The sequence below is a fragment of the Actinokineospora globicatena genome (assembly GCF_024171945.1).
Classification (GTDB): Bacteria; Actinomycetota; Actinomycetes; order Mycobacteriales; family Pseudonocardiaceae; genus Actinokineospora; species Actinokineospora globicatena.
Map to the genome: position 1 here is coordinate 57,672 of NZ_JAMTCR010000002.1, position 114,528 is coordinate 172,199.

Genomic DNA, 114,528 nt, shown 5'->3' on the forward strand with positions numbered 1-114,528 from the left:
ATGGCGGCGGCCAGCACCTCGGCGGTCGCCGCGTGCCCGGCCTCGGCGCCCGCGAACGGGATCCGCAGCCGCACCTCGACCATCGGCACCGTCGGCTGGTGCACCGCGATGACCCGCAACCCGTTGTCCAGCACGGTGTCCACGACCGACAGGTTGGTGGCCGCCCGCTGCTCGCCCAGCGGTGGGAGCGGCCGGGGCCCGATCTCGGTGCGCCCGATCTCCTCTGCGGTGCGGCTCACTGCTGTCCTCCTACGGGAACGACGGGGGTGTACGCGATCAGTGGGCACCGCGCAGCGGTGCGGGTCGAGCGCGTCATCGCTTCGCACCGCTGGTGCGGGAAGCACTCGCGGCGGTGGGGCGTGGGGTCACTCGGCACCGCCGGACGGGGTGATGGTGAGGATGGCCCGGGAGTCGGGGCGCAGCGCCTTGGCGGCGGCGGAGACGGCGTCCGGGGTGACGGCGCTGATCCGGTCGGGGAGCTCGTAGACCAGCGAGGGGTTGCCGTAGAGCAGTTCGAAGGCACCGAGTGCCAGCGTGCGGCTGACGATGCGGTCGTGCTCCTTGTGCAGGCTCGCGGCCCAGCGGGCGGTGATCTTGGCGAGTTCCTCGGCGTCGGGCGGGGTGCTGGCCAGCCGCTCGAGCTCCTCGTCGATGGCGGCGAGGACGGGGGCCAGGTCGGCGTCCGGGGAGTACATCGCGGTGATGGTGAAGGTGTCCGGGTCGCGCGCCTCGAACGGGCCGAACATGCCGCAGCCCGCGCTGACCTCGGTGACCAGCTGGTCGCCGTAGACCAGGCGCTGCTGCAGCCGGGACCCGTCGCCGTCGGTGAGCACGCCCGCGAGCACCAGGTACGCCAGGTAGGCGTCGAGCTCGTCGATCGGGTCCGGGATGCGGTAGCCGATGGCGACGGCGGGCAGCGGGGCGAGCGGGTCCGGGTGGTCGGCGCGCAGCTCGGCGGCGGGCGGCGGCTCGGCGAAGGAGGGCCGCTGCGGCCGGGGGCGGGCCGGGACGTCGCCGAAGTGGCGCTCGATGAGCTCCTTGGCGCCCTCGACGGTGAAGTCACCGGCGACGGTCAGCACCGCGTTGGCAGGCGCGTAGTAGGTGTCGAAGAACGCGGCGCAGTCGGCGACCGTCGCCTGCTCCAGGTCCTCGAACCCGCCGTAGCCGTTGTGCGCGTTGGGAAAGGTCTCGAACAGCACCGGGGGGAGCAGGATCCACGGGAAACCGCCGTAGGGGCGGTTGAGCACGTTGAGCCGGATCTCCTCCTTCACCACGTCGATCTGGTTGCGCAGGTTCTCCTCGGTGAGCTTGGGCGCGCGCATCCGGTCCGCCTCCAGGAACAGCGCGCGTTCCAGCGCCGCGGAGGGCAGCACCTCGAAGTAGTCGGTGTAGTCCGGGTGGGTGGACCCGTTGAAGGTGCCGCCCGAGGACTGCACGTGCCGGAAGTGCGCCAGCTTCTCCAGGCTCTCGCTGCCCTGGAACATCAGGTGCTCGAACAGGTGGGCGAACCCCGTCCGGCCTTCCGGCTCGGACCGGAAGCCCACGTCGTAGTGCACGCTGACCCCGACGACCGGCGCGGTGGCGTCGGGGGCGAGGACAACCCGCAGGCCGTTGGCGAGCGTGTAGCGGTGCGGCTGGGAAACGGTCACGCGGCGAGCCTACGGGAGGTGCGCCACAGGCGGACACCGTGCGGGGTCCGCCTGTGGATGAATCAGCTGCCTGTGGATCAGGCGGAGCGCTTGCGCCGCTGGGCGATCAGCAGGAACGCGCCGCCACCGAGCGCGGCCAGGCCGAGCAGCACCATCGCGCCCACCGCGACACCGGTGACGGGCAGGTCGCCCGAGCCGCCGTCGGCGTTGGGGGCGGTCCCGCCCTGGGGCGCCGGGGAGGTGGTGGTGGCACCGCCGGTCGGCGTGGCGCCGGTCGTGCTGGTCGGCGTCGCCGGGCTGGTGGTGTCCGGGGTGGACGGTTGCGTGGTCGTCGGCGTCTCGTCGCGCTCGCAGTCGACCTTGAAGGTCTCGGTGGTCCGCAAGCCGGAGCCGGTCAGGTGCGCGGTGTAGCTGCCGTCGGCGAAGACACCGACGTGCCGGGTCCACTGGTAGACGCCGTCGCCGTCGAAGCGCACGGTCTCCTCGAAGCCGGGCTTGCCGTCGACGGTGAACTTCCGCTCGGCCGGGTACGGGCCGACCGCGTAGTAGCGGAAGGTCACGACCGACGCCTCGTCGACGCACCGCGAGGAGATCTGGAGGCCGTCGGTGTCGACCTTGACGTCCTCGCAGAAGTCCACGGAGACGCCGGTGACCGTCTCAGTGCCGTCCGAGCCCTTGACGACGACCTTGAAGTCGCCCGCTTCGATCGGACCGAGGTTGGCGCTACCGTGCCCGACAGCGGGAACGGTGACGGTCTTGCTCGCCTCGTGCGCGGTGACGGTGTAGTCCACCGAGATCCGGTTGGGGTTGTCGATCTCGACCCACAGGTTCGGCAGGCTGTTGATGTTGTCCTTGCCGTCGCACTGCGCGTAGGTGCCGAGGCCGGGCGCGTTGCCCGAACGGCAGTTGACGCTGAAGGTCTTGATGATGGGCGGGTCGAAGCCCGGCCCGTGCAGCTTGATCTGGTACTTGTCGCGGTCGTCGTAGGCGTTGTCGACGACCGTGTACGCGACACCCGGGGCGATCTCGCCGGAGTGGGTGTAGGGCAGGTCGATGTCGATCGCGTACTCGCGCACCTCGTCGGTGGACGGGTTGGTGACCTTCGCGGTCACGATGCCCCAGCCGCCGCGGCACTGGACCGAGACCTCGAGCGGGTCGTCGGACGGGGTGTCCTCGGTGCACGGCTTGACCACGACCGGCAGACCGTCGGACGCCTCACCCGCGCCGTCGATCTCCACTGTGTACTCACCGGGCGGGACCGGGCGGAAGGTCACCTTCGGGTCGTCGGTGGCCTTCGTGGTCTTGGCCGGGAGGTCGGAGCCGACCAGGCGGACGGTGAACGGCCCGCTGTCGTGGACGGCGACCTCGACCGAGCGCACGCCCTTCTTGCAGATGCTGGCGACGGTGGCCGGGGTGGGGCTGACCACCTCGTCCATCGGGTAGTCCGGGAAGGACAGGTCCGGGTCGTCCTGGGCCAGCGCGGGCACGGCGGAACCGACGACCAGGGTCAACCCGGTCGCGATCGCCACAGCAGCGCGCTTCACGAACGTGAGCAAACGGACCTCCCAGAACGCGCGGTGAAGTGGGCGAAACGTACACCGCGTGATGGTTGATCCGCTAATTACCCCCGAAAGTGTGTCTTGCCAGGTCAGAGACGTGACCGAACGGCAACAGTCAGTGTTTTTCGCCCGCGCCGCACGCCTGCCCGAGGGCGGCCAGGAACGGGGTCAGCCGGGTGGCGAATTCCCGCTGGTCAGCGCCTAGATCAGGGTCTTGGGAGGCGTACCAGGCGACCCCGGCCGGGTCGATCGGGCCGAACCCGGCGAGCCAGCGCTCGGCCTCGCCGAGGGCCACCGCGAAGGGCAGCGACCGGGAGAAGACCACCTCGCGCTCGGCGGTCACCGTCTCGGGTCCGACGCCCGCGACGAACGCCGCGACCCCTCGCAGCTGCTGCGCCAACGCCGACCCGCGCTTGGTGCGGAGCGGCACGAACCGAGCACCGATGAGCAGGCCGAGCCCAGCTAGTCCTACCGCGACCCCGAGCAAGGCAGGACCACCGGCCAACGCCAGCACTACCGTCCCAACGACACCGACGGCCAGCACGGCGGCTCCGGCCAGCCCCAGCCAACCGAGCCGACCGGGGATACGGGTGAACCAGCCTCGAGCGACGGCATCGGCGTGGATCGCGGTCCGGGCAGCGGAGACGTCGAGCGGAGACGTACGCAGGGTCGAGAGAGTGACCGAGTCCGTGCCCTCTGGCAGCAACGTGCGGTAGACGACGCGCTCGTAGTCGGTAAGAGCGTCGTCGGCGGCGTTGCGTCGGACGATCTGCCAGTCGCCCCCGGACTCTGTGACCCACAGGTAGTTCCGGACGGCGAGGTCCACGACGGTCGCGGCGAGTTCACCGTGGTCGGCGCGCTCGGTGAGGACAACGCCAGCTTGCGCCGGTAGCACCCCGTCGGGAGAGGCGAAGGTGACCTTGCCGCCGTCGGTGGCAACAAGCTCGACCGGGCCAACATCGGTGGCGAGAGCCTTGGCGTCGCGCTCACGAGCACGCCAGAGGAAGACGAACCCACCTAGGAGTAAGAGCACGGCAAGACCCAACCCAGTGCCACTAAGCGGAGTCACCGCGAACGCCGTCGAACCGGCCTTCTCGAAGCGGGCGTTGGCGGGGACAAGACCGGCGGGCAGCTTGGCGGACAGGTCGACCCGCGCGCCGGTGTCCAGAGTGGACTGGTTGACGCGCAGGACGCCGCCGCCGTCGGTCAGGGCGGAGTCGCAGATGTCCTCGGTCCCGGGTCGTCCGGCGAGGCAGACGAAGTCACGGCCGGGCCGCGGGGTGAGCAGCGAGACCCGCACCGACGCCAGGGTGGTGTCCCACCCGCTCACCGGCTGCCACCGGAACTCCTGGTGGTCGTCCACGTCGGCGATCGCGCCGTCGACGGTGTAGGTGACCGTCGACGCGCCCCCACCGAGCCGGATCGTGAACGTGTCGGCCGTCGCGTTCACGGTGCCGTCGCCCTTGACCTTGGCATCACGGACGGTGAACACGCGGTCGCCGATGCGCAGCGGTGCGGTGCGGACCATCTGCTGCTTCGCCTGCACGATGACCTGCTCGCGGACGGTAAGGCTGCCGTCGCGTTCGACCTTCAGCTGCACGTTGACGCTGCGGGGCAAGATGGGCTGAGCGGTGCCAGGAGGCCTGCTCGGGCCTCCCGTGGGCGGGATCGGATCGATGACCGGCGGCTTTACCGTCCCCGTTGGCCCTGGTTTGGGGATCGGGAACGGAATGCTCGGCATCGTGGGCGGTGCCGTCGGCAGTGACGGGAACGTCGGCTGCTCAGCCTCCGCGGCCCCTGTAACCACACACACGGTGAACAACGCCGTCACCGCCGCAACGGTGACCCCCCATTTCCTCAACACGGCAGCGAACGATAGCCGAGCGCCCCTATGCTCACCGCCGGTCTGGCCGAATTGGTCAACGCAAGCCGACACGGGGGAACGATGAGCCATCCGCCTATGGGTCCGTGGCGTCCGCACGGCCCGTACCCGCCACCGATGCCGGTGGCACCGCCGCCGATGGCATTACCGGGCTACCAGGCACCTCAGGGCTACCCCCGCACTCAGCAATACCCAGCTCCGCAGCACCCTGCTCCGCAGCACCAGTACCCGGCACAGCAATACCCCCAGCAGCAGTACCCAGCACAGCAGTACCCGCAACAGCCGTTCTATCCACAAGGGACTTACGGCTACCCACCGGCGCCACCAAAGTCCAACACCGGCATGGTTGTCTCCCTCTGCCTGATCAGTGTGTTGCTCGCGGGGGCCGCGTTCGTCGGTTTCGTACAGCTGGCCGGTAAGCGCAACCGTTCCGACGATGTCGGCTACTCCGCCCCCACCACAGCCGCGTCGCGCACCACGACAACATCAACGACTACGACCACAACCACCCGCGCCACCACGACGAGCACTAGAACCACCACCAGCCGCTCATCGCAGCCGACCACGACCACGCAGTCGGGTCCTAAGCCGGTCCTGGCTCTAGGCGACAACCCGTTGTTCAGCGCCACCAACGGCGTGAGCGTGGTGACGTGCAACCTCCCCGCGTGGCGCAGCGACCCCCAGTCCGCCCAGGCCTACTTCACGGCAGCGCTACCGTGCTTCGACAAGGCATGGGCGCCGGTGATGCAACGCGCGGGCCTGCCGTACTTCACCCCGAAGCTGCAGTTCCCCACCGGCAAGTCGTGGAGCAGCCCGTGTGGAGCGGCCAAGTCCACCTGGTCCGCGTTCTACTGCGGGCAAGACAGCACTATCTACATGCCTTACGAGGGGTTGCAGACCGACGTGGTCGGCAATAAGAGCGGCGCGTACCTGGCCTTGTTCGCGCACGAGTTCGGCCACCACATCCAGTCCCTGTCGGGCGTCTGGAGCGCCTACTGGGACGAGCGCTACGCGGCGGGCGACCAGACCGCGAAGGGGCTCGAACTGTCCCGGCGGGCCGAGCTGCAGGCGCAGTGCTTCGGCGGGATGTGGTTCGCCGGTGGACAGCACGGCGGCGGTTCGGTCACCGACACCGTCATCCGGGACATGCTCGCCGACGGCTACACCCGCGGCGACTGGCGCGAAGGTGACACCCCCGACCACGGCAGCCCCCAGCACTACGGCTCCTGGCAGGAACACGGATTCACCAACAACCGGACCATGCCCTGCAACACCTGGCTCGCGGCCCCGGGCGACGTCTCTTAGACCCGTCGCCGGAGTTGGGTGAACCCGGCTCCGGCTATCCCAGCGAACACGAGGAGGACCACGGCGAAGGGGCGGGCGTCCACTGTCGCCCCCGTCGTGGCCCTGGCGAGGTGGACCACGTCATCGCCAACAGTTACCTCTACCGACTCACCCGACTCGTGCCCACAAGCGTCGAGAAACGCCTCCTGCTTCCCGCCGTCGACGAGGTAAGAGACCCGCTCGGAGCCACTACCGTGGCACGGGACCCCAGCGAGCACGGTCGCACTCACGGTGGTAACGGTGTCAGGACCGCTCGACCAGTGCCCCAAAGCGCCCGCGAACGCAAGACCCAGCGCCAGGACGACGCTGAACGCCGCGACGGCCGCCAGCTTCAGGGCGGACGCCGGTAGGGCGAACGGGACTCGCATCCCCGGATCGTCGCAGACCGCGCAAGGAGCCGTCAGTCTTCAGCCGGAGTCACCTTGCGGATGTAGAGCAACCGGTCGCCGTGCTCGATGGCGTCGGCCTCCGAGGAGTCGACCCGGTAGAGCTTCCCGGCGCGCACCAGCCCCAGCACGATGTCCGGCAGGTGCCGCGGCGACCCGCCCACCTCGCTGTCCTCGACCTCGCGCTCGGCGATGGCCAAGCCCTCGTCCGGGGTGATGAGGTCCTCGACCATGTCCACCACGGTCGGGGTGTGCGTCGCCATGCCGAGCAGCCGCCCGGCGGTCTCGCTGGACACCACGACCTGGTTCGCGCCGGACTGGCGCAGCAGGTGCACGTTCTCGGTCTCGCGCACCGCGGCCACGATCTGCGCGTTCGGCGACATCTCCCTGGCGGTCAGCGTGATCAGCACCGCCGAGTCGTCCCGGCTGGCCGCCACCACCACCGACTTCGCCCTGGGCACGCCCGCGACCCGCAGCACGTCCGATCTCGTGCCAGAGCCGTGCACCGTCACCAGCCCCAGCGACGAGGCCGCGTCCAACATGGCCTGGTCGGTGTCCACGACCACGATGCGGCTCGGCTCGACCCCGTCGGAGAGCACCGCGCTCACCGCCGACCGGCCCTTGGTGCCGTACCCGACGACCACCACGTGGTCCCGCACGTTCGACCTCCACCGCTGGATCTTGAAAGCCTGCCGGGAGCGCTCGGTCAGCACCGCGAGGGTGGTGCCGACCAGGACGATGAGGAAGAGCACCCGCAGCGGGGTGATGACCAGGATGTTGAGCAGCCTGGCCGAGTCGCTCGCCGGGGTGATGTCGCCGTAGCCGGTGGTCGACAGGGACACCGTGGCGTAGTAGACGGCGTCGAGGAAGGAGATGCCGTCCTCGTTGACGTCGCGGTAGCCGTCGCGGTCGAGGTAGACCAGCAGCACGGCGGCGAACAGCGCCACCACCGCCCAGGCGATCCGGCGGACGATGGCGGTGACCGGGCTGACGCTGCTCTCCGGCATGCGGATGATGCCGACCAGGTCGTGCTCGGCCCGTCCGGCGAGGTCCTCAGCCGTCCGCCTCGGGCGGATCACCGCCACTTCCCCACCGTGCGACTCACGGCCGGAAGGCTACCCACCCGGGGGTCGGCGCGCTCGCTCCCACCCTCCTCAGCGGATCTCGCCGGTGCTGCCGGTCGCGGTCACCCTGGCCAGCATCGCCTCGGCGTCGGCCCGGCTCATCGCGGTGCCCACGGTGATCGGCGGCGGCGACTCGGCCAGGTCCCGCGCCTCGGTGAGGGTGCAGCCGAGCACCTCGCGCAGCATCTTGATCAGCTGGATGCGGTACTCGCCGACCTGGGTCACCACCACGTCGAAGGCGATCCGCCGGACGCTGACCGCCTCGGACAGGTGGATGTAGCCGTCGAGCGCGGCCGGGTCGCGGGCCACCAGGTCGGCCAACCGGCGCACCGACCGGTGCTGGTCCACCTTGGTGATCATCTTGTCCGGCCGGTCGGCGACCAGCGCCTGCCGGGACGCGGCCACCTCGGCGTAGAACGCGGGCAGCCGGTACTGCACGATCAGCAGGTCGACCAGCACCATCGGGGTGTAGTCGGGGCCGACGAAGATCTCCTTGGCCAGCTCGTTGTTGAGGATCAACGAGTTGACGAACCGCTTGAGCTGGCGCGGGTTCGGGTCCAACCCGGCCACGATCTCGGCGGTGACCTCGGCCAACCCGTCGGGCAGCATCGACCGGACGAACCGCGTCGCGGCGTCGGCGGTGATCGGCGGCAGCGCGAACGGCACCTGGACGATCTTGTCGAGGTAGTGCTCGCTGATCCCCCGGTCCCCGTAGCGGGCCCGGATGGTGCTCTCCAACGCCTCCCGGTCCACGCCGAGGACGAAGACGCAGCCGGAGATGTTGAGGAACAGCTTGAGCGCCTCAAGGGTCTTGAGGATGTACTCGGGCAGGCACCGGTCCAGGTCGTCGATGAAGAACGCCAACCGGATCGCCCCGCGCTCGGTCGCCTTGTCCAGCAGGTCCCGCAGGTGCTGGTGCAGCAGGATCTGCTGCTCCCGCGCGGTGAACCGCTCGTCGAGGAACCGCTTCCTGAGCTCGTCGAGGTCCGCGGTGCTCTCCACCAGCGGCCGCACCCACTGGGTCATGTCGGTGAACGCGCCCGCCACCGAGGTCAGCAGCTCCCTGGCCTGGCTGCCGCTCTTCTCGGCCAACCCCAACTGGCTGACCATCGTGTGCAACAACCCGATCGCCGGGTTCTCGTCGAACTGGTGCTGCCAGGAGTCGAACCAGACGGTGTAGAAGTCGGTCTCGCTCTCCAACTCCGCCTGCACCAACTTCATCAACGACGTCTTACCGGTGCCCCAGGAGCCATAGACGCCGACAACCAGCGGCGTGTCACACACCTTCACCGCCTTCGCCAACGCCCTGGCGATCTTGTCCCGGTCGAGCGCGTCAACCGAAGCGGGCTCGTCATTGCGAATACCGGCAGGAGTGGGTGGCACGCCTGTGTAGATCGGCCCCGGAGTCAAGCCGTTACTCCGCGCTCACCTGGCCGAGTCCGGTGTCGACTGGGCCGACGTGGGGCGGGGGTTGTTATTCGGCGTGGGGGATGGTGCGGAGGAGGGTGGTGAGGCCGTCGGCGTCCAGGAGGTCGGCTGGGCGGAGGGTGGTGTTGGGGCGGATGTAGTGGAAGGCGGCGCGGACCTGGGAGAGGGGGGTGTCGGAGAGGCCGGACCAGGCGAGGCGGTAGGCGGCTAGTTGGACGGTGAGGGCGGGGAGGTGGTCCTCGTCGGGGACGCGGCCGGTTTTCCAGTCGACGACGGTCCAGCCGCCGTCGGGGTCGAGGTAGACGGCGTCCATGCGGCCGCGGATGGCGATGCCGTCGACCTCGGTGGCGAAGGGGACCTCGACCTCGTGCGGGGTGCGGTTGGCCCAGTCACTGGCCAGGAAGGCGGCGCGCAGGGCGTCGAGTTCGGTGTCGGGGGCCGCGTCGTCGTCGGCGGCGCCGGGGAGTTCGTCGAGGTCGAGCAGGGCGCGGGAGCCGAAGCGGCGTTCCAGCCAGGCGTGGAACGCGGTGCCGCGGCGGGCGACCGGGTTGGGCGGGAACGGCAGCGGCCTGCGGAGCCTGCGGGCCAGGGCGGTCGGGTCGGTGGCGAGTTCGACGAGCTGGCTGACCGAGAGCTGGTCCGGCAGCCGCACCTGCTCTTGCCTGCCCCCCGCCGCGCGCTCGGCCAGCAGCACGTCGGTGTCGCGGACCCAACCGTCCGGGTCGTCGTCCTCCTCCGCGGGGTCCTCACCAGCTCGCAGCGCCGCCAGTTCGAGGCGCACCAGTTCCGCCCCCGCCACGACATCGGACCGCCGGTCGCGCAGCGGGTCGGCGGGCCAGGTGGCGGAGCGGACGGCGGTGGCGAGCGGGTTCTCGCTCCCCTCCTCCGGTTCCTCCGCCCAGATGTCCACGTACGACTCGTAACCGCCCAGGTCCGCCAGGAACTCCGACGGCCCGCGCGGCGCTCCCCCGGTGCGCCCCCACCAGTGCCCGGACACCAGCAGCACCCGCTCGGACCTGGTCAGCGCGACGTAGAACAGCCGCCGCTCCTCCATTAGGCCGCGCTCGGCGAACTCCTCGTTGTGGATCTTCAGCGCCTGCTCGACCTCCTTGCGGTTGGCCGCCCCCGCCAGGTTCAGCCTCGGCAGGTCGACGGCGTCGCCGCGCAGGTCGGCGGGCAGTTCGGTGACCGTGCGCAGCCAGCTGCCGCCGCGCCTGCCGCTGGGGAACACCTCGCGCACCACGTGCGGGACGGCCACGACCTCCCACTCCAGGCCCTTCGCGGAGTGGACGGTGACGATCTGCACCCGGTCCTCGGCGACCACCACCTCCCCCGGCTCCAGCCCGTCCTCGGCGGCCTCAGCGGTGGCGAGGTAGTCCAGCAGCGCGGACAGGCTCGCCGCCGGGGCCGCCTGCGCGTAGTCAGCGACGACATCGGCGAAGGCGTCCAGGTGCGCCCGCCCCGCCCCACCCCGGCGCGCGGTCGCCTCGATGTCGAGCAGCATCGTGCGCTCCACATCGGCGACCAGCTCCGGCAGCGGCTGGTCCAACCGGCGCCGCAACATCGTCAGCTCACGCCCGAGCGACCGGACGCGCTGGTACCCCGCCTCGGAGTACAGCGCGGGCTCGCCGGGATCGTCGATGGCGTCCACCAACCCGGCCTGCTCGGCGCCCTCGCTGGGCATCAGGTTCCCCGGCTCGGTCGCGTACGCCCCGGCCAGCTCGCTCGCCCGACGGGACAACGCGGCCAGGTCGGCGGCACCGACCCGCCACCGCGACCCGGTCAGCAGCCGAGCCGCCGCCGTGCCCGCCAACGGGTCGATCAACACCCGCAACGTGCTGACCAGGTCACGCACCTCGGGTTCGTCCAACAGCCCACCGAGGCCGACGACCTCGACCGGCAACCCGCGCTCACGCAGGGCGGTGGCCAGGTCGGCCATGTCCGCCCGGCGGCGCACCAGGACGGCGGCGGTCGGCGGCGTCCCCCGCTCCTCGACGACGGCGTGCCACCGGTCGGCGACCTCGTTGGCCACCCACCGCACCTCGGTGTCCACATCGGACAGCAGTGCGATCCGGATGTCCCCCGGCGGCGCGTCCTCGCGGGCCCGCAGCTCGTCGACCTCCAACCCGCTGCGCCGCAACGGTTCGGACACCGCGTTGGCCAGTTCCAGCACCTCCGGCGGGTTGCGGAAGCTGGTCAGCAGGCCGTAGCGGGTCGCGGGTTCCTTGCGGCCGCGGTGTTTCTGCGGGAAGTCCGTGGTGAACCGGGGCAGGTTGGCCGCGCTCGCGCCGCGCCAGCCGTAGATCGCCTGCGCCGGGTCGCCGACGGCGGTGACCGGCATCGGCTCGGCGTCCGGGTACTCCAGGGAGCTGCCGAACAGCGACCGCAGCAACACGCGCTGCGAGTGCCCGGTGTCCTGGTACTCGTCGAGCAGCACGGCGCCGAACCGGGCCCGCTCGCCCTGCACCGTCTCGGGGTGGGACGCGGCGAGCTTGGCGGCCAACGACATCTGGTCGCCGAAGTCGAGTGCCCCGTCTTTGCGCTTGCGGTCGGCGTACGCCTGCACCAGCGGCAGCAGCGCGATCCGGAACCGTTGCGTGACAAGGATCTTCTGCAAGTCTTGCGACAGATCGGCGCGCTGCCCCTTCGCGCGCGGAGCCGATTCGATCGCGGTGCAGACGGCCTCGGCGTGCGCCATCAACGAGTCCGGGTCGACCAGGTGCTCGGCCAGTTCGCCCGCGAGGGAGAGCAGGTACTGGGTGACGGTGGCGGGCACGTAGTCGGTGTCCAGGTCCTGGCCCCAAGTGGACACGACGCGGTGCGCGGCCTGCCAGGACGCGGTCTCGGTGAGCAGCCGGGAACCGGGCTCGACCGGCAGCCGCAGCCCGTGCTCGGCGACGAGCCTGCCCGCGTAGGCGTGGTAGGTCAGGATCGTGGGCTCACCGGCGAACACGGCGGCCTTGCGCTCCCCGGTCGGGTCGAGCCGGTCGAGCAGCCGCGCCCCGGCGAGCCTGCGCAGCCTGGCCCGGACCCGCTCAGCCAGCTGCCGGGCGGCCTTGCGGGTGAAGGTCAGCCCCAGCACCCGCTCCGGGGTCACCAGCCCGTTCGCGACCAGCCAGACCACGCGCCCGGCCATCGTCTCGGTCTTGCCCGCGCCCGCGCCCGCGACGACCAGCGCCGGTTCCGGCGGCGCCGAGATGACCTCGGCCTGCTCGCGGGTGGGTGGCGCCAACCCCAGCTCGGCCGCCAGTTCCCGGGGGCTGACCAGCGCCAACCCCGGCAGCGGCAAGCTCACCGGCGACTCCACCTCACGCGCGACAATGTACTCCGGACCCCCGACAGACCGCTGGTCCGACGGGCACGGCTACTCCGTGACCTGGCGGCCGCTGGGGTGCAGCGGGCAAGCCGTGCGGACCGGGCAGCGGGGGCAGTCGGGGTTTTCGTACGCGGTGTACTCGGGGCCCACCGTGGACGCCGCGGCGTCGCGGACGATCTTGAGCCAGTGCTCGGCCGACTCGCCGCGCACCGGGGACTGGGCGCGTTCGGTGGCGCCGGTCTTCTTGTTCGCCTTGGCCACGTACAGCAGCCGCGCGCCGCCGGGTTCGGTGCCGACGTCGCTGAACGCCCCGTAGGCCACCGCGAGCTGGTACACCGCGAGCTGGGGGTGTTCCTGGGCGTCGTTGGCGCTGACCGGGGACTTGCCGGTCTTGATGTCCACGATCACCGGCCGCCCCTCGGCGTCGACCTCCAACCGGTCCACCCGGCCAGCGACGGTGATCTTGTCCGGTAGCTCGACCTTGACCTCGCGCTCGACGGCGACCTGGGTCAGTTCCGAGCGGGTCGACTGCATCCAGCCGAGGAACGTGTCGAGCATCGCGCGGATCCGCTGCTTCTCGCGCCGGGAGAACCACGGCGCGCCCGCGTCGACGGCGTTCCACGCCTTGTCCAACTCGACCATCAGCTCGGCGCGCGGCACCCCGGACGCCGCCGCCTGGGCCAACGCGTGCACCAGGGTCCCGGTGACGGCCGCGAGTTCCGCCGGGTCCTGGCCGCCGTGCCGCTCGACCATCCAGCGCAGCGGGCACTTCGCCAGGATCTCCACTGTGGACGGTGACACGCGCACCGGTTCGTCCGCCGCGCGCAACGGTGCGACGGTGGTCAGCTCCGGCAGGCCGTACCAGCTGTCCGGGTTGGCCCCCGGCACCCCGGCGGCCGCCAACCTGGCCAACTGCCGCGCCGCCTGACCGCGCCGCGCCTGGTCCGAACCCTCGTCGCACACCACCTGCCGCAGCTCACCGACCAGGTCGGCCAGCACGAGCGCGCGCTCCTGCTCGGCCATCGGCACCGGCATGTCGGTCTCCGCCGTGTCGGCCCCGGCCAACTCCGCGAGGAACCGCGAGGGCTGCTCCTCCTCGCCGCGCACCGCGCTGACCAGCAGCTTCGACCGCGCCCTGGACGCGGCGACCAGCAGCAGCCGCCGTTCCTCGGCCAGCAGCGGCGCCGTCGCCGACACCTGCTCGCCCACCCCGGCCAGCACGTCGACCAGCCGCTCGACGCCCAGCAGCGAGCCGCGCAGCCGCAGGTCCGGCCACGCGCCCTCCTGCACGCCGGGCACCGCCACGACTGTCCACTCGCGACCGGCGGCGGCGTGCGCGGTCAGCACCGCGACGGCATCACCCTGCGGGGCGCTCGGTGCCAGCGTGTCGCCCGCGATCCGCTGGGACACGATGTGGTCGACGAAACCCGTGACGCCGGACCCGGGAAGGCGCTCGGCGTAGCGCTGCGCGGTGTGGAACAGCGCGACGATGGCGTCCAGGTCACGGTCCGCCTGCGCGCCGACCGGACCACCGCGGGAGGCGACGGTGACCCAGCGCGCCTCGAGACCGCTCGTCTGCCACACGTCCCACAGGATCTGCTCAAGCCCGATGCCCTCGTCGATCCCCTTGCGCGCCAACGAGATCAGGTTCGCGACCCGGCGGACCGGGCCTGCCTCGGTGTCAGCGAGCGCGCTGAGCTTGTCGTTGTCGTTGATGACCTCGACCAGCAGCTCGTCGCTCGACTTGTCGCCGCCCGAGGTCAGTTCCAGCCTGCGCAGGCCGCGCCGCAACCGCCGCAGCGCTAACGGATCCGCGCCACCGAGTTGCGACGCGAGCAACGTCTCCGCCAGTGCCGGGTCGAGAACCGCGGGCACGGCGGCACACCGCAACAGCGCCAACAACGGCCGTACCGCGGGCTGTTGCGACAACGGCAACTCGTCGCCCGGCGCCGCCACCGGAACCCCCGCTGCCGCCAGCGCGCGGTGCAACACCGGCACCGACCGGGTCGCGGAACGCACCAGCACGGCCATGTCCGCCCACGGCACCCCGTCGATCAAGTGCGCGCGCCGCAACTGGTTCGCCACCCAGCTCGCCTCGGCCGCCGCCGACGGGTGCAGCCGCACGGTGACGGTTCCGTCGTCGGACTTGCTCTTGTCGACCCGGCGCACCCCACCCGGCAGCCGCGCAGCCAGGTGTGACACCGCTTTGCGCACGGCGGGCGACATCCGGTGACCTGAACCGAGCACAACGGTGCCACCACCGGGATCGGCGTCGCGCAGCAACGCGGGATCGGCGCCGCGGAAGGAGAAGATCGCCTGGTCCGGGTCGCCCGCGACGACGAACTCCTTCGCCGCGCCGCCGAGGGTCCGCAGCAGCGCGTACTGCAGCGGGTCCAGGTGCTGCGCGTCGTCGACCAGCAGGTACCTGACCCGGTCGCGTTCGGCGTTGAGCAGCTCGTGGTCGGTGTCGAACGCCAGCAGGGCGCTGGCGACCAGCTCGGCGGCGTCCAGCGCGGGGGCGGTGGTGTGCGCGATGCCGCTGTCCGCCGACCCGATCAGCAGCGTGACCTGTTCGTACTGCCGCCCGAACCGGCCTGCCGCGACCCATTCGTCGCGGCCTTCCCGCTCGCCGAGTTCGATCAGGTCCTCCGGGCCGAGTCCGCGTTCCGCGGCGCGCAGGACCAGGTCCCGCAGCTCCTCGGCGAACCCGGGGATGGCCAGCGCGGGCCGCAGCCGTTCCGGCCAGTGCCGGGCCCCCATGTCGATGTCACCGGCGAGCAGTTCCCGGATCACCGCGTCCTGCTCGGGGCCCGAGAGCAACCGGGGGCCGGGGGCGTCGTGCAGCATCGCCTGGATGCGCAGGACCGCGAAGGCGTAGGAGTGCACGGTGCGCACCAGCGGTTCGCGCACGGTTCGCGGCGCGCCCTGGTCGGTGAGCAGCTCGGTGATGCGTCCGCGCAGGTCAGCGGCGGCGCGGCGGCTCGCGGTGAGCACCAGCAGCTGCTCGGGATCAACGCCACCGCGCAGGATCCGGTCCGCGGCCAGCTCGGCGAGCAGGGTCGTCTTGCCCGACCCGGGACCACCCAGGACGCGGACGAAACCGTCGGCGCCCGCGAGCACCCGGCGGGCGTCCTCGCCCCAGCGCAGGGCGCGCTTGCGCGGCTGCGGCGCACGGACCAGCCGCGGAGCGAGCGGCGACTTCCCGGCGACCATCCGCCGATTGGACCACGGCCGCCACCGCGACCCGGACGCGGCACGCCCAACGGCGGCGGATGGGATGATGCGCGGCATGGCCGACGCCCTGAACGTGCACGTCTTCGGACCGCCGGACGCGCCGCCGTTGCTCGCACTGCACGGGGTCACCGGGCACGGCGGCCGGTACCGCGCGCTGGCCGAGGGGCAGCTGCCCGGCTACCGCGTGATCGCCCCGGACCTGCGCGGGCACGGCCACTCCCCAGCGCTGCCGCCGTGGACGCTCGAGCAGCACGTGGCCGATGTTCTCGCGGTCATCGAGACTTTCGGCTTGGACGCGCCACCGGTCGTGGCGCACTCGTTCGGCGGTCTGATCGCGTTGCACCTGCCGCGGCACCGGGTCGGGGACCTGGTCCTGCTCGACCCGGCGGTGAGCGTGCGACCGCAGGACGCGTTGGCGTACGCGGAGAACGCGGCGGCGACAGCGAGCGATCCGGTGGCCGCGCAGCGTGGCGACTGGCCCGCGGCGCCGGACGAGGTGGTGGCCGAGGAGGTCGCCGCGCACTGGACGCGGGTCGACGGCGGCTGGCGACCCCGGTACTGCCCACCAGCGGTGGCCACGGCGTGGAGCGAGATGTGCCGCCCAGTCCCGGCCCCGACCGAGCGGACACTGGTCGTGCGGGCACTGCGCGCGCCCTACGTCGGACCGGAGTTCCTCGCCGGGGCTGGCGCGGCAAAAGTCGTTGACCTCGACTGCGGTCACGTGGTCTATGTGGATGCCCCGGAGCGCGTCGGCGCTCTGGTGACCGACTTCCTCGAGGGATGAGCGTGGACGAGGAACTGCACGAGCGGGTGCGCGCGGCGATCAGGCGGATCCCCGGGGGGAGCGTCGCCACCTACGGCGACATCGCCGACCTGACCAGCGCGCCGTCACCCCGGTTGGTGGGCAAGGTGCTGGCCGAGGACGGTCACGACCTGCCGTGGCACCGGGTGCTGCGGGCCAACGGCACGCCCGCGCCGCACCTGGCCGAGGAGCAGCTGGCCAGGTTGCGCGCGGAGGGGGTGCTCGCCGACGGCGACAAGGTCGACCTGCGTCGCCACCGGTGGGCGGATGTGGTGCCGGAAGACGAACCGGGCTTGTTCTAACGAGCTGGTTCTAGCGGCTACAACGGCTGCTGGGGCCTTAGCGGCGCTTGCCGTCGGCGGGGTCCAGACCAAGCATGTCGAGCAGGCGCAGGCAGTCCTCGGCGTCGGAGGAGTGGTCGGCCACCGTGCGCGCGGCCTTGCTGCACTGGTCGGCGTTGTGCATCGACTCGACCTCCCGTGCCGCGGCGATCCTGGTCGGGGACGTCGGTGTCCCGTTCGCGAGCGTCATGGCGAAACCTTCCTAGAGACGGCCGCCACCACGAAGGGCGTCGAGTGCCCACAGGGGTTTTCGCGTGGCGTGCCGGCTGGAGTGGCCATCACTCTTTCAGCCCATTGCGGCCGCCGCAAGAGGCCCAACGGTCCTGGTGTGTTACGCCGGTGTGAATGTCACGGAATGCGATTGGCCGGGCACAATCACTGCTTGATGCGGCGCTTGGTGAAGGTGATGAGCCCGCTGACGAGCAACAACGCACCCACGACGACCGCGATGAGACCAACGTCCATGCATTCCAGGACGCGGCACCCGCGGTCCTGGTTGCGCGATTGGGTGGAAGGTTTTCCACCCAATCGCGATCCATTTCGGAAACGCTAGGTGAGGCGAGCCTCACATTCCGCGAGCGCCGAGTTCGCCTCGGCGGATCCGGTCATGGCCGCCGCCAGCCGCAGGTGCGGCACAGCCTCGGCGTGCTTGCTCTGCCTGGCCAGCGCGCGGCCGAGCAGGGTCAGCGCGAACGCGTCCGAGGGGTCCAGCTCGACCAGCTCGCGGGCGGTGGCCTCGGCCTTGCCCAGCGCGGCGGACTGGAAGTGGGCCAGCGCCAACTCGGTCAGCACGGCCCGCGACGTCGGGTCCACCTCGGCGGCCTGGGACAGGTAGCGGGCCGCGGTGGTCGGGTCGCCACCCTCGCGGTAGCGGCGCCCGAGTTCGTAGAGCGTGGCGAGGTCGGTCACGCGTCCTCCTCGGTGAGGTCGGCGGAACTGCGGTGGGCGACCGGGATCTGGCCGAGCCGCCCGGCCTGGTAGTCGTCGAACGCCTGGAGGATCTCCTGGCGGGTGTTCATCACGAAGGGACCGTAGCGGGCAACGGGTTCGTTGATCGGCAGACCGCCGAGCACCAGCACCTCCCAGGTCGGGGAGTTGCCCGGCTGGGTGTCCGCCGCGCGCAACGTGAGCGCGTCTCCGGCTTGCCCGAACACGGCGAGCTCCCCTTCCCGCAACGGCCTTCCTTCTCTGCCAACGGTGCCGCGACCGGAGAGCACGTAGGCGAGGGCGTTGAAGTCCCGCGCCCACGGCATGGTCAACCGCGCACCGGCCGCGACAGTCGCGTGCAGGTAAGTGATCGGCGTGTACGTCGAACCCGGTCCCTGAAAACCAGCGAGGTCGCCAGCGATAACACGCACGAGTGCGCCACCGTCGTCGCTGGCGAGCAACTTCGCGTCACCCGCGGCGATGTCCTGATAACGCGGCGGCACCATCTTCATCGCCTTGGGCAGGTTGACCCACAACTGCACGCCGTGGAACAGACCACCCGTCGCCACCAGTTCCGGCGGCGGGACCTCGTTGTGCAGGATCCCGCTCCCGGCGGTCATCCACTGCGTGGAGCCGTCGGTGATGAGACCGCCGCCGCCGATGGAGTCGGTGTGCGCCATCGCGCCGTCGATCATGTAGGTGACCGTCTCGAACCCGCGGTGCGGGTGCCACGGCGCGCCCTTGGCCTCGCCGGGGCCGTACTCGACGGCGCCCATGTGGTCGAGCAGCAGGAACGGGTCGGCCATCGCCAGGTCGACGCCCGGGAACGGCCTGCGGACCTGGAAACCCTCACCCTCAAGGAAGGACTCGGCCCGCACCGTCGTGCGCACCCCGCGCCAGGTCGTCGCCGACTCGGGCAGGACGGGCAGGCGGGGCAGGGTCAGCGTGTCCGCGGTGACAGCAGGCACGGCAGCCTCCTCTCACTCAGGGCCACCCGGGCGGCGACCACGCCCCGGTCAACCTAGTTGCGCGCTCAATTATTCCTCAGGTCTGCGCCCACATCGAGTAGATGAGGTTGTCCTCGTCCGCGCACACGACCTGCGGCAGGGCGGGCTCGGCGACCTGGTTGCAGCGCATGGGACCGATCTCGAAGTCCGGCAACCCGGTCTTGGGCTCCGGCCGCGCGGCGTAGTAGTCGAACAGGATCGCGGCGGCCTGCTCGCAGTTCAACCGCCCACGCGGCGTCTCCACCACGGCGGCGAGCATGTCCTTGCCCAGCGCGCCCTTGAACGGCCGGTCGCAGTGGGTCGTGGGGGCGCTCTCGTCGACGGCGGGGACCTCGGACTTGACCTTGGTCGTCGTGGTCGTGGTCGCCTTGGTCGTGGTGGGCCGCGCCGGGGTGGTGCGCTTGGTGGTGGTCGTCGTCTCGGGTGCGGTGGTCGTCGTTGTGTCCACACTCGACGCTGTTCCTGTGACGGGCGCGGAACAGCCAGTAACCAAGGCGGCGAGCAACATCAAACCGGCAAATGACCTCATGTCCACGGGTTCGACGGACCCACCCCGCGCGTTACGCGTCCACACCGGACCACGATCGGTGGAATCCCCCGCGCGCGCCGGGCGCCACCGCCGGTCAGCCCCTACCGTTTCCGCGTGCTCGCCCGATCCACCGCCGCTCTCCTGTCCGCCCTCACCCTCACCGGCTGCACAGCCACCCCGACCGCAAGCCCCCAACCCCAACTGGCCCCCGTGCGCTCCGAGCCCACGACGTCCTACCCAGCCCCACCCCCCACCCGCCAACCCGACACGATGGTCGGCTCCCCCAAGCTCGCCCCCGCGGTCCTCGACTGCCCGAGCTACGTAGCCCTCATCACCAAGGCAACCGGCGTCAAAGCCGAACCCCTCCTCGGCACACCAGACCTGTGCCGCTACCGCCTCCCCTACACCCGGGGCACCACAAACGTCTCCATCCTCTTCCGCGCCGAACCCCCCGGCACCCCCAGCTACGTCCGCACCGAGGACCACTACGGCAACACGGCCTACCAAGTAATAGGCCCAGACCCCACCGCCTGCGGCCTCTCCATCGCCCTGGACCCCTACCTCCCCCCACACGAGCACGGCTCACACCTCACGGTGCTCGGGAGCTTCGAAACCGCCCCCTGCCCCACCGTCAACAAAATCATCGCCCCCCTATTCGACCGCCTAACCGACGCACCGGAATAGCCACACCCCCCTCGGTCCCCACCCCCTCTCCCCTCCTCCCTCCCCACCACCCCACGCCCCACTCCCGCGCTGTCCCCCACGCCCCACCAAGTCCCCACACCCAGTCCCAGCCCACCCGCAACGACTGGCGAAGCCCCGACGACGTTGGCCCTAAAGCACCCGCCAACACCGTTGGCCCCTAGTCACCCGCCAAACGACGTTGGCCGACACGCGCTCCACCCGAGTCGCTGGTGCCAGGCCGGCTCGATGGGGTGGACTTGTTTTGTGTGGGGGAGGACCACCCGTAGCGTCGTTGCGCGGACAGGGCCATGCTTTTCGGCCCCTGCTTTGCGGTCCTGCCACGGGTGGTTCAGGGGCCCCGCGCAAAACAAGTTCGCCCCATCGAGCTTCGCTCGAAACTCGCGTCACGACGATGGCGCAGCCGAGGCGTTCCCCGCAGCGAAGCGGAGGCCCGAGACCCGGACTTCCCCCAGCTCAACGCCTACCCGCCCGCGGCCGCCAAGATCAACCCGCCCCAAAGTCCCCCGAATACACAGCCTACCCAAGGGCAAGCAAGGCAAGAGAGGCTGAAGTTCGCCCCTGTGGACAACTCCACCCCTTGTGGACAACCCGACCGTCACACCCCCGCGTACGCCAAGCTAGGCACCCGAGAATCCACCGACGTCCGCCGCAGGTAAAAGAACCACGTCACCAATGCCAGCACCACGTACCCCACCACAAACACCCACAACGCCGACGTAGACCAAGTCGAATGCGCCGCCGCCGCAGCCGCCTTCTCCTCCACAGTCCGCCCCGCAGCGACCGCTGCACCCACCGGCGCACTAGCCACCCGGAACACCTGCTGGATCAAGAACCCACCAAACGCCCCGATAGCCCCCGCGATCCCAATCACCGCAGCCGCCATCCGCTTGTACCGCAACGCTGTCTCAGCATCCGAGGAATCCCGCCGCCCCAGCGCCCCGAAGATCACCGGGATCATCCGGTACGTGGACCCGTTCCCAGCCCCCGACAGCGCGAAGATCACCATGTACGAAGCGAAGAACATCCCGAAGTCGCGCCGAGTCACACCCAGCATCGCCACCAACGTGAACACCGTCATCCCGACGAACACCCACAAAGTGACCCGAGCCCCACCAAGCCGATCAGACAGCCAACCGCCGAACGGCCGCGTGACAGAGCCGATCAAGGCGCCCAGGAAACCCAAGCCGGCAAGGTAAGTACCGATGAACGGGTGCTCGGCCAAGAACTCCGGGAACGTCAACTTGATCACCAGCGGCAGGGCGAACGAGAAGCCGATGAACGAGCCGAACGTGCCGATGTACAGGATCGACATGATCCACGTCTGCGAGCGGCCAAGGCACGCGGCGTAGGAGGCGGCGTCCGAGCGGGCCATGGTGAGGCTGTCCATGAACAGCCAGGCGCAGACCACGGCGGTGATGATGAGCGGGATCCACATCAGACCCGCGTACGCCAGGTGCACCGGGTGCACGGGGTTGCGGGCCACCGCGTAGGGGACGCCGACGATGATGACGAGCGGGGTGAGCAGTTGGACGACCGCGACGCCGAGGTTGCCGCCTGCCGCGTTGAGGCCCAGCGCGAGGCCCTTTCGCTTCTCCGGGTAGAAGAACGAGATGTTGGCCATCGACGAGGAGAAGTTGCCGCCGCCGACGCCCGCGAGGGATGCCGCGGCCAGCAGCAGGGCGAACTGGGTGTCGTGCGTCTGCTCGCGCACCACGTCGAAGTGCACGAGGGCGGCCAGCGCGGTGGTCGGGACCAGCAGCAGGGCCGCGCTGATGGCCGTCCACAAGCGACCGCCGAAGCGGGGGACGGCGAAGGTGTAGGGGATGCGCAGCGCCGAGCCGACCAGGTTCGGGGCGGCGGTGAGCCAGAACAGCTCGCTGGGGGTGAACGGGGTGCCGCCGCCGAAGCCCGCATTGGACAGGTTGAGCACGACGACCGACCACAGCACCCAGATGGAGAAGCCCAGGTGCTCGGCGAAGATCGAGAAGATCAGGTTGCGCCTGGCCACCCGCTTGCCGGTCGTGGCCCAGAACCGCTCGTCCTCGGGGTCCCAGTGGTCGATCCAGCGGTTCACGGTGCCTCCACGGGCAGGTCTGCGAGCCAGTCGGCGATAGCGGCGGTCTTGTCGGCGCAGGTCCCGCACCCGGTCGTCGCGCGCGTGGCGGCCACCAGCCCCGGCACCCCGGTCGCTCCCGCCCGCCACGCCGCGACGAGACCGGCCTTGGTGACGGTGTTGCAGCGGCACACCAGCGCGTCGTCGGGCAGGTCCGCGGGCGAGCGCGTCGCGCCGCCGTCGGGGTTGGCGCGGCCGAGCAGCAAGGCGATCCGGTCGACGGGCGCGGGAGCGCCGGAGTCGAAGAACTCGGTGATGGTGGCGGCCGCGTCGGGAAAGCCGATGACGATGGCGCCCACGACCCGGTCGTCGCGCAGCACGAGTTTCGCGTAGCGGTCACGTGTCGGGTCGTTCAACGAGATCACCTCAGCCGAGGCGTCCGACGGGCTCGTCTCCCCCAACGCGGCGAGGTCGACGCCCCGGGCCTTGAGCCGGGCGACCGTGGGCGTGCCGCGATACCGGGCAGCCGGGTCCACGCCGGTCACCAGGCCCGCCAGCACAACGGCTTGGTCCCACCCTGACTGCACCATCCCCGCCACGGTCCCCGGGTGCGTGGCGCAGTCGCCGATGGCGTGCACCCTCGGATCGCTGGTGCGCAACGCGTCGTCGACGACGATCCCGCCGTCCACCACCAATCCCATCGACGCGGCTAAGTCTGTCTCCGCGCGCACCCCCGCAGCCACGACCACCAACTCGGCCGGGACGTGGCTGCCGTCGTCGAGCTTGAGCCCGTCGCCGGGGGTGTGCTGAGCGGCCAAGCGGCCCAATCGCACGTCGATGCCCATATCGGTGAGCACCTTGGCCAGCACAGCGCCACCGTCGGGGTCGACCTGGCGTTCCATCAGGTGCCCGACCGGATGCACGACAGTGACCAGGCATCCGCGACCCAACAGCCCGCGCGCGGCCTCCAACCCGAGCAAACCACCGCCCAGCACGGTGATCGGTGCGCCCGGGCGGACCCGGTCCAGGATCGCGGCGCAGTCATCGAGGTCCCGGAACGTCGCCACATCCGGCGCTAGGGCGCCGGTCTCGGTGCGCAGCCCGTCCACCGGCGGCACCCAGGCGCGGCTCCCCGTGGCCAGCACCAGCGCGTCGTACTCCACAGTGGACCCATCGGAGAGCGCAACGGTCCGCGCCGCCCGGTCGACCGCGTCCACGCGCACGCCCACCCGAAGGTCGACGCCCGCGGTGTCCGCCCAATCCGGCGCGTGCAGGGCGACGACCTCGGGCGGCATCGTGCCCGCCAGCACCGCCGACAGCAAGATCCTGTTGTACGCCGCATGTGACTCGGCGCCGATCACGGTCAGCGCGACCCGATCCCCGGCCGGGTCCCGCCTGCGCACCTCCTCGGCGAACCTGGCGCCCGCCATGCCGTAGCCGACGACGACCACCCGGCGCGGCCTCATGACGGCTCCAACCGGACCGCGCACACCTTGAACTCGGGCATCCGGCTGTACGGGTCCAGCGCCGGGTTGGTCAGCAGGTTCGCCCGCTGCGCGCCGGGGAAGTGGAACGGCAGGAACACCGTGTCCAGCCGCATCGTCGGGTCGCACCGCACCACCGCCTCGGTCTCCCCGCGCCGCGACACGACCCGGGCCCGACCACGGTCACCCACCCCGACCCGAGCCGCCGTGTCCGGGTGGACCTGCACGAACACCTCGGGCTCGGCGTCGGCGAGTTCCGCGACGAGCCTGGTCTGCGCGCCGGACTGGTAGTGCTGCAGGACGCGACCGGTGGTGGCCAGCAACGGGTATTCGTCGTCGACGGGCTCAGCAGGACCGGTGTAGTCGACAGCGGCGAACCGCGCCCGCCCATCGGGATGCGCGAAGCTGTCCAGGAACATCCGCGGTGTCCCTGGGTGCTCGGTCGTCGGGACAGGCCAATGCAACTGGTCCCCGTCACGCAACCGCTGATAGGTGACGCCTGAATAGTCGGCGGGCCCGCCACGCGACGCGCGGCGCAGTTCGTCGAACACCACCTCGGGGTCGGCCGGGAACCGGTGCTCGGGCTGCCCGAGCCGGATCGCCAAGTCCCGCAACAGGTCCAGATCGCTGCGCACGCCCTCGGGAGCGTCGATGGCGAGCGAGCGGAGCAGGACGCGGCCTTCGAGATTGGTCATCGTGCCACCTTCCTCAGCCCACTGGGTCACCGGGAACACGACATCGGCGAGCGCGGCCGTCTCCGACAGCACGAAGTCCGCCACCACCAACAGGTCCAATGTGGAGAGACGATCGGCGATGTGACCCGCGTTGGGCGCCGACACCACGACGTTGCTCCCGAAGACGAGCAACGCGCGCGGACCGTCGTCGCGCCCCAGCGAATCCAGCAGTTCATAGGCCGATCTCCCCGGCCCGGGAAGGCTTTCCGGCGGAACTCCCCACACCGAGGCGACATGGGCCCGCGCATCCGGATCGGTGATCTTGCGATACCCCGGCAGCTGGTCGGCTTTTTGGCCGTGTTCACGACCGCCTTGGCCGTTGCCCTGCCCGGTCAAACACCCGTAACCCGATCCCGGCGTTCCCGGCAGCCCAAGGGCGAGCGCGAGATTGATCCAGGCCCCAACGGAATCCGTCCCGTTCGAGTGCTGCTCAGTGCCGCGACCGGTCAGGATGTGCGCGGTGCGAGCACCTGCGAGAAGCGCGGCAGCCCGGCGTTGATCGCTGGCCGCGACTCCAGTGACGCGCTCCACCCGTTCGGGCCACCACGCGGCGGCGATCCGCCATGCCGCGTCGAATCCCGCCGTGCGCTCAGCGGCGTAGTCACCCCGGTAGTGACCGTCGGCGACGACGGCGTGCAGGATTCCCAACGCCAGCGCCAGATCCGTGCCCGGACGCGGACGCAGGTGCAGGTGCGCGCGCTCAGCCGTCGCGGTGCGGCGCGGGTCGATGACGATCAGCGTGCCGGTGAGGTGTTGCAGGAACGGCGGCATCGTCTCGGCCGGGTTCGCGCCGACCAGCAGCACCGCCGCCGACCGCGCCAGGTCGTCGATGGGGAACGGCATCCCGCGGTCGAGCCCGAAGGCGCGCATGCCCGCCGCGGCGGCCGAGGACATGCAGAACCGGCCGTTGTAGTCGATTTGCGCGGTTCCCAACGCGACCCGGGCGAACTTCCCGAGCAGGTAGGCCTTCTCGTTGGTCAGCCCGCCGCCGCCGAACACCGCGACCGAGTCGGCGCCGTGCACATCACGTGAACGCGCCAACTTCGCGGCGACCAGGTCCACAGCGGTGTCCCACGAGGCAGGTCTGAGTTCGCCGTCCACCCGCACCAGTGGCGTGGTCAGCCGGGCGGGCGTGCGCAGCAACTCCGCCGCGGTCCAGCCCTTCTGGCACAAACCGCCCCGGTTCGTGGGGAAATCGCGGGATTCGACGGTGGTTCCGGTGAGCCGCATACCGCACTGCAGCGCGCAGTACGGGCAGTGCGTGTCTCCCCGGCCGGGCGCGGCCAGTCTCGTCACGAGCTCCCCCTGTGTCTGCACCGACACTCAAGGAGAGCGCATCACGCGGTGCCCCGTCCAGGTTTTGTTGGCAAGAACCCGTCCGCGGCCGCCCCTAGTAGGGGTCAGATCAACTGACCGATGGCCTGCGCCGCGCGTTCCAAGCCCCGCATGGACCTAGGGGTCGACTTCGGGTGCAAAGCGTGCACTGCCAAGCGGAACAACAGCGCGCGCAGCAGCGCTTGCGGCCATTCCGGCAGGTGGCCCCACCGCTTGGCGATGGCCTCATCCGCGCCGCCCCACGCCATGGCGTCCACCACCACCACGGCCGCCGCCCACTCCGGCGGGCGGAAGAACGCGGTGAAGTCGATGATCCCGGGGTCCGCGTCGCCGTCGAACAGGACGTTGCCGAAGAGGTCGCCGTGCACGACCTGCGCGGTGAGGCTGACCTCCTTGCGCGACTCGGCGTAGAGCTCGAAGAGCCGCCCACCCAGCTGCGGGTCCAGGGTGACCTTCTTCTCCTCGCCCCAGGCCAGCCGGTCGGCGGTGGCGAACACGTCCGCGCGCAGCTGCAGGAACCGCGGCCTGCGCAGCTCGGCGGTGACCTTGTGCAGCCGCAGCGACGCGGAGATCACCTCGTCGTAGCGCGGCTCGGCGCGACCGGGCACGAACCGGAACCCGACCCAGCCGCCGACCACGTACCGGCCGTCCGAGGAGCGCACCGGCCGCCCGATCCGCAGCTCGGGCACCTCCAGCTCACCCAGGGTCTGCGCCACCCAGGACGCCTCGGCCGGGTTGACCGCCTGGCGCAGCGCGATCTCGCCGCACCGCCACACCGGGCCGTGCTCGATCAGCACCGGCTCGGCGTTCTTGGCGCCGAAGGCTGCCCGGACGTGCGGCGGGGGCGGTGTTCTCACGGGCGGGGACGCTACCTGCCCACCAGGCGATGACGGGGTCGCGACACGTGCCCGATGGATGGTTGATCTCCAGGCCGGGCCTGGGAAGTGGGAAAACGGGAACGGCCCCGGCTCGTCGTGAGCCGGGGCCGTCCGCCGTCGATCAGTACGTGGGCAGGCTGGTGTCCACGTCGCGCGCCCAGCCGAGCACGCCGCTGCCGACGTGCACCGCGTCCTTGAACCCGGCCCGGTGCAGCGCGGCGAGCGCCTCGGCGGAGCGGGCGCCGGACTTGCAGTGCAGGACGATCTGGCGGTCGTGCGGCAGCCCGGCCAGCGCCTCGCCGGAGATGATCTGGTCCTTGGGCACCAGGACCGAGCCCTCGATGCGGACGATCTCGTACTCGTGCGGCTCGCGGACGTCGATCAGCGCGAAGGTGTCGCCCCGGTCGAACTTGGCCTTGAGCTCGCGCGGGGTGATCGTCGAGCCCGCGGCGGCGGCCTGGGCGTCGTCGCTGACCACGCCGCAGAACGCCTCGTAGTCGATGAGGCCCTCGATCGGCTTGGTCTCCGGGTCCTTGCGGATCTTGATGGTCCGGTACGACATCTCCAGCGCGTCGTAGACCATCAGCCGACCCAGCAGCGGCTCGCCGATGCCGGTGATCAGCTTGATCGCCTCGGTGACCATGACCGAGCCGATGGAAGCGCACAGGATGCCCAGCACACCGCCCTCGGCGCAGGAGGGCACCATGCCCGCGGGCGGCGGCTCGGGGTAGAGGTCGCGGTAGTTGAGGCCCTGCCCGTTGGGCGCGTCCTCCCAGAACACGCTGACCTGGCCCTCGAACCGGAAGATCGAGCCCCACACGTACGGCTTGCCCAGCAGCACCGCGGCGTCGTTGACCAGGTACCTGGTCGCGAAGTTGTCGGTGCCGTCGAGGATCAGGTCGTACGGGGCGAACACGTCGAGCGCGTTGTCGGTGGTCAACTGCTCCTGGTGCACGTTCACCGTGATCAGCGGGTTGATCTCGGCGACCGACTCCTTGGCCGAGATGGCCTTGGGCTTGCCGATGTCGGACTGGCCGTGGATCACCTGCCGCTGCAGGTTCGACTCGTCGACGATGTCGAAGTCGATCACACCGAGGGTGCCGACCCCCGCCGCCGCGAGGTAGAGCAGGGCGGGGCTGCCGAGCCCACCGGCGCCCACCACGAGCACCTTCGCGTTCTTGAGCCGCTTCTGCCCGGCCACGCCGACGTCCGGGATGATGAGGTGGCGGCTGTAGCGGGCCACCTCGTCCCTGGTCAGCTCGGTCGCGGGCTCGACGAGCGGCGGGAGACTGCCTGACATCGGGTCCTCCTACAGCACGGATGTATGCCGGATTCTTCCCCGGTCAACGCCAGGATCCCACCACGCTCTTCCCCACTCCCAGAATCCGGGATGCGGTACCCGTCACGGCGTGGGGCGGGCCTGGGGATTGGGTCACACAGCGCCATCCCCACTCCCAGCACCGGTGCGGACTACGGGGTGGGACGCGCCTGGGGGTTGGGCCAGGCGTTGGGTTTGCAGACCAGCCCGTCCGCCTTGACCGGGTCCGGGTTCCCGACGGCCTTGTTGAGCTGGGCCACGTAGTCGTTGGCCACCCCGAAGCTCTGCTGCATCATCACCGGCGCCAGCGCCCCGGCCTGCGGGCAGCCGACGTGGTTGTTGCGGAAGGCGTGGCCGACCTCGTGGTTGAGCGCGTACTGCCGGTAGGTGAGCATGTCGCCGCCGAAGACGACCGCGCCGCGCGACCACCGGGCCAGGTTGATCATGACCCGCTTCTCGCTCGACCGGTAGCAGGACGACTCGTACTTGATCGAGAAGCCGCACATCTCGCCCCGGTGCGCGGTGTCCGGGGTGGTCAGGCTGATCCGGAAGCTCGGGTTGGGGAAGTCGGCGGCCACCCGCTGCACCGAGATCTCGCCGAGGCCGGTCCAGCCGCGCGGGTCGGCCAGGGTGGAGTCGACCAGGCTGGCGAACGCGTCGTCGCCGCCGTAGGAGGCCGGGTCGATGCCGTCCTCGACCTCGACGGTGTAGGTGAAGAACTTGGCGCCGGTGCCGATCTTCGGGCCGCTGCCGGGCACGACGTGGAAGGTGACCTTGCCCGTCTGGGTGAAGGCACCGCCGTTGGGCAGCTCCGCCGTCGGGATGTTCACATCCACCGGACCGGGTGGACGTTCAGTGACGTCGGGCACACCCGAGCCGCCCTCGGTGACCGGGTTCACCTGTTCCGTGGCCTGCTCGCTCGGCGCGGAGGCGACCGACTCGGCCTTGTCCCCCGCGGTGCGCACGGCGACCAGGGCGGTCACGGCGATGAGCACCGGCACCGCGTACACGCGCCACCCGTAGGTCGCCAGGAAGCCGCGCTTGCGGGCCTTGCGCGGGCGCTCCGGCTGCCAGGAGGCGGCGAGCGGCTCCGCCGACGTCCGCCTGCCCGATCTGCGGTAGCGCTCACCGGCCTCGGGGGTGGCTGCGGAGCGTGACGACCCAGTGGCCGTGTCCGGCTCGCCCTGCGTCATTCGGCTCACGCGCCCCAGGGTGCCACATCACCCGACGCTCGGTGGATTGGTGCCACCGGGGCAACGACGCGTGTCACCAATCCCCCGCCTCGGCGGTCTCCCAGAGCCCGAGCACCGCGCGGGCGACCGCCGACGGCCGCTCCATCTGCGCCACGTGCCCGGTGCGCGAGAGCACGAGCAGCCTGGCCCGCGGGATGAGCCGGGCGGTCCTCGGCGCCTTGCGCACCGACATCAACTTGTCCCGGTCACCCCAGATGACCAGCGTGGGGGCCTTGATCCGGGGCAGCGCCCGCCAGAGCGACCTCGCCCCGAAAGCGAACCAGGCGCGGATGAGACCGATTGTGCTGGCCGCGAGCGCCGGTCCGGCCCAGGTCATGCCCGCGCGCTCGGCGTACTCGGCGGTGGCCTCGGCCATCCGCTCCTCGGTGACCGCCCACGGTTCGGCGTAGCACAGGGTGAGCATCTGGCTGGCCCGCTCGGCCGGGGTGAGGTTCGCCAGCGCGTGCCGGACCTTGGCGCCGACCACCGGTAGGAACGCCAGCGGGATGCGCCGGTCGGACATCCGGCTGGCCAGCGGGCGCAGGTCGGGCACCGCCGGGGAGACCAGGGTGAGGGTGCGCACCAGGTCGGGGTGGCGGGCGGCCAGCAGCACGCTGATCGCCCCGCCCATCGAGTTGCCCAGCAGGTGGACCGGTCCGAGGGCCAGGCCGCGCAGCCAGGTGGCCAGGGCGTCGGCGTGCGCGGTCAGCGCGTAGGTGTAGCCCTGCGGCGGCTCGGTGCGGCCGAACCCGGGCAGGTCGACGGCGATGCCGGGGGCGTACCCGGCGAGCGAGGCGGCGAGGTCGGTCCAGTTGGTCGCGGACCCGCCGAGGCCGTGCACGTACACGGCGGTGACGGGGCCGACACCGGGCGTCCTGCGCACGTGCAGCCGGATCCCGGCGGACTCGACGACCTCGCCCGGCCAGGGCGCGACGGCGGCGTCGAGCACCGGTAGTTCGGCCTCCGACAGGGGCACGGGGGCCAGCGGGGCGCGGCGGGTGGTGGGTCCGGCGGTCACCGATCCAGTGTGCACGCGATCCCTGGGGCTCGCCGCACTGCGGCGTGGGTCACACTGGATACTTGTCGTGGAGCACGAACGTCCATGAAATTGCCCCGAACGGGGATACCGGCGAGTACGGTCGACCCAGCCGCGGGGTTGGTGATCCTGACCCCGGCGTAGCGGTGAACGAGGGTGGAGACGCATGTCCGAGACGGTTCAGTCGAACGGGGTCGGCCGAGGGGCCAGACTGCCGCGCACCGCCAGGCGCGCCCAGTTGCTGGCCGCGGCCCAGGACGTGTTCGCGGCGAACGGCTACCACGCCGCGGGCATGGACGAGATCGCCGAGCGCGCGGGCGTGAGCAAGCCGGTGCTCTACCAGCACTTCCCCGGCAAGCTCGAGCTGTACATGGCGCTGCTGGACAAGCACGTCGACGAGCTGGTCCGCCGGGTCACCGAGGCGATGGACGCGACCAGCGACAACAAGGCCAGGGTGCGCAACGCGGTCGGCGCCTACTTCGACTTCGTCGACGGCGAGAGCCAGGCGTTCCGGCTGGTGTTCGAGTCCGACCTGCGCGGTGAGCCGCTGGTCCAGGACGCCATCGAGCGGGCGACCAGCGCCAGCGTCGACGCCATCGCCGCGACCATCACCGCCGACGCCAGCCTGGACGAGAGCCGGGCGCGGCTGCTGGCGGTCGGTCTGGTCGGCGCCAGCCAGGTGGCGGCCCGCTCGTGGCTGGCCGACAACCGCGCGCTGCCCAAGGAGGAGGCCATCAACCTCATCTCCAACCTGGCCTGGCGCGGGATCGGCGGCGGCTTCCCGCTGCACCCGCACGACTGACCAGCCCCGGAACTCGACCGAGCTGTCCCAGAACTCGATCGCCACGTCCCAGGAGTGGCCACGGGACCCGGTGACCGGGCACCGTGGGGACATGATCTTCTCGGCGGCGAGCACGACGGCGCTCGGTGGGCGACCCACCAACCAGGACGCGGCGCACGCCGCCGAGCACCTGCTGGCGGTGGCCGACGGCGTCGGCGGGGCCCCGGCGGGCGAGGTGGCCTCGGCGTTGACCATCCGGACGGTGGTCGAGCAGCACGGCCACTCCCCCGAGGGCATGGTCGAGGTCGCGAACGCGGCGGTCTTGGCCCACGGCGACGCGGAACCGGACACCGCGGGCATGGGCACCACCCTCGACCTGGCCGTCCTGGTCAAGGCAGGCGGCAAGTGGCTGGTCCGCGGCGCGCACGTCGGCGACAGCGTGACCATCGTGCAGAGCGGCGCCGACCTGCGGGTGCTCACCAGGGGCCACACCCTGGCCAACGACCTCGTCGACGGCGGCCACGCCACCCCGGACGAGGCCGCGCGGCACCCGCAGCGCGCCGCGCTGGTCCGCGCGGTCGGGCTGGAGCACGCCATCCGGCCGGACCTGTGGGAACTGCCCGCCACCAAGGGCGACCGGTATTTGCTGTGCACCGACGGTCTCACCAACACCTTGGGCGACAACTTATGGCCTCTATTGCGGTCTTTACAGGGAGAAACAGCCGAGGTTTGCGTAACCGAACTCGTGCGCGCCGCGTGCCAATTGAGCCCTAAGGACAATGTGACGGCAGTGATCGGCGACGTGCGCGGAAGCTCGAGTTGGCTGAGCTAAGAGTCACCCGGTAGCGGCTAGAGGGCGTACTCCCGCCACAAGTCCGTTGAGGTGTGTGACCACTTCTTCGGCGCGCTCGTAGTTCAGCATGTGGCCGGCGCCGGGGTAGATCAAGAGGTTGGCGTCGGGCAGCGCTGCGGCGATGAGCCGGGCATCGGCCACTGTGCACAGCCGGTCCCGGCCGCCGGCCATGACCACGGCGGGGACTCCCCGGTAGACCGGCAGGGCGTGCACCCGCTCGTGTTCGTTGAGCGCGTTGCGGAACTCGACCATGTTGGCCGGGTTGCAGCGGCCCACCTGCGCGGCGGTGGCGGCGATGTGCGCGGGGACCGGGCGCTTGCCGAACACCAGCCAGCGGACGCCGGGGCGGGCGTAGCCGGTTCGCTTGCCCATCAGCGCGGGTCGGCGGAACCGGGCGATCCGCCGGTTGATCAGCTTCTCCGCGTGGAGCACGGGCGCGGCGACCCACCTGGGCAGGCCGAGGGTGAGTGTGGACAGTCCACCTGAGGTGGTCGCGACGAACGCCACGCCCGCGACCCGGGACGCCACCAGGTCGGGGTGCCGCTCGGCGAGGGCCATCAGCGTCATGCCGCCCAGGGAGTGGCCGCCGAGCACGACGGGGCCCGTCGGCGCGGTCGCGGCGATCACCTCGGCCAGGTCGTCGGCGATCCGGGCGATCGTGGCCGTCCCCTGTGGAGCGGCACCCGAGGCACCGTGCCCGCGCAGGTCGAACCGGACGACCCGGGCGCCCGCGAGACCGCCGACGACGAGGTCCCAGGACGCGTGGTCCATCGTCCAGCCGTGGATGAGCACGACCGTGACCGGGCCGGACCCGCTCTCGACGACGTTGAGCGCCACGCCGTCCGAAGTGGTCACGGTGCTCATGGGGCGAGCAGCATCGAGCGGCGCCACAGGACCATGCCGGGACCGCCGACCAGGTCGGCCTCGTCCAGGAACTTCATGATCCGCTCACCCCAGTAGCGGATGGTCTCCTGGAAGTGCGGGTTGGCCTTGGCCGCCTTCCACGCCTGCTTGGGGTCCAGCCCCACCGCGCGGTACACCTCGGGGTTGACCAGGCTCAACGCGACGAAGTACGAGACGACCGCGGTGAGCAGCCGGTGGTAGCGCTTGGCCAGCCAACCCGCCTTCGCCATGCCCTGCACGACCTCTTGGCGGGCGAAGGTGACGTGCCGCGCCTCCTCCAGGACGTGGATGCGGTTGACCATGCGGATCAGCGGCTGGAGGGTCGGGTCGACCATGTTCTCCCGCTGCATCCGGTCCAGCACCTCCTCCGCGACCAGGATCGCGGCGTACGCCGACGGACCCCGGCTCAGCACGGGCAGCACCTTCGCCAGCTGCTTGACCCACCGGCGCGGGCCGTAGGCGGGGACCCCGAAGCGCTTGCACGCCTTGCCGAACATGGTCGAGTGGCGGCACTCGTCAGCGATCTCGGCCAGCAGGTAGTGCACGTGGTCGGTGGTCGGGTCGTGCCGGTAGACCTGCTTGAGCAGCATCTGCATCAGCAGGACCTCGAAGAAGATCCCGGTGCTGGCGATGCTCGCGATCTCGTGCTTGCCCAGCTCGATCCGCTGCTGCGGGGTCAGCGTGTCCCACAGCTCGGTGCCGTAGAGCGAGATCCGGTGCTCGGGGTGGAAGTGCAGGTCGGCGGGGATCTCGGCGCCCCAGTCGATATCGATCTCGGGGTCGTAGAACTTGTCCGCGGAGGACTTCAGCAAACGGCCCGCGGTCTTCTCCCGATCGGCTAACTTGGCAACCTGCGTCGCGCGGCTCATCGGCGGGTCACTCCTCCTTTACGCGGCGGTTCCAGCACGCGTAACTTCGGGTAACAGTTACTTCTGGTAGCATGAGTGGCATGGCTGACCGTGTCAAGCGCCACAGCCCCGGCGACACCGGGGCGGGCACCGGGGACGCGCGGCGGGACCGGTGGAAGTCGCACCGCGCCGCCCGGCGTGAGGAGTTCGTCGAGGCCGCGTTGCGCGCGCTCGCCGAACACGGCCCCGACCTGGGCATGGAGCACGTCGCGGCGGCGGCGGGGGTGACCAAGCCGGTGCTCTACCGGCACTTCACCGACAAGGCCGACCTGTTCGTCGCGCTCGGCCACCGGGGCACCGAGATCCTGTTCGAGCGGCTGATCCCGGCGATGAGCCGCGAGGAGGCCCCGCTGCCGCGGATCCGGCGCAGCCTGGACGCGTTCTTCTCGATCATCGAGGAGTACCCGAACCTGTACCGGCTGCTGGTGCGCAGCACGTTCGCCGACCGCAAGATCGACAACGACATCGTGGCCGAGGACAAGGAGGTCATCGCGAACGCGCTGGCCGCCCTGCTCGGCGACTACATGCGCGCCTACCAGATCGACTCAGGCGGCGCGGAGATCTGGGGCCACGGCATCGTCGGCATGGTGCAGAACGTGGGCGAGTGGTGGCTGGAGCGGCGCACGATGAGCCGCGACGCGGTGGTGGAGTACCTGACCATGACCATCTGGGCGGCCATCGACGGCACCATGCGCGGCTACGGCGTGACCATCGACCCGCACAAACCGCTGGACCTCAACAAGGTCATCACACTGTCCACCGGCGACACCGCGGCCGGTTAGAGGAGCGACCCGTGAGCGAACACCCGGACGAGGACGGATACCGGGGCCAGGCCAGCCTGGTCGTCGGCGAGCACGAGTTCGCCGTCTCGGTTGACCTGCGCGGGCACTTCCAGCCCATCGACGGCTACTACCGCTGGTACGGCCGGATCGCCGCGGACACCGCGCTGTCGGCCGCCGTCGGCGGCCGCAAGACCAGCGCCGTCCTGCGCACCCCGCAGGGCGAGGCGGTCGGCGAACTGTCCGATCCGGACCCGTGGGACCGCTACCGGATCATGGGCACCTCGACCCCGCCGTTCACCCTCGTGACCGAGTTGGACGCGCTGGAGGCGTAGGGCCTCTAGCCCAGCCAGGACTTCCAGGTCGGCAAGAGGACCTCGAGCAGCTCGTCCGGGTTCTCGATGGCGGGCGAGTGCGCCGCGTTCGCCACCGTCGAGAAGTCAGCCCCGAGGCGGTCGGCCATGTCCCGCTGCAGCGCGGCAGGCCAGGCGTCGTCCTGGGCACCGCAGACGACCAGGCACGGCGTCCCGCGCAGCGCCTTGGACAGCTCCAACACCAGGTCAGGCTCGGTGCGCAGGCCGTTGCCCATGCCGAGCAGCGCCTCGGGCCGGTTGCGCAGGAACCGCAGCCGCAGGAAGTCTCGGACCTGGTCGGTCTGCGCGAGCCACCGCGGGTTGGACGCGTTCACCGCCTCCAGCCCCCGGTGCACCGCAGGCACTCCGTGCTGCCGCAACAAAGGCTCACCGGCGTCGAGCACGAGGCGACGCGGCCCGGCGGGGAGATCGGCGGGACCGGTGCTGAGCAGGGTCAGCCCCACGATCTTGGCGCCACCCAGGACTGCCCGGCGCACCACCAGACCGCCGTAGGAGTGGCCGAGCAACAACACCGGCCGGTCCAACCCGGCGATCACGTCGAGGACCACGCCGCTGAGGGGTTCCGGCAGGTAGAGATCCTCGTCAGCGGGCCCCGGCGAATCCTGCTGCCCGGGCAAGTCAATGGCCAACGGCGAGAACCCAGCCCCCGCCACCCCGTCCAACAACGGCGCGAAGTCCTCCTTCGACCCCGTGTACCCCGGCACCATCAGCACGTACGGCCCACCGACATCCCGGAGCAGAGCCCCCACGGGACCGAACCGCCCAACCAACTCGACCGACTCAGCCCCATGGCTGGTGAGCTGCGAGTGCATACCCCCAGTCTGCCCGCCCAGCCCCACCACCCACCACCGCTCACCCGCCCCAGCACCGCGGCGACCTCAGCGCGGGGTGATCAAGTCAGTGCGGAGTCGACCGGGTCACCAGGGCGCCCAGTCGGCGCAGAGCCGACTGGGATCAATGCAGGGCGACGAGGGTGGGGCCGCGCTGTTCCAAGACCATCGAGCCGATGGTGGCCATGGTGACCGGGCCGGTGTAGCCCTCGCGGTTGACGGGGATGGTGCCGATGCGGGTGCCGTCGGCCTGGCTGAGGACGGCGAGGCCTTCGGGAACCGGGACCAGGGCTCTGCCGCCGAAGACGACGCCGGGGCCGCGGGTGTCCGGGACGGTCCACAGGGGGCGGAGTTCGGTGGCGGAGAGGACGACGGTGCGGGAGCCGGTGTACCAGTAGTAGGCGCCGGTGGCGGTGGCCACGAGGGGGGTGTGGCCCGCCGCGTCGGTGGTCAGGTCCTCCGGGCCGAGGTCGACGTCGAAGGTGCCGGTGCGCTCGCCCTGTTCGTTGTAGACGATCACCCGGCCGGGGTTGGGGAGGGCGATCGCGACCAGGCCGTTGTTCATGGCGATCACCTGCGCGCCGCGGCCGTCGAGGACCTGGCTGGTGACCTCTTCCGGCTTCTCCCACTCGGCGGGGGCGGCGCGGAGCACGGTCAGCCGGTCGGAGGTCTCGTCCGGGCAGCTCTCGACGACGGCGACCTTGCCCGCCGCCGCGAGCACGGAGTGGTACTCGCAGCCGGTCCTTGGCTGCCTGCCCGGGTTGACCTTGGCCGCGACCTCGCCGTACTCCTGGGTCTTGACCAGGTCGTAGCGCAGCGACAGCAGCAGCCGGGAGCCGGTGGCGGTGAGGTAGTCCTGGCCGTCGAACAGGTACCGGGAGCCGAGTTCGGCGTCCCAGTCGCGCTGGCCGACGTTGCCCTCGCCGTTGTCCTGGTTGTCGCGGACCCCGGTGGTCGGGTCGAGCGCGGTGACCTCGCTGCACCCGCCCGCCGAGCGCGGGTCCGACGGGGGCAGTTCGCGGCCGTCGGTCCGGAACACGGAGACGACCTTGCTCCAGGCCACGGCGAGCCCGCACAGGTCGAGGTCGCGCTCGTAGGTCCAGCGGACCTCGCCGGTCTCCGGGTCCCGACCGGCGACGGTGCCGCCGTCACCGGTCACCACGGTCGACCCGGGCTTGGCGTTGCCCTGCTCAGCGGTGATGTTCGCGATCACGGGCTGCCAGGTGGCCGGGCTGCTCACCCGCCACGCCTCGCCGAGCGACGGCGGGAACACCTCGGGCGGGGTGAGCACCGGGTAGCTGCCCGTGGCCGGTTTCGACTCGGTAGCGGCGATGTCGCTGCGCTGCCACACCACCACCCCGGCGGCGACCAGGGCCAGGACGATCAGGATCAGCAGCGCCCAATCGCGCTTGGTGTTGAACCCGTTGCGCGGGCCCCGCACGCGCGTGGCCGGGGCGTCCCCGGCCAGCACGTCCTCGTCGACCACGGCCGTCCGGCCGCCGGTCGACCCGTATCGCGGGTCCGGGTCCTGGTGCTCCCCGTCCCCGCCGTCCCTGGTCTCGCCGAGCGTCACGGGCGCTAGTCTGCCCCGCCCGGTGTGTCGCCCGCGTTGGCCCCGGCCTCACCCGCGGAATCCGCGCCACCGCGGCGACGCCTGCGGCGGACCCGGGCGGGCTTGTCCGACTTCGACTCCGGCTCGGCGGCGGGCTCGGCCGAGACCTCGACCGGCGTGCCGTTCTCCTCGCCGATGTCCTTGCCACCACGACGGCGGCGGCGCCTGCGGGGCCTGCTGTCGTCGTCGCCACCAGCCTCGTCACCGGCTGGACGAGCGGCGGCCTCGGCCTTCGCCCTGGTCGCGCCGGTCGCCCGGACCCGCTTGGTCCGACCGGCGCCCGCTCCAGCACCGGCACCGGACCCGCGGCGCTTGCCGCCGAAGTCCTCCTCCGGCTCGGCGTCCAGACCGGCCCTGGTGCGCATGCCGATCGGCAGCCTGCCGGTGGACCCGGCCGGGATGCCCAGGTCGCTGAACAGGTGCTCGGAGGTGGAGTAGGTCTCCACCGGGGCGGGCTTGTCCAGGCCGAGCGCGTCGCTGATGTCCTTCCAGCGCTTCTCCTCGTCCCAGTCGACCAGCGTGATCGCCACGCCGGTCTTGCCCGCGCGGCCGGTGCGGCCGATCCGGTGGACGTAGGTCTTCTCGTCCTCGGGACACTGGTAGTTGATCACGTGCGTGACATCGGTCACATCGATACCGCGCGCGGCGACATCGGTGCAGACCAGCACGTCGACCTTGCCGGAGCGGAACGCGCGCAGCGCCTGCTCGCGGGCGCCCTGGCCGAGGTCGCCGTGCACCGCGCCCGCGGCGAACCCGCGCTCGGTCAGCTCGTCGGCCACCTTCTGCGCGGTCCGCTTGGTCCTGGTGAAGATCATCGTCAGGCCGCGGCCCTCGGCCTGCAGCGAGCGGGCCACCACCTCGACCTTGTCCAGCGAGTGCGCCCGGTAGACGAACTGCTCGGTGCGCTCGTGCACCGCGCTCGCGTCGTTCTCCTCGGCCCGGATGTGCGTCGGGCGGGTGAGGAAGGTGCGCGCCAGGGTGATGATCGGGCCGGGCATGGTCGCCGAGAACAGCATGGTCTGCCGCTGGTCGGGGACCATCCGCAGGATCCGCTCGATGTCGGGCAGGAAGCCCAGGTCGAGCATCTCGTCGGCCTCGTCGAGCACCAGGCCGCGGACCTTGCCCAGCACCAGGTGCTTCTGCTCGGCCAGGTCGAGCAGGCGGCCGGGGGTGCCGACCACGATGTCGACGCCCTTGCGCAGCGCGGCGACCTGCGGCTCGTACGGGCGGCCGCCGTAGATGGAGAGCACCCGGATGCCCAGGTGCTTGCCCGCGTCGCGGATGTCGGCGGTGACCTGCAGGCACAGCTCGCGGGTCGGGACCACGACCAGCGCCTGCGGGGTGCCGTCACCCGGTGTGGTGACCCGCTGCAGCAGCGGGACGCCGAAGCCGAGGGTCTTGCCGGTGCCGGTGCGCGCCTGGCCGATGAGGTCCTCACCGGCCAGCGCCAGCGGGAGGGTCAGCTCCTGGATGGCGAAGGTGCGCTCGATGCCCGCCTCGGCCAGCGCCCGCACGATCTCGGGCTTGACGTCGAGCTCGGCGAAGGTCGGCGCGGTCGGCTTGACCGGGGCGCCCGCGGTCAGCGGGTGCGATGTGTCGTTCTCGGGCAGGCCTGCCTCGCTGTGTTCCAGCGTGACCGGGTCCAGCTCGTCGGTCCTGGCGGCGGTGTCGCCTGCCTGGGTGTCGTCCTGCGTCAGGGTGATCAGCCTCTCTCGTACCAGCGCGCACTGCCCTGGAGGGCCCTTCTCGACCGCGCCGGTCCCGCCCCGGGTCCCGCGCGTCGAGGCGCGGCCCGGGTGGGGCGCGGGAGGGCCTGCGAGGTAGGCGCGCACCCACTCTCTCGGTCCCGCGGGCGGAGGTGCCCGCGACGTTCCCCGAGGTCTTGCCACCGCCCGGCGCCACCCGCCCAGGGGCGGTGGCGAGCCAGGCGTCCTGGCGAGTCTACCCGCGAGGGCCGCCGGATACGCTGCCAACCATGGAGAACGCGGAGTCGGGAGTGTCCGGGAGCGGCCTGTCGGCGGGGGTGGTCGACCTGCTCGGCGTGCTCGCTTACGGGGAACTGTCGGCATTCGACCGGCTGTCCGAGGACGCCAGATCGGCCCCGACCGTGTCCGGGCGCGCCGCGCTCTCGGCGATGGCGGCCGCCGAGATGGGCCACTACGCCAAGATCGAGAAGTACCTGGCCGGGCACGGCGTGCTGATCGAGGACGCGATCGCCCCGTTCATCGCCCACATCGACACCTGGCACGTCTCCACCGCGCCCCGGTCCTGGCTGGAGTCCCTGGTCAAGGCCTACGTCGGCGACGGCCTGGCGGCGGACCTGTACCGCGAGATCGCCGCCTGGCTCGACGAGGACACCCGGCTGCTGGTGCTCGCCGTGCTCGCCGACACCGGCCACTCCGCGTTCGCCGAGCGCGAGGTCACCGCCGCCATCGACCGGGACAGGACAGTCCGCGACCGCCTCGCCCTCTGGGGCCGCCGCCTGCTCGGCGAGGCCCTCACCCAGGCCCAGTACGTGGTCGCGGAGCGTGACGGCCTCTCCGAGCTGATCGTCGCCGGAACGGGTGACCTCGCGGGCATCGCCGCGCTGTTCCGCAGGCTCCAGCAGCAGCACGGCAAGCGGATGACCGCCCTGGGCCTCGGCTAGTTTCGCGGTAGGTGAACGCGCCCCTGCGCGCCCCGGGCCCCGCACTCGACTAGCCTTGGCGTGAAGGTCTTCTCCCGATTCAATGCCCGGAGGTCTGCGTGGAGGTCAAGGTCGGTGTCGCGGACACCGCGCGGGAGCTCGTGCTCACCAGCACCCAGACTCCCGACGAGGTCGAGGCCCTGGTCGCCGACGCGCTGCGGGACACCAACGGCCAACTCGTCCTCCTGGACGACAAGGGCCGCCGCTTCGTCGTCCCCGCCGCCAGGGTCGCCTACGTGGAGATCGGCAGCGCGGACACCCGCAAGGTCGGCTTCGCCCCCTGAGCGGAACGCGTGACGGAAGGCCGCTGTCCCTTGTGGACGGCGGCCTTTTTGCTGTCTGAAGTGGACCGCCTGCCCGCGTGCCGAGCGGCGACCGGCGGTGCAGGGTCCTTGGTCCCGGTCCGACCAGGACTCGAGTACCGACTTCGCCGGGCGACCAGGCGTTTCGCATCTCGTTGAAATATGGACTTTCTCCATCGCTCGTGCGCGCTTCCCGGCGTCCGAACTCGCAGGGGAACCGGCCGGAGGGCCGCGACCGAGTGAGGTGGACGATGGCGAGTGCGCGCAGTGCGGTGATGTCGCGGTGGTTGGCCAACCGCCGCGTGGGGACGAAAGTGCTGGGTGCGGTCGGCGTGCTCGGTGTGGTCGCGGTGAGCGTGGGGACACTCGCGATCATCCGGATGAGCGACATGAACGAGGCGTCCGACTCGCTCTACAGCAGCGGCCTGCTGCCGGTGCAGCGGATCTACGAGGCCAGGATCGACATGGCGGACACCCGCGAGGACCTGCTGAGCCACACCTCCTCGGACAGCCGGGAGAAGATGGCGAGCTACGAGCGCGCGATGCAAGCCGACGACGACGCGTTCAACGGCGAGATCGAGGCCTACACCGCGCTGAGCACGGTCCCCGAGCTGATCGCACCGCTGCGCGAGGCCTGGACCGCCTACCAGAAGGTCCGCGACGACCAGGTTGTGCCCGCGAGCAGGTCGAACGACACCGCGAAAGTGGAGTCACTGACCGACACCGTGCTCGAGCCGTTGTCGGTCAAGGCCGAGGACGCCCTGGAGCGCATCGTCGAGGCGGAGATCAGGGGTGCCCGCACCCGGCAGGAGGCGACCGAGGCCAGCTACGCGTCGGCGCGCACCACGATCATCGTCGCACTGGCGGTCGGCATCACCCTCGCCGTCGCGATCAGCCTGTGGGTGTCGCGGGCGATCGTCGGCGGCGTGCGCCGCATCGGCGCGGTCGTGGCGGCTCTCGCGCACCGGGACCTCACCAGCACCGTCGGGCTGACCGGGCGCGACGAGCTGGCCGAGATGGGACGGGACCTCGACACCGCCATCGGCACCGTGCGCGAGACGGTGCGGGAGATGGCCGGGACCGCGACCACGCTGTCCACCGCGGCCGCCGGGCTGTCCGCGGTCAGCGCCGAGCTGAACCAGGGCGCTGAGAAGACCTCCGAGCGAGCAGGCATCGCCTCCGCAGCCGCGTCCCGGGTCAGCGCGAGCGTGCAGAGCCTGTCCTCGGGGGCGGCGCAGATGACCACGTCGATCGCCGAGATCGCGGGCAGCGCGACCCAGGCGGCCGAGGTCGCGCAGGAGTCCATGCGGGCGGCGGCGGACACCGGAGAACGGATCGAGAGCCTGCACCAGGCCAGCGCCGAGATCGGCGAGGTGGTCAAGCTGATCACCAGCATCGCCGAGCAGACCAACCTGCTCGCGCTCAACGCCACCATCGAGGCGGCCCGCGCCGGGGCGGCGGGCGCAGGCTTCGCCGTTGTCGCGGGCGAGGTCAAGGACCTCGCCCACGAGACGGCCCGCGCCACCGAGCAGATCTCCCAGCGGGTCACGGCCATCCAGACCGGGACCGGCGCGGCGGCGTTCGCGGTGCGGCGCATCCAGGAGGTCGTCGCGCAGATCACCGACCACGCCACGACCGTGGCCTCCGCGGTGGAGGAGCAGTCCGCGACGACCTCGGAGATGACCAGGTCGATCGCTGAGGTCGCGCTGTGCGGCGAGGAGCTGACCAGCAGCTTCACCGAGGTGGCCGCGGTCACCACCGCGACCTCCGAGAGTTCGCGCGCCAGCCAGGGCGCCGCCGAGGACCTCTCGCGGCTCGCGGCCAAGCTGACCTCGCTCGTCGAGGTCTTCGACCACTGACCACACCGCACACCGGAGACGACCATGGACACGCACACCACACAGGACGACCGGCGGACCACGTTCGGCGGCGGGCACACCGCAACGCCGACCGGCCCCCTGGCGGGGGTGCCTGCGGACGCAGGCCGCGCCGACCGGCTGGCCGAGATCGCCAGGTACGACCTCGCCAACCCCGGCTTGCTCGCCCACCTCGACGCCGCCGCCACCCGCGCGGTGACCGCGCTCGCCGCGGGCTCGAGCCTGATCTCGGTCATGCTCGGCACCGCGGCTCGGGTGCTGGCGGCGGCCGGACCGGTCACGGAAGTGGTCGGTCCTCCCGCGGCGGACCTCTGCGCCCGGGTCGTCGAGATCGGGGTGCACTCGGTGGTCGACCGCTCCCACGGCTGCCTCGGTGTCCCGTTGCGCTCACCTCGGGGACACGTGCTGGGGGCGTTCTGCGTGGTCGGCACCGGCCCGCGGGAGTTCAGCGACGCTGAGCTGGACTGGCTCTCCGGTGCGGCGGACGACGCAGCCACGGTTCTCCAGTTCTACCGCGACGACCGGTGACCCGGGTCCTGCGGGCAGCGTTCTTCCCCGCAGGACAACCACTCCAGCCGACCAGGGGTCAGGCCCACCAGAAGAACCAGATGGCGATGCCGGTGGAGATCGCGACCAGGAGGACGGCCAGGGCGGCTTGGGGGCCTTGGCGGCGGTCGGCGAAGTGCTGGGCGGCCAGGGCTGCGGCGGCGGTGGCGAAGTGGCCGAGGAGGACGCCGATGCCGGGGCCGGGGAGGCCGCGGATCCAGGCGATCACCTGCAGGGCCAGGACGATGGTGGCCAGTCCGGTGAGGCCGATGGCCAGCGCGCCCGAGGTTTCGCGCCAGAAGCCGGAGCGGGCGCGGGTTCGGGGGAGCTCGACGGTGGCGTCGTCGGGGCTGGGGTGGGTCACGGGGACAGCATCGCCCATGGGTCGATGGTGGGTCCAGCGGCCTGGCCCTCGGGGCAGTTGCGGCGGAAGTCGCACCAGGAGCACTGGCGGCCGGGGTTGGGCGGGAAGAGGACCTCGGGGTCGCCGCCCGCCTTGTGGGTGTCGATGGCGAGTTGGAACTCGTCGGCGGCTTCCTCGGCGCGGGTGAGGTGGCGGGCGAGGGACTCGTCGGTGTGGTCCCAGGCGGCGACGGTGCCGGTGGGCAGGTGGTGCAGTTCGACGCGGGTGCACGGGCGGCGCAGGGTGCGGCGCGCGGCGAGGACGTAGAGCGCGAGCGCCTGCGATCCCCTGGCGTCGTCGGTGGTGAGCGCGTGCCGACCGGTCTTGTAGTCGACGATCACCAGTTCGCCCGCGCGCTGGTCGATGCGGTCGACGCGGCCCTCGGCGACGATGGTGCCGACCGGCGCGGAGACCCAGCGCTCCAGGCCGACCGGGTCGTCGGAGACGTCGGTGTCCTTGACGTAGTCGTGCACCCAGCCCGCGGCGCGGTCGCGGAACTCGGCCGCCTGCTTGGGGTCGGCGAACCCGTCGTCCTTCCAGTGCGTGCTCACCAGCGCGGCGGCGGCGTCGGGATCACGGCGGCTGACGGGCAGGTCGAACAGGGCCTTGAGCGCGTTGTGCACGACCGCGCCGAGGGTGCTGTGCGCCCACGGCCCGCCGCGCGGCGGGGTCGGGCGGTCCACGTAGGTCATCCGGAACCGGCGCCTGCAGTCGTTCCACACCCCGAGCCGCGACGGCGTCACCTTGATCAACTTGCGTGGCATGCTGTCGAACCCGAGCTGCTGCACGAGGTACACGGTACGCACCAGCACCGACAGAACCGGCGCCGGGCACAATCGCGGGCGTGGAGATCTGGCACAACCCGAGGTGCGGCAAGTCGCGCACCGCCAAGGCCGCGCTCGACGCCGCCGACCCGTCGCACACCGTCCGCCGCTACCTCGACGAGCCGCCAAGCGCGGCCGAGCTCGACGAGGTGCTGACCAAGCTCGACCGCCAGCCGTGGGAGATCACCCGGCTCAAGGAACCCGTCGCCAAGGAGCTCGGCCTCGCCGACAAGCCGAAGGACCGCGCCGCGTGGATCGCCGTGCTGGTGGCGAACCCGGTGCTCATCGAGCGGCCGATCATCGTCACCGACGACGGCCGGGCCTACCTCGCGCGCACCCCGGAGGCACTCGACGAGGCGCTCAGCTAGCACCCTCGATGAAGCCGCGCACCGAGTTGGCGATCAGCTGCACGGCGATCGCGGCCAGCAGCAGACCGGCGATCTTGGCCAGCAGGGTGATCCCGCTGTCCTTGATCAACCGGATCACCGCGCCGGAGAACCGCAGGCACAGGTAGAGGATCAGGTGCACGGCCAGGATCGCCGCGCCGAGCGCCACGTAGGACGCCGCGTGCCCGCCCGCGCCCCGGACGAAGACGATCGTGGCCGCGATCGCGCCCGGTCCGGCCAGCAGCGGCGTGCCCAGCGGCACCAGCGCCACGTTGACGTCCTCGACCGCTTCCGGTTCCGTGCTGTTCTTGCCGGTCAGCAGGTCGAGCGCGATCAGCAGGAGCAGCAGCCCGCCCGCGCCCTGCAGCGCCGGGATGCCGATGCCCAGGTAGCGCAGGATCGCCTCGCCGCTGATCGCGAACAGGCTGATCACCATCAGCGACACCAGCACGGCCTGGCGGGCGGCGCGGTTGCGGGTCAGCCGGGTCTTGCGGCCGGTGAGGCTGAGGAACACCGGCACCGTGCCGGGCGGGTCCATGATCACCACGAGGGTGATGGTCGCCTCGGCGAACAGCGCGGCGTCGAAGAACGCCATCACGCACCCACCAACAACCCGGAACCGGAGGCCCGCGCGACGATCTCGTCGAGCATCCCCGGGGCGGTGGTCTCGGCGCCGAGCCCGATGGTCTTGTTCGTGCCGTGGTAATCACTCGACCCGGTGACGACCAGGCCGTGCCGGTCGGCGATCGCGCGCAGCCGGGCGCGGTCGTCGGCGTCGTGGTCGGGGTGGTCGACCTCGACCCCGTCGAGCCCGGCGCCGACCAGGTCGACGAGCACGTCGGCGGAGATCGTCGGACCGCGCCGGTGGGCGAACCCGTGTGCGAGGACGGTCACCCCGCCCGCGGCCCGGACCATGTCGATGGCCTCGCGGACCGGGGTCTTGCTGCTGGGCACGTAGTAGCCGTTGCGGCCGTGCAGCAGCTCCTTGAAGGCCTCGTTGACCGAGCCGACCACCCCGGCCCTGACCAACGCCTGCGCCAGGTGCGGGCGGCCCGCTGGGGCGTCCGGCGGGAGGTCGCCGAGCAGGGTGTCGGGGTCGACGGGGTAGCCGTCGGCGGCCATCCGCTCGGCCATCGTGCGCAGGCGGCTGCGTCGCTCGGCCCGCGTGCGGGCGTACTCCCGGACCACGGTCTCAGCCTGCGGGTCGAACAGGTAGGCCAGCAAGTGGATCGTGCAGTGCCCACCCCGGCCGTCCTCGGACACGCAGGTCAGCTCGGCGCCGCGCACCAGGCCGAGACCGGGCGGCAGCGCGGCGGCCGCCTCGGCCCAGCCCGCGGTGGTGTCGTGGTCGGTGATCGCCAGCACGTCGAGCCCGGCGCGCGCCGCGGCGGCCACCAGCTCGGTGGGGCTGTCGGTGCCGTCGGAGGCGTCGGAATGGCAGTGGAGGTCGATCCGCACCGACCCAGTGTTCCCGATGACCCAGGTCACCGGCGTGGTGGGCGGTGCGACCCGATCAGCCGACCGGCTTGCGGGCCTTGCGGGTGCCGCGCGCCAACCGCTGCGCCTTGATCATCGAGAACCGCTCCGCCTGGGCCTTCTTGTCGCCGAAGACCAGCTCGGAGATGGCGTCGTAGACCTGCTCCGGGCGGGGCAGGAACTCGATGTTGTTCAGCGCCTGGATCTGACCGGCGGACTCCACGACCATGGTGCCGTAGCCGAACACCCGGCCGGTCGCGGTGCGCTTGTAGGTGAGGTCGGTGACCTTGCTGATCGGCATCATGAGCACCCGGGTGGTGAACACCCCGGTGGTCATCATGAACCGCTTGTCAGTCACCACGATCCGCTCCACCCACCACTCGATCACCTGGTAGGTGAAGCGGAGCACCACCACGAGCGCGACGTACCACAGGATGTTCTGCACCAGCCAGGCCGCGGGCGGCAGCAGGTACGAGATCATCACGCACACCGCGAGCAGCGCGACGGCCTCGAACACCTGCCACGCCAGGCTCGCCCAGTGCCTGCGGACGCGGATCACCCGGCGCTCGGAGTCGAGCAGGTACTCGTCAGGGTCCCTGGGCGCGAACATGATCCGACGCTACTTCGTCTCAGCCCTGGAAGACAGTGCGGACGAAGGTGATCACCGCTTCGGCCCCCTCGCGGAGGCTGGTGAGGATGGAGTTCACGATCCCCGCGGACTGGACCGGCTGCGTCACCAGGAAGAAGACGAGCAAAGCGGCCCCAGTGATGATCAAGATCTTCTTGATGTCCACTGTGATCTACCCCGTTCCGTACGCACCCTGCATGGCGCCTGTTGAAAACCGTTGTACCGCATACGGCGGCGGTTAGGGAGGGTAGTCGCGCTCTTGGGGCAACGCGGAGCGTCACCACCCGGTTCTCGCTACTCTGCGTCGTCATGAACGACGATCACATTCGGAGGATCAGGTGTGTCGGTGCCCTCGTCCGTGATGGGCGCGATCGGCTGCTGCTGATCCGGCGCGGCCGCGATCCCGGTGCCGGACTGTGGTCCATCCCTGGCGGGAAGGTCGAGCCAGGCGAGTCCGACCCCGAGGCACTGACGCGCGAGGTGCTCGAGGAGACCGGGCTCGCGGTGGCCGTGGGTGACCACGTGGGCAGCGTCGAGCGGCCCGCGCCCGGTGGGCTGTTCGAGATCCACGACTACCGCTGCGCGATCACCGGGGGTGATCTTTCGGCCGGTGACGACGCCGATGCGGCCACCTGGGTGGATCTTGCGATGTTCACCACATTGAGGGACCGAAACGCGGTGGTGGACAGCCTGTGGGAGACCCTCGCCGAGTGGGGTGAGCTGCCGGGATGACGGGAATCAGACGAGCCACGCCATGCGCTCGCCGTGCATCGCGGCGCGCGCGAGAGCGGCAGAAGTCGGGACGCCGCTGTCCCACCTGGTGAGCCCCACGACGCTAAATGCCGGTTGGCCCTGGGCGGGTGCGAGGTCGTCGCGGTCGGGCAGGACGTGGTGCAGTCCGACGGTGTAGACCTCGTCGCTGACCCACCAGAGCGCGCGGGTCTCGGCGAGCGCGGCGACGGCGGCCACGAAGTCCGCGCGGTCGCTCTCGGACAGGTACGGCAGCACGTGGCTGGTGATGACGACTAGAGGCACCGAGGTCGGGATCAGCGCGGCAGCCTTACCGAGATCGGCGATGGCGTCGCCCTGCACGAACTGGGGCGGGCTCTTGCGCTGGAGGGCGGCGGCGGTGCTGAACAACCGTTGGCGTTCAGGCTGGTCCGCCCAAATACAGGCCTCTAGCCACGCGGCGGCGTCTTCGTCAGTCAGGTCTACCGGCGCCCGATCAAGACCGACCCGTTCGGCGACAGCAAGCTTCTTGGGGATGGTCGGCAGCACCGCGTCGGGTCCCAACTCCAGCGCACAATGCAACCCAAGCGGGGTCTTGGTCGGGCCGACGACGATCTGGCCGGACTGCTCCGTCTGGTACCGGTAGCCGTACCGGTCGAGGTTGAGAAGGAGCCCGGCAGAGCAACCGACCTCCAGCAGACCGATAGGCGCACCGGCCTGCTTGGCGGCCAACGACACCGCCGGGTAGAGCAGCGCGGCGCGGCGCACCTCGTTGGTCTGCGTGGTGTGGGCGGCGACCAGGGCCCGGATCTTCTCGGCGCGCTCGACGACGAACTGCCGGAACATCGGCCAGGTGGCCGCGTCGACGCCGTAGCTGCCACCCATGGACGGGTAGTAGTTGACCAGCTCGTGGAACGGCTCGGCCTGCAGCGCCCGGTGCACGGCGGCGAGCAGCAGCGTCGCCTTCTCGAACCCGGGCTGGGCGGCGGTCAGCAGCGCGGCGACGTCGTCGTCCTCGGCGGCGCGCTCGGCGAGGTGCTGGTAGAGCGGCGACACCCCGGCCGCCTCCACGTCGGCGAAGCGCCGCAACCGGTGCTTGACCTCGTCCAGCGACACGGTCACGGCGTTCCCTCCGTCCGCCCGGGTTGTCCCCAACCCGGCAGTTAGACCTTCGGTTCCGGTCGTCCCGGCTGCTCGCCCCCGCGCGCCTCACCGTAAGAGCGCTTGGGCACCATCACCTTCCGGCGGAAGATGCAGACGACCGTTCCGTCCTGCTTGTAGCCCCGTGTCTCGACATGCACAACCCCCCTGTCGTCTTTCGACTTGGACGGCGTCTTGTCGAGAACCTCGGTCTCACCGTAGATGGTGTCACCGTGGAAGGTCGGCTTCACGTGCCGCAACGACTCGACCTCGAGGTTCGCGATGGCCTTACCGGACACGTCCGGCACCGACATCCCGAGCAGCAGCGAGTAGACGTAGTTGCCGACGACCACGTTCTTGCCGAAGTCGGTGGTGGTCTCCGCGTAGTTCGCGTCGAGGTGCAGCGGGTGGTGGTTCATGGTCAGCAGGCAGAACAGGTGGTCGTCGTACTCGGTCACGGTCTTGCCCGGCCAGTGTTTGTACACGGCACCGACTTCGAACTCTTCGTAGTACCGCCCGAACTGCACGTGGGTGGGAGGGGGGGTTGAGTCCAACAGAGCCTCCTACGTGACCGGCGAGTAGGGACCTGTGTACGGCGACCACCGGCCCCGTGCAACCGGTGTGTGAGCCAGGGCACCGCGTGTGAAACGCGTTCGGTTTCGCGGCCCTGTGACCGCGGTGTCGGCGCGCCGGAGTACGCTGTCCTACCGGCAGGCCTGCGCGTCACGCGCCCTGGGCCGCCGTCGACATGAGGAGGTGAGACGCATGGGCGACCCCACTGGTCATGAAACCGAGACTGGATGCAGTAGTCCCCGCGTCCCCTCCGGAGGTGTTCGCCGCCGCTAAGCGCGGGCACCGTGTCACCGGCCGGGGCGCTCAGCAACCCCGGTTACGCCGTTCGGCCAACCGGTCAGCCGCGTCGGTGCGCGACGCGTGTCGCTGGAGGTCTGATGCCCGCCATTCCCTCGTTCGGCGGCCTGAGAGGTCGCACCAACCGGGTCACGCCCCCGACGGCGCCGATCCCGGTGCCGCTCTCGGCCTACGTGGTCGACTGCGGCGTGTACGTCGACGGCGAGCGGCTGCCCGGCCGGTGGACGCACATCGACGCGGTCGCCGAGGTCCGCCGCCGCGGCGAGGGGTTCGTCTGGATCGGGCTGCACGAGCCGGACGAGCGGCAGATCCAGGGCGTCGCGGAGACCTTCGGGCTGCACGAGCTCGCGGTGGAGGACGCCGTCACCGCCCACCAGCGGCCCAAGCTGGAGCGCTACGACGACAACCTGTTCATGGTGCTCAAGACGGTCCGCTACGTCGAGCACGAGTCGCCGACCACGGCCAACGAGATCGTCGAGACCGGCGAGATCATGGCCTTCCTCGGCGCCGACTACGTGGTGACGGTGCGCCACGGCAAGCACTCCGGCCTGCACGACCTGCGCGCGGAGCTGGAGCGGTCCCCGGACCGGCTGCGCGGTGGGCCCGCCGCGGTGCTGCACGCGATCGCCGACCACGTCGTCGACACCTACCTCGCGGTGACCGACGCGTTCGAGGGTGACATCGACCTGATCGAGAAGGCGGTCTTCGCGCCGCGCAGCCCGGTCAGCGCCGAGCAGATGTACCTGATGAAGCGGGAGATCCTGGAGCTGCGCCGCGCGGTCATGCCGCTGGCCAACCCGTTGCGGCGCCTGGCCGAGGGCTGCTCGCCGCTGGTGCCCGACACCGTCCGCTCCTACTTCCGCGACGTCGACGACCACCTCACCACGGTGTCCGAACGGGTCACCAGCTTCGACGAGCTGCTCACCACCCTGGTCGACGCCACCCTGGCCAAGATCACGCTGCAGCAGAACACCGACATGCGCAAGATCACCTCGTGGGCGGCCATCATCGCGGTCCCCACCATGGTCGTCGGCGTCTACGGGATGAACTTCGACCACATGCCCGAGACGCACTGGCGCTTCGGCTACCCGATGGTCATGGCGGTCATCTTCGTGGCCTGCATCGTGCTGTACCGCATCTTCCGCAAGAACCGATGGCTCTGACACCCCACCGCCCACCCCTTTCGACGGGAGGTTCCCCCATGACCAGGTTGCTGACCAATGTGAAGTTCTGGCTGCTCGCGGTGATCGTCACCTGGATCACGGTGGTGACCGTGATCATCGCGGAAACCCCTGGCGCGTAAGGGGTTCCGTCCCAGGCCCGGATTTTCCCCGCCCACCAAGCGGTCCACTGAGGACCGTGACCGACTTCCTCGCTACCGCAGGGGTTCCCAGTTCAGCCGCGGGTGGCGTGGGCCAGGGAGCGGAGGTGGCCGAGCAGCTCGTCCATGCCCAGCGGGTTGACGCTGAGCCACGCGGTGTCGTCGCTCGTGGTGGTGGCCAGGCGGTAGCGGCCGCGCGGGGTGTCGAGCCACCGGAGTTCCTGGCCGGTGCGGCGCCAGTGGTCCTCGCTGTCGTCCCGGATGGCAGTGCCCGCCTGGCCGTTGCCCAGGACGGGTTGCAGCGACGAGACCATGCGGCGCGTGACGCGGTCGTCGATGCCGTGCGCGTGCAGGAGTTCGTCGATCTCGGGCTGGGTCATCGGGTTCGGGGTGCCCGGCTGGTCGGGTTCCGGCAGCCGCGCGAGCATGACTGCGAAGGCCTCCTCCAGCGGGCGCATAGGGAGGCTGAACGGCGCCGTGAGCGGGGCGTCGACGCGCGGGACCATCCGGGCGACCCGGCCGATGGCCTCGTCGACGGTGGCGGCCCACATGCGGATCAGGCCGTCCGGGTCGGCCTGGTCCTGGGTGAGCACCAGCGCCTCGTCCCTGGCGGCGAGCACGGCGATCCCGAGCGTGCCGGACGGGCGGTTGAGCACGATGTCGAGCACACCCGTGCAGGCCCGCAGCAGGTAGACGAACTCCTCGGCCACGTCCAGCGGGCCGTTCTCGTCGGCGAGCCCGCGCTCGGCCAGTTCCTCGGCGGCAGCCCGGTAGAGCACGCCCCGCTCGATGTCGGAGGTCGCCGCGGCCGGGACCTCGATCGGGAACGGCGGCGACACCTCGGCGAACGCGCACAGCAGGTCGACCTCGACCGGGTGCAGCGCGACGCCGGGGGCCAGCGGCGCCGTCACGGGTTGGTGAAGCGCTGCGCGGAGTTGTCGTCGCTGTCCTGGTACCCGGCGGCGGAGCGCTCGGCGCTGGCGACGAACTCCTCCATCCGGCGCAGCGCCTCCTCCAGCTGGCCCTTGAGCCCGGTCTCCCCCGCCAGCCGCTCGGTGAACTTCTCCGAGAGCTCCTGGCCGACCGGGCTGGTGCCCAGCATCGGCAGGTAGGCCGGGGTGGCCAGCTCGGCGACCTCGGCGAAGATCGAGTTCAGGTCGGCCCTGACCTCCTCGACCGCGGCGGCGAACTCGCGCACCTGGTCGGGCTCGACGTGCCAGCCACCGCCGGTGGACTCGTTCATGCGCAACTCCCTCGTCAGGCGCCGATGACCGGCGGTGCGGCGGTCAGGTCGGCCGTGGTGAACGGGTCTTCCTCGATCGGCACGCGCCGCTTGTGCTCGCCGTCCTCTTCCTTGTCGCGCGCGCCACCCGGGGGCATGCCGTAGCCGTTCCCGGACCGGCCGTGCGCGTCGGCGAAGCCACTGGCCCGGCCGAACCGGCTGGCACCGCGGGTGCCGTCGCGACCGCGACCCGACCCGCCAGGTCCACCGAGGCCGCCGCCTGCCATCCCGCGACCCGAGCCGCCGGATCCACCTGTGCCGCTGCCGCCGAGCCCGCGACCCGCGCCGCGTCCACGGCTGCCGTCCGCGCCGCGACCACCCACGCCCGCACCAGGTCCGAGCCCCGCGCGACCGGAACCCGACCCACCGCCGCGGTTGCCACCACCGAGGCCGCCGGGCAGGTACCCGCCGCCACCGATGCCGATACCGCCGGGGCCGTTGCCGATGTTGCTACCGCCGCCACCGGGCAGCTGACCGCCGGGACCCATCCCGGTGAGGCCGCGCCAGTGGTTGTCCCAGCCCTTGTCGAACCCAGGCGCGAGCGACGGCGACGTGCCGATGCTGGGGCCGCCACCGAACCCGGGCGGCGGCGCCGACGGGTCGGACGGCCCACGACCGGGACCACCAGGGACGGTCACACCGGGACCGGGGACGCCCGTGCGCGGCGGCTGCGGCTGCGGCCGGTTCACGCCGGGGTCGACGCCGGTGGCCGGTGCGCCGAAGCGGGGAGTGCTGCCGTCGATGCCGAGCACCGCGGTCTCGAAGCGCTGCATGGTCTGCACTGCCTTGCGCTTCATCTTCTTCTTGTTGCTACCGAAGCCGAACGCGCTGGCGATGCCGCCGAGGGCCGCGCCGAACGCGGCGCCGACAGGTCCACCGATCGCGAAACCGGCCGCCGCGCCGCCGCCCGCCGTGGCGAGGAACGGGCTGCTCGGCGACCCGCCGGGCATGGTGCTCTGCGCCGACCGCAGCGCGCCACCGGCGTCCTGGATCGGGTCGGCCATCCGCTGCGCGGTGCCACCGAGCTCGGAGATCCACGCGGCGTTGCTGACCACGGTCCGCGACGCGTCCTGGGAGGCGCTGCCGGACCAGAACTGCATCAGCTTGCCCATCGAGCGGGACAGGTCGCTCGAGGCCTGGGCGACCTTCTCGCCGTAGCGCGCCCACTCCCCGGCGAGCATGTCCAACTGGGCGGCGTTGGCCTGGTCACCGACCATGCGCTGCAAGGACTTGAGCGAGTAGCCGTCCCAGTGCACACCACCGGTGACGTAGCTGTCGTCCGCCTCGCGGCGGCGCCTGCGCTCCTGCTCGGCGGTCCGTCGGGCGGCCGCGGCCGCCTCGGCCTGCTCGGCCAACCGGCGCACCACGTCGTCGAGTCCGGCGATCATGCCCGTGCCCTCCCTCACGCTGTCCACTCCGACCTCGGCGCGGTCCGCTCGTGACTGCTCCGCGCCAGGTCACCCCGCGGTCCAACCGTAGCCGATGCGACGGTCGATCCGGGAATGTCCGCCGGACCTAGTGCCACAGTTCGGCGGCTAGTGACCGGATGCCCGCCCGCAGGTCATCGCGGGTCAACGGGTTGACGCTGACCCACCCGGCCGAGTCGGTGCCGAGCCGGAACCGACCGCGCGCGGTGTCGAGCCAGCGCAGTTCCTCGCCGACCCGCCCCCACTCGTCGGCGTACCCGCGGCGCTCGGCCGCACCGGCCTGCCCGTTGCCGAGCACGGGCTGCAGGTGCGTGGTCATCCGGCGCGCGGTGGTCTCGTCGATGCCGTTGTCCCGCAACAACCTGTCGACCTCGTCGGCGTCGAGCCTGCGCGGCTCGTCGTCGGGTCCGGTCGCGGCCTGGATCGCCCGGTAGGCCTGGTCGAGCGCGCGCTGGGAGAGGCTGAACGGGGCCGCCATCCCGGGGCCGTGCTCGGGCACCAGGTCGACGAGCTGCTCGATCGCGTCGTGCAGCGACAACGCCGTCAGGTGCACCCGGGCACCGGGCAGGCCGATGTCCTGGCGCAGCAGCAGCGCGTCGTCCCGTTGCGCCAGCACCAGCGCGCCCCGGGACTGCCCGAGCCGGGCGACCATCAGGTCCACCGCGCCCGCGCTGGTGCGCAGCAGGTGGACGAGCTCGCCCGCCAACCCGCGCGGGCCCCGCCCGTCGGCCAGTCCACGCCTGGCCAGCTCGGTGCGGGCCACGGCGTAAGCGGCCTTGCGGTCGCCGAGCGCGCCGACCTTCAACGGGAACGGCGGCGTCACCTCGGCGAACGTGCACAGCAAGTCCACTTCGGCCGGGTGCAACGAGGCCTGACCGCCGTCGCGGTACTCGGAATCGGCCTCCAGGCCGGTGGACAGCTCGGTCACGTGGTGCCGCCCGAGGACCGGTCACGCCTCTGCATGTCCCCGCGCGCGGTGTCGTCGACGTCGAGGTAGCTGTCACGCACCCGCTCGGCGCTCTGGATGAACCCGTCCATCTTCATCATGGCCTGGTCGAGCAGGGTCTTGAGGCCGTTGGGCCCGTTGAGCCGGTCGTCGAACTTGCGCGCGAGCTGCTCGCCGACCGGGCTGGTGCCCAGCTTCGGCTCCTTGCCCGCCATGCCGCGCACCTTCAGCTGCACACCCTCGAGCCCGAACCGGGCCGCCTTCACCGCGCGGGCGAACCCGGCGAGCTCCTCGGGGTCGATCTTCCAAAACCCCTGCGACGTGCCGTTGCTCGGCTGCACCGACCCGGGCTGGACCGAACCATCCGGTCGACTCCCGGCGGGGGTGGTGGCGTCAGCGGGCTTGGTCGAACCGGGCTCGGTGGTGCCGGGGGTCGTGTTGGACGGCGGGGTCCCGGGCTTGGTGTCGGGGTACTGGTTCCCGCCTCCACCGCCCGGGTGGGACTTGCCGTGCTCGGGGGTGGGCGCCGAACCCGAGGTCGGGGGGACACCGGGCTTCTGGTGGTGGTCACCGCCCCTGCTCGGACGCGGGGTCCAGTGCGGAGTGGGGGCGGGGGCGGGGAGGGGAACCGGGACCGGCTCGGGGGCGGGCATGGGCGCGCCGGTGACCGGGCCGGTGGGGACGGGGGCGGGCGGGTACGGCCCGGGGTTGCTACCGAGGTCAGGAGCCTGGCCACCGGTGGTGGGGGCGGGTAAGGGATTCGGCTGCACTGGGATCGACCCGGACACCGGCGGATACGGCAACACCGACAGATCCGGCGCGGCAGGTTCCGGGAACCCCGGGCCCGAGACATCCGGCGTCGGCTGCGCGGAAGCATCCGGCCACGCGGGACGGCCCTGCACATCCGGCACCGGCTGCGGGAATGGCTGCGCCGAAGCGTCCGGGACGCCGGGACGGCCGTAGACGTCCGGCTGCGCGGAGGCGTCGGGGAAGCTCGGGCGACTCATGTCCGGCGTCGGCTGCGCGGTCGCGTCTGGCCACGCGGGGCGGCCCTGCGTGGAGGCGTCCGGGTAGCTGGGGCGGCCGTAGACGTCCGGCTGCGGGTAAGGCTGCGCGTCCGGGGCGAAGGGGGACTGCTGTGCCGGGTGCTGTGCGGCCAGGCGGGCGGCGAGTTCCGGGGAGAACGCCGTCGGAACCGTCGCGTCGGACGGGTAGGTCACCTGGTGGCGCGCCGGGTCCGGGTACTGCTGCTGCGGGTAGTGGTACTGGACCGGCGTCTGCGGGACCGGCGGCACGGGAGGTCCGGGCAGCGGCGGGACCGGAGCGGGCGGGCTGGGAATGGGGTCGGGCGTGGGCGGCACCGGGATCGGGTCGGGCGCCGGGGGTGCTGGGATCGGGTTGGGCTGCGGCGCGGGCACGGGGGTGGCGGTCGGCAGGGCACCGAGCACGGGGACCGAGACGGTGAGCCCGTCCGGGATGCCTGCCGGGAACTGGTGGGTCGCGTCCGACTGGGGGGTGTTCTCGCGCATCGTCTTGGTCTCCCTGGCCTCAGAGCCCGATCACCGGTGGCGAGGCCTTCTGGTCCAACAGGAACGGGTCTTCCCCGTCGTACGGGTAGCGCCTGCGGTGGTCAGCGCCGCCTTCGCCGCCTTGGCCACCACCCATCGCGCCGCCCATCGGCATGCCGCCCATGCCCGCGCCGGAACCACCCGAGCCACCAGCCGCCGCGGCCATGCCAGCGGCGGGTACGGCCGGTCGGGGGTTGTTGCCGGTAAGAGCCTCCGTCGCGCCTACCGAGCCCCCGTACTGCAACGGTCCACGGCCAGCGTCAGCACCAACGGGGACGGCAGCGCTACCGCCACCGGAGTAACCGCCCGCGTAGCCGCCGCCGTCACCGACACCCTGCGCGGTGGTGGTCGGGTCGCCCTTGGTGAGTTCGTCCCACCGTCCGACCGGGTCGGTCGAGATCGGCGGCGGTGGCGTCGTGCTCGGGGGCGGTGTGGGGATGGGAGTGGGTTCGCCGGGGACGAGGCCCGTGTCGGGCGCGGGTTCGGCGAAGCGGGGGGTGGACTCGTCGATGCCGATGACCGCGCCCTCGAACCGGCGCATGGCGTCGACCGCGCGGGACTTGAGCTCGGCCGTCTTCTGCTCGGCGGCGAACGCGCTCTCCGTCCCGGCGGCGGTGCCGTTGACGGCGGACACCAGCGGTCCCCCGGCGTCCAACCCCCTGGCGGCGCTGTCGGCGGCGAGCGCGGGTGGCACGGCGGGCTCGGCGGGGAGTTCAGGCATCGCGGCCTGCACGGCCTGCAGCGCGTTGGCCGCCTCCTCGATCGACGGGCCGATGTCGTGCGCGGTCTCACCGAGGTCGGCGACCCAGCGCGCGTTGAGCTCCACGTCGTGGCGGGCCTGCTCGGCCGCGGTGCCCGCCCAGAAGTCCATCAGTTGGTTGAGCGCCTCGCCGAGCAGCCCGGCGGCCGAGACGACCTGGTCGCCCGCCTCCCGCCAGTCCTGCGCGAGCTGCTGCAGTTCGGGTGCGCTCGCCTGCTCCTCGACCATCTTGACCAGCTGTTCCAGGGAGTACTTCTCCCACTGCACACCGCCGGTGACGTACCGGTCGTAGCCGTGCCGCTCCGTAACCATCGCCTCTCCCCTCGGTGGCTGACCGGACCACCGCTCCCCTCGGCCCCGCGGACGATCGCTTCCGACGATGACGCTAGCCCGTTGGACGCACGCCGGACACCGACAGTTCCCTTCTCACCACTCCTCGTTCCCCGCACCCGCATCGATACCGAGCGGGCCGGTTCGGTTGCCCCCTGTGCGCAACTTCGTACCAGGCAACCACGACACCGCCGCGTCCGCCGGAGGCACCCGACGTGGCGTGACGGCGAACGGACGGTTACCGGACGTTCACTTCGGTGCGGGTCAGTCACCCGATGTTCGGTACGGCCGTTCAACAGCACGCACTGGGACGAGGTGCGCGCCGCGGCGGGATTTCACCCGGCTGGCGCAGTCCGCGAGGGGAAGACTTGGCCTGCCGCCAGAGAGTGGGAGCGACCATGCCGCGCGACACCGGTTTCCCCGACGCCGACGCCGAGTACGACTTCCTGCGGGCCCGCCGCCGCCAGGTGCTCGCCCGGCTCGGCGCCTGGCTGCGCCGGGAACCGGACGACGTGAACATCATGCTGCCCTTCGACGAGGTCGTCGCGGCCCTGGGCCGCACCGGCGAGCGGCGGCTGGGGCAGCGGGTGATCCAGGTGGAGACGATCGTCGGCAGCGTCGACCGGGGACGCGAGTTCGACCGCCGCTTCCGCCCGACGTCGACCCAGTCGCGGCAACGCTGGGAACGCCTCGCCCGCGCGTCCCGCCGCGGCGAGTCGACCCCACCGATCGACGTCTACCGCGTCGGCGAACTCCACTTCGTCATCGACGGCCACCACCGCGTCTCGGTCGCGCACGCCCTCGGCCTGACGAGCATCGACGCCACGGTCACCGAGATCACCACCCGCGTCCCCGCCGAGGGCATCCGCCTGCGCGGCGACCTGATCACCAAGGACTACCACCGGGTGTTCCTCGACCGCGTCCCGCTCAGCCAGGACCGCAGGGCCACGATCTCGCTGACCGACCCGTGGGACTACACGGAACTGAGCGAGGCCGTGGAGGCCTGGGGCTTCCGCCTGATGCAGGACGAGCAGACCTTCCTGGACCGCCCCACCATCGCCCGCCGCTGGCACACCGAGGAGTTCACCCCCGTAGTCGAGATGGTCCGCCAAGCCGCCATAGCCCCCACCCGCACCGACGCCGAGGCCTACCTCTGGGCCATCGGCGAACGCTACCGCCTGATCCGCTCCCACCACTGGGACGACGCCGTCCTCAACACCCTCCGCACCCGCGACTGACCTCCCGCTTCAGCCAGCCGGTGCACCGTCCTCAGGCACCGGTAGTCGATGTCGTCGCGGAGGGTTGCGCGCGTTGGACTACCTGGTCGGCGAAGGAGTCGAGTAGGCGGGTGCCTAGTTGTTGGGAGTAGCCGAGGACCAGGGCGAGGACGAGCAGGGCGGCTTGGTTGCCGATCACGTCGGGGAGGAGGCCGGTGCGCAGGACCAGGACGCCGACGACGGCGAGGATGGCGCCGAGGAGGACTTTGACGACGGCCTGGTACGGGGTGAGTGTGTAGGGGACGACGCTGGGTTTGGTGCGCAGCAACAGGACGACGACGGCGATGGACGCGCCGAGCATGCCCATGAGTTGCAGCCACCAGACGTCGCCGCCGGTGGGCGTAGGGGCACCGGTGGGGCAGATCATGGCGGTGCCGGTGCCGAGGCACAGCGGGAGCATGTGGTCGTGCAGGGCGGTGAGCCACCCGACGGCCACGTTGATCACCAGTAGCAGCAGGCCGAACAGGATGATCCGGTTGCGCAGGCTCCGCACCGCGGTGGCGGCGTCGTGCGAGGCCTGGTGGGTCCCGCGCAACGCGACCAGCACGACGTCCCGGCGCGCGGCGTCACCGAGGACGTCGAAGGACGCCGGGGCGAGCGCTCTGGCCCGAGGGTCGCGCTCGGTGAGCTTCCTGGTGACCGTCGCGCGGATCGCGGGCAGCCTGCTCGGCAGGTCGGGGCTGGACGCGACCAGCACCTCGTCGGCCAGGTGCACCGCGCGCCAGGCCCGTTCGATGTTGACCCCGGAGTACCAGCGCGCGGGCGAACTCTTCAGCTCGACCGCCCGCGCCGCGATCCGCATGGCGGTGTGCGCGGCCGTCGGCACCGGCGCGCCCCGCTGGTCGATCTCGGCCTGCAACCGCTGCAGCCGTTCCACCACCGACATCCGCCACGCCGACGCCGGGTGCAACTCCTCCACCCGCGTCGACCAGTCCCCACCACCGCCCGCGGGCGCATCGGCCTTGGCGGTCCCAGTGGGCACCACCAACTCCGCCACCACCGAAGGCAGACCGTCGGAAGTCATCCGCATCGCCCCATCCACCACGCAGCGCACCGTGTGTGGATGACGTCGATCCCCGGCGCCGGAACATAACGAGGTCGTGGCGCCGAGCGGGATCATTGCCCGAACGGGCAACGGTTCAGGGACTGGGCCGCCACAACGAGACGGCCAGTTCGACGTTGAATGGCGACGTGCTGCCCCACCGCTGGACCGTGATGATCGCCCATGCGTTCTTGCTCGTCCGCACGCACACCACGTCGCTGGGCTTGTGCGAGTACGCGTCGGCGGTCTTCGTGATCAGCGCGCTGTTGGCGCACGCCTCCGGGGACGCCTTGTCCCGCGCGACGAAGGTGGCGAGCATTCCGGCCGACACCTTGCCGTCCCGCCGGGAGAAGTAGAGCGTGCCGGGGAGTCCGCTCTCGTAGTACAGGTCGAAGTCGGGCCCTCCTTCCACACTCGGCTTCCCGTTCTCCACATCGAGGTCGACAGCAACCCCGGAGGCCACGGAGATCGGGTACTCGACCGGCGGCCCGTTGTACGCCACCGACGCACTGGTCACCGGCGGCGTGGTCGTACCACCCGACACCGATGTCGGCCGGGATTGGCTTGTCGTGCCCGTCGTGGTGCTGGGAGTTGTTGTTGTGGTGCCGGGGGTTGTCGTCCCGCCACCACCAGCCCCCGCCGCTGGCACCACCGTCGTGGAGCCACCGATGAAGGTCGCCGTGAACACGACCGACCCCGCCACCAACCCCACGACCGCCAACATCCCCTGCCACCGCAACGGCTGTCCCCACAGCCGAACCAGCAGCCACAACGTCAACACCACCGCCACTACCGCGGCGATCCGGATGACAGCGTCAACGGTGTTCGCCGCGATCGCCAGAATCGCCGACACATCAGCGACAACGCTGACGATGGTCAGCACCCAGTGGGACCTAGAGCTAGAAGCCGTTGGCTGGCTCACCGAGCACCCTCCCGACCTACGACGCTGCCCCTAGGTCGCTACACCCCCAACCACCGTTACCGATCACCTCCTCCACGCCTCACCTGACACCACGAGCTTTCCGTTGCAGCACAACAACCAACAACCCCACAGACCCATCAGCCCGCCAACACGAGACACCAATGGCCCAACGCTCCCCCTGTCACGACCCGCCCACATGACAACCCCAACCGGCCTTCGACACCCGTCCATAGATCGCCTTTCACCGAACTCAGCTCCAGCACTCGACTTCGGTGCCTCCTTACCCTGGCGCCGCACCGAACAGACCCGATGACACCCCCGCCGCAGGCAGCCACCCAACGAATCCGATCGCCAGCTGGCAACCAGGCAGCAAGACACTCACACCGTCGGATCGGCCCACTGACCCGGACCAGGCCCAGGTGGGGCCAAGGCACACCAGCTCGGCCCGCTGACCCGATCGGGCCGGGTCAGACCGAGTCGCCCGTAGAGCGAGGCGAGCCGGGCCAACCAGCCAGGACCGTTTGCCTGGGTTGAGCCGATCAGTCGGTCGAGTCGGATCAGTTAGGTCTGATCAGCCCGGTCGGGCTGGATCAGGACGACCGAACGGGGATGGCTGGCCGGGCAAGTAGGGCTCATCAGATCGAGTCGGCCGACCAGCCGGGCTGGGTCAGGACGGACCGGACCGGGCCGAGTCGAGTCAGGCCGGGTCAAGTCAAGTCGAGTCGAGTTGGGCCAGGCTGGGGTTAGGTCGGGTCGGGGGGTGCTGGAGCGAGCCTTTCGGGTCGGGTTGCGGATTTCGGGCGGGCCTGGTGGGGAGGGGGTCGGTCGGTCGAGGGCGGGCTGTCGGGGGGCGGGCTAGGGCGGGGCCGGTGGGGACAGGGCGGCCGGTGGGGGTGGGCGGGGTTGGACCGCGTGGAGGGGTGGGTCAGGCGGGCCAGAGTTGGATGGCTCGGACTACGAAGGGGGTGGTGGGGACGTAGGTGCCTAGGCCGGGGTAGGTGGTGAAGTCGGCTTCGGTGGCGCATTCGGGGGATTCGTAGACGGTGACGTCGTGGCGGAGGAGGTTGGCGAGGGAGCGGGATTCTCGGCCTAGCACGATGCACTCCCCGACCGCGGATGAGCCGATGCCGAACTTGCCGGATTCGCCGCGGAAGGCGATGCCGGACCAGACGCAGAACTCGCCGCGGTCGCAGAAGGGGGACGCGGCGGCGGGCACGGTGAAGCCGAGGGCAGCGACTAGGGCGACGACCAGGGACCGGAGGAAGAGCCCGGCGGAGCGGCGGGAGCCCGACCAGATGACACGTGGGCCGCGCACACGTCGCCGGATCGGGTGATCCCGGGAGACCGGATCACTGAACACCGGCCTGCCGGGTTTGCGGAAGCCGAGCACACCCAGCCGCGGCGAGACGGTGCGCGTGAGCAGCGAGAACAGGAGGGCGAACACCATGGAGAACACCTCGATCCCCGTTGGGCCGCCCCGGGTGGGCGGTCCGACGGGGACCAAGATGGCAGGTTGTCAAGACCCGTGTGGAAAGTTGTCCACAGGGTCAGTCGGAGTGGGTGAGGGTGCGCCCGTCGGACGGGTCGAACAGGTGGAGCTTGTCCGGGTCGAACCAGACCTCCGCCTCGTCGCCCTCCTTGATCGACGAGGCCGCCGAGAGCCGGGTGACGATCTGCGCGCCGCCGTCGGTCATCTCCGCGGAGCCGGACTCGGCGGCGAGCTCGTCGAGTTCGGCCGAGGTCGCCGTCTCGCCCTCCACCAGGAAGTAGGCGAACTTGTCCGAGCCCATCGACTCCATGACCTCGACGGTGGCGGTGAACGTCGCGCCCGCGCCGAGTTCGGCCTCGTCGAGCAGGGCCGCGTCCTCGAAGTGCTCCGGCCGCAGCCCGACGATCACCTCCCGCGGTGCCTTCGCCGCCTCCGCGAGCCGCCGGATCCGGTCGGTCAGCGGCACGGCCCCGAGCGGGGTGCGCAACTGGCCGTCGGCGAGGGTGGCGGGCAGGAAGTTCATCGACGGCGACCCGATGAACCCGGCGACGAACAGGTTGACCGGCTGCTCGTAGAGCGCCTGCGGTGACCCGATCTGCTGCACGAGCCCGCCGCGCATGACCACGACCCGGTCGCCGAGGGTCATCGCCTCGGTCTGGTCGTGGGTGACGTACACCGTGGTGGTGCCCAGCTTCCGCTGCAGCTTGGCGACCGAGGTGCGCATCTGCACGCGCAGCTTGGCGTCCAAGTTGGACAGTGGCTCGTCCATCAGGAACGCCTTGGGGTCGCGCACGATCGCGCGCCCCATCGCCACCCGCTGCCGCTGGCCGCCGGAGAGGTTGCCCGGTTTGCGGTCCAGGTGCTGACCGAGGTCGAGGATGCGCGCGGCCTCCTCCACCTTGCGGTTGATGGTCTCCTTGTCCACGTGCGCGAGCCGCAGCGGGAACGCCATGTTCTCCCGGACGCTCATGTGCGGGTACAGCGCGTAGGACTGGAACACCATCGCGATGTCGCGGTCCTTGGGGGCGCGCTCGTTGACCCGCTGCCCGTCGATGCGCAGCTCGCCGCCGGTGATGTCCTCGAGCCCGGCGATCATGTTCAGCGTGGTGGACTTCCCGCACCCGGACGGCCCGACCAGGATGATGAACTCCCCGTCGGCGATCGTGATGTCCACATCGGACACGGCGAGCGCGCCGTCCGGGTACCGCTTGCTGACCTTGTCCAGAACGATCTCAGCCATGCCTAGCCCTTCACCGCGCCCGAGGTCAGCCCCGCGACGATGCGGCGCTGGAAGAACAACACGAACAGGATGATCGGCACCGTGATGACCACCGCGGCGGCGGACACGGTCCCGGTCGGGTCCTCGAACTGCGAGGACCCCTGGAAGAACGACAGCGCCGCGGGCACCGTCCGCGACGAGGTCGTGGACGTCAGCGAGATCGCGAACAGGAAGTCGTTCCAGCAGAAGATGAACACGAGGATCGCCGTGGTGAACACACCGGGCGCCGCCAGCGGTGCGATGACCCGGCGGAACGCCTGCGCCGGGGTCGCACCGTCCATCTTGGCCGCTTTCTCCAGTTCCCACGGGATCTCCCGGAAGAACGCGGAGAGGGTGTAGATCGCCAGCGGCAGCGCGAAGGTGATGTACGGCAGGATCAGCCCCGGCCAGGTGTCGAACAACCCGAGCGACCGCTCCATCTCGAACAGCGGTGTCACCAGCGAGACCTGCGGGAACATCGCGATCAGCAGCGAGACGCCGACGAGCAACCGCTTGCCGGGGAAGTCGAGCCGCGCGATCGCGTACGCCGCCATGGTGCCCAGCACGACCGCGATCAGCGTCGCGATCACCGCGATGCCCACGGAGTTGAGCAGCGCGCGCAGGAACTGGTTGGTGGTGAAGATGTCCGCGTAGTTCTGCAGCGTCCACTCGCGGGGGATGAAGTTCTTGTCGGTCAGGGTCTCCTTGGTCTTGAACGACAGCGACACGATCCACAGCACCGGGACCAGCGCGTAGACCAGCACCACGATGTTGATCAGCGACCAGCGGACCTTCGCCGCCCGCTCGGTACCGCCCAGGACGGCCATCAGCGCTTCCCCCCGTCGTTGCCGGGCGCGGCGGCGCCGAAGACCTTCACGAAGATGAACGCGATGATGGCGACCGCGATGAAGATGAGGACCGACATCGTCGACCCGACACCGAGGTTGAGGCCCCGGATCAGGTTGTTGTAGGTCTGCATCGACACGGACCCGGTCTGCTGCGCGCCGCTGGTCAGCACGAAGATGTTGTCGAACACGCGGAACGCGTCGAGCGTGCGGAACAGCAGCGCGACCAGGATCGCGGGCTTCATCACCGGCAGCATCACCTTGGTGAACCGCTGCCACGGTGTCGCGCCGTCCATCGACGCCGCCTTGAGCAGGTCTTCCGGCACCAGCGCCAGACCCGCCATCAGCAGCAACGCCATGAACGGCACGGTCTTCCACACCTCGGCCAGGATGATGATCCCCAACGCCGAGGCCCGCTGGGTCAGCGGCGCGGAGTCCCCGAACAGCTGCGCGAGGTACCCGGTGGTGTCGTCCCAGGCGTAGCGCCAGGAGAACGCGGCCACGACGGTCACGATGCCGTACGGGATGAGCGCGACTGTCCTGATGAGACCCCGTGCGACCAGCGTCCGGTGCATGACGAGCGCCAATGCCATGCCCAGCACCAGTTCGATGATGACGGACACGACCGTGATGAAGGTGGTCACCCCGAACGCGGTCCACCAGTAGGAGTTGGTGAGCACGGTGGCGTAGTTGGCCAGCCCGACGAACTCGCGCTCCGCCGGGAACCGCAGGTCGTAGCGCTGCAACGACAACCAGACCGAGTAGATGATCGGGTAGGCCGTCACCGCGATCATCACCAGGGCAGCGGGCGCGCACAGCCACAGTCCGAGTCTGCGCTCGGCTTTCTTGCCGTCGCTGACCTCTTTCACGGCAGGACCCCCTTCGAGTCGAGCGCGTCCTGCAGTTCGGTGCGCAAGCGCTCAGCGGTCTTCACCGGGTCGATGTCCGATGGCGGCGACAGGATGGTGGAGATCAGCGTGGAGACGTTCTGGTAGGCGGGGGTGATGGGCCGGACGGCCGGGTTCTTCAGCTCGGTGAGGATCGCGTCGCGCATCGGGTACGGCTCGGCCATCTCCGGGTCGGCGTAGACCGACTCGATGGTCGGCGGCACCCCGGAGTTGATCGCCGAGAACTTCTGGTTCTCCGCGCTGCGCAAGCACTTCGCCGCCTCGAAGGCCTCCGGCTTGTGCCGTGAGTACGCGCTGACGGCGAGGTTGAACCCGCCGAGGGTCGCGGTCCCGGTCTTGCTCGCGTCGATGGCCGGGTATGGCGCCCACTTGAACACCTTGGCCAGGTCCGGGTTGGACTTGCCCATCGACGCGTAGACGAACGGCCAGTTCAGCTGGAACGCGGCGGTTTTGCCCGACTCGAACTCCTGCCGGATGTTGTCCTCCTTGGCGTTGGACAACGACGGGCTCGCCGACGACGAGGTCGCCAGGTCCCGCAACGCCTGCAGCGCCTTGACCGCGCCGTCGTCGACGACCGCCCTGGTGCCGTCGTCGGACAGGATCTTGCCGCCCGCGCCCGCGGTCAACTGAGAGAATTGAACAACCAGGCCCTCGTACTGCGCGCCGGTCATCAGGATGGTGCCGGGCTTGCCCTGCGCCTTGAGCTGCTGCGACTGCTGCAACATCTCACCCCACGACTTGGGCGGGGTGGGGACCAGATCGCTGCGGTACCAGAGGAGTTGGACGTTGGTGTTCTTCGGCGCGCCGTAGAGCTTGTCCTCCCAGCGCGCGGTGGCCAGCGGCCCTTCGAGGGTGCCGTCCTCGACATCGGCCTTGTCCTGGCCGGTCCACTCAGCGATCCAGCCCGCCTCGGCGAACTCCGACACCCAGGTGACGTCGAGCCCGAGCACGTCCATGTCCGCGTCACCGGCGGCCAACCGGCGCACCATCTGCTCGCGCTGGTCGTCCGCGCCGCGCGGCAGGGTGTTCAGCGCGATCTTGTACCGACCACCGGCCGCCGCGTCGCACCGCGCGATGACCTGCTCGAAGTTCTCTTCAGGGGAGTAGTAGACGTTGACGGTGATGCCGCCGCTTTCCGAACCACAGGCCGCCAGCAACGGGCTAGCGAGGAGCGCGGCGCACAGCGCCGCTCGCAGGCGTCGTCCTCGGCGGCCGGACACCCGATGAGCACGCCCCATCGTCCGACCTCCTTCCGACGGCGACACCGAGGGAAGGCCTGACCCGAACGAAACCCAAGCACCTCGACGTGCGCCGTCATGCGGGTAGCTCGGTACCCGCAACCGGGTCACCTGAAACTAAGTCGGGTGCCCGGGGCCCGCAATTCGACGCGGCGGACGGCTTACTCGATACCCCTGTTCGGCCGCATGGACAGCTTCGCCAGCAGGTCACGGCCCTTTTCGGCGTTGCGCGGCTGGGCGAGGACGTCGTAGCGACCGGCGACCAACTGGGTGGCGGAGGCGATCTCCCGACCCCGGCCGCGGGTGCTCGCGTAGCCCGCCGCGGCGAAGACCACGCCGAAGACGACACCGATGCCGAGCCCGACCAGAATCGGGCCGAAGGAGGCCTGCTGCTGGTTGAACAACCCGAGCAGCAGCCCGACGAACAGGCCGAACCACGCGCCGGAGAGCGCGCCGGTGCCCAGCACCTTGGGCCAGCTCAACCGGCCGATGACCCGCTCGACCAGCATGAGGTCGACCCCGACGATGGTCACCTCCTGGACGGGGAACTCGCTGGCGGCCAGGTGCTCCACCGCGCGGTGGGCCTCCTGGTAGGTGTCGTAGGAGCCGATCGGCCACCCGGTGGGGGGTGTCGGGACCTTGGGGAGACCCTGGTTCGCTCGTCCAGGGCCGGAGAACGCACCGGTCATGAGCCCATCCTGCCAACCTGGCCGCAACCGTGCTAATCCGACATGCTCAGCGCGCCCGGTACTCCCGCAGCAGGCCGCGCGAGATGATCGTCTTCTGGATCTCGCTGGTGCCCTCGCCGATGAGCAGGAACGGCGCCTCGCGCATCAGCCGCTCGATCTCGTACTCCTTGGAGTAGCCGTAGCCGCCGTGGATGCGGAACGACTCCTGGGTCACCTCGGCGCAGTACTCGCTGGCCAGCAGCTTGGCCATGCCCGCCTCGACGTCGTTGCGCTGCCCGGAGTCCTTGAGCCGCGCGGCGTTGACCATCATCAGGTGCGCGGCCTCGACCTTGGTCGCCATCTCGGCGAGCTTGAACGCGATCGCCTGGTGCTCGGCGATGGGCTTGCCGAAGGTCCGCCGCTGCTGGGCGTAGTCGACGGCGAGCTCGAAGGCCCGGATCGCGATGCCGCAGGCGCGGGCGGCGACGTTGACGCGGCCGACCTCGACGCCGTCCATCATGTGCGCGAAGCCCTTGCCCGCCGCGCCGCCGAGGACCTTGTCGGCGCCGATCCGGTACCCGTCGAACACGGCCTCGGTGGTGTCGACGCCCTTGTAGCCCATCTTCTCGATCTTGCCGGGGATGGTGAGGCCGGGCGCGACCTCGCCGAAGCCCTCGGGCTTGTCGACCAGGAACGTGGTGAGGTTCTGGTGCGGCTTCTCGGCGCCCTCGTCGGTGCGCGCGAGCAGGGCGATCAGGTTGGAGCTGCCGCCGTTGGTGAGCCACATCTTGGCGCCGTCGACGGTGTAGGTGTCGCCGTCGCGCCGGGCCCTGGTCTTGATCGCGGCGACGTCGGACCCGAGGTCGGGCTCGGACATGGAGAACGCGCCGCGGATCTCACCGGTCGCCATCTTGGGCAGGTAGTGCTGCTTCTGATCCTCGGTGCCGTGCTGCTTGACCATGTGCGCGACGATGAAGTGCGTGTTGATCACACCGGACACGCTCATCCAGCCGCGCGCGATCTGCTCGACCACCAGCGCGTAGGTCAGCAGCGACTCGCCGAGACCGCCGTACTCCTCGGGGATGGTCAGGCCGAACAGCCCCATCTCGCGCATCCCGGCGACGATGTCGGTCGGGTAGGCGTCCGCGTGCTCCAGGGCCTGCGCGTGCGGGATGATCTCCTTGTCCACGAAGTCCTTGACCGTGGCCAGGATCTCCCGCTGGATGTCGGTCAGTCCGGCGGTCTGCGCGAGGCGGGCCATGCGAGCTCCCTACGTCCCGGGGTTGTTACCGGCCAGTATGTCGCGGTTAACGCCCGTTCGCGCCCCCGAAGTGCTCCGGACCACACGCAGCGGCCCGGGCTGCTGGACCCGGGCCGTTTCGAACTCTCGCTGTGGGGTTACTACTCAGCCAGCACGCAGCTCCAACGCGGTCCCGCAGTCCTTGCAGTCCTCGGCGAGCACGTAGACATCCGCACCGCAGTCGGTGCACGAGCGGAAACTGCGGTCGAACAGATCATCCCGCTGCCGGTGCCGACCACTGAAGAAGCTCAGCACGCCACGCGACTCGGAAGGAAGGCTGTGTCTACCCATGCCCCCAGAGCACCCCACCGCCATGGTCACGAGCAAGTCTCCCCCGTGATCTGTGCGTTATGTCACGACAACCTCTCACGCTTTGTCACGTCCTTGACCTGCACCGTAATCGGACTGTGAACATCACGCCCCGATCACACCACCGTCCCCCAGTCAACCCGAGGTGCCTTAGGGAGCCAGTTCTCAGGCGTCGAGTCCCAGCAGCCAGGTGTCAACGTGGGGGCACAGGGCACGCAACGCGTCGATACCCAGGGCGGTCACCGCGAGCGGCCCTTCGACCGTCTTGGCGTACCCCGGGCAGTGGCCGATCAGTCGCTTCGACGGCGCCGTAGCAGGCCCGTCGTTGATCAGCTCGGGCCCACCCGCCTGACCGACCTCGGCTGCGAGCTTGAGCGCGAGGCCCGGCTCACCCCGCAGCTCGGCGAGCTGCACCCCAGCGGCGAACACCCACGCCTCGATCTCGTGCAAGACCACATTCGGCCGGAACCGGTGATCGCCGATGGCTGCTGCCATGGCTGCCTCGACGTGCGCGACCCGCTCGTAGGCGTCGTGCGCGGGCCTGTCGGACATACCCGGACACTCCTCGGGCAGGCCGTAGAAGTCGACCAGGGTGGTCAGCACGTCGATGCTGGAGTCCCGCAGCAGGAGCCGGATCTCTCGTTCGAGCTTCGCCCACGTGGTCAGGCCACCGCGGCGCGCGGGACCACCCACCGCCCGCCGGGTGGTGACGATCGAGAAGGTGACCGCCCACCCCGCCCGCTCCAGGTGCGGACGCAGGACCTCGGCGACGACCACTTCCTCGGTCTGCCCTTCCACCAGCAGGTGCAGGCGGCGGAAGCGATCAGGCATAGGGGCTGCTCCCGGCAGGGCCAGGTCGACCGCCGAGGAGGTTCTTCTCCCAGAGCTCCCCGAGCGAGTACTCCTCCAGCCAGGCGGCGAGGTGCTGCGCGTCGGGCCTGGTGAACACGGATCCGCCACCGGTCCGCTCGACCACGATGAGGTCCTCGATGTCGAACTGGTTCATCAACGTCACGGACTGGGTGGCCAGCAGCACCTGCGCCCGCGTGCTCGCCTGGTGGAGCAAGCCTGCGAGCTGGACGACGGCGAAGGGGTGCAGACCGAGTTCCGGCTCGTCCAACACGACCAGGTGCGGCAGGTTGGGCTGGAGGAGCAAGGTGGCCAGGCAGATGAACCGGAGTGTCCCGTCGGACATCTGGTTGGCGGAGAAGATGACATCGGAATCGGTCTGCTGCCAGCGTATTCGCACCCGGTCGCTGTTTTCCGGCTGGAGGACGAAATCCCGGAAGAACGGGGCGACTTGGCGGACCACGGCGACTATCCGCTGATACGCGGAGTTGTCCTGGCTATCGCGCATCGACAACAGCACAGCCGCGAGGTTCCCGGCGTCCGACCGCAACGCCAGGTTGTCCGCTGTCGGGTTGAGCCGCTTGACCGGGGCGTCCCGACTCGTGTCGTGGAAGTGGAAAACGCGGCAACCCTTGACAAGATCGGACGTGTCTTCGAACGGCGGGAACATCGTCTGCTCGGGCGATGGCCTGCCGCCGCGCACCCGGCCGGAGAGGCCGCTCTCGCCATGTCCGACGCCGAGCGGGATCTCGATGCCGTCGGACTCGATCACTTCCTTGGCGAAGATCATCTCGTCGTTCGCCCCTGGCACGAGGTGCGCCGTGTAAGACCGCGCGGGGCCGCGGAGCACGAGTCGGATCTCGCGGGCAGGGGTGATCTGGTCGAGCATGGCCGATGCCCCACCGTTGACACCCACGTAGAGCCGCAATTCCCGATCGGCTATCCGGCCGAGCAGTTCGAGTACGCGGATGAAGTTGCTCTTGCCCGCGCCATTCGCACCGACGAACACATTGATCCTGCCGAGTCGAACAGTCGCGTGTGAGATCGAAGTGAAGCCCTCCACCTCGATCTCACGCACAGCGACATCGGACACGGGCCGAACTCTAGTCAGCGTTGATCGCCGACGCGATGGCTAGGACGCGGTGGGCGTCGGCCACGTGGAGGTTTTCGATCATCTTGCCGTTGACCGTGGCCACGCCCTTGCCGGTGGATTGGGCTTCGTCGAAGGCGGCGATGACTTCGTGGGCGTGGGCGATCTCGGCTTCTGAGGGGGCGAAGATGCGGTTGCAGGGGTCCAGTTGGCTGGGGTGGATGAGGGTCTTGCCGTCGAAGCCGAACTGGTGGGCTTGGGTGCACTCTTCGGCGAAGCCGTCTAGGTCCTTTACGTCGTTGTAGACGCCGTCGAGGATTGCCTTACCTGCGGCTCTAGCACCGAGCAGCGCGAGGGACAGGCTGGCGAGCAGGGGGCCGCGGCCAGGGACGTGCTGGGCGTGGAGTTCCTTGGCCAGGTCGTTGGTGCCCAGCACCAAGACCGTCAAGCGCGGGGAAGCGGACGCGATCTCGTAGGCGTGCAGCATCGCGATCGGGGTTTCGATCATCGCCCAGATCGGGGTGTCCGCGGGGACGGCGTCCTCGATGCGGCGGACGTCCGCAGCTGAGTTGACCTTGGGGACGACGATCGCGGCGGGGGACACGGCGGCGGCGGCGCGGACGTCGTCGGCGAACCACGGGGTGTCCAGGCCGTTCACCCGGATCGTGACCTCGCGCTTGCCGTACTCACCGGAGGCGACGGCGGCGCAGACCCGGGCGCGGCCGTCGACCTTGGCGTCCGGGGAGACCGAGTCCTCCAGGTCGAGGATCAGCGCGTCGGCGTCGAGGGTCTTGGCCTTCTCCAGGGCGCGCTCGTTGGCGCCGGGCATGTACAGGACGGAGCGGCGGGGGTTAGCCACGGGCGGACTCCTCGTAGGCACGGGCGAGTTCGGGGTCGCGGGCGGCGAGGGCGTCAGCCAGCTCGACCATCACGCGGCACTGCTTGACGGTGGCGTCGTCCTGCATCTTGCCGTCGAGCATGACCGCGCCGGTGCCGTCCCCCATCGCGGCGATGACGCGGCGGGCCCAGGCGACCTCGGCCGGGTCCGGGGAGAAGACGCGACGGGCGATCTCGATCTGGCGCGGGTGCAGGCTCCACGCGCCGACGCACCCGAGCAGGAACGCGTTGCGGAACTGGTCCTCGCACGCCACTACATCCGCGATGTCCCCGAACGGCCCGTAGTACGGCAGGATCCCCGCCGCGGCGCACGCGTCGACCATCCGCGCGACGGTGTAGTGCCATAGATCCTGCTGGTACGTCGTGCGTCCCGCGGTGAGGTCGTCGCCTAGAGGGTCCGTGCGCACTAGATAGCCAGGATGCCCCCCACCGACGCGGGTCGTTTTCATCCGACGGCTCGCGGCCAGGTCGGCGGGACCGAGCGAGATCCCCTGCATGCGGGGGCTGGCCGTGGCGATGTCCTCCACGTTGGCCACGCCCGCCGCCGTCTCCAGCAGCGCGTGCACCAGGATCGGCCGCCGCAGCCCGGCGCGCGCCTCCAACTGGGCCAGCAGCCGGTCGACGTAGTGGATGTCGGCGGCGCTCTCCACCTTCGGCACCATGATCACGTCGAGCTTGTCGCCGATCTCGGTGACCAGGGTGATCAGGTCGTCGAGCACCCACGGCGAGTCGAGGCTGTTGACCCGGGTCCACAGCTGGGTGTCGCCGAAGTCGACCGCCTTGCCCACCTTGACCAGGCCGTCGCGGGCGGCCTCCTTGCGGTCGGCGCGGACCGCGTCCTCGAGGTTGCCGAGCACGACATCGGCCTTCGCCAGCAGGTCGGGGACCTTGGCGGCCATCTTCTCGTTGGACGGGTCGAAGAAGTGGATCATGCGCGACGGCCGGAACGGGATCTCCCGCACCGGGTCCGGCGCGCCGACCGCGAGCGGGCGGAAGAAGTCCTTCGGGGAGCGCATGGGACCTCCGATCGAGGTTAACCGACCAGTAACAACGTGAGTTCTAGTCGACCACGGCCCTGTCGACGTCGCCATTGTGGCCACCGACACGTGCAGGCGGCCGGGACCACCCCCCGGGTCCCGGCCGCCGTCTTCCCCCGCGCACAGCACAGCGCAGACCGACGGGTAACCGGAAACCTTTCGAAGCGGTTCGAAAGCACCACTAACCTGGCTGGATGATCACCGCCCGGCTGGACGCCGACGTGCTCGCCCGGATCCGGTTGAGCAGCTCGCCCGCGGCGGAGGCACTGGCCTGGCTGGTCGCCACCCTCGCCGAGCGCAGGCACCCGATCTTCGGCGCGCCCGGCCCCGCGGCCCGCTTCGCCCTGCGCGACCGCGACGTGCGGATGATCGCCAGCACGCTGCCCACCGGCAAGGGCTACATGCCCGACTTGCTCACCCCGCCACCCCCGCGCGGCGCGGCCGACCTGGTCCTCGCCGAGCAGCTGGACATGGTCGCCGCCACCCCGGCCGACGTCGCCGCCTTCCAGGTCGCCGCCACCAAGCACCCGTCCGCGGACGCCCGCCGGGCCATCGAGAACGGCACCTTCGCCGTCCGCGCCGCCCAGGGCCTGGCCCGCTTCTGGTCCGCCGCGATGACCGAGAGCTGGTCAGGCCTACGCGACCGCCTCGACGCCGACATCACCGCCAAGTCGAAGGTCATGGCCACCGAGGGCGTGGGCGCGCTGCTCGGCTCCTTGCACACCCACATCCGGTGGACCGGCGGGGCTATCGAGCTCACCAAGAACCGCTCTTGGCACTGGGAGACCACGCCGACCGACCTGGTCTTGAGCCCGGTAGCCCTAACTTGGCCCACCTACTACGTGCAGTTAGAGGACCCCGAGAACGCTGTCCTCTACTACCCACCCCAAGGCCTGGGCGTACCAACCGGCGCGGATAGGACTGCCGTGTCCCGCCTCATCGGACCAACCCGCGCAACCCTGCTCCGAGACCTCCACGTCCCGCGCAGCACTACCGACCTCAGTAAGCGCCACCAGCTCGCGGTAGGAACGGTCTCGTACCACTTATCTGTCCTGCATGAATCCGGCCTGGTCACCAAGACCCGCGCCAAGCGCACCGTCCTCTACCAACGCACCGACCAGGCCGAACGCCTCCAGTAACCCGCCCAAGCCCCACCACCCGCCACGCCAGCGCCGCCACGCTCTCCCCCGCGCCACCGCCCCAGCCCTGCTTCCCCCGGCGCCACGAGCCTGCTCAACCGACAAGCCGCTCGCCCCAAACGGCCCCTCATCTAACCCGGCCCCACTAGCCACCGCGCCCAACCACCTCGGCGCAGCCATGAACGCCAGGCCCAACCTCACCCCGCGGCAGCTAGCCCCACCGCCCCCGGATCGCGCCCGCGCGCGCAGGCAACCCCTGCCCAGCCCCCACCCTCTCCGGGGGGCGTCCCTGGGCCAGCCTACCCGGGGGCACCGACAGTCGATCTTGAAACGACCCCCGCAGAGATCCACATGTGGACAACTTCTGTCACCCAGAAGACGGAAAATCCGAGCAGCACAGAAGCCAAATCCCCTGGTCGCGACCCCAGAGGCAGGCCAAGCCCAGCGATCCAAGAGCAAGTCGCCCCGCGAGTGATCATCAACCACCCGGAACGAACCGGAAGAGTCCACAAAGGACGAACGCCGCGACAACGGCGGGCGAGCGCTGATCGCGTGACGGGCCGGGTGGGCTGAGTCCGGCTAGCCTGACCGCGTGGCGGGCATGGGCAAGATCTTCGCGGCGCAGTTGCTGGGTCTGCCGGTGTTCGGGCCGGACGGCGAGTCGATCGGGCGGATCCGGGACCTGGTGGCGGGGTTGCGGCCGGACGGGTCGGCGCCGAGGGTGCTCGGGGTGGTGATCGAGTTGGCGTCGCGGCGGCGGATCTTCGTGCCGATGCTGCGGGTGGCCTCGATCGACCCGACGGCGGTGACGCTGGCGACCGGGTCGGTCAACCTGCGGCACTTCCACCAGCGGCCCAACGAGGTGCTGGTGGTCGGCCAGCTGCTCGACGCGAGGGTGACCGTGGTGGACAGCGGCGCGCGGGCCGAGGTCGTGGACACCGCGATGGAGCAGACCAGGACCAGGGACTGGGTGCTGTCGCGGGTGGCCATCCGGGAGCGCACCGGGCGGTTGGGCAGGCGCGGGCCGATCATGGTGCTGGCCTGGTCGGAGATCCGCTCGCCCGGGATCACCGAGCTGGAGGGCGCGCCGCAGGCCGCCGACCAGCTGCTGGCCGTGTTCGACACCATGCGCGCCGCCGACGTGGCCACCGCGCTGCAGGACCTGCCGCTCAAGCGCCGCTACGAGGTCGCTGACGCGCTCGACGACGAGCGGCTCGCCGACGTCATCGAGGAGCTGCCCGAGGAAGACCAGAAGGTCCTGCTGGCGCACCTGGACGAGGAGCGCGCCGCGGACGTGCTGGAGGCGATGGACCCCGACGACGCGGCCGACCTGCTCGCCGAGCTGTCCGAGCTGGACAAGAACCGGCTGCTGGAGCTGATGGAGCCCGAGGAGTCCGCGCCGGTCAGGCGGCTGCTGGAGTACTCCTTCGACACAGCGGGCGGGTTGATGACCCCGGAGCCGATCGTGCTGACGCCGGACGCCCCGATCTCCGAGGCGCTCGCCCGGGTCCGCAACCCCGACCTGCCGCCCGCGCTGGCCAGCATGGTGTTCGTCTGCCGCCCGCCGACGGCGACCCCGACCGGCCGCTACCTGGGCTGCGTGCACATCCAGCGGCTGCTGCGCGAACCGCCGTTCGACCTGGTCGCGGGCGCGGTGGACAAGGAGTTGGCGCTGCTGCGGCCGACCGACTCGCTGGTCGAGGTGACCCGCTACTTCGCCACCTACAACCTGGTGTGCGCGCCGGTGGTCGACGACGAGGAGCACCTGCTCGGCGCGGTGACCGTGGACGACGTGCTCGACCACCTGCTGCCCGAGGGCTGGCGCGAGCGCGAGGGGGCCCGCGGTGCCTGAGCCGACAACCAGGCGGCGCCTGGACCAGCCGCGCCAGCGCGGGCTGCGCTTCGCGATCGACCCCGACGCGTTCGGCCGGTTCTCCGAGCGGTTGGCCCGGTTCCTGGGCACCGGGAAGTTCCTGTTCTGGCAGACGGTGCTGGTCCTGGCGTGGATCACGCTGAACCTGGTCGCGGTCAGCCTGCGCTGGGACCCGTACCCGTTCATCCTGCTGAACCTGGCGTTCTCCACCCAGGCCGCCTACGCCGCGCCGCTGATCCTGCTGGCGCAGAACCGGCAGGACGACCGGGACCGGGTGTCGCTCGAGGAGGACCGGGCGCGCGCGGCGCAGACCAAGGCCGACACCGAGTTCCTGGCCAGGGAGCTGGCGGCGGTGCGGCTGGCCGTCGGCGAGGTCGCCACCCGCGACTACCTGCGCGGCGAACTGGAAAAACTGCGCGGTGACCTCAAGGGCAAGCGGAACAAATCCCGCCAGGACCCGAAAGAGCTGCGGGATGACCCGCGCTGGGACGAGGTCAGCCGCTAGTCGATCAACTGCCCGCACAGGTCGCCGAGCTTTCGCAACTGCTCGCCGTCCAACCGCGCGACAAAGTGCTCGGCGACACCGGCCAGGTGCGTTCTGGACGCCGTGCGCAAAACGTCGAGGCCCTGCTCGGTGAGCGCCGCGACCACGCCGCGGCCGTCACCGGCGACCCGTTCCCGCGCGACCATTCCGGCCCGTTCCAGCCGGTCGACCAGGCGCGTCACCCCCGAGCGGGACAGCAGCACCGCGTCGGCGAGTTCGGCCATTCGCAATTTGCGATCAGGAGCTTCCGCTAGTTGGACCAGGACGTCGTAGCCGCCGAGGGAAAGCCGCTGCTCGGCGACCAACTCGGCCTCCAGCACGCGGGTGATGTGCGCGTGCGCCCGGAGAAAGGTGCGCCACGCGTGCAGTTCTTCTCGGGTGGGCCGGGCGGTTCTCTCCGGCACGGTCAAGATTTCCTCCTAGCGCACAAACAGGGTGGTAATGGTACGGAACACCACGGTGGTGGCGCGCGCTGGCCGGTAATCACGGGGTGTCCGCACTGTGGTCCTGACCATCCGCGCGCACGGCGGTCCGCTACCCGCCCGTAGCATGGTGCGGTGACCACCACCGAGCAGGTTCCCTCTGTCGAGGCCGTCCGCACGGCGTTGGCTGGCGTGCAGGACCCGGAGATCCACCGGCCGATCACCGACCTGGGCATGGTCAAGGACATCACCGTGCACGAGGACGGCCGGGTGGACGTCGGCGTCTACCTCACCGTCGCGGGCTGCCCGATGCGGGACCGGATCACCAAGGACGTCACCGCCGCGGTGTCGGCGCTGCCCGGCGTGCGCGCCGTCGCGGTCGAACTCGATGTGATGAACGACGAGCAGCGCACCACCCTGCGCAAGTCGCTGCGCGGCGACGCCGAGGAACCGCGCATCCCGTTCGCCGAGCCCGGCTCGCTGACCCGCGTGTACTGCGTGGCCTCCGGCAAGGGCGGCGTCGGCAAGTCCAGCGTGACGGTCAACCTCGCGGTCGCGATGGCCGCGCGCGGGGTGAAGGTCGGCATCGTCGACGCCGACATCTACGGCCACTCCATCCCGCGCATGGTCGGCGCGACGGAGAAGCCGACCAAGGTCGAGAAGATGATCCTGCCGCCCCAGGCCAACGGGGTGAAGGTCATCTCCATCGGCATGTTCACCCCCGGCAACACCCCGGTGGTGTGGCGCGGCCCGATGCTGCACCGCGCGCTGCAGCAGTTCCTCGCCGACGTGTTCTGGGGCGACCTGGACGTGCTGCTGCTCGACCTGCCGCCGGGCACCGGTGACATCGCGATCTCGGTCGCGCAGCTGATCCCGAACGCGGAGATCCTGGTGGTCACCACCCCGCAGCAGGCCGCGGCCGAGGTCGCCGAGCGCGCGGGGGCGATCGCGCTGCAGACCCGCCAGCGGGTGGCGGGCGTCATCGAGAACATGTCGTGGTTCGAGCTGCCAGACGGCTCCCGCGCCGACATCTTCGGGTCCGGCGGCGGTCAGTCGGTCGCGGACTCGCTGTCCCGGGCCGTCGGCTCCACCGTCCCGCTGCTCGGCCAGGTCCCGCTGGACACCCGGCTGCGGGAGGGTGGCGACGCGGGCAAGCCGCTGGTCCTGACCCAGCCGGACGCCGCCGCCTCGAAGGTGCTCTCAGACATCGCGACCAAGCTCTCGGTCCGCGCCCGCGGCCTGGCGGGCCGGATGCTCTCGGTCTCCCCCGCGGGTCGCTAGACCCTCAAGACGAAGAAGTCGGCACCGGTGGTGGTCGGTGCCGACTTCAGCGGGTGGTCAGGTGGCGTCCGGATCGATCGGCGGCCGCTCACCGGGCGCGCGGGGCGGTTCCGGCTTGGGCGCGGCTGCCGGTGGGACCGGGGGGATCGCCGGTTGGCTGCTGGCGTAGCCGTTGGGCTTGACGCCGTTGGAGTCGTCGCCGAACAGCTGCTTGGCGACCATCTGCTTCGGGTCGAAGTTGCGAAGCTGCTGCAGGTCCTGCAGCGGTTTGCGCAGGTCGTCGAAGTCAGTGCCGAGCTCGCCCTTGAGCTGGTCGCGGGCCCCCGTCGCGAACTCGCGCACCTTCCGCATGCTGCGCCCGACCCAGGCCGCCGCGGACGGCAGCCGTTCCGGACCCAGGATGAACAAACCGGCGATGCCGAGAACGAGGATCTCGGCCCAGCCGATGCTTTCGAACACCCTCGCTACCTCCGAACTACGCCTCTACCACCAGGGTAGCCGGTCAATCCGACTGCAGGGTTACCTGAATGGTGAGCTCACGTCCCTGCCTGGCCAACACGACGGGAACTGTCTGACCAGGTTGGTGCTGGCGGACCGCCACCGTCAACTCCGCGGCGTTGCGGACCTGCCGGTCGCCGACCTTGCGGATGACATCGCCCTCCGCCAGCCCGGCCTTCGCCGCGGCGCCGCCATCGGTCACGTTGACCACCTGGGCGCCCTCCGCGGTCTCGGCGGACACCGACTTGACGTTGGCCCCCAGGTCGGCGTGCTTGACCACGCCGTCGCGGATGATGGCCTCGGCGATGCGCTTGGCGTCGTTGGACGGGATGGCGAACCCGAGGCCGACGCTGCCGGTGTTGCCCGCGCTGCTGCGGATCGCGGAGTTGATGCCGACCAGCGCGCCGGTCGAGTCGACCAGCGGGCCGCCGGAGTTGCCCTGGTTCACCGCCGCGTCGGTCTGGATGGCGTCGTAGGTGATCGGGGACTCGCCGTTGTCGCCACCGGCCACGACCGGCCGGTGCAGGGCGCTGACGATGCCCTCGGTGACGGTGTCGGTGAGCCCGAGCGGGGACCCGACGGCGAGCACGGTGTCGCCGACTTGGAGCTTGTCGGAGTCGCCGAACTGCAGCACGGTCGGGTTGGTGACCTTCACCTTGATCACGGCGAGGTCGGTCTTGGGGTCGGTGCCCACGAGCTGGGCCTCGGTCCTGGTCCCGTCGGTGAACACCGCGGAGATCTTGGCGGACTGGTCCGCGCGGCCCTCCAGGGTCACCACGTGCCAGTTGGTGACGATGTAGCCGGAGCCGTCGATCATCACGCCCGAGCCGGTGCCGCCGCCCTGGGCGATCTTGACCTCGATCGACACGACGGCCGGGCGCACCCTGGTGGCGATGTCGGCGACCGAGCCCGCCGGGCGCTCCTTGCTCGCCTCGGCCTGGGCGAGGGTGACGTCGCTGGTGAGCGCGTCGCCGCCACGGGCGACCAGCCAGCCAACCAGCCCACCCGCCGCGCCGACCAGCACCGCGACCAGGCCCAGGATCCCCAGCGCCAGCGGCTTGACCCGCCTGCCGAACAGCACGTCGGACAGGCTGAGCAGCGGACCGGACTTGGTCTCGGCGTCGTCCTGCTCGTCCTCGTCCTTGGCCAGCGCGGGCGGCCCGATGATGGCCCCGGCGGCCGGATCGCGCCACGGGTCGGACTCCGCCGACCACAACGGCTCATCCCCAGCGGCATCGTTGCGCTCGCCCGGCGGCCGTTGCAGCACCGCGGTCTCCCCCGCGGGCCGCCCGAACGCACTGACCAACGCCTCCGGCGTCGGGGGCGCCACGGCGACCTCACCCAGCGCGGGCCGCGCGGACGCACTCGGCGAGAACGCCCCGGCCACCCCGGAGGGCCGCCCGAACACCGCAGCCGCCCCCGGGTCGACCGCGGGCCGCTCCAACGGCCGAGGCGCGAGCCGCTGCTCACCGGTCGAGTCAGAGTTCTGGTTCATCACCGTCCACAGTGCCAAACCACTGGTGAAGTAGGCGTGCGGACCCCCCATCGAGCGACCCCGACCACCCGCGCCTGCCTCGCCGACCAGGCCCACCGCTGCCACAGCCGACCTGCCCACCGAAAGGAGCGGCGCCGCGCTGGCGGGTTGATCCACAGCGTGGCCGAAGGACGGGCGACAGCATGAAGGCCACCGCCGTCGTGGCAGTGGCCTTCACGTGTGGAGAAGGGTCTGTGGGGGGCCTAGCGGGCGGCGACCATGCCGAAGCTCGGGGAGAGCGAGGGCAGGGTGCCTTGGCCGACGAAACCGACCGGTTGGGCGTCGCCGCCCTGGGGGCGGGCCGGGTGGGGCTCGGCTGCTGTGGTGGGGCCGCCGGTGTTGACCAGGGCCAAGGCGCCGAGGACCAGGCCGGAGACGACAACACCAGCACCCTGGGCGGCGCGGCGGTTGCGCTTGCCGAGGACGACGCCCTCGCCGAGCTTGGGGCCGGAGCCGAGGGGGGCGCTGGCGCCGAAGGCGGCCGCAGCGCGGTCGGGGCGTTGGATGGCGACGAGCTGGCCGTCCGCGGTGACCGCGAGGCCGTCCGGGGTGGCGGGCAGCTCGGTCTCCAGCGGGATGGCGCGCAGCGCGGCGAGCAGACCGGCGGACATCGTCGGCGTGGTCGCGGCGCGCACCTCGGCGCTGGCCTGGCGCTGGGTGGTGATCTCCGCCGCGCACCAGGCGCAGCTCGCCAGGTGGGACGTCACCCGGTCGTGGGCGGACCGGGTGAGCTCACCGTCGACGAAGGCGACCACGGCGTCGGGGAGCAGGTGCTGCTCGCCCAGTCCCAGGGCGCGTTCGAGCGTCATGAGAGGTCCTCCACACGGGTCATGCCGATGCCTCCCGGGCCAGCGCCCGGCGGCGCTCCAAAGCCACCCGCAGTGCCTGGCGGCCGCGGTGGATCCTGCTGCGCACAGTACCGAGCTTCACCCCGAGGGTGGCGCCGATCTCCTCGTAGGAGAGGCCCTCCACGTCGCAGAGCACCACGGCGGCGCGGAACTCGGGCGGCAGCTCGTCCAGGGCGGCCTGCAGGTCCGGGTCCAGGTGGGTCTCGTCGTAGACCTCTTCCGGGCTCGGCTCGTCGCCCTCGATGCGGTCGGTGTCCTCGGGCAGGCCCTCCATGCGCAGCCGGGAGCGGCGCCGGACCATGTCGAGGAACAGGTTGGTGGTGATCCGGTGCAGCCAGCCCTCGAACGTGCCCGGCTTGTAGGACGCCAGCGAGCGGAACACCCGGATGAAGGTCTCCTGGGTGAGGTCCTCGGCGTCGTGGGCGTTGCCCGCGAGCCGGTAGGCCAGTCGGTACACCCGGTCGCCGTGCTCGCGCACGACCTCGTCCCAGCTGGGCACGGTCCACTCGGCCGCGCTGATCTCCGCGACCTCGACCGGCTTGACCTCGACGGCGCTCACCGTCGGGCTCTGCGTCGTAGGGATGCGCACCTCCTGAAGCATGTCCTGCCCACCACCCTGTCCAACGACGGATCCGCTCGCTGTGTTCCCCGTGACCGCTCCCACCGCGTTCCCCGCTCCCACCGCGTTCCCGGCTCTCACAGCGTTCCCCGCTCTCCACGTCCCCTTGCTTACCGACAACGATGCGCCCCGCCCATGTGGCGAGCCTCAGAGCGGCCTGAGACGAGGCTGAGAAAACGTCGGCGGGTGACCTTCCGGTCAGGTTCACCCGTTTTGGCCACGAGCGCCGCTAATCTGCGTTCCCGTGGGACCGGAACAGCCCGCCGTGCGCTCGGTGGAGCTCAGCGAGTACGTCGAGGGGTACCTCGCCGAGGACGAGACGCTCGTCGCGGCGCGCTCCCTGGGCGCCCAACTCGGCTGCACCCCGGTCGGTGTGACCACCGGGGCCGCGCTCCGGTTCCTGGCCGCGGCGCTGCGCGCGAAGGCCGTGGTGGAGATCGGCACCGGGGTCGGGGTCAGCGGCCTGCACCTGCTGCGCGGCATGGCCCCCGACGGCGTGCTGACCTCCATCGACGTCGAGCCCGAGGTGCAGGCGGTCGCCAAGCGCACGTTCCGCCAGGCCGGGATCGCGCCTGGTCGGACCCGGCTGATCATGGGCAGGGCGTTGGACGTGCTGCCCAGGCTCAGCGACGGCGGGTACGACCTGCTGTTCGTCGACGCCACGAGCACCGAGTACCCCGCCTACCACGAGCACGGGGTGCGACTGCTGCGCCCTGGCGGGGTGCTGGCCTTCGCCAGTGTCCTCTACCAGGGCAACATCGCCAACCCGGCGCGGCGCGACGCCGAGACGCTGGCGCTGCGCGAGGTGGTCCGGGCGGTGCGCGACGACGACCGCCTGGTCCCGTTGCTGCTCCCCCTCGGCGACGGGCTGCTGCTCGCCGCCAAGATCACCTAGTCCGCGCGGGCACCCTTGCCGAGCACGACCACCCCGCTGGCGCTGACCGTGTACCGCTCGCGGTCCGACTCCAGGTCGACGCCCAGCCGCACCCCGTCAGCGACCACGACGTTCTTGTCCAGGATCGCCTTCCGCACGACGGCACCCTTACCGACGCGCGCGCCGGGCAAGAGCACGCTGCCCTCCACTACGGCACCGTCCTCGATGACCACATCGGCGCTGATGACCGAGTTGGTGACGGTAGCGCCAGAGATGACAGACCCCGGTCCCACGATCGACTCGGTAGCCGTACCGGAGTTCACGAACTTCGCCGGTGGCAGCGGCGGGGTGGCCGTACGGATCGGCCACTGGCGGTTGTAGAGGTTGAAGACAGGGTGCACGGACACGAGGTCCATGTGGGCGTCGTAGAACGCGTCAAGCGTCCCCACGTCCCGCCAGTAGCCCTTGTCCCGCTCGGTCTCCCCCGGCACGACGTTGTCGGCGAAGTCGTAGACGTACGCGTCGCCCTGGTCGACCAGCATCGGGATGATGTCGCCGCCCATGTCGTGCATGGAGTCGCGGTCGGCCGCGTCCGCGCGTAGGGCCTCGACCAGCGCTGACGTCGAGAACAGGTAGTTGCCCATAGAGGCGAAGGTGACGTCGGGGTCGTCCGGGACCGACGGCGGGTCGTCAGGCTTCTCCAGGAAGCTGGTGATCTTGCGGTTAGCGTCGGAGTCGATGCAGCCGAACGCCCTGGCCTCTAGGCGCGGAACCCGGATGCCAGCGACGGTGACCCCAGCTCCCGAGTCGACGTGCTGTTCCAGCATCTGACCCGGGTCCATGCGGTAGACGTGGTCGGCACCGAAGACCGCGATGTGGTCCGGCTGCTCGTCGTTGACCAGGTTGAGGCTCTGGAAGATCGCGTCGGCCGAGCCGGTGTACCAGCGCGGACCCAGCCGTTGCTGTGCCGGGACCGGGGTCACGTACTGGCCGAGCACGTTCGACAGGCGCCAGGTCGTGGAGATGTGCCTGTCCAGGGAGTGGGATTTGTACTGCGTCAGCACGCACAGCTGGTGGAAACCGGCATTCACCAGGTTCGACAGCACGAAGTCGACCAGGCGGTAGTTCCCCGCGAACGGAACGGCTGGTTTGGCCCGGTCCGCCGTGAGGGGCCACAGGCGTTTGCCCTCGCCACCAGCCAACACGATCCCGAGTACGCGCGGCTTGCCCTTCACACGATGAATCTAACCGTCAGCGTGGTTGTCCTGCCATACGCGCTACTCCGTGTGGGCGCCCGTTGACCCTGCATTGCCCGTGTGTTCACCCGTGCGCCGCCGGGTCGTCCCGCCCCCCGCCGCCCACGTGCCGCCCGCTGGGCTGCGGCTACGGTGACAGGTGTGCGCATCGGATTGCTGACCAGGGAGTACCCGCCGGAGGTCTACGGCGGGGCGGGCGTCCACGTGGGCTACCTCGTGCCGAGGTTGCGCGACCTCGTCGAAGTCGACGTGCACTGCTTCGGCGGCCCGCGCGAGGACGCGACCGCGCACAACCCCGCGCCCGGCCTGGAGCAGGCCAATCCGGCGCTGCGGACCCTGTCGGCGGACCTGTCCATCACCGCGGCGGTCGAAGGCGTCGACCTCGTGCACTCGCACACCTGGTACGCCAACCACGCCGGTCATCTCGCGCAGCTCTTGCACGGGGTCCCGCACGTGGTGACCGCGCACTCCCTAGAGCCGCGCAGGCCCTGGAAGGCCGAACAGCTCGGTGGCGGATACCGCCTGTCGAGCTGGGTAGAGCGCACGGCGTATCTCGCGGCCGACGCGGTCATCGCCGTGAGCGAGGGCATGCGCACAGACGTTTTGGACTGCTACCCGGAACTGGACCCCGCGCGGGTGCACGTCGTCCGCAACGGCATCGACACGGCTACCTACCACCCTGTGTCCCAGGTGGACGCCCTCATAGAGCACGGGATCGACCCCGCGCGGCCGACCGTGGTGTTCGTGGGGCGCATCACCCGGCAGAAGGGTGTAGACCACCTCATCGCCGCCGCGCACGACATCGACCCGTCCGCGCAGGTAGTCCTGTGTGCGGGGGCGCCGGACACGCCGGAGATCGCCGAGGAGACCCGAGCGGCGGTCGCTGAACTGGCTGAACGGCGGCCAGGGGTGTTCTGGATCCAGCGGATGCTGCGACAGTCAGAGGTGCAGCAACTGCTCAGCCACGCCACGGTGTTCGTGTGCCCGTCGGTCTACGAACCGCTGGGCATCGTGAACCTGGAGGCCATGGCGTGCGGGACGGCGGTCGTGGCCTCTGACGTCGGGGGTATCCCCGAGGTCGTGGCGCACGGCGAGACCGGCCTGCTGGTGCACTACGACGCCGACGACACCGCCGCGTTCCGGGCGGGCCTGGCGGACGCCATCAACTCGCTGCTGTCCACTCCGGACCGCGCGGCGGCGATGGGTGCCGCGGGGCGGGCGCGGGCGGAGCGGGACTTCTCGTGGGCGTCGGTGGCGGAGCAGACCCTGGCGGTGTACCGAGCGGCGCTGAGAGGACCGTCAGCTGGTGGCTCCTAGGTTGGCGAAGGTGGCACATGGCGTGCGGGTGCGGTTCACCCGCTACTCAGTGGCGTCCCTGGTCGCGACCGGGATAAGCCAGTTGGTCCTGTTCGCCCTGTACGGGTGGGGCGTACTGGGCGCGCTGGCCGCGAGCACGGCCGCGTTCGTCGTGGGCGCGGTGCCGCACTTCGTGATGATCCGCTGGTGGGCGTGGGGGCAGCGCGGCATGCCGAAGCTGACCAGGCAGGTGGTGGGCTACCTGGTCGTCACCCTGCTGGGTGGCCTCGTGTCGGTGGTGCTGACGGCGGGCGCGGACTGGCTGATCGGTCCTCTTGTCGAAGACCGGGCCGCGCGCACGTTGGTCCTGAACGTGACCTACGTGCTCAGCGGCCTACCGGTGTTCGTGGCCAAGTACGCGTTCTTGGACCGCGTGTTCGCTCAGGACGCGTACGCCGCGACGAACTCGACCAGGGTGCGCGCTGCGAACCCGGTAGCACCGGGCACGACGTCGTCGTAAGAGCGGTCGGCGCGTGCGGGGCCCGCGATGTCCAGGTGGGCCCACGGCAGGCCGCCGGTGAACTCACGCAAGAACAGCGCGGCGGTGATCGCACCAGGACCAGGCGGGCACTGCCGGACGTCGGCGATGTGGCTGGGCACCTCAGCGGCCAAGTGGTCTAGCAGCGGCATCCGCCACAGTGCCTCACCGGCGGTCTCACTCGCGGCCGTGATCCGTGCGGCGAGAGCGTCGTCGTTGGTGAACAGGCCACCGATGCGCGTACCCAGGGAGACTTTCATCGCGCCGGTCAGGGTCGCCACGTCGACGAGGAGATCGGCGTCGAGGTCCTGATGGGCGTAAGTGAGCGCGTCGGCGAGGACGACCCTGCCTTCGGCGTCTGTGTTGGTGATCTCGGTGGTCTTACCGCCGTAGTGGCGCACAACATCGCCCGGACGGTAAGAGGAACCGGACAGGTGGTTCTCGGCGCACGGGACTAGACCGGATACCCGAATCGGTAGGCCCAACTTGGCGATAGCGGCCACGGCCGCGATGACCGCCGCGCCACCCGCCATGTCGGTGCGCATGAGGTGCATGCCCTCGTTGGGCTTGATGGACACACCACCGGTGTCGAAGGTGATGCCCTTGCCGACCAAGGCGATGTGCGGACCGGCGGCGCCGGGCGGGGCCCAGGTCAGGTGGACCAGCCGGGGCGGGCGGGAGGAACCGCCACCGACCGCGAGCAGCCCGCCGAAACCGTGCTCGGCCAGCCACTTCTCGTCGCGGACCTGGGCGGTGAGGCCCTTGGGCTTGCCGACGACGCGAGCCGCGGTCTTGGCGAGCCAGGCGGGGTCCTTGACATCGGACGGCGCGTTGGCCAGGTCCCTGGTCAGCGCGGTCGCCCAGGAGAGGACCCCGGTCCGCTTGACCTCCGCGGCGATCCGGTCGCGACGGTCCCGTTCGGACACGACGAGCCGGATCGACCGCAGCCGGGGCGCGGGTGTGTCTCCGGTCACGCGGAACCGGTAACCCCCGAGCCGCAGGCCGGTGGCGAACCAGCCCGCCTGCTCGGCGTCGGTGTCGTCGGGGAGCACGACCTGCAGGGATTGACCGGAATCCGGCTGGTTCTCCAGCAGCGCGTTGACGGCCCTCGCCAGGGCCGCGCCCGCGGTGCGCCAGTGCTTGGCCGCACCGGTGCCGATGCCGACCGACCAGCGCGCGGTGGCCGCCAGCGGGGCGCGGTGCACCTCGCCCGCCTTGCCGGTCAGGCCAACGGCCTCGGCCCACTCGGGGGTGAGCTCGTCGCCGCCGGGACCGATCAGCGCGGGGCCGTCGGCCGTCCTGGTGAGCACCGCGACCGGGACGCCCCCGGCGGTCCCGGCGGCCACCTCCACGTCGGGAAGTGCGGTCGGCGGGGTCGGCACCGGCGTGGGCAAGCGGTCCTCCGTGCGGGAGCGTCGGGTCGTGTCAGCTGGGGGAACGCCGGGGTGATCCCGCCGAGGCGGTGATCAGACCCGGCGGTGGGAGGATCAGCCCGCGGCGGACTTGAGCGCGTCGCCGAGGTTGCTGGCCTCCTCCGGGGTCATCTCGACCACCAGACGTCCGCCACCCTCGAGCGGGACGCGCATCACGATGCCCCGGCCCTCCTTCGTCACTTCGAGGGGACCGTCCCCGGTCCGGGGCTTCATGGCCGCCATAGCGTGCTCCCTCCGTCATAGCCTGCCCACCCGACGCGGCGAACCCGCCGGGTCCGGGCCATTCTCCCCCATCCGGCGCGCGGCGGTGAAATCGGAACCGATCATCGCGTGTCGGGTGACCGGCCACGATGGGTGGCGCCGGGGGTCGGCGGCCTGCCAGACTCGACCGTCGTGCGCGCCCGTTCCGCCCTCTTCGACGTCTTCGGCGGTCACCTGCGGCAGCGGGACGGCTCGGCGACCATCGCCGCGCTGGTACGGCTGCTGGACCCGCTGGGCTTCGGCGCGCCCGCGATCCGGACCGCGGTGTCCAGAATGGTCCGTCAGGGTTGGCTGACCCCGGTACGGCTACCGGAGGGCCCCGGCTACGCGCTGACCACGCGCGCGGAGCGGCGGCTCGACGAGGCCGGGACCCGGATCTACCGCACCGGTCTCTCCACATGGGACGAGCGTTGGCACGTGGTCGCGCTCGCCGAGGTGCCCCCTAGGGTCGCCCGGGAGAGGTTGGCGTCGTCGCTAAGACTGCTCGGATACGGCCCACTGGGGTCGTCCACCTGGGTAGCGCCACGGCCGTCGACAGAGCTAGCGGACGTGCTGGCTGCGGAAGGGCTAACCGCTCGGGTCTTCCACGGAGCGCACGACGGGTCGGACGCGGAACTGGCCGCGGAGGCGTGGGACCTCACCGGGTTGGGTGAGTCCTACCGGGGGTTCTTGGCCGAGTGGGCGCCGGTGATGTCCGCTGTGGACGGATCAGACCCCGCCGAGGCGTTCGCGGCGTCCCAGCGGCTGCTGCACGCGTGGCGGAAGTTCCTGTTCGTCGACCCAGGCCTACCGGTCGCTTTGCTCCCACCGGACTGGCCTGGCGCTACCGCCGCGGAGCTGTTCGACACGCACACCGCGCGCTTGGCCCCCGCTGTGACCGAGTTCCTGGATGACTGCCTGCGAAGGGGTGGTAAGCAGAGGTCTACCGCGTGACCAGGAAAGGTGGCGACCAGTGGCCGAGGTGCTGACGATCTCAGACCGCGACGGGGTGCGCACGCTGACGCTGAACCGACCGGAGTCGTTCAACTCGCTCACGGTCGAACTGAAGGAAGCCCTGCTCACGGCCCTAGAGGCCGCTGGCACGGATGACGCCGTGCGGGCGGTGGTGCTGACTGGCGCGGGCAAGGCGTTCTGCGCGGGACAAGACCTCAAGGAGCACCTGGAGCGCTTGGAGGCAGGTGACCCTGCCCCGCTGGCGACGGTCGACAAGCACTACAACCCGATCGTGACGGCGATCACCACGCTGCCCAAGCCCATCATCGCCGCGGTGAACGGGATGGCGGCGGGCGCCGGGGCGTCGTTCGCGTACGCGTGCGACCTGCGGATCGCGGCGGAGTCGACGAAGTTCCTGATGGCTTTCGCCGGGGTAGGGCTGACGGCGGACTCGGGCTCGGCGTGGACCCTGCCGCGCCTGATCGGGTACGGCCGCGCGATGGAGCTGTTCCTGCTGGCCCGCCCGGTCGCCGCGGACGAGGCTTTGCGGATCGGGATGGTCAACCAGGTGGTCCCGGCCGAGGAGGTCCTCACCACCGCGCACGCCCTGGCGACCCGGCTCGCGGCTGGCCCGACCACGGCTTACGCCAAGATCAAGGAGGCCATGCTCGCCTCCGCCGGGTCCACCCTGGCCGACGGTCTCGCGGTCGAGGGCCGCACCCAGGCGGAGGCCGGGGCGACCGAGGACCACCGCGAGGGCGTCGCGGCCTTCGTGGCCAAGCGGCCACCGGTGTTCACCGGCCGCTGACGCCCGCCCGCCAGCAGGTGCTGATGTGGTCGTCGACCATGCCGGTGGCCTGCATGAGGGCGTAGCAGGTGGTGGGGCCGACGAAGGCGAAACCACGGCGTTTGAGGGCCTTGGCCATGGCCGTCGACTCGGGCGTGATCGCCGGGACGTCGGCCATGGTGCGGGGCCGGGCGCGCGCCCCGGTCGGCGCGAACGACCAGAGCAGGGTGTCCAGCGGCTGGTCGAGCTCACCGATGGCGCGGGCGTTGCGGATGGTGGCCTCGATCTTGGCCCGGTTGCGCACGATGCCGACGTCGCTCATCAGCCGGTCGATGTCGTCCGGCCCGAACTCGGCGACCCGCTCCGGCACGAACCCGGCGAACGCCTCCCGGAAGGCTTCGCGCTTGCGCAGGATCGTGATCCAGGACAGGCCACTCTGGAACGCCTCTAGGCTGACGCGCTCATACATCGCGTCTTGGCCGCGCAGCGGTACGCCCCACTCGTTGTCGTGGTACTCAGCGTAATCCGGGGCCGTGTCGCCCCACGCGCAGCGGACGAGCTCGGTCATGCCCTGGCCTGCGCGAAAGCGGCGAAGCGGCGCAGGGAGGCACGGAGGCCCGCGCGGAACACCGGGCTGACCGGCGCCCACAGCAGTCGGGGCACGTTCAGGTCCTCACGCCAGACGAAGGTAGAGCTACCGGCGCCCCGATCGACGACCTCGAAGACGCCGGTACCGCGCACGAGCCACCCCGTGTGCCGGACGGCGCAGCGGACCGGCGGCCGCCACTCGGTGATCTCCATGTGGTCAGTGAACCCGATGCGCGCGAGGCCGGTGAACGCGGCCAGGGTCGACCCGACGCCACGGCCGTCGCCGCTGGTCACGCGGACCGTGGTGCCCAGCATCCACGCGCCCTGCCCGGCCCAGTCGGTCATCGCGGCCCAGGTCGTCTCGACCGGGGCGGCGACGTCGACCCGCTCAACGACTCGGATCATCCGCCTTCTCCAGTTCGGCCACCTTGGCGCGCAGCTGGTCGATCTCGCCGCCCAAGCGCTTGAGCACCCAGTCGACCTCGGTCATCCGGTAGCCGCGGAAGACGAGCTGGAAGCGGACCGCCCGCACGTCGGAACCGGTGACGTCGGCCTCGGGCAGCCGGGTCGGCGAGGCACCTGGGGGTAGCGCGGGCAACTCCTCGCCGCGGCCGAACACCACGGAGGCGAGGAGGAACACCACGGCCGCCACGAGCGCCATGACGACGAGGTAGATGAGCACGGTGGTCACGGGCAGATCGTGTCACGGCGCGGCCGGTCGGCGCAGCGGGTGCGGGCCAGAAAAACTCCTTGCCCGCCGCCCGGGCCCGGACGACGCTGGCGATCATGGCCATCCGCCGCGCCTCCCCCGCCGACTGGTCCGCGATCCGCGCGATCCGGATCGCCGCCCTCACCGAGGCCCCTTACGCGTTCGCGTCGAACCTCGCCCGGGAGCTCCCTTACGACGAGGACCACTGGCGGAGCTGGCCGCTGCGGCACGCCGTCTTCCTCGCCTTCGACGGCGACGAGCCGGTCGCGATCAGCGTCGGCATCCCTGGCGACGAAGTTGAGATGATCTCCGTCTGGACCGCGCCAGCCGCTCGCGGAACCGCTCTGGCGACCGAGATGGTCGAGACGGTCGTCGCCTGGGCGAAGGCGGAGGGCGCCACCGCCGTCAAGGCCTGGGTGGTCGAGACCAACCCCCGCGCCAGGCGGTTCTACGACCGGCTGGGGTTCCGGCCGACCGGCGAGGAGATGGCCTACCCGAACGACCCGACGATCACCGAGTACCACCTGAGCAGGCCGCTCTAGTCGCCCAGGACCGCGGCCATCGGGGGGCGGTCGGCGACGAGCACCTCGGTCCGGTCCGGCAGCCACTCGCCGCCGACCTGGACGAACTGGGTGAGCACCCCGGTGCCCGAGGGGACGCCGCAGCGGTCGAGCGCGGTGCCCAGGATCTGCCGGGCCATCACGCCCAGCTGCAGCAGCGAGCGGTTGCGGTGCTTGCGGACGCCGAGGTTGACCTGCGCCAGGCCGTCGAGGCCGTAGCGGGTGTGCGCGTCGAGCAGCAGGCCGATCTCCACCCCGTACCCGGCCGCGAACGGGACCGACGTCAGGAACTCCCTGGTAGCCGCGTACTCGCCGCCGAGCGGCTGGATGATGTCGGCCAGCTCGGGGCGCAGCGCGGAGAGCACCGGGCGGGCCAGCAGCTCGGTGACCCGACCGCCGCCGGTGCCGACCTCCTCGCTCTCCAGCCGCAGCGGGCGCCGGTAGAAGCCCTTGACCAGGTGCACGCCGTGCGCGGTGAGCAGCGGGCCGAGCAGGTGCGGGACGAACGCGGGGTCGGGGTCGACCAGGTCGGAGTCCAGGAACACGACCAGGTCACCGGCCGTCGCGGCGAGTGAGCGCCAGAGGACCTCGCCCTTGCCCGGTCGCGGCGGCACGGTCGGCAACACGGCGTCGCGTTGGACAACGCGGGCCCCCGCGGCTTCGGCGAACGCACGGGTGCGATCCGTCGAGCCGGAATCGATGACCACCAACTCGTCGACCAACGTGCCCACCAGCGGTCGCACCGATGCGACCACGGCAGCAACGGTGTCCTCCTCGTTGAGCGCGGGCAGCACGACGCTGACCGTGCGGTTCCCCTTGGCGCGCACCAGCTGCGTGACGGTCCACTCGGGACTCTGCCAGGTCGCGCGGGCCAGGCCGCTCACGCCAGGGCCCTGGTCACCCTGGCCGGGGGGCGGGTGCCCGCGATGCAGGCGACCATGTCGACGACCTGCCTGGTCCTGGCGACCTGGTGCGCGCGGAACACCTTGGCGCCCGCCCACGCGGACACCGCCGTCGCGGTCAGCGTCCCCTCGACCCGCTCGTCCAGCGTGACGTCGAGCGTCTCGCCGACGAAGTCCTTGTTGGACAACGCCATCAGCACCGGCCAGCCCGTCGCGACGAGTTCGTCCAGGCGGCGCAACAACTCCAGGCCGTGCCAGGTGTTCTTGCCGAAGTCGTGCGTCGGGTCGATCAGCACGCCCTCGCGCGGGACACCGAGGGCGACCATCCGCTCGGCGCGCTCCACCAGTTCCGCGACGACCTCGCCGACCACGTCGCCGTACCGGACGCGGTGCGGGTCGGTGCGCGGAGCGGCGCCGCCGGTGTGCGAGCAGACGATGCCGACGCCGAACTCGGCGGCCACCTCGGCCAGCCTCGGGTCCGCGCCAGCCCAGGTGTCGTTGATCAGGTCGGCGCCCGCCTCGCAGACCGCGCGGCCGACCTCGTGCCGCCAGGTGTCAACGCTGATCACCAGGTCGGGGTGGCGCTCGCGCACGGCGGCGACGAACGGCACGACCCGGCTCGCCTCCTCGGCGGAGTCGACAGGCTCACCGTGCGACCCGGCCCGGACACCGCCGATGTCGACGATGTCGGCGCCCTCGGCCACCGCCCGGTCGACGGCGGCGAGCGCGGCCGACTCGGCGAAGGTGGCACCCCGGTCGTAGAACGAGTCCCTGGTCCGGTTGACGATCGCCATCACCAGGGCGCGGTCCTGGGTGACCTCGCGCGTGCCGAACCGGAGAGCGGTCATGGCTACCGATCGTGCCATGGGTGAGCGGCGTCTCCACCGCGCGGTGGCCGGGGCGGGCGCCGGCTACAGTTGGGTGCGACCGAGGAGGCCCATCCGTGTTCTACCGCACGCTGCGTGTCGTGCTCTCGTCCCTCGCCCGGCTGTTCCTGCGGCCCGTGGTCGAGGGCGCCGACCGGGTGCCCACCAAGGGGCCGGTGATCCTGGCCATCAACCACCTCGCGGTGATCGACAGCTTCGTGGTGCCGATGATGGTCTCCCGCCGGGTCGCGTTCCTGGCCAAGGCCGAGTACTTCGCGGGCGGCTCGATCGGCAAGCGGCTGGTCGGGATCCTGTTCCGCTCACTGGGGGCCATCCCCGTCGAGCGCGACAACAGCCGCGCGGCACTGGCCTCGCTGGAGGTCGCGGGCGAGGTGCTCGACGGCGGTGACGCGTTCGCCATCCACCCGGAGGGCACCCGGTCGCTGGACGGCAAGCTGCACCGGGGCCGCACCGGGGTGGCGCAGTTGGCGCTCGAGCACAAGGCACCGGTGGTGCCGGTGGCGCTGATCGGGACGGACAAGGTGCAGCCCGCGGGCAAGAAGTGGCCCCGGCCGCACCGCATCACGGTCCGCTTCGGCGAGCCGCTGGACTTCTCCCGCTACGACGGCATGGCGAACTCGCTGCCGATCCGCCGCGCCGTGACCGACGAGGTCATGTACGCGATCCTGGAGCTCAGCGGCCAAGAGTACGTCGACTCATACCACAAGCGCCCCAGCGAAGCCGCCTGATCGCTAGGCGCAGGCGGCCAGCGCCTCCTCGGCGGTGCGGGCGACGACCAGCGCGTCGAGGGCCACGTCGCTGACGAAACCCCGGGAGCGCAGGCCGCGGACCCACTCGAGCATGCCCGCGTAGTGGTCGTCGGGGTCCAGCAGCACGACCGGCTTGGTGTGCATCGCCAGGTAGCGCGACGTCCAGACCTCGAACAGCTCCTCGCAGGTGCCGAGGCCGCCGGGCAGGGTCAGGAACGCGTTGGCGCGGTCGTCCATCTCGCGCTTCCGCTCGCGCATGGTGTCGACGACGATCAGCTCGTCGGCGTCCGGGTCGGCGGCCTCCAGGTCGACCAGGGCGCGCGGGATGACACCGACGGTCCTGGCTCCGCCGCGACGGGTGGCCCGCGCGACGGAGCCCATCATGGACACCCCGGAGCCACCCCAGACCAGGGTCCAACCCCGGGCCGCGATGCCTTGGCCCACCTCGTCAGCAAGGTCCAGGTACGACCGGGGGACCGACGAGTGAGAGCCGCAGTAGACAGCCACCGCGCGGCTCAATGCGCGTCGCTCCACGCCTGGTAGGCCTTCTCGACCACGCTGACCGCGTCGTCCACGTCGTCGGTGAGGTGCAAGAGGGACAGGTCCTTCTCGCCGATCTTGCCGCCCTCGAAGACGGACGCACGCAGCCAGTCGTAGAGGCCGCCCCAGTACGAGGTCCCGAACAGCACGACCGGGAACTTGGTGACCTTCTTGGTCTGCACGAGGGTCAGCGCCTCGAACAGCTCGTCCAGGGTGCCGAACCCGCCCGGCAGGCAGATGAAAGCCTGCGAGTACTTGATGAACATCGTCTTGCGCGTGAAGAAGTAGCGGAAGTTCACGCCGAGGTCGACCCACGGGTTGAGGCCCTGCTCGAACGGCAGCTCGATGCCCAGCCCGATGGACAGGCCACCGGCCTCCGAGGCACCCCGGTTGACCGCCTCCATCGCGCCGGGTCCACCGCCGGTGATGGTGGCGAAACCGGAGGCGGCGAGGGCGGCACCGATGTCGCGGCCGAGCTGGTACTCCGGGTCCTCGCGCTTGGTGCGGGCCGAGCCGAACACGGTGACCGCGCGCGGCACCTCGGCCAGGGCGCCGAACCCCTCGACGAACTCGGCCTGGATGCGCAGCACCCGCCACGGGTCGGTGTGCACCCAGTCCGACGGGCCGCGCGAGTCGAGCAGCCGCTGGTCGGTCGTGGTGGCTTCCTCGCTGCGGCCGCGGCGCAGGGTCACCGGCCCGCGCTGGCGCTCCGGGGGGTGCACCTCGTCGGAGAGGTCGCTGCCGAGGTCCTGGGGTCCGTCGATGGTCACGGGCCTGAGTCTAGGACGATCACGTTGTCCCCGAACGGGCTAATGGCGACTATCCGCCGACGAACAGGCGAAGCACCCGCGCGCACCTGGTGATCTGCTCCACCGGGACGTTCTCCTGCTGGGTGTGCGCCAGCGTCGGGTCACCCGGTCCGAAGTTGACCGCCGGGATGCCCAGCGCGGCGAAGCGGGCCACGTCCGTCCACCCGAGCTTGGCCACCGGGGTGCCCCCCGCCGCCTCGACCAGCTCGCGGGCGGCTGGCGCGCTCAGGCCGGGCAGGGCACCCGGCGCGGAATCGACCACGGTCACGTCGTGCCCGGCGAAGACCTCACGCATGTGCGCCTCGGCCTGCTCCTGGCTGCGGTCGGGCGCGAACCGGAAGTTGATGCGCAACAGCGCCGCGTCCGGGACGACGTTGCCCGCGACCCCACCGGAGATGTGCACCGCCTGGAGCCCCTCGCGGTAGGTGCAGCCGTCGATGTCGACCGTGCGGGTCTCGTAAGCGGCCAATGTGGACATCACGGCGCCGAGGGCGTGGATCGCGTTGACCCCCATCCAGCCGCGAGCGGTGTGCGCCCGCTGGCCGGTCTTGCGCAGCTCGACGCGCATCGTGCCCTGGCAGCCCGCCTCGACCACGCCGTTGGACGGCTCGCACACCACCGCGAGGTCGCCGCGCATCCAGTCCGCGAAGTCCCGCTCGACCCGGACGAGACCGTTGCGCGCGGCGTCGATCTCCTCGCAGTCGTAGAACAGGAACGTCAGGTCGTGCTTGGGCTCGGTGACGGTGACCGCGAGGTGCAGCATGACCGCGACCCCGCCCTTCATGTCGACGCTGCCCAGGCCGTGCAGCACGCCGTCGACCAGCCGCGGCGGCAGGTTGTCGTTCACCGGGACGGTGTCGATGTGACCGGCGAACACCACGCGCGACGGGCGGCCGAGGTTCGTGCGGGCCAGCACCGCGTTGCCGGTGCGGACGACCTCCAGGTGCGGTGCCTGCGACCGCAGCGCGCGCTCGATCGCGTCGGCGAGCTCGGCCTCCTCCTCGGACACGCTGGGGGCGGCGACGAGCGCGACGGTGAGGTCGACGGGGTCGATGGTGAGATCCAACTCAACGGTCACGGCCCGTCACCTTACTCGTCGCGGCATTGGCTACCGTGTGCCGTGTGAGCAGCGCGGAAGCGAGTGAGAGCAAGGGCGCCCACGGCGTCGGCCTGGCGACGGTGACCACTGAGGGCACCGTCCTGGACACCTGGTTCCCCAGCCCCCGGCTGGGCGCGACCACCGAGGCGGGCACCACCCGGCTCTCCGCCGACGAGGCGACCACCGAACTGGGCGCCGGGGTGGCGGCCCTGCTGGGCCCGGACCCGGTGCGCGGTGTCGAGGTCGTCGCCGTGCGCACGGTCATCGACGACCTGGAGCGCCCGCCCACCGACGCGCACGACGTGTACCTGCGGCTGCACCTGCTCTCCGCCCGCCTGGTCCGCCCGCACGGCCAGAACCTGGACGGCGTGTTCGGCCTGCTCAGCAACGTCGTGTGGACCAACCACGGCCCCTGCCCGGTCGACGGCTTCGAGGCGACCCGGCTGCGGCTGCGGACCAGGGGCCAGGTGACCGTCTACGGCGTGGACAAGTTCCCGCGCATGGTCGACTACGTGCTGCCCAGCGGCGTGCGGATCGCCGAGGCGGACCGGGTGCGACTCGGCGCGCACCTGGCGACCGGCACGACCGTGATGCACGAGGGCTTCGTCAACTTCAACGCGGGCACCCTCGGCGCGTCCATGGTGGAGGGTCGCATCTCCGCGGGCGTCGTGGTCGGCGACGGCTCAGACGTCGGCGGCGGCGCCTCGATCATGGGCACCCTCTCCGGCGGCGGCAAAGAGGTCATCAGCGTCGGCGAACGCTGCCTCCTCGGCGCCAACGCAGGCGTCGGCATCTCCCTCGGCGACGACTGCGTGGTGGAGGCGGGCCTGTACGTGACGGCAGGCACCAAGGTGCGCCTGACCGACGGCACCCTGGTCAAGGCCCGCGAACTCTCCGGCGAGTCCGGCATCCTGTTCCGCCGCAACTCCACCACCGGCGCGGTCGAGGTAGTCCGCCGAGACGGCACCGGCATCGAGCTGAACACCGCCCTCCACACCAACGACTAACCGCCACCAGCCCCGACCCGGCCCACAGTCCCGGCCCTCACCGGCCCCAGCCTCAGCGAACCCGCGCCTGAGCGAGTCGAGCCCCAAGAACCGACTCTGCCCCAGGCGCGAGCACGCTTGCCTGAACGCACGGGTCTCGAGCGGACCAGTTCTGCCCTGAGCTTGGGCAGCCCGGGCCGAGTGAACCGGGGCTGAACGGGCGGGGACATACGATGTCCGGTGTGACTGAACTCGTCGAACAGGTCCAGGCCCGGCTGCTGGTGCAGGCAGAGGAGCTGACCACGCGTACCGAGGGTGCGCGGGAGGGCTCTGACCCCGAGCACGTGCACCAGATGCGGGTGGCCGTGCGACGGGCGCGGGCCGCGCTCAAGGCGGGGTTGCCGACGCCGGGGTTGGACGCCGAGCTGAAGTGGCTCGGTGCCTCGCTCGGCGCCGTCCGGGACCTGGATGTGCAGCTGGACAGCCTGCGCGCCAGGGCGGTCGGCTTCGACGAGGACGAGTTGGCCGCCGTCGAGACGCTGCTGCACGGCCTGGTGGTGCAGCGGCGCGCGGCCCGGCAGACCATGCGGCGGGTGTTGCGCAGCAAGCGGTACCGCAAGCTGCTCGACGCCCTGCGCGAGGCGGCGACCTCCGCCACCGCCGTCCCGGTCGAGGACACCGAGGATGAGCCGCCCGCGCTCATCAGCGTGGTCCGCAAGCCGCACCGCAAGCTGATGCGGGCCGCCGAGGCCCTCGGGGAGAACCCCCCGGACGACGACCTGCACGAGCTGCGCATCCACGGCAAGCGCCTGCGGTACGCCGCCGAGATGGCCGAGCCCGCCGCCCGCAAGCGGATCAAGGCCCTGGTCTCGGCCACCAAGGAGTTCCAGGACGTCCTCGGTGACCACCAGGACGCGGTGATCGCCGAGGAGACGATCCGCGGCCTGCTCACCGACCTCGGCGACGGTGTCCCGGTCACCGTCGTGTTCGCCGCGGGCCGCCTGGTCGAACGCGAACGAGCCCGCAAGGCGCACTGCCGGACCCAGTGGCGCCCCTTGCTCACCGAGGTCGACCTCGCCGCCCAGTCCCTGTTCGACCGAGCTCCCGAGTAGTTCAGCCCCGTAGTCCATTATGGACTGAAGTGCTGTGCCCCGTTTCCACTATGGAGTTGTGTTCCCAGCGGTATCGCGCGTTGCCGATCTCCTTTCTGACCGCCTCAACCTGGCGGACGCGTGGTTGGTGGTGGGGCTTCTCGGGTCGATCACTCACGCTCCGCGGCAGGGTGAGTGATCGACCACGGGGTCCGCTGGGCTCATCCCCGAAGGCCAGCGGCGCGGTGGGTCAGACGACGTCGGCCAGCGGCTGCGCCTCCCAGACGGCGACCGAGTCGAGCGGGTTGTGCCTGCTGCCCGCGACGCCCAGTTGCAGGTTCGTGGGCACCGGGCGGGTGGACAGCACGCGTGCGGAGGCGCCGACCGAGCGCCTGCCGTCGTGCTGGACCCGGGTGACCCGGCGGACATCGGCGTTGGGCCACGGCAGCGGCGGCACGCCGGGCTGCATGCCGTCGACGATCATGGCGTAGCCGTCGTCCCGCGCGGCGACGCCGAAGGCCGGGTTCAGCGTCATGCCGCACGAGGTGACCAGGTGGATGTCGACCTCCGGCTGGTCGGGCACCCTGGCCTCCATGGTGCGCAGCAGTCCGACGTCGGAGTCCGAGCCCGCGTAGGCGACGATGTGCTCCAGGCACACCTCCAGCCCGAAGACCAGCGGCTGGCCCTGCGGACCGTGCTTGCCGTGGGCGGCGAACACGTGCCAGCGCCAGAACTCGTCGTCGGTGAAGCTGAGCCGGAACATCGGGTTGAGCGAGGCGTCCCACTCCGAGCGGTCGACGCCGATCGCGTAGTCGATGTTGGACATCAGCGACTTCTGGTTGGTGGTGGCGGCCCCCACCGTGGCCAGCGCGCGCACGTCGGCGTTGTCGGCGCGCTCCTGCGGGGTGAGCGCGGTGTCCGGGCCGCCGTTGATGACCAGCGTGGTGTTGAAGTAGCTGGGGTGCGCCGGGCCGCGCTTGTGCCAGAACATCGACCCTGCCACCACCACCCAGTCCGCGTACCCCTCGGCGGCGAAGTGCGGTTTCAGGATCTCCTCGGCGAGCCGGGGCAGCAGCTGCTCGCCATCGGGGTAGCTGTCGTTGAGGACCTCCGGTGGGTCGGACGGGCCGCCGTAGCGGAAGTAGAACTCGGGGGCGACGAAGACCTTGAGCGTCTCCGGGTCGGCGAGCGAGGACGCCGAGGTGGTGGCGGCCCAGTCGGCGACGTCGCAGAGCGTGCGACCCCGGCTGGCCAGGTCCTCGTAGTAGCGGTTGGACTGGTCACCGGCGAGCACCCGGGTCGGCGTGGAGGTGACCGCGCCGTAGCTGATGAGTTGGATCTTGGTGTAGTTCGTCACGACGTCTCCTTGGCGTGGCGTGGTTGTGGGCGCGCGGGGACAGCGGGGCGCGGGGGTGCGGGCCCCGCGCCCCGCCGGACGGCGGCCGTGGCCGCCATCTGGGGGACCGCCCGCGCCTGGCGATGGGCGCGGGCGGGATCGGTCAGACCTCGCCCGCGCTGATCTGCCAGACGTTCTTCGAGTTGAGCACCGCGCTCATCGCGAAGGTGCCGTCGTAGGGCACCGCGGCCTCATTGGTGATCTGCTCGACGTCGAGCACCTCGCCCGCGGTGAAGGTGCCCGCGGTGAGCCAGTACTCGGGGTGCGGGGTGAACACCAGGTTGGTGTTCGGCTGCGCCTGCACCGCGAACGTGCCCGCGTTGGACATGCCGATGCCGACGGTGGCCGAGTTGGCCGGGACACCGTTGAGCTCGCGGATGTAGAGCGAGCCCAGCTGCGGGGTGCCGACCGCGGCGCCGTCGAGGAAGGTGAAGGCACCCTGCCGGTAGTCGAACTGGATCTGGTTGTTCGCCAGGTTCTCCGGGTCGGCGCCGATGGTCTGCTGGGCCTTGAAGGTGACGCCCGGCTGCAGCGAGCCGGTCTGCGCCCAGACGAAGCTGTAGTCCAGCGACCAGGTGAAGGTGACCGTGGTGCCCGGCCACGCGGGCGCGGTCAACCAGGCCAGCGACAGCGCGTTCGGCACGCCGAGGTCAACCGGCTTCTGGTAGACACACAGGTCCTGGAACTGGGTCGAATTGTTCGTGACGGTGAGCGAGTACTGAGTGGACATGCTGAAGGCTCCCAACGAGGGGGTGGAATGGTGGAGGTGACGCGGGCGGCACAGGTGGGGAAGCCGAATATCGCCCGGTCTGGTGACGCCGAGCGTGAACAGCGCTCGGCGCCGGAAAGGTACTGCCTGACGGAATGGTGCTGCGTGACCCCGCCTCCGAAAGCCGCCCCCGGCGCTCTCGGCATTTCGAAGACCCTTTCAGTGAACCACTGGCCGGTGGGCTCGTCAACGAAACCTGGTTCGCTCGATAGTGCTCAGCCCAGGCATACGGAAAGTCAGGGCATTTGATGTCGGCCGCCGAGAAACGCCACCCGGGAGTGGTGACAAAAGTCTGCGAATACTGCGGACGGCCGCTGGTGGTCGCCGGTTCAGGTAGGCCTAGGCGGTACTGCACCGCGGCCTGCCGCCAACGCGCGTACCGCAGTAGAGCGGTCGCCGCCGAGGTACGTGAACGCATCGAGCTAGGACAACTCGCCCTCCAGTTGCGCGACAACGCTGACCGCCTACTGCTGCTCTCCCAAGGCTGGCAACCCCCGGACGGCACCGACCCGCTCGACGGGCTGCTCGCCGAGACCGCGCACCTGGCCACGGAGCTGTCCCGGCGGGGCCACATCCTGGGTGGTTACGAAACCGGTCACGAAACCCCGATTCCGCGATCACCCGACTAGGGGACTTACGCCGAGTTATCCACAACCGCACCAGCCATCCACAGGGCAGAACCAGACCTTGCGCCCCGTCCCCCACTGTCGATAGCGTCGAATTCGTTGGCACGCCCAGCGCGCGGGCGGCCAGCCGGATTGAGACGGAAGGAGAGCGCGAATGCGAAGTCCGCCAGCATGAGGTCTCGGATTAATGTCGACCGGAGTTCGATCACCGAAGGGAGGTGCACGAGAAACACCCACGGCCGTGCGACGGCAAAAACAACTCCATAGCGGAAGAGCGGCGACACAAGAGGACACAGGGGCGCAAGCCGCCAAATGGTGGGGCCTGGAGCAGTGCACACCACCGAATGGCGGCGCGGATCGGTAGTTCACCACACCGCGGGTGGTGAACTACCGGATGCCGCATAGAGATAGGGCTATCAGGGGCCTGTAGGCGAATGAGCGCGCAGACAGGTCAAGAGGCGGCACACGACGCGGCGGGACGAGCGGCCGACTGCCCTACCGCGCGTGTGGCGCCAGTGCTCGCGCTGGTTGCTAGAGGCGCGCGACGGCGCTGGCAATGCGCTCGTCGGTGGCGGTGAGCGCGATGCGGACGTGCTGGGCGCCTGCGGGGCCGTAGAAGGTCCCGGGGGCGACCAGGATGCCGCGGGCGGCCAGCCACTCCGTCGTGGCCCAGGCCGGTTCGTCGCGGGTGGCCCAGAGGTAGAGGCCCGCTTCGGAGTGGTCGATGCGGAAGCCCGCTGCCTCGAGCGCCGGGCGGAGCTGGGCCCGGCGGGCGGCGAAGCGGGACTTCTGGGCGGCGATGTGGGCGTCGTCGACCAGGGCCTCGGTCATGGCCGCCTGGACCGGCCGGGGGACGATGAGGCCCGCGTGTTTGCGGACCTCGAGCAGCCCTCGGACCAAGGCGGGGTCACCGGTGACGAAGCCCGCTCGGTAACCGGCGAGGCTGGAGGTCTTCGACAGGGAGTGCACGGCCAAGAGCCCGGTCGGGTCTCCGTCGTTGACCGACGGGTGCAGGATCGAGACCGGTTCCGTTTCCCAGCCCAGGGCCAGGTAGCACTCGTCCGACGCCACGATGGTCCCGCGTTCGCGCGCCCACGCGATGACCTTGCGGAGGTGTTCGACCGGGAGGACGCGGCCGGTGGGGTTGGACGGCGAGTTGAGCCAGATGAGGCCGGGGGCGGCGGGGCCGAGCGCCGTCAGGCCGTCAGTCCGGACGTAGGAGGCGCCCGCGAGGCGCGCACCAACCTCGTACGTCGGGTAGGCCACCTCCGGGATCACGACCGACTTCACACCCAACAGGGTGGGGAGCCAGGCGACGAGTTCCTTCGAGCCGATGGTGGGCAGGACCGCGTCCGGGTCCAGCCCACCGACTCCGTGGCGGCGCTCCAGGGCGTCGACAGCGGCCGTGCGCAGTTCGGGCAGCCCGTGCGTGGTCGGGTAGCCCGGGAGTTCGGCCGCCGTGGTGAGGGCGGCCTGGATGAGCGGGGGGACGGGGTCCACCGGGGTGCCCATCGAGAGGTCGACCACGCCGTCCGGGTGCGTCCTGGCCCGGGCGGCGTGGTCGGCGAGGACGTCCCAGGGGAAGTCCGGCAGTTCGGGGAAGCTCACTCGCCCCGGGGCTCCAGGGCCTTGACCCAGTCGGGGTCAGCGCTGACCTTGCCCGCCTTCGACGCGCCACCGGGCGAACCCAGGTCGTTGAAGAAGTCGACGTTGGCCTTCGTGTAAGCGGACCACTGGTCGGGGACGTCGTCCTCGTAGTAGATGGCCTCCACGGGGCACACCGGTTCGCAGGCGCCGCAGTCCACGCACTCGTCGGGGTGGATGTAGAGCATCCGGTCGCCCTCGTAGATGCAGTCGACCGGGCATTCCTCGATGCATGCCTTGTCGAGGAGGTCGACGCAGGGCTCGGCGATCACGTAGGTCACTGCGCTCTCCTGCTCCTTCATGGTGTTGCGCGCGCACTCGGGAAGGATGCGCGACATTCGACAGTATCTACCGGCCGCCGAGTGAGCACGCACCCGGTGCTGTCTAGCTCACACACGTGTACGGGCTGATAGGGGCCAGACTCGCGGGGTGAGCAGGGTACCGACACTAGAGGCAGTTTGTGCCGACGCGTGGCCACCGCAGGTAAGCCGCCGTCTTGGGGAATGGCGCCTCAGGGCAGCGGGCGGCTACACCGGTAGGGCTAACAGCGCGCTCGTCATCGGCGATCCCGGGATGCCCACCGAGCGAGCCCTCAAACACGTCGTCACCTTCGCGGATGAGCACGGGATCCGCCCATATGCGCAGGTCGTCGTGGGGTCGCACTGGGAACGCGAGCTGTCCGACCACGGCTGGTCGATCAACACCGCCCACCCGAAGGGCGCCGAATCGGCCGTTCTGCACAGTCCCCTCGGGACAGGCAGCGCGACCGCTGTGGTGGACACCGAGCCGCCGGAGGGCTGGTTGGAGCTAGCCGTGGGCGGCAGAGTCACCGACGCGCAACGGCACGTGCTGACTAGCGGACCGAACGTCGGTTTCGCGTCAGTGAACCGCGACGACCGCATTGTGGGAATAGCCCGGGGCTGCCTTATCGACGACTGGCTACATATCGCAGTCGTGGAAGTCCTCCCCGACTACCGACGGCAAGGGATCGCCACCGCCCTCCTCGGAGGTCTGGACCTCTGGGCCACCGGCGCCACCACCCGCCTCCTCCAAGTGGCCACCGACAACCACCCGGCCTGGGACCTCTACCGCCACCACGGCTACCGCGAGTCCCACCGCTACCGGTACTGGCTGCCCCCGCAGCCCTAACCGCCCGATCCCAGCCTGCTCCAGCTCCATCCCGGGCCTCTCATCCGACCTCGGGCCACGCCACCGGACGCGGGCACTCCCTGATGACCGTGAGACCGGTGCCCCCGAAGTCCGCGTGTGGGCCAGCGCGGGGGTGTCTCGATGGGAGGTGTGGCAACAAGATGCCACCGACGGGAGCGGGGCTAGAGAGGGCCGCCGGTGGGCGGGAAGGCGTGGAGCCACTTGCTGCCCTTTTTGGCCGCGCGTTTGAGGGCGCTGCGTTCGCCAAGGTAGTCGCCTGCCATGCCGACGACAGGGAGCATGCCCATGGCTTTGTGGTAGAAGCGACCTTGGGGGCGTTTGTCCAGTTCGTCGCCCAGGGCGAGGAGGGTGCGGCCGAGGCGCCAGAGGGACTTGGCGGCGGCCTTGGGGGTGATCTTGCCGTGGGCGCGTTGGGACTCGTCGAGGTCGGCGGTCATCTCGGCGGTGGCGGCGTCTTCCTCCTCGTCGGTGAGCAGGTCGCCCTCGCCGCTGGCCAGGAGGGGGTCGATGTCGCGGTCGAACAGGACGTGGGCGATGAGGCGGACCCGGGTGCCGGAGTCCTCGGCGCCGTGTTCCACCGCGATGGCGGAGAGCACCAGGCCCTGGCCCGCGGTGGCGAGGGTGTCCTGGATCGGGAGGCGGTCGGCGAGCGCGCCGCCGATGCCGGGGATGGCGGCCATCAGCACCGTGACGCGGCCGACGCGGTTGACCCACCAGTCCTCGCGTTCGGCGACCGTCATCGTGTGCCAGGCGGCGGTGCCGGGGACCCGGACGCTCTCCAGGCCCTTCACCACGCTGGGGTCCACCTTGGCCATCTCGATCGCGGCCTCGTGCTCCTCGCGGGCACCCATGACCCGGCGGACCAGGCCGAGCGGGTCGGCGTCGCGCAGCGCGCCCAGCACCGGGGTGGTGGCGCGGACGAACGGGCGCAGCACGGACACCACATGCTTGTCGGTGATCAACTCGCTCATCGGCACCTCCTGACCCGCGCGCCGTCAGTCACGGGCGGCGGCCTTGGTCGCGGCGGCGAGGATGTCACCGATCTTGACGGTGGCCGGGAACACGGCGGCGGCCAGCAGCAGCAGCGTGCGCCAGTTCGTCATGATGATCATGTCACCGCCGGGGGCGACGACCACGAAGGCGAACAGGGTCGCGAGCCAGATGTAGAGGGGTCCGCCCGCGACGGAGGCCTTGGCCTTGATCCGGCCCGCGCGCACCACCAGCCACGGCATGGTGAACCCGGCCAGCACGGCGGTGATCGGGAACGGCAGCGCCCACAGGTCCGGCAGCACCCGGCCGTCGAAGCGCAGCGGCAGGAAGAACAGTTCGAACACGGCGAGCACGACGCTCGCGGCCAACAGCCCGCCGTACCGGACGCGTTCGCCGGTGGTCACCGGTCGGCGCCGACGTGCTCGACCGGGGCGAGCCCGCCGAACACGTCCGACTCGATGGTGTCGGCGGTCCCCCGCGCCAGCGCGTAGTACTCGTGCTCGACCACCGGCTGCGCGATCCCGTTCGACAGCGCGTAGGCGTCAGTGCCGTCCTGGCCCTGCCACACGCTGACCTGCGTCGCGTGCGCCCGCAGCGCGCGGAGCTTGGCGGGCAGGTGGTCCCCGATGAACACCGAGGTGGTGATCTCGTCGTCGTCCACGACCGGCAGCTCACCAGCGGCAGGTAAACGCCACGGGAGCCCGTCGACCCCGGCGAGCGAGGCGATCCCGTCCTCCACGGCCCGCTTGGACACCACCGTGTAGTACAGCCGCGCCACCTCGGGGACACCCGCCACAGCGGCGACGGTGATCTCGTGGGCACGGATGTGGTCCGGGTGACCGTACCCGCCATCGGGCCCGTAGGTGACAACGACCTGCGGCCGGACGTCTTGCAGGATCGCGGTAAGAGCCTCGGTCTGCTCGGCGAGGTCTCCACCGGCGAAAGCGCGAGGGTGGCCGTTAGCGCCAACACCCGCCATGCCCGAGTCGCGCCAGCGGCCCATGCCGCCGAGGTAGCGGTGGTCGGAGACGCCGAGGGCAGCGCACGCGGCGCGCAGCTCGCCGACCCGGTACCCGCCGAGCTGGTCGGCGGCCTCCGGGCCGAGCTGGGCCAACGAGGCGGGGATGACCTCGCCCTCCTCGCCGAGCGTGCAGGTGACCAGGGTGACCTGGACGCCCGCGGCCGCGTACCTGGCGATGGTCCCGCCGGTCCACAGGCTCTCGTCGTCCGGGTGGGCGTGGACGAGCAGAAGTCGAGGTGGCGCTGTCAGCATCGGGTTCAGCCTAAGGGCGTGTAGGGCGGTGCCGGTGCGTCGGACTGGCCGAGCACCGGCACCGGACAACCGGCGCGGGGCCAATGGCCCCGGCGGCAGCACCCTACTACGGCAGCACGCTGCGTTCCTCAGCGAAGTGGCACGCCGAGAAAGTCGCACCGTGGCGCACCAGCGGCGGCTCCTGCACCGCGCACACGTCCTGCGCCTTCCAGCACCGGGTCCGGAACCGGCACCCCGACGGCGGTGACACCGGGCTGGGCACGTCGCCGGTCAGCACGATCCGCTGCCGCTGGCGCTCCTGGCGCGGGTCCGGCACCGGGACCGCGGACAGCAGTGCCTGGGTGTACGGGTGCGAGGGCCGGGCGTAGATCGACTCCCGCTCCCCGATCTCCACGATCTTGCCCAGGTACATCACCGCGACCCGGTGCGAGATGTGCCGCACCACCGACAGGTCGTGCGCGACGAACAGGTACGCCAGCCCGAGCCGCTGCTGCAGCTCCTCGAGCAGGTTCACCACGCCCGCCTGCACCGACACGTCCAGCGCCGACACCGGCTCGTCGAGCACGATCAGCTTCGGGTCCAGCGCCAGGGCGCGGGCGATGCCGATGCGCTGCCGCTGCCCGCCGGAGAACTCGTGCGGGTACCGGTTGCGGTGCTCGGGGTTGAGCCCGACCAGTTCCAGCAGCTCGTCGACCCGCCGCTGGATGGTCTTGGCCGAGCCGACCCCGTGGATGCGCAGCGGCTCGGCCACCACGTCGTTGACCTGCCAGCGCGGGTCGAGCGAGGCGTACGGGTCCTGGAACACGATCTGCAGGTCGCGGCGCAGCGGCCGCATCTGCGCCTGCGTGAGCGTGGTCAGCTCGCGGCCCTCGAACTGCACCGACCCCGACGTCGGCTTGTGCAGCTGCAGGATGGCCCGACCGGTGGTCGACTTGCCGCAGCCGGACTCGCCGACCAGGCCGAGCGTCTCGCCCCGGTGCAGGTCGAAGCTGACCTCGGAGACGGCCTGCACCTGCCCGACGACGCGCGGGATGATCCCGCCGCCGCGCACCGGGAACGACTTGACCAGCTTGTCCACCCGCAGCAACGGCGGGTTCGCCTCCGGTGCGGCGTGCCTGCCCGGGGCGGCCTGGGTGTTCGTCATGGGTTTCGCCCTTCGTACGGCAGCCGCAGTTCGACCGTGTGCGCCTCCTCGGCCACCGGGATGCCGGGATCGGCCTCGATCAGCGCGGCCGGGTTCTCGATCACCCCGATCTCCTCGTGTTCGAACAGCGCGCGCGGGCGGGGCAGCGAGGCGAGGTGCTGCCAGCGGTGGCAGCGGGTGGTGTGGTCGCCGCGTTCGGTGCCCAGCAGCGGCGGTTCCTCGGTGCGGCAGGCGTCGACGGCCAGCGGGCAGCGCGGCGAGAACGCGCAGCCGCGCGGCAGGTTGATCAGCGACGGCGGCGCCCCGGTGATCGGCGTGAGCCGCTGGCCGAGCCGGGCCGGGTTGGGCAGCGAGCCGAGCAGGCCGACGGTGTAGGGCATCCGCGGCCGGTCGAAGACCTCCTCGACCGGGCCGGACTCCACGACCGTGCCCCCGTACATGACCTGGACCCGGTCCACCATGCCCGCCACAACGCCGAGGTCGTGGGTGATCATGATGATCCCCGCGTTCACCTCGTCGCGCAGCCGCAGCAGGGTCTCCAGGATCTGCGCCTGCACGGTGACGTCGAGCGCGGTGGTCGGCTCGTCGGCGATGATCACGTCCGGGTCGTTGATGATCGCCATGGCGATCACCACGCGCTGGCGCATGCCGCCGGAGAACTCGTGCGGGTACTGCGCGGCGCGCCGGTCCGGCTGCGGGATGCCGACCAGTTCCAGTGCCTCGATGGCCTTGGCCCACGCGGCTTTCTTCGACACCGAGTGGTGCGCCCGGTACGCCTCGGCCAACTGCCAGCCGATGGTGTAGACCGGGTTGAGCGAGGTCATCGGGTCCTGGAAGATCATCGCGACGCCGTTGTTGCGCACGCTCTGCATGTCCTTGTAGGACAGTCCGACCAGTTCGCGGTCCCGGTACCGGATCGAACCGGTGACCTTGGCGGTACTGGGCAACAAGCCCATCACGGCCATAGAGGACACCGACTTGCCCGAACCGGACTCGCCGACGATGCCAAGAACCTCACGCGGGCGTAGCTGGTAAGAGACATCCCGCACCGCGCGGACATTTCCGTCGTCGGTGGGGAAGGTGACCGACAGGTTCTCCACCGAGAGCACGGTGTCGGTCCTGGCGGCGTCGTGGTGGTTGCCGTGCAGCAGTCCGGTCATCAGGCACGCACCTTCGTCTGGCGTGGGTCGAACGCGTCGCGCAGGCCGTCGCCGATGAAGTTGACCGCGAGCGAGAGCAGCACGATGATCACGAACGGCCCCCAGAACAGCCAGGGCCGGTTGGTGATCTGCGAGTAGTTCTCGTTGATGATCAGCCCGAGCGAGGTGTCCGGCGGCTGCACGCCGAGCCCGATGAACGACAGCGCGGCCTCCGAGAGCACCGCGCTGGCCACCGCGAGCGTGGTGTTCACCGTGATGGTGCCGATCATGTTGGGCACCAGGTGCCGGAAGATGATCCACCGGGTCTTGGCCCCCGCGGCGCGGGCGGCCTCGACGAACTCGCGCTGCGCCAGCGACAGCGTCTCGCCGCGGGTGATGCGGGCGATGGTCATCCAGCCGAACGCGGCGAGGATGAACGCCACCGTGTACCAGGACCCGCTCAGCGCGCGGACCAGGATGGCGGCGACGGCGATCTGCGGGATGATCAGCATCAGGTCGACGAACCGGCTGATGGCGCTGTCGACCACGCCGCGCAGGTAGCCCGCGAGCGCGCCGAGCAGCACCCCGACCAGGGTGGACCCGATGGCCACGACCAGCGCGATCTGCACCGAGAGCCGGGTGCCGATGATCAGCTGGGCGAGCATGTCCTTGCCGGTCTGGATGGTGCCGAGCGGGTGCGCCGCGCTGGGCGGCAGGTAGCCCCGGCTGCTGGTGTCGGACACCGACACGGTCCAGAACAGCGGGCCGAGGAAGCCGATCGCGCAGATCAGCAGGAACACGACGAGCGCGACGACGGCGAGGCGGTGCCGGAAGAAGCGGCGCAGGATGAGGGTGCTCTGCTTGCGCGCCTTGGTGGTGTCGAACTCGCTTGCGGTGGCCACGGCGACGCCGCCCGCTGGTGGCAGGCTGGTCGCGCCGAGCGGGTTGAGTGCTGGGTCGCTAGGCAAGGCGGATCCTCGGGTCGAGGAAGCCGTACATGATGTCGGCAACCAGGTTGAACACGATGACCAGCGTGGCGGTGACCATCAACCAGCCCATCAGCATGTACGGGTCGAAGGTGCGGATGGACTGGACGAGCAGGTTGCCCATGCCCTTCCAGCCGAACACCGTCTCGGTGATGATCGCCCCGGAGAACAGCGCCGCCGAGTTGATGGAGAACAGCGTGGTGACCGGGATCAGCGCGTTGCGGAACGCGTGCCGGAAGATCACCCGCCGCTGCGAGATGCCCTTGGCCCGCGCGGTGCGCACGTAGTCGGAGTTCAGCGTCTCGAGCATCGAGGCGCGCTGGAACCGGCTGTACGCGGCGAAGCTGATCAGCGTCAGGCTCAGCGTCGGCAGCAGGTAGGTCCCGGTGTACTTGAAGACCACCTCGCCGAAGGAGCCCTGGAACCCACCGGCGGCGGGGCTGACGGTGCTCAGCCACCGGTCCATCCCCAGGCTCTCCAGCAGGTTGTTGAACTTGATGCCGTAGGTCTTGAGGATGACCGCGACGCACACGATGGGCATCGAGAACATCAGGAACGCGCTCGAGGTGGCCAGGTAGTCGAAGATCGAGTACTGCTTGACCGCGGCGAGCACGCCGACCGACACCCCGAGCACGATGGCCAGCAGCTCGGCGCCGATCACCAGCCGGGCGGTGATCCACAGCGCCCGCATGACCGAGTCGAAGATGTCCACTTTGGCCTGGCCGAGCGCGATGCTCTTGCCCCAGTCGCCCTGCAGGAAGTCGAGCAACCACTTCCAGTACCTGACGATGATGGGCTGGTCGAGGCCGAGGCTGGACTCGAGGTCGCGGATCTGCTGGGCGGTGACGCCCGGCTTGGCCTTGAGCTCGGCGACCGGGTTGCCCGCGGCGGCGACGAGGAAGAAGGCGAGGAGGCTGCCGATGGCCAGGATGGGGACGGAGATCAGCAACCGACGGATGATGTAGCGAATCACGGAGAGCTCCTCGGTGGGGTCCCAGGCGGCCGGTGGGCGGCGCTGGTTGTCCCTGCCTGCGCCAGTGTGCGCCCGACCAGGTCAGGTACCCAAGGCCGAGGGGCCGGACTTCTGGTCCGGCCCCTCGGACTTCGTCGAACCGGTGTCGCCGCCCGGGAAGGCGGCAGCGTCGACTACGAGGTCTTGACCCACTCGTTGGCGTTCCAGAGAGCGCCGTTGTACGACTGGAAGTAGACCTTGTCGATGCCCTTGAACGCCCACATGTTCGGGAGCTGGTAGAGCGGCAGCGAGTAGTTGTCCTCGGCCATCAGGCGGTCGGCCTCCTGGAAGGCCTTGCGCGAAGCGGCCTCGTCGAGGTTGCTGCTCGCGTCCTTGTAGGCGGCGTCGACCTTGGAGTTGCCGTAGTTGGACCAGTTCTGGCCGCCGCCGGTCTCGTAGATCGCCTTCTGGCTGGACTTGAACGGCGCCGCGGACCAGGCGAACAGGGCCACGTCGTAGTCGCCCTGGCTCACCCGGGTGTCGAGGAAGTTCGGGTCGGTGTCGTCGATGACCTCGATGCCCGCGGGCTTGCACTGGGACTGGATGAGCTCGACGGTCTGCTTGCGGCGCGGGATGTCGGTGTGGCTGATCTTGATCGACACCTTCTCGCCGCCCTTGGTCGCGATGCCGTCGCCACCGATGGTGTAGCCCGCGCCCTCGAGGGTGGACTTGGCCGCGGCCGCGTCACCCTTGTACTGCGCGTAGTTGTCGGTGTAGCCCTCTTCGGCCTGGAAGAAGACCAGGGAGCCGAGCGGCTTGGCGTTCTCGAGCACCGGGCGGATCAGCTTCTCGGCCAGCTCGTCGCGGTTCACGCACTGCATGAACGCCTTGCGGACGGCCTGGTCGGCGAACCACTTGTTCTTGAAGTTGAGGTCCATGTGCTCGAACGAGAGGCCGTTGGAGGCACCGAAGCGCACACCCTGCGAGGACAGGCCGCGCAGCCGCTCGGCGGCGTTGGCGTCCGGCTGGGCCATGGAGTTGACCTGGACCTCGCCGTTCTCCAGCGCCTGGGCCTGGGCGACCTGGTCGGAGATGCCGCGCAGGACGATCTTGGCGGGGCCGCCGGGCTTGCCGAGCCACTTCGGGTTGCGCTCGAGGGTCACCGAGTTGTTCTGCTCGAACGCGGTGATCTGGTAGGCACCGGAAGCGGGCATCAGCTCCTTGGTGAAGCCGTTCCACTTGGTCTTCCAGAACTCGGCCACCTTGCCGAGCGCGGCCTGGTCGCCACCGGTCGGGGTCAGCTTGGTGACGTCCGCGACGCCGGTCTCCTTCTCCAGGATGTGCGCGGGCATGATGTCCAGCGAGATGCCGAACAGGCCCTTGTAGTCCGGGTAGGACGTGCCGAAGGTGGTGACCACCTCGGTCAGCGACGGGCACTCGACCTTGTCGATGAGCTCGTAGCCGGTGGTGTTGGCGGAGGTGAAGATGTCCTTGCCGTCGGCGCCCTTGGACTTGCCGGTGGACGAGAGCCAGGCCAGGTAGAAGTCGTCGCAGTCCCACGGCTCGCCGTCGGACCAGGTCACGCCCGGCTTGATCTTCCAGGTGACGACCTGCGGGGACTTGCTGGTGACCTCGACGCTCTCCATCACGTCCTTGTTGAGCAGGACCTTGTTGTTGCCGTCGAGCTTGTAGGCGCCCGAGATGACCTGCGCGAGCGCGAACGTGTTGTACGAGTTGTTCGCGTCCGCCGCGGAGTTGTTGTACGCGGTGTACGGGTTGTCGGTCGAGACGACGAAGGTGTCAGTCGACTGCGGAACCTCCGGCGAGGTGTACTCGTCGCCGGACTCGCCCTTGGCGATCGCCATCGAGGCGATGTCGCCGGTCGGCTCCTGCGCCCCGGTGCTGCCGCCGTTGTCGCTTGAACCACCGCCGCAGGCGCTCAGGACGAGCGACGCACCGACGACCAACGCGATCGCCGACAGTGAGTTTCTCTTAGTTGACACGTGCCCTCCTAGCACAGGGTCGCCCACGACCGATCCGGCCGGGCCGCACCCGGAACCCTTCACGCGCCCAACGACCGTTGGGCGGCGCACTAGGTGGGCACGCTAGGAACGAACTGTCACCGGGGTCACCTGTGGCGCGGCGATCGTGACCAAAGGGTGACCGGCAGGCATCCGGGTGCAACGAGACCGTTACCAGCAGGTACACAACGGTGGCGGTCCATGACGGAGCGTGGCCTAAGTCACCCCTGGGGCCGCCGCCACTGAGGGGCCGTCGCGAAGGGACCGGAACCCGGTGGTCCGGCGGTCACTCCCGCCATTTCCCGGCGCACGACCAGCGCGTCGGCCTCTTGGTAAAGAGGTAGTGAGATCGCCCGGCTCCACAGCGTCGGCTCGACCAGGCTGAGCGCCTCCGGCAGGGCGATGGTGCCGGTGAGGGCCTTATCGATGGTGTCCTGGACGGTCTGGTCGCAGAAACCGGCCGGGTTGGCCGCTGTGGCCGCCGCACCCACCATCGCAGGGGTGCAGCCGAACCGGGTGGCCAGCGCGGTCACCGGGTCGCCAGCGGCGGGCTGGGGGGCCACGACGAGGTCGACCTGCTCGGTGGGTGCGGCGGCGGTCGCCGGGCGCGGGGCGAGCAGGTCGGTGAACAGCTGGTCGGGCTCCGGGGTGATCAACCGCGACTGCACGCCACCGGCGGAGAGCTGCCGTTGCAGCTCGCGGGCCATGTCGATGTACGCGGACCGGCCCGCGGGGGCGGCGATGACCAGGTTGAGCGGGGTGGCGCCGAGCGCCCAGCCCTCGTTGACCCTGGTGTACCCGGCCTGGGTGAGCAGGCTCTCGGCCAGCGCGAGGTCCGGCTTGGCGGGCGGCGCGGCGGTGGAGGTGTACCCGGGCGCGCTCGGGGCCAGGACCTGCGCGTTCGCGGGCAGCGTCGAGCCGGGGCCGCCGCCGGTACCGGCCTTGACCAGGGCTTCGCGGTCGGTCAGCGCCACCACGGCCGAGCGGATGCGCTGGTCGGCCATCGCGGCGCCGACCGGCCGGAGCAGGACGGTGGCGACGGCGGGCCGGGGCACGGTGGTCGTGGTGACGGACAGCCCGAGGTTGGCCATGGCGGTCAGGCCGTCGGCGTCCGGCGCGGTCAGGGCCAGCTGGTCGTGCCCGGACCCCAGCGCGGAGGCGATGCCGGCGGCGTCAGCGCGGCGCAGGATGACCCGGTCCAGCGGCACCGGGGTGGACCAGTAGCGGTCGTTGCGCTCCAGCACCACCTCGCCGCGGTCGCGGTCGATGCCCTTGATGGAGAACGGCCCCGCGGTGACCGGGAAGTTCTCCCGCAGCACGTTGGCCCAGCCGCCGGGGATGTCCTTGAGCAGGTGCGCGGGCAGCAGGTTCGCGAACAGCCCGCGCCAGCCGGGGTAGGGCTGCGAGAACGTGACCTCGACCACCCGGCCCGCGTCCCTGGCGGAGATGTTGGAGATCAGCCGGTAGCCCGCGCTGTCCGTGCTGCCGGGCTCCTCACGCAGCTGTTCCCACAGGTAGACGAAGTCCTCGGCGGCGACCGGCGCGGAGTCCGACCAGGCCGCCTCGGCGCGCAGCTGGTAGGTGACGGTGTACGGCTCGGCGCTGGTGACCTCGGCGGAGATCATGAGCGTCCGGTCGAGCACCGGGGTCCCGTCGGGGCCCGGCCGGAAGACCGAGGGCAGCAGGACCTGGGCGAGTGCGGTGGTGATCGTCGACTGGTCGGAGAGCTTGTGCGGGTTGTAGCCGCCCGCGACGCTGTCCACGCCGACGACGGCCTCGTTGGGGTTCGGCGCCTTGGTCGTCTGGGTGCGCGCGACCTCCGTGGTCACCAACGGCGGCGGCGGCGCGTTCGTGCACGCCCCCACCCCCACGGCGGCGGCCACCACGGCCACCCACCGCGCCCCCCTACGACCGACGAACCGCACGGACCCTCCTCCCCCAGGCGATCCCGGATGGTCCATGCTCCCAGACCCGCCGCGCCACCGGTTATGCAGCCAACCGCATGACGCACGGGCCTGGGCGCAGGTTCCGTCCGTTGGTGAAGTGGTTATCCGCTCAGGCCCGCCATCCTCAAGGCGGACTCCAGTACGTGCTGGCCGCGTTCTCTCGCGCGCTCGGCGCCTGCGACCCGGATCGCGTCCAAGCCAGCCGGGTCGTCCAGCAATTCCAGTGTCGACGCTCGCAGCGGGGCGAGTTCCTCGACGACGGCCTCCGCGACGGCTTCCTTTAGCTCACCGTAAGACGAGTATTCATCCGCCATCTCGATCGGCGAGCGGCCGACGCACGCGGCCAGGATCTCCAACAGGTTCGCCAGGCCGGGCTGGGTGGTGGGCCGGTACTCCAGGCGGTTCTCGTTGTCGGTCACGGCGCGCATCAGCTTGCGGCGCACCAGGTCCGGCTCGTCGAGCAGGAACACCACGCCCGCGTTGTCCTGAGTGGACTTCGACATCTTCCGCGTCGGGTCCGAGAGGTCCATCACCCGTGCGGCCGTTGGGGCCATCACCGCGCGCGGCACCACGAACACCTCGCCGAAGGTCGTGTTGAAACGGCGGGCCAGGCTGCGCGCCAGTTCCACGTGCTGGGTCTGGTCCTGGCCGACCGGCACCTCGGTCGCGCCCTGCAGCAGGATGTCCGCCGCCATCAGCACCGGGTAGGTCAGCAGGCCGAGCCGGACCGTCCCCTGGCCGTCGGCGCGCTGCTTGAACTGGGTCATCCTGGCGGCCTCGCCGAACGAGCACGTGCACTCCAGCACCCAGCTCAGCGCACCCAGCTCGCGCACCAGGTCGGACTGGACGAACACGCGGTCCGGTTTGATCCCCGCGGCCAGCAGCACCGCGAGCAGTTCCCGGGAGAGCACCCGCAGCCGCGACGGGTTGTACGACACCGTCATCGCGTGCAGGTCGCTGACGAAGTACAGGTCACCGGCACTGCCCTCGCGCGCCCACCGGCGGATCGCGCCCAGGTGGTTGCCGAGATGGGCGTGGCCGGACGGGGTGATCGCCGACAGGCGGGTCATCTCTTCGCTCCTCGAAGCCTGGGCCGCCCGCCCGGGGTCCCACGACCGCCCGGGTGGGCGGCCTGTGGGGTGCACAACGTCAGGGCCGCCGGTCGGTGGCCCACCACAGGGTGACGTTGTGAGTGCTCATCACGGCGAACGGTAGCGCAGCCGTCACGCCGCCTTCAATCGTTTCAGGGCCAGCACCGGGCACTTGCCGCAGCGCGGCTTGGACTGGCAGCACTTCTTCTTGACCTTGCCGGATTTCATGAGCTTGCGCACAGCCTCGGCGGGTGTGCGGTTCTTCTTCCCCAACGCCCCCACCTCGTCCGTTCCGGCGAAAACCCGCAACTGAGGTTAGGTTAACCTTTCTTGATCCCATGCGTGGTGCTGC

General features: G+C 70.7%; 116 protein-coding genes (1 of these 116 cut by a window edge). 31 read left to right on the plus strand and 85 right to left on the minus strand.

Annotated features, from left to right (window positions below):
• The 4 genes from LV79_RS00240 to LV79_RS00255 form a co-directional block, all read right to left on the minus strand.
• A protein-coding gene (locus tag LV79_RS00240) for a M16 family metallopeptidase (protein WP_253831157.1) crosses the window boundary here: on the minus strand, positions 1-239 show its 5' end (the start). The gene continues 1,117 nt to the left of window position 1, outside the view; the window shows 239 of its 1,356 coding nt (coding positions 1-239); it begins with the start codon at positions 237-239; its stop codon lies off the left edge, out of view.
• 126 nt (positions 240-365) lie between these two features.
• Positions 366-1,649 carry a M16 family metallopeptidase gene (locus tag LV79_RS00245; protein WP_253831158.1) on the minus strand — a complete coding sequence of 428 codons (1,284 nt, stop codon included), beginning with the start codon at positions 1,647-1,649 and terminating at the stop codon, positions 366-368.
• 77 nt (positions 1,650-1,726) lie between these two features.
• Positions 1,727-3,205 (minus strand): LPXTG cell wall anchor domain-containing protein, encoded by a 1,479-nt coding sequence (locus LV79_RS00250; protein WP_253831159.1) that lies wholly within the window; start codon positions 3,203-3,205, stop codon positions 1,727-1,729.
• A 118-nt stretch (positions 3,206-3,323) separates the two neighbouring features.
• The gene (locus LV79_RS00255; protein WP_253831160.1) at positions 3,324-4,808 is read right to left on the minus strand and encodes a DUF2207 family protein; all 1,485 of its coding nucleotides are present in this window, start codon (positions 4,806-4,808) and stop codon (positions 3,324-3,326) included.
• A gap of 624 nt (positions 4,809-5,432) precedes the next feature.
• Here LV79_RS00255 and LV79_RS00260 point away from each other — a divergent pair.
• On the plus strand, positions 5,433-6,395 hold the full coding sequence (locus tag LV79_RS00260; protein ID WP_253831161.1) for a neutral zinc metallopeptidase: 963 nt from the start codon (positions 5,433-5,435) through the stop codon (positions 6,393-6,395).
• On the opposite strand, the gene LV79_RS00265 is transcribed toward LV79_RS00260, so the two are convergent.
• The 5 genes from LV79_RS00265 to LV79_RS00285 form a co-directional block, all read right to left on the minus strand.
• Entirely contained in the window at positions 6,392-6,802 is a 411-nt protein-coding gene (locus LV79_RS00265; protein ID WP_253831162.1) for a hypothetical protein, read from the minus strand. The two genes, LV79_RS00260 and LV79_RS00265, sit on opposite strands and share 4 nt — an antisense overlap.
• Positions 6,803-6,834: 32 nt before the next feature.
• Positions 6,835-7,896 carry a potassium channel family protein gene (locus LV79_RS00270; RefSeq protein WP_253835626.1) on the minus strand — a complete coding sequence of 354 codons (1,062 nt, stop codon included), beginning with the start codon at positions 7,894-7,896 and terminating at the stop codon, positions 6,835-6,837.
• Between the two features lie 78 nt (positions 7,897-7,974).
• Positions 7,975-9,327: a KAP family P-loop NTPase fold protein gene (locus LV79_RS00275; RefSeq protein WP_253831163.1), complete on the minus strand. Its 1,353-nt coding sequence runs from the start codon at positions 9,325-9,327 to the stop codon at positions 7,975-7,977.
• A 91-nt stretch (positions 9,328-9,418) separates the two neighbouring features.
• Complete coding sequence (locus LV79_RS00280; RefSeq protein WP_253831164.1) at positions 9,419-12,667, minus strand: ATP-dependent helicase; 3,249 nt, start codon at positions 12,665-12,667, stop codon at positions 9,419-9,421.
• Positions 12,668-12,736: 69 nt separating this feature from the next.
• The gene (locus LV79_RS00285) at positions 12,737-15,901 is read right to left on the minus strand and encodes an ATP-dependent helicase (protein ID WP_253835628.1); all 3,165 of its coding nucleotides are present in this window, start codon (positions 15,899-15,901) and stop codon (positions 12,737-12,739) included.
• 76 nt (positions 15,902-15,977) lie between these two features.
• Here LV79_RS00285 and LV79_RS00290 point away from each other — a divergent pair, with 76 nt between their 5' ends.
• Both LV79_RS00290 and LV79_RS00295 read left to right on the plus strand, forming a co-directional pair.
• On the plus strand, positions 15,978-16,706 hold the full coding sequence (locus LV79_RS00290) for an alpha/beta fold hydrolase (RefSeq protein ID WP_253831165.1): 729 nt from the start codon (positions 15,978-15,980) through the stop codon (positions 16,704-16,706).
• 2 nt (positions 16,707-16,708) lie between these two features.
• A complete protein-coding gene (locus LV79_RS00295; RefSeq protein ID WP_253835630.1) occupies positions 16,709-17,026 on the plus strand; it encodes an MGMT family protein in 318 nt (105 codons plus the stop codon).
• Between the two features lie 37 nt (positions 17,027-17,063).
• Here the strand turns inward: LV79_RS00295 and LV79_RS00300 are convergent, their stop codons facing one another.
• The 5 genes from LV79_RS00300 to LV79_RS00320 form a co-directional block, all read right to left on the minus strand.
• The gene (locus LV79_RS00300) at positions 17,064-17,255 is read right to left on the minus strand and encodes a hypothetical protein (RefSeq protein WP_253831166.1); all 192 of its coding nucleotides are present in this window, start codon (positions 17,253-17,255) and stop codon (positions 17,064-17,066) included.
• 185 nt (positions 17,256-17,440) lie between these two features.
• Positions 17,441-17,530 (minus strand): variant GlyGly-CTERM sorting domain-containing protein, encoded by a 90-nt coding sequence (locus LV79_RS00305; protein WP_253831167.1) that lies wholly within the window; start codon positions 17,528-17,530, stop codon positions 17,441-17,443.
• Between the two features lie 84 nt (positions 17,531-17,614).
• Complete coding sequence (locus tag LV79_RS00310) at positions 17,615-17,974, minus strand: tetratricopeptide repeat protein (protein WP_253831168.1); 360 nt, start codon at positions 17,972-17,974, stop codon at positions 17,615-17,617.
• Positions 17,971-18,960 carry a pirin family protein gene (locus LV79_RS00315; protein ID WP_253831169.1) on the minus strand — a complete coding sequence of 330 codons (990 nt, stop codon included), beginning with the start codon at positions 18,958-18,960 and terminating at the stop codon, positions 17,971-17,973. Before LV79_RS00315 ends, LV79_RS00310 begins: the two co-directional genes overlap by 4 nt.
• 76 nt (positions 18,961-19,036) lie before the next feature.
• A complete protein-coding gene (locus tag LV79_RS00320; RefSeq protein WP_253831170.1) occupies positions 19,037-19,447 on the minus strand; it encodes a hypothetical protein in 411 nt (136 codons plus the stop codon).
• A gap of 195 nt (positions 19,448-19,642) precedes the next feature.
• Here LV79_RS00320 and LV79_RS00325 point away from each other — a divergent pair, with 195 nt between their 5' ends.
• Entirely contained in the window at positions 19,643-20,212 is a 570-nt protein-coding gene (locus LV79_RS00325) for a hypothetical protein (protein WP_253831171.1), read from the plus strand.
• A gap of 616 nt (positions 20,213-20,828) precedes the next feature.
• On the opposite strand, the gene LV79_RS00330 is transcribed toward LV79_RS00325, so the two are convergent.
• The 7 genes from LV79_RS00330 to LV79_RS00360 form a co-directional block, all read right to left on the minus strand.
• Positions 20,829-22,307, minus strand: coding sequence for an MFS transporter (locus LV79_RS00330; protein WP_253831172.1), 1,479 nt, complete (start codon positions 22,305-22,307; stop codon positions 20,829-20,831).
• Positions 22,304-23,752 carry an FAD-dependent oxidoreductase gene (locus LV79_RS00335; protein WP_253831173.1) on the minus strand — a complete coding sequence of 483 codons (1,449 nt, stop codon included), beginning with the start codon at positions 23,750-23,752 and terminating at the stop codon, positions 22,304-22,306. Before LV79_RS00335 ends, LV79_RS00330 begins: the two co-directional genes overlap by 4 nt.
• Positions 23,749-25,800 carry a molybdopterin oxidoreductase family protein gene (locus LV79_RS00340; RefSeq protein WP_285470518.1) on the minus strand — a complete coding sequence of 684 codons (2,052 nt, stop codon included), beginning with the start codon at positions 25,798-25,800 and terminating at the stop codon, positions 23,749-23,751. The genes LV79_RS00335 and LV79_RS00340 overlap by 4 nt, the downstream gene beginning before the upstream one ends.
• A gap of 104 nt (positions 25,801-25,904) precedes the next feature.
• Positions 25,905-26,696, minus strand: coding sequence for a TIGR02569 family protein (locus LV79_RS00345; protein WP_253831174.1), 792 nt, complete (start codon positions 26,694-26,696; stop codon positions 25,905-25,907).
• A gap of 142 nt (positions 26,697-26,838) precedes the next feature.
• Complete coding sequence (gene moeZ, locus LV79_RS00350) at positions 26,839-28,017, minus strand: adenylyltransferase/sulfurtransferase MoeZ (RefSeq protein ID WP_253831175.1); 1,179 nt, start codon at positions 28,015-28,017, stop codon at positions 26,839-26,841.
• Positions 28,018-28,187: 170 nt separating this feature from the next.
• The gene (locus LV79_RS00355; protein WP_253835636.1) at positions 28,188-29,228 is read right to left on the minus strand and encodes a DUF3152 domain-containing protein; all 1,041 of its coding nucleotides are present in this window, start codon (positions 29,226-29,228) and stop codon (positions 28,188-28,190) included.
• 73 nt (positions 29,229-29,301) lie between these two features.
• On the minus strand, positions 29,302-30,285 hold the full coding sequence (locus LV79_RS00360; protein ID WP_253831176.1) for an alpha/beta fold hydrolase: 984 nt from the start codon (positions 30,283-30,285) through the stop codon (positions 29,302-29,304).
• A gap of 184 nt (positions 30,286-30,469) precedes the next feature.
• Between LV79_RS00360 and LV79_RS00365 the strand changes: the two genes are divergently transcribed.
• Both LV79_RS00365 and LV79_RS00370 read left to right on the plus strand, forming a co-directional pair.
• Positions 30,470-31,105: a TetR/AcrR family transcriptional regulator gene (locus tag LV79_RS00365; RefSeq protein ID WP_253831177.1), complete on the plus strand. Its 636-nt coding sequence runs from the start codon at positions 30,470-30,472 to the stop codon at positions 31,103-31,105.
• 91 nt (positions 31,106-31,196) lie between these two features.
• Entirely contained in the window at positions 31,197-31,916 is a 720-nt protein-coding gene (locus LV79_RS00370; protein WP_253831178.1) for a PP2C family protein-serine/threonine phosphatase, read from the plus strand.
• A 3-nt stretch (positions 31,917-31,919) separates the two neighbouring features.
• On the opposite strand, the gene LV79_RS00375 is transcribed toward LV79_RS00370, so the two are convergent.
• On the minus strand, positions 31,920-32,801 hold the full coding sequence (locus tag LV79_RS00375) for an alpha/beta fold hydrolase (RefSeq protein WP_253831179.1): 882 nt from the start codon (positions 32,799-32,801) through the stop codon (positions 31,920-31,922).
• Entirely contained in the window at positions 32,798-33,709 is a 912-nt protein-coding gene (locus LV79_RS00380; RefSeq protein ID WP_253831180.1) for an AurF N-oxygenase family protein, read from the minus strand. The genes LV79_RS00375 and LV79_RS00380 overlap by 4 nt, the downstream gene beginning before the upstream one ends.
• Positions 33,710-33,780: 71 nt before the next feature.
• On the opposite strand from LV79_RS00380, the gene LV79_RS00385 reads away from it, so the two are divergent.
• Positions 33,781-34,530, plus strand: a complete 750-nt coding sequence (locus LV79_RS00385) for a TetR/AcrR family transcriptional regulator (RefSeq protein WP_253831181.1) — start codon at positions 33,781-33,783, stop codon at positions 34,528-34,530.
• A gap of 11 nt (positions 34,531-34,541) precedes the next feature.
• On the plus strand, positions 34,542-34,862 hold the full coding sequence (locus LV79_RS00390) for a DUF4873 domain-containing protein (protein WP_253831182.1): 321 nt from the start codon (positions 34,542-34,544) through the stop codon (positions 34,860-34,862).
• Between the two features lie 5 nt (positions 34,863-34,867).
• Here LV79_RS00390 and LV79_RS00395 read toward each other — a convergent pair whose 3' ends face one another.
• The 3 genes from LV79_RS00395 to LV79_RS00405 form a co-directional block, all read right to left on the minus strand.
• Positions 34,868-35,650 carry an alpha/beta fold hydrolase gene (locus LV79_RS00395; RefSeq protein ID WP_308208908.1) on the minus strand — a complete coding sequence of 261 codons (783 nt, stop codon included), beginning with the start codon at positions 35,648-35,650 and terminating at the stop codon, positions 34,868-34,870.
• Positions 35,651-35,855: 205 nt separating this feature from the next.
• Positions 35,856-37,304, minus strand: a complete 1,449-nt coding sequence (locus LV79_RS00400; RefSeq protein ID WP_253831184.1) for an Rv3212 family protein — start codon at positions 37,302-37,304, stop codon at positions 35,856-35,858.
• A gap of 5 nt (positions 37,305-37,309) precedes the next feature.
• Entirely contained in the window at positions 37,310-39,040 is a 1,731-nt protein-coding gene (locus LV79_RS00405; RefSeq protein WP_253835638.1) for a DEAD/DEAH box helicase, read from the minus strand.
• 278 nt (positions 39,041-39,318) lie between these two features.
• Between LV79_RS00405 and LV79_RS00410 the strand changes: the two genes are divergently transcribed.
• From LV79_RS00410 to LV79_RS00425, 4 genes are all read left to right on the plus strand, one after another.
• A complete protein-coding gene (locus LV79_RS00410; RefSeq protein WP_253831185.1) occupies positions 39,319-39,990 on the plus strand; it encodes a ferritin-like fold-containing protein in 672 nt (223 codons plus the stop codon).
• Positions 39,991-40,088: 98 nt separating this feature from the next.
• Positions 40,089-40,313, plus strand: coding sequence for a DUF3107 domain-containing protein (locus tag LV79_RS00415; protein WP_253831186.1), 225 nt, complete (start codon positions 40,089-40,091; stop codon positions 40,311-40,313).
• Positions 40,314-40,582: 269 nt separating this feature from the next.
• Entirely contained in the window at positions 40,583-42,190 is a 1,608-nt protein-coding gene (locus LV79_RS00420) for a methyl-accepting chemotaxis protein (protein WP_253831187.1), read from the plus strand.
• A gap of 24 nt (positions 42,191-42,214) precedes the next feature.
• Positions 42,215-42,736 (plus strand): GAF domain-containing protein, encoded by a 522-nt coding sequence (locus LV79_RS00425; RefSeq protein ID WP_253831188.1) that lies wholly within the window; start codon positions 42,215-42,217, stop codon positions 42,734-42,736.
• 58 nt (positions 42,737-42,794) lie between these two features.
• Here the strand turns inward: LV79_RS00425 and LV79_RS00430 are convergent, their stop codons facing one another.
• Both LV79_RS00430 and LV79_RS00435 read right to left on the minus strand, forming a co-directional pair.
• Complete coding sequence (locus tag LV79_RS00430; protein WP_253831189.1) at positions 42,795-43,136, minus strand: hypothetical protein; 342 nt, start codon at positions 43,134-43,136, stop codon at positions 42,795-42,797.
• Positions 43,115-43,945, minus strand: a complete 831-nt coding sequence (locus LV79_RS00435; protein ID WP_253835641.1) for a RecB family exonuclease — start codon at positions 43,943-43,945, stop codon at positions 43,115-43,117. Before LV79_RS00435 ends, LV79_RS00430 begins: the two co-directional genes overlap by 22 nt.
• Before the next feature lie 56 nt (positions 43,946-44,001).
• Between LV79_RS00435 and LV79_RS00440 the strand changes: the two genes are divergently transcribed.
• Positions 44,002-44,349, plus strand: coding sequence for an arsenate reductase family protein (locus LV79_RS00440; RefSeq protein WP_253831190.1), 348 nt, complete (start codon positions 44,002-44,004; stop codon positions 44,347-44,349).
• Here LV79_RS00440 and LV79_RS00445 read toward each other — a convergent pair.
• Genes LV79_RS00445 through LV79_RS00460 form a run of 4 tightly spaced genes read right to left on the minus strand, consistent with a single transcriptional unit; the run spans position 44,342 to position 46,637 of the window.
• A complete protein-coding gene (locus LV79_RS00445) occupies positions 44,342-44,962 on the minus strand; it encodes a MarC family protein (protein ID WP_253831191.1) in 621 nt (206 codons plus the stop codon). The two genes, LV79_RS00440 and LV79_RS00445, sit on opposite strands and share 8 nt — an antisense overlap.
• Positions 44,962-45,825, minus strand: a complete 864-nt coding sequence (locus tag LV79_RS00450) for a PHP domain-containing protein (RefSeq protein ID WP_253831192.1) — start codon at positions 45,823-45,825, stop codon at positions 44,962-44,964. The genes LV79_RS00445 and LV79_RS00450 overlap by 1 nt, the downstream gene beginning before the upstream one ends.
• Before the next feature lie 55 nt (positions 45,826-45,880).
• Entirely contained in the window at positions 45,881-46,453 is a 573-nt protein-coding gene (locus LV79_RS00455) for a PH domain-containing protein (protein WP_253831193.1), read from the minus strand.
• A 19-nt stretch (positions 46,454-46,472) separates the two neighbouring features.
• The gene (locus LV79_RS00460; protein ID WP_204450568.1) at positions 46,473-46,637 is read right to left on the minus strand and encodes a hypothetical protein; all 165 of its coding nucleotides are present in this window, start codon (positions 46,635-46,637) and stop codon (positions 46,473-46,475) included.
• A 143-nt stretch (positions 46,638-46,780) separates the two neighbouring features.
• Here LV79_RS00460 and LV79_RS00465 point away from each other — a divergent pair, with 143 nt between their 5' ends.
• A complete protein-coding gene (locus LV79_RS00465; protein ID WP_253831194.1) occupies positions 46,781-47,203 on the plus strand; it encodes an NUDIX hydrolase in 423 nt (140 codons plus the stop codon).
• Positions 47,204-47,209: 6 nt separating this feature from the next.
• Here LV79_RS00465 and LV79_RS00470 read toward each other — a convergent pair whose 3' ends face one another.
• Both LV79_RS00470 and LV79_RS00475 read right to left on the minus strand, forming a co-directional pair.
• Entirely contained in the window at positions 47,210-48,322 is a 1,113-nt protein-coding gene (locus LV79_RS00470; protein WP_253831195.1) for a DUF2332 domain-containing protein, read from the minus strand.
• Positions 48,323-48,363: 41 nt separating this feature from the next.
• Positions 48,364-48,867: a MaoC family dehydratase gene (locus tag LV79_RS00475; RefSeq protein WP_253835643.1), complete on the minus strand. Its 504-nt coding sequence runs from the start codon at positions 48,865-48,867 to the stop codon at positions 48,364-48,366.
• A gap of 423 nt (positions 48,868-49,290) precedes the next feature.
• Here LV79_RS00475 and LV79_RS00480 point away from each other — a divergent pair, with 423 nt between their 5' ends.
• Positions 49,291-50,373 (plus strand): magnesium and cobalt transport protein CorA, encoded by a 1,083-nt coding sequence (locus LV79_RS00480; RefSeq protein WP_253831196.1) that lies wholly within the window; start codon positions 49,291-49,293, stop codon positions 50,371-50,373.
• A 232-nt stretch (positions 50,374-50,605) separates the two neighbouring features.
• Here LV79_RS00480 and LV79_RS00485 read toward each other — a convergent pair whose 3' ends face one another.
• The 6 genes from LV79_RS00485 to LV79_RS00510 all read right to left on the minus strand — a co-directional run bounded on the left by LV79_RS00485 (position 50,606) and on the right by LV79_RS00510 (position 56,826).
• Entirely contained in the window at positions 50,606-51,442 is an 837-nt protein-coding gene (locus LV79_RS00485; protein ID WP_253831197.1) for an ESX secretion-associated protein EspG, read from the minus strand.
• A complete protein-coding gene (locus tag LV79_RS00490) occupies positions 51,439-51,774 on the minus strand; it encodes a hypothetical protein (RefSeq protein ID WP_253831198.1) in 336 nt (111 codons plus the stop codon). The genes LV79_RS00485 and LV79_RS00490 overlap by 4 nt, the downstream gene beginning before the upstream one ends.
• Before the next feature lie 14 nt (positions 51,775-51,788).
• Positions 51,789-53,219 carry a WXG100 family type VII secretion target gene (locus LV79_RS00495; RefSeq protein ID WP_253831199.1) on the minus strand — a complete coding sequence of 477 codons (1,431 nt, stop codon included), beginning with the start codon at positions 53,217-53,219 and terminating at the stop codon, positions 51,789-51,791.
• A gap of 109 nt (positions 53,220-53,328) precedes the next feature.
• Entirely contained in the window at positions 53,329-54,168 is an 840-nt protein-coding gene (locus LV79_RS00500) for an ESX secretion-associated protein EspG (protein ID WP_253831200.1), read from the minus strand.
• Positions 54,165-55,715 (minus strand): hypothetical protein, encoded by a 1,551-nt coding sequence (locus LV79_RS00505; RefSeq protein WP_253836055.1) that lies wholly within the window; start codon positions 55,713-55,715, stop codon positions 54,165-54,167. Before LV79_RS00505 ends, LV79_RS00500 begins: the two co-directional genes overlap by 4 nt.
• A gap of 19 nt (positions 55,716-55,734) precedes the next feature.
• Positions 55,735-56,826, minus strand: coding sequence for a WXG100 family type VII secretion target (locus tag LV79_RS00510; RefSeq protein WP_253831201.1), 1,092 nt, complete (start codon positions 56,824-56,826; stop codon positions 55,735-55,737).
• Positions 56,827-57,242: 416 nt separating this feature from the next.
• Between LV79_RS00510 and LV79_RS00515 the strand changes: the two genes are divergently transcribed.
• The gene (locus LV79_RS00515) at positions 57,243-58,082 is read left to right on the plus strand and encodes a ParB N-terminal domain-containing protein (protein WP_253831202.1); all 840 of its coding nucleotides are present in this window, start codon (positions 57,243-57,245) and stop codon (positions 58,080-58,082) included.
• A gap of 31 nt (positions 58,083-58,113) precedes the next feature.
• On the opposite strand, the gene LV79_RS00520 is transcribed toward LV79_RS00515, so the two are convergent.
• From LV79_RS00520 to LV79_RS00585, 14 genes are all read right to left on the minus strand, one after another.
• The gene (locus tag LV79_RS00520) at positions 58,114-59,151 is read right to left on the minus strand and encodes a hypothetical protein (RefSeq protein ID WP_253831203.1); all 1,038 of its coding nucleotides are present in this window, start codon (positions 59,149-59,151) and stop codon (positions 58,114-58,116) included.
• 109 nt (positions 59,152-59,260) lie between these two features.
• Entirely contained in the window at positions 59,261-60,046 is a 786-nt protein-coding gene (locus LV79_RS00525) for a hypothetical protein (RefSeq protein WP_253831204.1), read from the minus strand.
• Positions 60,047-61,010: 964 nt separating this feature from the next.
• Positions 61,011-61,532 (minus strand): peptidase inhibitor family I36 protein, encoded by a 522-nt coding sequence (locus LV79_RS00530; RefSeq protein ID WP_253831205.1) that lies wholly within the window; start codon positions 61,530-61,532, stop codon positions 61,011-61,013.
• A 100-nt stretch (positions 61,533-61,632) separates the two neighbouring features.
• Positions 61,633-62,814 carry an ABC transporter ATP-binding protein gene (locus LV79_RS00535; RefSeq protein WP_253831206.1) on the minus strand — a complete coding sequence of 394 codons (1,182 nt, stop codon included), beginning with the start codon at positions 62,812-62,814 and terminating at the stop codon, positions 61,633-61,635.
• 2 nt (positions 62,815-62,816) lie between these two features.
• On the minus strand, positions 62,817-63,659 hold the full coding sequence (locus LV79_RS00540) for a carbohydrate ABC transporter permease (RefSeq protein WP_253831207.1): 843 nt from the start codon (positions 63,657-63,659) through the stop codon (positions 62,817-62,819).
• Entirely contained in the window at positions 63,659-64,546 is an 888-nt protein-coding gene (locus LV79_RS00545; RefSeq protein ID WP_253831208.1) for a carbohydrate ABC transporter permease, read from the minus strand. Before LV79_RS00545 ends, LV79_RS00540 begins: the two co-directional genes overlap by 1 nt.
• Positions 64,543-65,823: an ABC transporter substrate-binding protein gene (locus LV79_RS00550; RefSeq protein WP_253831209.1), complete on the minus strand. Its 1,281-nt coding sequence runs from the start codon at positions 65,821-65,823 to the stop codon at positions 64,543-64,545. The genes LV79_RS00545 and LV79_RS00550 overlap by 4 nt, the downstream gene beginning before the upstream one ends.
• A gap of 161 nt (positions 65,824-65,984) precedes the next feature.
• Positions 65,985-66,512 (minus strand): YflT domain-containing protein, encoded by a 528-nt coding sequence (locus LV79_RS00555; protein WP_253831210.1) that lies wholly within the window; start codon positions 66,510-66,512, stop codon positions 65,985-65,987.
• 46 nt (positions 66,513-66,558) lie between these two features.
• On the minus strand, positions 66,559-67,752 hold the full coding sequence (locus LV79_RS00560; protein WP_253831211.1) for an acyl-CoA dehydrogenase family protein: 1,194 nt from the start codon (positions 67,750-67,752) through the stop codon (positions 66,559-66,561).
• Positions 67,753-67,896: 144 nt separating this feature from the next.
• Positions 67,897-68,082: a hypothetical protein gene (locus LV79_RS00565; protein WP_143073685.1), complete on the minus strand. Its 186-nt coding sequence runs from the start codon at positions 68,080-68,082 to the stop codon at positions 67,897-67,899.
• A gap of 183 nt (positions 68,083-68,265) precedes the next feature.
• Positions 68,266-68,931, minus strand: coding sequence for a DUF4276 family protein (locus LV79_RS00570; RefSeq protein ID WP_253831212.1), 666 nt, complete (start codon positions 68,929-68,931; stop codon positions 68,266-68,268).
• Entirely contained in the window at positions 68,924-70,042 is a 1,119-nt protein-coding gene (locus LV79_RS00575) for an AAA family ATPase (protein WP_253831213.1), read from the minus strand. The genes LV79_RS00570 and LV79_RS00575 overlap by 8 nt, the downstream gene beginning before the upstream one ends.
• Before the next feature lie 10 nt (positions 70,043-70,052).
• Positions 70,053-70,898 carry an HpcH/HpaI aldolase/citrate lyase family protein gene (locus tag LV79_RS00580; protein ID WP_285470526.1) on the minus strand — a complete coding sequence of 282 codons (846 nt, stop codon included), beginning with the start codon at positions 70,896-70,898 and terminating at the stop codon, positions 70,053-70,055.
• Positions 70,891-71,952, minus strand: a complete 1,062-nt coding sequence (locus LV79_RS00585; RefSeq protein WP_253831214.1) for an HpcH/HpaI aldolase/citrate lyase family protein — start codon at positions 71,950-71,952, stop codon at positions 70,891-70,893. Before LV79_RS00585 ends, LV79_RS00580 begins: the two co-directional genes overlap by 8 nt.
• Positions 71,953-72,167: 215 nt before the next feature.
• Here LV79_RS00585 and LV79_RS00590 point away from each other — a divergent pair, with 215 nt between their 5' ends.
• The 3 genes from LV79_RS00590 to LV79_RS00600 all read left to right on the plus strand — a co-directional run bounded on the left by LV79_RS00590 (position 72,168) and on the right by LV79_RS00600 (position 75,490).
• Positions 72,168-73,112 (plus strand): winged helix-turn-helix domain-containing protein, encoded by a 945-nt coding sequence (locus LV79_RS00590; protein WP_253831215.1) that lies wholly within the window; start codon positions 72,168-72,170, stop codon positions 73,110-73,112.
• Positions 73,113-73,713: 601 nt separating this feature from the next.
• A complete protein-coding gene (locus tag LV79_RS00595) occupies positions 73,714-74,964 on the plus strand; it encodes a magnesium transporter MgtE N-terminal domain-containing protein (protein ID WP_301320481.1) in 1,251 nt (416 codons plus the stop codon).
• Complete coding sequence (locus tag LV79_RS00600) at positions 74,957-75,490, plus strand: DUF1003 domain-containing protein (protein WP_253831217.1); 534 nt, start codon at positions 74,957-74,959, stop codon at positions 75,488-75,490. The genes LV79_RS00595 and LV79_RS00600 overlap by 8 nt, the downstream gene beginning before the upstream one ends.
• On the opposite strand, the gene LV79_RS00605 is transcribed toward LV79_RS00600, so the two are convergent.
• Positions 75,487-75,939, minus strand: coding sequence for a MarR family winged helix-turn-helix transcriptional regulator (locus tag LV79_RS00605; protein ID WP_253831218.1), 453 nt, complete (start codon positions 75,937-75,939; stop codon positions 75,487-75,489). The genes LV79_RS00600 and LV79_RS00605 overlap by 4 nt on opposite strands.
• Positions 75,940-76,086: 147 nt before the next feature.
• Here LV79_RS00605 and LV79_RS00610 point away from each other — a divergent pair, with 147 nt between their 5' ends.
• Complete coding sequence (locus LV79_RS00610; protein WP_253831219.1) at positions 76,087-77,232, plus strand: Mrp/NBP35 family ATP-binding protein; 1,146 nt, start codon at positions 76,087-76,089, stop codon at positions 77,230-77,232.
• A gap of 57 nt (positions 77,233-77,289) precedes the next feature.
• On the opposite strand, the gene tatB is transcribed toward LV79_RS00610, so the two are convergent.
• The 4 genes from tatB to sigE all read right to left on the minus strand — a co-directional run bounded on the left by tatB (position 77,290) and on the right by sigE (position 80,713).
• Positions 77,290-77,691 carry a Sec-independent protein translocase protein TatB gene (gene tatB / locus LV79_RS00615; RefSeq protein WP_253831220.1) on the minus strand — a complete coding sequence of 134 codons (402 nt, stop codon included), beginning with the start codon at positions 77,689-77,691 and terminating at the stop codon, positions 77,290-77,292.
• 43 nt (positions 77,692-77,734) lie between these two features.
• On the minus strand, positions 77,735-79,225 hold the full coding sequence (locus LV79_RS00620; protein ID WP_253835647.1) for a S1C family serine protease: 1,491 nt from the start codon (positions 79,223-79,225) through the stop codon (positions 77,735-77,737).
• 242 nt (positions 79,226-79,467) lie between these two features.
• A complete protein-coding gene (locus LV79_RS00625) occupies positions 79,468-80,073 on the minus strand; it encodes an anti-sigma factor family protein (protein WP_253831221.1) in 606 nt (201 codons plus the stop codon).
• Between the two features lie 19 nt (positions 80,074-80,092).
• The gene (sigE, locus tag LV79_RS00630) at positions 80,093-80,713 is read right to left on the minus strand and encodes an RNA polymerase sigma factor SigE (protein WP_253831222.1); all 621 of its coding nucleotides are present in this window, start codon (positions 80,711-80,713) and stop codon (positions 80,093-80,095) included.
• A gap of 262 nt (positions 80,714-80,975) precedes the next feature.
• Here sigE and LV79_RS00635 point away from each other — a divergent pair, with 262 nt between their 5' ends.
• Positions 80,976-81,626 (plus strand): O-methyltransferase, encoded by a 651-nt coding sequence (locus LV79_RS00635; RefSeq protein ID WP_253831223.1) that lies wholly within the window; start codon positions 80,976-80,978, stop codon positions 81,624-81,626.
• Here LV79_RS00635 and glgC read toward each other — a convergent pair.
• Positions 81,623-82,840, minus strand: a complete 1,218-nt coding sequence (glgC, locus tag LV79_RS00640) for a glucose-1-phosphate adenylyltransferase (RefSeq protein WP_253831224.1) — start codon at positions 82,838-82,840, stop codon at positions 81,623-81,625. The genes LV79_RS00635 and glgC overlap by 4 nt on opposite strands.
• Before the next feature lie 162 nt (positions 82,841-83,002).
• On the opposite strand from glgC, the gene glgA reads away from it, so the two are divergent.
• Positions 83,003-84,178: a glycogen synthase gene (gene glgA / locus LV79_RS00645; protein WP_253831225.1), complete on the plus strand. Its 1,176-nt coding sequence runs from the start codon at positions 83,003-83,005 to the stop codon at positions 84,176-84,178.
• Positions 84,179-84,188: 10 nt separating this feature from the next.
• On the plus strand, positions 84,189-84,677 hold the full coding sequence (locus tag LV79_RS00650; protein ID WP_253831226.1) for a GtrA family protein: 489 nt from the start codon (positions 84,189-84,191) through the stop codon (positions 84,675-84,677).
• Here the strand turns inward: LV79_RS00650 and LV79_RS00655 are convergent.
• Both LV79_RS00655 and LV79_RS00660 read right to left on the minus strand, forming a co-directional pair.
• The gene (locus LV79_RS00655; RefSeq protein WP_253831227.1) at positions 84,599-86,089 is read right to left on the minus strand and encodes a leucyl aminopeptidase; all 1,491 of its coding nucleotides are present in this window, start codon (positions 86,087-86,089) and stop codon (positions 84,599-84,601) included. The genes LV79_RS00650 and LV79_RS00655 overlap by 79 nt on opposite strands.
• A gap of 93 nt (positions 86,090-86,182) precedes the next feature.
• The gene (locus LV79_RS00660; RefSeq protein ID WP_018684035.1) at positions 86,183-86,350 is read right to left on the minus strand and encodes a DUF3117 domain-containing protein; all 168 of its coding nucleotides are present in this window, start codon (positions 86,348-86,350) and stop codon (positions 86,183-86,185) included.
• A 171-nt stretch (positions 86,351-86,521) separates the two neighbouring features.
• Here LV79_RS00660 and LV79_RS00665 point away from each other — a divergent pair, with 171 nt between their 5' ends.
• Both LV79_RS00665 and LV79_RS00670 read left to right on the plus strand, forming a co-directional pair.
• A complete protein-coding gene (locus LV79_RS00665; protein ID WP_253831228.1) occupies positions 86,522-87,322 on the plus strand; it encodes a PaaX family transcriptional regulator in 801 nt (266 codons plus the stop codon).
• 19 nt (positions 87,323-87,341) lie between these two features.
• Positions 87,342-88,130 carry an enoyl-CoA hydratase-related protein gene (locus LV79_RS00670; RefSeq protein WP_253831229.1) on the plus strand — a complete coding sequence of 263 codons (789 nt, stop codon included), beginning with the start codon at positions 87,342-87,344 and terminating at the stop codon, positions 88,128-88,130.
• Here LV79_RS00670 and LV79_RS00675 read toward each other — a convergent pair.
• The 3 genes from LV79_RS00675 to LV79_RS00685 are packed head-to-tail and all read right to left on the minus strand — an operon-like array spanning position 88,117 to position 89,388.
• On the minus strand, positions 88,117-88,677 hold the full coding sequence (locus tag LV79_RS00675) for a DNA-3-methyladenine glycosylase I (protein ID WP_253831230.1): 561 nt from the start codon (positions 88,675-88,677) through the stop codon (positions 88,117-88,119). The two genes, LV79_RS00670 and LV79_RS00675, sit on opposite strands and share 14 nt — an antisense overlap.
• Positions 88,674-89,102: an SRPBCC family protein gene (locus LV79_RS00680; RefSeq protein ID WP_253831231.1), complete on the minus strand. Its 429-nt coding sequence runs from the start codon at positions 89,100-89,102 to the stop codon at positions 88,674-88,676. The genes LV79_RS00675 and LV79_RS00680 overlap by 4 nt, the downstream gene beginning before the upstream one ends.
• On the minus strand, positions 89,086-89,388 hold the full coding sequence (locus LV79_RS00685; protein WP_253831232.1) for a DivIVA domain-containing protein: 303 nt from the start codon (positions 89,386-89,388) through the stop codon (positions 89,086-89,088). Before LV79_RS00685 ends, LV79_RS00680 begins: the two co-directional genes overlap by 17 nt.
• A gap of 59 nt (positions 89,389-89,447) precedes the next feature.
• On the opposite strand from LV79_RS00685, the gene LV79_RS00690 reads away from it, so the two are divergent.
• Positions 89,448-89,948: a GNAT family N-acetyltransferase gene (locus LV79_RS00690; protein ID WP_253831233.1), complete on the plus strand. Its 501-nt coding sequence runs from the start codon at positions 89,448-89,450 to the stop codon at positions 89,946-89,948.
• Here the strand turns inward: LV79_RS00690 and LV79_RS00695 are convergent.
• Positions 89,945-90,850: a glucosyl-3-phosphoglycerate synthase gene (locus tag LV79_RS00695; RefSeq protein ID WP_253831234.1), complete on the minus strand. Its 906-nt coding sequence runs from the start codon at positions 90,848-90,850 to the stop codon at positions 89,945-89,947. The two genes, LV79_RS00690 and LV79_RS00695, sit on opposite strands and share 4 nt — an antisense overlap.
• A complete protein-coding gene (folP, locus tag LV79_RS00700; protein WP_253831235.1) occupies positions 90,847-91,716 on the minus strand; it encodes a dihydropteroate synthase in 870 nt (289 codons plus the stop codon). Before folP ends, LV79_RS00695 begins: the two co-directional genes overlap by 4 nt.
• 95 nt (positions 91,717-91,811) lie before the next feature.
• Here folP and LV79_RS00705 point away from each other — a divergent pair, with 95 nt between their 5' ends.
• Positions 91,812-92,483: a lysophospholipid acyltransferase family protein gene (locus LV79_RS00705; protein ID WP_253831236.1), complete on the plus strand. Its 672-nt coding sequence runs from the start codon at positions 91,812-91,814 to the stop codon at positions 92,481-92,483.
• A gap of 3 nt (positions 92,484-92,486) precedes the next feature.
• Here the strand turns inward: LV79_RS00705 and LV79_RS00710 are convergent, their stop codons facing one another.
• From LV79_RS00710 to dapE, 3 genes are read right to left on the minus strand one after another with little or no spacing between them, the layout of a single operon-like run.
• Positions 92,487-93,038, minus strand: a complete 552-nt coding sequence (locus LV79_RS00710; RefSeq protein ID WP_253831237.1) for an LOG family protein — start codon at positions 93,036-93,038, stop codon at positions 92,487-92,489.
• The gene (locus tag LV79_RS00715; protein WP_253835649.1) at positions 93,020-93,808 is read right to left on the minus strand and encodes an LOG family protein; all 789 of its coding nucleotides are present in this window, start codon (positions 93,806-93,808) and stop codon (positions 93,020-93,022) included. Before LV79_RS00715 ends, LV79_RS00710 begins: the two co-directional genes overlap by 19 nt.
• 55 nt (positions 93,809-93,863) lie before the next feature.
• Positions 93,864-94,931, minus strand: a complete 1,068-nt coding sequence (gene dapE, locus LV79_RS00720; protein WP_253831238.1) for a succinyl-diaminopimelate desuccinylase — start codon at positions 94,929-94,931, stop codon at positions 93,864-93,866.
• A 44-nt stretch (positions 94,932-94,975) separates the two neighbouring features.
• On the opposite strand from dapE, the gene dapD reads away from it, so the two are divergent.
• Both dapD and LV79_RS00730 read left to right on the plus strand, forming a co-directional pair.
• Positions 94,976-95,959, plus strand: a complete 984-nt coding sequence (dapD, locus tag LV79_RS00725; protein ID WP_253831239.1) for a 2,3,4,5-tetrahydropyridine-2,6-dicarboxylate N-succinyltransferase — start codon at positions 94,976-94,978, stop codon at positions 95,957-95,959.
• A 221-nt stretch (positions 95,960-96,180) separates the two neighbouring features.
• The gene (locus tag LV79_RS00730; protein ID WP_253831240.1) at positions 96,181-97,050 is read left to right on the plus strand and encodes a CHAD domain-containing protein; all 870 of its coding nucleotides are present in this window, start codon (positions 96,181-96,183) and stop codon (positions 97,048-97,050) included.
• A 229-nt stretch (positions 97,051-97,279) separates the two neighbouring features.
• Here the strand turns inward: LV79_RS00730 and LV79_RS00735 are convergent, their stop codons facing one another.
• Together LV79_RS00735 and LV79_RS00740 are read right to left on the minus strand one after the other, a co-directional pair.
• Positions 97,280-98,386, minus strand: coding sequence for a hypothetical protein (locus LV79_RS00735; RefSeq protein WP_253831241.1), 1,107 nt, complete (start codon positions 98,384-98,386; stop codon positions 97,280-97,282).
• A 142-nt stretch (positions 98,387-98,528) separates the two neighbouring features.
• Positions 98,529-99,155, minus strand: coding sequence for a RhiA family protein (locus LV79_RS00740; protein WP_253831242.1), 627 nt, complete (start codon positions 99,153-99,155; stop codon positions 98,529-98,531).
• Between the two features lie 320 nt (positions 99,156-99,475).
• Between LV79_RS00740 and LV79_RS00745 the strand changes: the two genes are divergently transcribed.
• Positions 99,476-99,823, plus strand: a complete 348-nt coding sequence (locus tag LV79_RS00745; RefSeq protein WP_253831243.1) for a hypothetical protein — start codon at positions 99,476-99,478, stop codon at positions 99,821-99,823.
• A gap of 528 nt (positions 99,824-100,351) precedes the next feature.
• Here the strand turns inward: LV79_RS00745 and dapC are convergent.
• Both dapC and fdxA read right to left on the minus strand, forming a co-directional pair.
• Positions 100,352-101,428 carry a succinyldiaminopimelate transaminase gene (gene dapC, locus LV79_RS00750; protein ID WP_253831244.1) on the minus strand — a complete coding sequence of 359 codons (1,077 nt, stop codon included), beginning with the start codon at positions 101,426-101,428 and terminating at the stop codon, positions 100,352-100,354.
• Positions 101,425-101,745, minus strand: a complete 321-nt coding sequence (gene fdxA, locus LV79_RS00755; RefSeq protein ID WP_253835650.1) for a ferredoxin — start codon at positions 101,743-101,745, stop codon at positions 101,425-101,427. Before fdxA ends, dapC begins: the two co-directional genes overlap by 4 nt.
• 148 nt (positions 101,746-101,893) lie before the next feature.
• Between fdxA and LV79_RS00760 the strand changes: the two genes are divergently transcribed.
• Positions 101,894-102,613, plus strand: a complete 720-nt coding sequence (locus tag LV79_RS00760; protein ID WP_425547613.1) for a GNAT family N-acetyltransferase — start codon at positions 101,894-101,896, stop codon at positions 102,611-102,613.
• Between the two features lie 182 nt (positions 102,614-102,795).
• Here LV79_RS00760 and LV79_RS00765 read toward each other — a convergent pair whose 3' ends face one another.
• From LV79_RS00765 to LV79_RS00815, 11 genes are all read right to left on the minus strand, one after another.
• Entirely contained in the window at positions 102,796-103,605 is an 810-nt protein-coding gene (locus LV79_RS00765) for a hypothetical protein (protein WP_253831246.1), read from the minus strand.
• Positions 103,606-103,629: 24 nt separating this feature from the next.
• Positions 103,630-104,028 (minus strand): hypothetical protein, encoded by a 399-nt coding sequence (locus tag LV79_RS00770; protein WP_253831247.1) that lies wholly within the window; start codon positions 104,026-104,028, stop codon positions 103,630-103,632.
• Positions 104,025-104,897 (minus strand): N-acetyl-1-D-myo-inositol-2-amino-2-deoxy-alpha-D-glucopyranoside deacetylase, encoded by an 873-nt coding sequence (gene mshB, locus LV79_RS00775; protein ID WP_253831248.1) that lies wholly within the window; start codon positions 104,895-104,897, stop codon positions 104,025-104,027. Before mshB ends, LV79_RS00770 begins: the two co-directional genes overlap by 4 nt.
• A gap of 106 nt (positions 104,898-105,003) precedes the next feature.
• Positions 105,004-106,041 (minus strand): ABC transporter ATP-binding protein, encoded by a 1,038-nt coding sequence (locus LV79_RS00780; RefSeq protein WP_253831249.1) that lies wholly within the window; start codon positions 106,039-106,041, stop codon positions 105,004-105,006.
• The gene (locus tag LV79_RS00785; RefSeq protein ID WP_253831250.1) at positions 106,038-107,201 is read right to left on the minus strand and encodes an ABC transporter ATP-binding protein; all 1,164 of its coding nucleotides are present in this window, start codon (positions 107,199-107,201) and stop codon (positions 106,038-106,040) included. The genes LV79_RS00780 and LV79_RS00785 overlap by 4 nt, the downstream gene beginning before the upstream one ends.
• Complete coding sequence (locus tag LV79_RS00790) at positions 107,201-108,106, minus strand: ABC transporter permease (RefSeq protein WP_372495319.1); 906 nt, start codon at positions 108,104-108,106, stop codon at positions 107,201-107,203. The genes LV79_RS00785 and LV79_RS00790 overlap by 1 nt, the downstream gene beginning before the upstream one ends.
• A 34-nt stretch (positions 108,107-108,140) precedes the next feature.
• Positions 108,141-109,139 carry an ABC transporter permease gene (locus LV79_RS00795; protein WP_253831251.1) on the minus strand — a complete coding sequence of 333 codons (999 nt, stop codon included), beginning with the start codon at positions 109,137-109,139 and terminating at the stop codon, positions 108,141-108,143.
• Positions 109,140-109,312: 173 nt separating this feature from the next.
• Entirely contained in the window at positions 109,313-111,121 is a 1,809-nt protein-coding gene (locus tag LV79_RS00800) for an ABC transporter family substrate-binding protein (RefSeq protein WP_253831252.1), read from the minus strand.
• 239 nt (positions 111,122-111,360) lie between these two features.
• Positions 111,361-113,064 carry an ABC transporter family substrate-binding protein gene (locus LV79_RS00805; protein ID WP_253831253.1) on the minus strand — a complete coding sequence of 568 codons (1,704 nt, stop codon included), beginning with the start codon at positions 113,062-113,064 and terminating at the stop codon, positions 111,361-111,363.
• 122 nt (positions 113,065-113,186) lie between these two features.
• Positions 113,187-114,155 carry a tryptophan--tRNA ligase gene (trpS, locus tag LV79_RS00810; RefSeq protein WP_253831254.1) on the minus strand — a complete coding sequence of 323 codons (969 nt, stop codon included), beginning with the start codon at positions 114,153-114,155 and terminating at the stop codon, positions 113,187-113,189.
• Between the two features lie 153 nt (positions 114,156-114,308).
• Positions 114,309-114,485 (minus strand): hypothetical protein, encoded by a 177-nt coding sequence (locus LV79_RS00815; RefSeq protein WP_253831255.1) that lies wholly within the window; start codon positions 114,483-114,485, stop codon positions 114,309-114,311.
• Between the last annotated feature and the right edge of the window lie 43 nt (positions 114,486-114,528).

Bases quoted from the DNA above. Each gene is read 5' to 3' on its own strand.
- LV79_RS00260 (WP_253831161.1), top strand. From the start codon at position 5,433: ATGGTTGTCTCCCTCTGCCTGATCAGTGTGTTGCTCGCGGGGGCCGCG.
- LV79_RS00265 (WP_253831162.1), bottom strand. From the start codon at position 6,802: ATGCGAGTCCCGTTCGCCCTACCGGCGTCCGCCCTGAAGCTGGCGGCC.
- LV79_RS00285 (WP_253835628.1), bottom strand. From the start codon at position 15,901: ATGGTCGCCGGGAAGTCGCCGCTCGCTCCGCGGCTGGTCCGTGCGCCG.
- LV79_RS00290 (WP_253831165.1), top strand. From the start codon at position 15,978: ATGGCCGACGCCCTGAACGTGCACGTCTTCGGACCGCCGGACGCGCCG.
- LV79_RS00300 (WP_253831166.1), bottom strand. From the start codon at position 17,255: ATGACGCTCGCGAACGGGACACCGACGTCCCCGACCAGGATCGCCGCG.
- LV79_RS00305 (WP_253831167.1), bottom strand. From the start codon at position 17,530: ATGGACGTTGGTCTCATCGCGGTCGTCGTGGGTGCGTTGTTGCTCGTC.
- LV79_RS00335 (WP_253831173.1), bottom strand. From the start codon at position 23,752: ATGAGGCCGCGCCGGGTGGTCGTCGTCGGCTACGGCATGGCGGGCGCC.
- moeZ (WP_253831175.1), bottom strand. From the start codon at position 28,017: ATGTCAGGCAGTCTCCCGCCGCTCGTCGAGCCCGCGACCGAGCTGACC.
- LV79_RS00355 (WP_253835636.1), bottom strand. From the start codon at position 29,228: ATGACGCAGGGCGAGCCGGACACGGCCACTGGGTCGTCACGCTCCGCA.
- LV79_RS00365 (WP_253831177.1), top strand. From the start codon at position 30,470: ATGTCCGAGACGGTTCAGTCGAACGGGGTCGGCCGAGGGGCCAGACTG.
- LV79_RS00370 (WP_253831178.1), top strand. From the start codon at position 31,197: ATGATCTTCTCGGCGGCGAGCACGACGGCGCTCGGTGGGCGACCCACC.
- LV79_RS00375 (WP_253831179.1), bottom strand. From the start codon at position 32,801: ATGAGCACCGTGACCACTTCGGACGGCGTGGCGCTCAACGTCGTCGAG.
- LV79_RS00380 (WP_253831180.1), bottom strand. From the start codon at position 33,709: ATGAGCCGCGCGACGCAGGTTGCCAAGTTAGCCGATCGGGAGAAGACC.
- LV79_RS00385 (WP_253831181.1), top strand. From the start codon at position 33,781: ATGAGTGGCATGGCTGACCGTGTCAAGCGCCACAGCCCCGGCGACACC.
- LV79_RS00410 (WP_253831185.1), top strand. From the start codon at position 39,319: ATGGAGAACGCGGAGTCGGGAGTGTCCGGGAGCGGCCTGTCGGCGGGG.
- LV79_RS00420 (WP_253831187.1), top strand. From the start codon at position 40,583: ATGGCGAGTGCGCGCAGTGCGGTGATGTCGCGGTGGTTGGCCAACCGC.
- LV79_RS00425 (WP_253831188.1), top strand. From the start codon at position 42,215: ATGGACACGCACACCACACAGGACGACCGGCGGACCACGTTCGGCGGC.
- LV79_RS00430 (WP_253831189.1), bottom strand. From the start codon at position 43,136: ATGGGCGATGCTGTCCCCGTGACCCACCCCAGCCCCGACGACGCCACC.
- LV79_RS00445 (WP_253831191.1), bottom strand. From the start codon at position 44,962: ATGGCGTTCTTCGACGCCGCGCTGTTCGCCGAGGCGACCATCACCCTC.
- LV79_RS00455 (WP_253831193.1), bottom strand. From the start codon at position 46,453: ATGTTCGCGCCCAGGGACCCTGACGAGTACCTGCTCGACTCCGAGCGC.
- LV79_RS00465 (WP_253831194.1), top strand. From the start codon at position 46,781: ATGAACGACGATCACATTCGGAGGATCAGGTGTGTCGGTGCCCTCGTC.
- LV79_RS00480 (WP_253831196.1), top strand. From the start codon at position 49,291: ATGCCCGCCATTCCCTCGTTCGGCGGCCTGAGAGGTCGCACCAACCGG.
- LV79_RS00490 (WP_253831198.1), bottom strand. From the start codon at position 51,774: ATGAACGAGTCCACCGGCGGTGGCTGGCACGTCGAGCCCGACCAGGTG.
- LV79_RS00505 (WP_253836055.1), bottom strand. From the start codon at position 55,715: ATGCGCGAGAACACCCCCCAGTCGGACGCGACCCACCAGTTCCCGGCA.
- LV79_RS00510 (WP_253831201.1), bottom strand. From the start codon at position 56,826: ATGGTTACGGAGCGGCACGGCTACGACCGGTACGTCACCGGCGGTGTG.
- LV79_RS00515 (WP_253831202.1), top strand. From the start codon at position 57,243: ATGCCGCGCGACACCGGTTTCCCCGACGCCGACGCCGAGTACGACTTC.
- LV79_RS00520 (WP_253831203.1), bottom strand. From the start codon at position 59,151: ATGCGGATGACTTCCGACGGTCTGCCTTCGGTGGTGGCGGAGTTGGTG.
- LV79_RS00530 (WP_253831205.1), bottom strand. From the start codon at position 61,532: ATGGTGTTCGCCCTCCTGTTCTCGCTGCTCACGCGCACCGTCTCGCCG.
- LV79_RS00535 (WP_253831206.1), bottom strand. From the start codon at position 62,814: ATGGCTGAGATCGTTCTGGACAAGGTCAGCAAGCGGTACCCGGACGGC.
- LV79_RS00540 (WP_253831207.1), bottom strand. From the start codon at position 63,659: ATGGCCGTCCTGGGCGGTACCGAGCGGGCGGCGAAGGTCCGCTGGTCG.
- LV79_RS00550 (WP_253831209.1), bottom strand. From the start codon at position 65,823: ATGGGGCGTGCTCATCGGGTGTCCGGCCGCCGAGGACGACGCCTGCGA.
- LV79_RS00555 (WP_253831210.1), bottom strand. From the start codon at position 66,512: ATGACCGGTGCGTTCTCCGGCCCTGGACGAGCGAACCAGGGTCTCCCC.
- LV79_RS00560 (WP_253831211.1), bottom strand. From the start codon at position 67,752: ATGGCCCGCCTCGCGCAGACCGCCGGACTGACCGACATCCAGCGGGAG.
- LV79_RS00565 (WP_143073685.1), bottom strand. From the start codon at position 68,082: ATGGGTAGACACAGCCTTCCTTCCGAGTCGCGTGGCGTGCTGAGCTTC.
- LV79_RS00570 (WP_253831212.1), bottom strand. From the start codon at position 68,931: ATGCCTGATCGCTTCCGCCGCCTGCACCTGCTGGTGGAAGGGCAGACC.
- LV79_RS00585 (WP_253831214.1), bottom strand. From the start codon at position 71,952: ATGCGCTCCCCGAAGGACTTCTTCCGCCCGCTCGCGGTCGGCGCGCCG.
- LV79_RS00590 (WP_253831215.1), top strand. From the start codon at position 72,168: ATGATCACCGCCCGGCTGGACGCCGACGTGCTCGCCCGGATCCGGTTG.
- LV79_RS00595 (WP_301320481.1), top strand. From the start codon at position 73,714: ATGGGCAAGATCTTCGCGGCGCAGTTGCTGGGTCTGCCGGTGTTCGGG.
- LV79_RS00620 (WP_253835647.1), bottom strand. From the start codon at position 79,225: ATGAACCAGAACTCTGACTCGACCGGTGAGCAGCGGCTCGCGCCTCGG.
- LV79_RS00625 (WP_253831221.1), bottom strand. From the start codon at position 80,073: ATGACGCTCGAACGCGCCCTGGGACTGGGCGAGCAGCACCTGCTCCCC.
- sigE (WP_253831222.1), bottom strand. From the start codon at position 80,713: ATGCTTCAGGAGGTGCGCATCCCTACGACGCAGAGCCCGACGGTGAGC.
- LV79_RS00660 (WP_018684035.1), bottom strand. From the start codon at position 86,350: ATGGCGGCCATGAAGCCCCGGACCGGGGACGGTCCCCTCGAAGTGACG.
- LV79_RS00675 (WP_253831230.1), bottom strand. From the start codon at position 88,677: ATGACCGAGCTCGTCCGCTGCGCGTGGGGCGACACGGCCCCGGATTAC.
- LV79_RS00680 (WP_253831231.1), bottom strand. From the start codon at position 89,102: ATGATCCGAGTCGTTGAGCGGGTCGACGTCGCCGCCCCGGTCGAGACG.
- folP (WP_253831235.1), bottom strand. From the start codon at position 91,716: ATGACCGCTCTCCGGTTCGGCACGCGCGAGGTCACCCAGGACCGCGCC.
- LV79_RS00740 (WP_253831242.1), bottom strand. From the start codon at position 99,155: ATGTCCACTCAGTACTCGCTCACCGTCACGAACAATTCGACCCAGTTC.
- LV79_RS00765 (WP_253831246.1), bottom strand. From the start codon at position 103,605: ATGAGCGAGTTGATCACCGACAAGCATGTGGTGTCCGTGCTGCGCCCG.
- mshB (WP_253831248.1), bottom strand. From the start codon at position 104,897: ATGCTGACAGCGCCACCTCGACTTCTGCTCGTCCACGCCCACCCGGAC.
- LV79_RS00780 (WP_253831249.1), bottom strand. From the start codon at position 106,041: ATGACGAACACCCAGGCCGCCCCGGGCAGGCACGCCGCACCGGAGGCG.
- LV79_RS00785 (WP_253831250.1), bottom strand. From the start codon at position 107,201: ATGACCGGACTGCTGCACGGCAACCACCACGACGCCGCCAGGACCGAC.
- trpS (WP_253831254.1), bottom strand. From the start codon at position 114,155: ATGACCCGCCTGTCGGCGATCACCCCGTCCGGCCACGCCCATCTCGGC.